Origin of the sequence: Psychrosphaera aquimarina, from assembly GCF_032461525.1 — a bacterium.
Lineage (GTDB): Bacteria > Pseudomonadota > Gammaproteobacteria > Enterobacterales > Alteromonadaceae > Psychrosphaera > Psychrosphaera aquimarina.
This window is the reverse complement of record NZ_JAWCUA010000007.1, coordinates 692,057-807,399: the sequence shown is the minus strand read 5'-3', so window position 1 is coordinate 807,399 and position 115,343 is coordinate 692,057. Positions and strand designations below refer to the sequence as shown.

Annotated in this window: 107 protein-coding genes, 2 tRNA genes, 1 other RNA gene and 2 pseudogenes (2 of these 112 running past the window's edge); 66 read left to right on the top strand and 46 right to left on the bottom strand. The window is 37.8% G+C overall.

Features of this window, described 5'->3' with window-relative positions:
* From phoR to RT723_RS10115, 7 genes are all read right to left on the bottom strand, one after another.
* Positions 1–199: the 5' portion of a phosphate regulon sensor histidine kinase PhoR gene (gene phoR, locus RT723_RS10145; protein WP_315946952.1), read on the bottom strand. The gene continues 1,121 nt to the left of window position 1, outside the view; the window shows 199 of its 1,320 coding nt (coding positions 1–199); its start codon is at positions 197–199; its stop codon lies beyond the left edge, outside the window.
* An 11-nt stretch (positions 200–210) separates the two neighbouring features.
* A complete protein-coding gene (gene phoB, locus RT723_RS10140; RefSeq protein ID WP_315946951.1) occupies positions 211–894 on the bottom strand; it encodes a phosphate regulon transcriptional regulator PhoB in 684 nt (227 codons plus the stop codon).
* Positions 895–1,095: 201 nt separating this feature from the next.
* Positions 1,096–2,001 carry a porin gene (locus RT723_RS10135; RefSeq protein WP_216053741.1) on the bottom strand — a complete coding sequence of 302 codons (906 nt, stop codon included), beginning with the start codon at positions 1,999–2,001 and terminating at the stop codon, positions 1,096–1,098.
* 150 nt (positions 2,002–2,151) lie between these two features.
* Positions 2,152–2,985, bottom strand: coding sequence for a metallophosphoesterase family protein (locus tag RT723_RS10130; RefSeq protein ID WP_315946950.1), 834 nt, complete (start codon positions 2,983–2,985; stop codon positions 2,152–2,154).
* Entirely contained in the window at positions 2,985–3,386 is a 402-nt protein-coding gene (locus RT723_RS10125) for a hypothetical protein (protein ID WP_315946949.1), read from the bottom strand. The genes RT723_RS10130 and RT723_RS10125 overlap by 1 nt, the downstream gene beginning before the upstream one ends.
* Positions 3,387–3,794: 408 nt before the next feature.
* Entirely contained in the window at positions 3,795–4,613 is an 819-nt protein-coding gene (locus RT723_RS10120; RefSeq protein ID WP_315946948.1) for a metallophosphoesterase family protein, read from the bottom strand.
* Positions 4,613–5,176 carry a hypothetical protein gene (locus RT723_RS10115; protein ID WP_315946947.1) on the bottom strand — a complete coding sequence of 188 codons (564 nt, stop codon included), beginning with the start codon at positions 5,174–5,176 and terminating at the stop codon, positions 4,613–4,615. The genes RT723_RS10120 and RT723_RS10115 overlap by 1 nt, the downstream gene beginning before the upstream one ends.
* A 107-nt stretch (positions 5,177–5,283) precedes the next feature.
* On the opposite strand from RT723_RS10115, the gene RT723_RS10110 reads away from it, so the two are divergent.
* The 3 genes and pseudogenes from RT723_RS10110 to RT723_RS10100 all read left to right on the top strand — a co-directional run bounded on the left by RT723_RS10110 (position 5,284) and on the right by RT723_RS10100 (position 7,908).
* On the top strand, positions 5,284–6,204 hold the full coding sequence (locus RT723_RS10110; protein ID WP_315946946.1) for a Dyp-type peroxidase: 921 nt from the start codon (positions 5,284–5,286) through the stop codon (positions 6,202–6,204).
* Between the two features lie 146 nt (positions 6,205–6,350).
* Complete coding sequence (locus tag RT723_RS10105) at positions 6,351–6,689, top strand: P-II family nitrogen regulator (RefSeq protein ID WP_216053747.1); 339 nt, start codon at positions 6,351–6,353, stop codon at positions 6,687–6,689.
* Between the two features lie 11 nt (positions 6,690–6,700).
* Positions 6,701–7,908: pseudogene (locus RT723_RS10100) on the top strand (ammonium transporter).
* A gap of 54 nt (positions 7,909–7,962) precedes the next feature.
* Here RT723_RS10100 and argR read toward each other — a convergent pair.
* On the bottom strand, positions 7,963–8,427 hold the full coding sequence (gene argR, locus RT723_RS10095; protein WP_216053749.1) for a transcriptional regulator ArgR: 465 nt from the start codon (positions 8,425–8,427) through the stop codon (positions 7,963–7,965).
* A 145-nt stretch (positions 8,428–8,572) separates the two neighbouring features.
* On the opposite strand from argR, the gene mdh reads away from it, so the two are divergent.
* Positions 8,573–9,517, top strand: a complete 945-nt coding sequence (gene mdh / locus RT723_RS10090) for a malate dehydrogenase (RefSeq protein ID WP_315946945.1) — start codon at positions 8,573–8,575, stop codon at positions 9,515–9,517.
* 221 nt (positions 9,518–9,738) lie between these two features.
* Here the strand turns inward: mdh and RT723_RS10085 are convergent, their stop codons facing one another.
* Together RT723_RS10085 and ispB are read right to left on the bottom strand one after the other, a co-directional pair.
* Positions 9,739–10,785 (bottom strand): hypothetical protein, encoded by a 1,047-nt coding sequence (locus RT723_RS10085; RefSeq protein WP_315946944.1) that lies wholly within the window; start codon positions 10,783–10,785, stop codon positions 9,739–9,741.
* A gap of 124 nt (positions 10,786–10,909) precedes the next feature.
* Positions 10,910–11,881 (bottom strand): octaprenyl diphosphate synthase, encoded by a 972-nt coding sequence (gene ispB, locus RT723_RS10080; protein WP_315946943.1) that lies wholly within the window; start codon positions 11,879–11,881, stop codon positions 10,910–10,912.
* A 302-nt stretch (positions 11,882–12,183) separates the two neighbouring features.
* On the opposite strand from ispB, the gene rplU reads away from it, so the two are divergent.
* The 5 genes from rplU to RT723_RS10055 all read left to right on the top strand — a co-directional run bounded on the left by rplU (position 12,184) and on the right by RT723_RS10055 (position 15,090).
* Entirely contained in the window at positions 12,184–12,495 is a 312-nt protein-coding gene (gene rplU, locus RT723_RS10075; RefSeq protein ID WP_216053752.1) for a 50S ribosomal protein L21, read from the top strand.
* Between the two features lie 19 nt (positions 12,496–12,514).
* Entirely contained in the window at positions 12,515–12,772 is a 258-nt protein-coding gene (gene rpmA / locus RT723_RS10070; protein ID WP_216053753.1) for a 50S ribosomal protein L27, read from the top strand.
* Between the two features lie 210 nt (positions 12,773–12,982).
* Positions 12,983–14,125, top strand: a complete 1,143-nt coding sequence (gene cgtA, locus RT723_RS10065) for an Obg family GTPase CgtA (protein ID WP_216053754.1) — start codon at positions 12,983–12,985, stop codon at positions 14,123–14,125.
* Positions 14,126–14,143: 18 nt separating this feature from the next.
* Positions 14,144–14,635, top strand: a complete 492-nt coding sequence (folA, locus tag RT723_RS10060; RefSeq protein ID WP_315946942.1) for a type 3 dihydrofolate reductase — start codon at positions 14,144–14,146, stop codon at positions 14,633–14,635.
* An 83-nt stretch (positions 14,636–14,718) separates the two neighbouring features.
* Positions 14,719–15,090 (top strand): DUF3718 domain-containing protein, encoded by a 372-nt coding sequence (locus tag RT723_RS10055; protein ID WP_252731588.1) that lies wholly within the window; start codon positions 14,719–14,721, stop codon positions 15,088–15,090.
* 80 nt (positions 15,091–15,170) lie between these two features.
* Here RT723_RS10055 and RT723_RS10050 read toward each other — a convergent pair whose 3' ends face one another.
* Entirely contained in the window at positions 15,171–17,657 is a 2,487-nt protein-coding gene (locus RT723_RS10050) for an EAL domain-containing protein (RefSeq protein WP_315946941.1), read from the bottom strand.
* Between the two features lie 175 nt (positions 17,658–17,832).
* On the opposite strand from RT723_RS10050, the gene queA reads away from it, so the two are divergent.
* The 6 genes from queA to RT723_RS10020 all read left to right on the top strand — a co-directional run bounded on the left by queA (position 17,833) and on the right by RT723_RS10020 (position 24,085).
* On the top strand, positions 17,833–18,891 hold the full coding sequence (gene queA / locus RT723_RS10045) for a tRNA preQ1(34) S-adenosylmethionine ribosyltransferase-isomerase QueA (protein ID WP_315946940.1): 1,059 nt from the start codon (positions 17,833–17,835) through the stop codon (positions 18,889–18,891).
* A gap of 160 nt (positions 18,892–19,051) precedes the next feature.
* Complete coding sequence (tgt, locus tag RT723_RS10040) at positions 19,052–20,185, top strand: tRNA guanosine(34) transglycosylase Tgt (protein WP_216053758.1); 1,134 nt, start codon at positions 19,052–19,054, stop codon at positions 20,183–20,185.
* Between the two features lie 103 nt (positions 20,186–20,288).
* A complete protein-coding gene (gene yajC, locus RT723_RS10035) occupies positions 20,289–20,621 on the top strand; it encodes a preprotein translocase subunit YajC (RefSeq protein ID WP_315946939.1) in 333 nt (110 codons plus the stop codon).
* 66 nt (positions 20,622–20,687) lie between these two features.
* On the top strand, positions 20,688–22,547 hold the full coding sequence (secD, locus tag RT723_RS10030; protein WP_216053760.1) for a protein translocase subunit SecD: 1,860 nt from the start codon (positions 20,688–20,690) through the stop codon (positions 22,545–22,547).
* 18 nt (positions 22,548–22,565) lie between these two features.
* On the top strand, positions 22,566–23,525 hold the full coding sequence (gene secF, locus RT723_RS10025) for a protein translocase subunit SecF (RefSeq protein WP_315946938.1): 960 nt from the start codon (positions 22,566–22,568) through the stop codon (positions 23,523–23,525).
* Positions 23,526–23,599: 74 nt separating this feature from the next.
* Positions 23,600–24,085: a YajQ family cyclic di-GMP-binding protein gene (locus tag RT723_RS10020; protein WP_216053762.1), complete on the top strand. Its 486-nt coding sequence runs from the start codon at positions 23,600–23,602 to the stop codon at positions 24,083–24,085.
* Positions 24,086–24,178: 93 nt separating this feature from the next.
* Here the strand turns inward: RT723_RS10020 and RT723_RS10015 are convergent, their stop codons facing one another.
* Positions 24,179–24,754: an LPP20 family lipoprotein gene (locus tag RT723_RS10015; protein WP_216053763.1), complete on the bottom strand. Its 576-nt coding sequence runs from the start codon at positions 24,752–24,754 to the stop codon at positions 24,179–24,181.
* The gene (locus RT723_RS10010; protein ID WP_315946937.1) at positions 24,751–25,857 is read right to left on the bottom strand and encodes a hypothetical protein; all 1,107 of its coding nucleotides are present in this window, start codon (positions 25,855–25,857) and stop codon (positions 24,751–24,753) included. Before RT723_RS10010 ends, RT723_RS10015 begins: the two co-directional genes overlap by 4 nt.
* A 237-nt stretch (positions 25,858–26,094) precedes the next feature.
* Between RT723_RS10010 and RT723_RS10005 the strand changes: the two genes are divergently transcribed.
* Together RT723_RS10005 and RT723_RS10000 are read left to right on the top strand one after the other, a co-directional pair.
* Positions 26,095–26,904 carry a mechanosensitive ion channel family protein gene (locus RT723_RS10005; RefSeq protein ID WP_315946936.1) on the top strand — a complete coding sequence of 270 codons (810 nt, stop codon included), beginning with the start codon at positions 26,095–26,097 and terminating at the stop codon, positions 26,902–26,904.
* Between the two features lie 156 nt (positions 26,905–27,060).
* Entirely contained in the window at positions 27,061–27,534 is a 474-nt protein-coding gene (locus RT723_RS10000) for a YybH family protein (protein WP_315946935.1), read from the top strand.
* Between the two features lie 18 nt (positions 27,535–27,552).
* Here RT723_RS10000 and RT723_RS09995 read toward each other — a convergent pair whose 3' ends face one another.
* Entirely contained in the window at positions 27,553–28,239 is a 687-nt protein-coding gene (locus RT723_RS09995) for a glutathione S-transferase (RefSeq protein ID WP_315946934.1), read from the bottom strand.
* Positions 28,240–28,382: 143 nt separating this feature from the next.
* Between RT723_RS09995 and RT723_RS09990 the strand changes: the two genes are divergently transcribed.
* Positions 28,383–30,728, top strand: a complete 2,346-nt coding sequence (locus tag RT723_RS09990) for a peptidase U32 family protein (protein ID WP_315946933.1) — start codon at positions 28,383–28,385, stop codon at positions 30,726–30,728.
* Between the two features lie 102 nt (positions 30,729–30,830).
* Here RT723_RS09990 and RT723_RS09985 read toward each other — a convergent pair whose 3' ends face one another.
* Positions 30,831–31,181 (bottom strand): RidA family protein, encoded by a 351-nt coding sequence (locus RT723_RS09985; RefSeq protein WP_315946932.1) that lies wholly within the window; start codon positions 31,179–31,181, stop codon positions 30,831–30,833.
* Positions 31,182–31,637: 456 nt separating this feature from the next.
* Positions 31,638–31,722, bottom strand: a tRNA-Leu gene (locus RT723_RS09980).
* A gap of 182 nt (positions 31,723–31,904) precedes the next feature.
* Between RT723_RS09980 and RT723_RS09975 the strand changes: the two genes are divergently transcribed.
* Positions 31,905–32,465 (top strand): RDD family protein, encoded by a 561-nt coding sequence (locus RT723_RS09975; RefSeq protein ID WP_315946931.1) that lies wholly within the window; start codon positions 31,905–31,907, stop codon positions 32,463–32,465.
* A 32-nt stretch (positions 32,466–32,497) separates the two neighbouring features.
* Here the strand turns inward: RT723_RS09975 and lptG are convergent, their stop codons facing one another.
* Both lptG and lptF read right to left on the bottom strand, forming a co-directional pair.
* Positions 32,498–33,568, bottom strand: a complete 1,071-nt coding sequence (lptG, locus tag RT723_RS09970) for an LPS export ABC transporter permease LptG (RefSeq protein ID WP_315946930.1) — start codon at positions 33,566–33,568, stop codon at positions 32,498–32,500.
* A gap of 2 nt (positions 33,569–33,570) precedes the next feature.
* Positions 33,571–34,674 (bottom strand): LPS export ABC transporter permease LptF, encoded by a 1,104-nt coding sequence (lptF, locus tag RT723_RS09965; protein ID WP_315946929.1) that lies wholly within the window; start codon positions 34,672–34,674, stop codon positions 33,571–33,573.
* Between the two features lie 234 nt (positions 34,675–34,908).
* Here lptF and pepA point away from each other — a divergent pair, with 234 nt between their 5' ends.
* From pepA to RT723_RS09935, 6 genes are all read left to right on the top strand, one after another.
* Entirely contained in the window at positions 34,909–36,414 is a 1,506-nt protein-coding gene (gene pepA, locus RT723_RS09960; protein WP_216053774.1) for a leucyl aminopeptidase, read from the top strand.
* Positions 36,415–36,448: 34 nt separating this feature from the next.
* Positions 36,449–36,922, top strand: a complete 474-nt coding sequence (locus RT723_RS09955) for a DNA polymerase III subunit chi (protein ID WP_216053775.1) — start codon at positions 36,449–36,451, stop codon at positions 36,920–36,922.
* 53 nt (positions 36,923–36,975) lie between these two features.
* Positions 36,976–39,837: a valine--tRNA ligase gene (locus tag RT723_RS09950; protein WP_315946928.1), complete on the top strand. Its 2,862-nt coding sequence runs from the start codon at positions 36,976–36,978 to the stop codon at positions 39,835–39,837.
* 172 nt (positions 39,838–40,009) lie between these two features.
* Positions 40,010–40,861, top strand: a complete 852-nt coding sequence (locus tag RT723_RS09945; RefSeq protein WP_428983656.1) for an SPFH domain-containing protein — start codon at positions 40,010–40,012, stop codon at positions 40,859–40,861.
* 63 nt (positions 40,862–40,924) lie between these two features.
* Positions 40,925–41,134: a type II toxin-antitoxin system antitoxin gene (locus tag RT723_RS09940; protein WP_216053777.1), complete on the top strand. Its 210-nt coding sequence runs from the start codon at positions 40,925–40,927 to the stop codon at positions 41,132–41,134.
* Positions 41,127–41,588: a PH domain-containing protein gene (locus RT723_RS09935; RefSeq protein WP_315946926.1), complete on the top strand. Its 462-nt coding sequence runs from the start codon at positions 41,127–41,129 to the stop codon at positions 41,586–41,588. Before RT723_RS09940 ends, RT723_RS09935 begins: the two co-directional genes overlap by 8 nt.
* A 73-nt stretch (positions 41,589–41,661) precedes the next feature.
* Here RT723_RS09935 and RT723_RS09930 read toward each other — a convergent pair whose 3' ends face one another.
* The 5 genes from RT723_RS09930 to rlmD form a co-directional block, all read right to left on the bottom strand.
* Positions 41,662–42,069, bottom strand: coding sequence for a type 2 periplasmic-binding domain-containing protein (locus tag RT723_RS09930; RefSeq protein ID WP_315946924.1), 408 nt, complete (start codon positions 42,067–42,069; stop codon positions 41,662–41,664).
* Positions 42,070–42,079: 10 nt separating this feature from the next.
* Positions 42,080–43,246, bottom strand: coding sequence for a porin (locus tag RT723_RS09925; RefSeq protein ID WP_315946923.1), 1,167 nt, complete (start codon positions 43,244–43,246; stop codon positions 42,080–42,082).
* 148 nt (positions 43,247–43,394) lie between these two features.
* A complete protein-coding gene (gene mazG, locus RT723_RS09920) occupies positions 43,395–44,237 on the bottom strand; it encodes a nucleoside triphosphate pyrophosphohydrolase (RefSeq protein ID WP_315946922.1) in 843 nt (280 codons plus the stop codon).
* A 24-nt stretch (positions 44,238–44,261) separates the two neighbouring features.
* The gene (gene relA, locus RT723_RS09915; protein WP_216053781.1) at positions 44,262–46,487 is read right to left on the bottom strand and encodes a GTP diphosphokinase; all 2,226 of its coding nucleotides are present in this window, start codon (positions 46,485–46,487) and stop codon (positions 44,262–44,264) included.
* A gap of 11 nt (positions 46,488–46,498) precedes the next feature.
* The gene (gene rlmD / locus RT723_RS09910; protein WP_315946919.1) at positions 46,499–47,863 is read right to left on the bottom strand and encodes a 23S rRNA (uracil(1939)-C(5))-methyltransferase RlmD; all 1,365 of its coding nucleotides are present in this window, start codon (positions 47,861–47,863) and stop codon (positions 46,499–46,501) included.
* A gap of 134 nt (positions 47,864–47,997) precedes the next feature.
* On the opposite strand from rlmD, the gene barA reads away from it, so the two are divergent.
* The gene (barA, locus tag RT723_RS09905; RefSeq protein ID WP_315946918.1) at positions 47,998–50,793 is read left to right on the top strand and encodes a two-component sensor histidine kinase BarA; all 2,796 of its coding nucleotides are present in this window, start codon (positions 47,998–48,000) and stop codon (positions 50,791–50,793) included.
* Here barA and RT723_RS09900 read toward each other — a convergent pair.
* Positions 50,790–51,278, bottom strand: coding sequence for a DciA family protein (locus RT723_RS09900; RefSeq protein WP_315946917.1), 489 nt, complete (start codon positions 51,276–51,278; stop codon positions 50,790–50,792). The genes barA and RT723_RS09900 overlap by 4 nt on opposite strands.
* 75 nt (positions 51,279–51,353) lie before the next feature.
* Here RT723_RS09900 and RT723_RS09895 point away from each other — a divergent pair, with 75 nt between their 5' ends.
* The 5 genes from RT723_RS09895 (at position 51,354) to lysS (ending at position 58,378) form a co-directional block, all read left to right on the top strand.
* Positions 51,354–52,232: a peptidoglycan DD-metalloendopeptidase family protein gene (locus RT723_RS09895; protein ID WP_315946915.1), complete on the top strand. Its 879-nt coding sequence runs from the start codon at positions 51,354–51,356 to the stop codon at positions 52,230–52,232.
* Positions 52,233–52,325: 93 nt separating this feature from the next.
* A complete protein-coding gene (gene secA, locus RT723_RS09890; protein WP_216053786.1) occupies positions 52,326–55,028 on the top strand; it encodes a preprotein translocase subunit SecA in 2,703 nt (900 codons plus the stop codon).
* Between the two features lie 146 nt (positions 55,029–55,174).
* Positions 55,175–55,510, top strand: coding sequence for an 8-oxo-dGTP diphosphatase MutT (gene mutT / locus RT723_RS09885; RefSeq protein ID WP_315947188.1), 336 nt, complete (start codon positions 55,175–55,177; stop codon positions 55,508–55,510).
* A gap of 103 nt (positions 55,511–55,613) precedes the next feature.
* Positions 55,614–56,711 (top strand): peptide chain release factor 2, encoded by a 1,098-nt coding sequence (gene prfB, locus RT723_RS09880; protein ID WP_315946914.1) that lies wholly within the window; start codon positions 55,614–55,616, stop codon positions 56,709–56,711.
* A 92-nt stretch (positions 56,712–56,803) separates the two neighbouring features.
* Positions 56,804–58,378, top strand: a complete 1,575-nt coding sequence (gene lysS / locus RT723_RS09875; RefSeq protein WP_315946913.1) for a lysine--tRNA ligase — start codon at positions 56,804–56,806, stop codon at positions 58,376–58,378.
* 88 nt (positions 58,379–58,466) lie between these two features.
* Here the strand turns inward: lysS and RT723_RS09870 are convergent, their stop codons facing one another.
* Positions 58,467–58,952, bottom strand: coding sequence for a thioredoxin family protein (locus RT723_RS09870; RefSeq protein WP_315946912.1), 486 nt, complete (start codon positions 58,950–58,952; stop codon positions 58,467–58,469).
* A gap of 210 nt (positions 58,953–59,162) precedes the next feature.
* Here RT723_RS09870 and RT723_RS09865 point away from each other — a divergent pair, with 210 nt between their 5' ends.
* Positions 59,163–60,389 carry a L,D-transpeptidase gene (locus tag RT723_RS09865; protein ID WP_315946911.1) on the top strand — a complete coding sequence of 409 codons (1,227 nt, stop codon included), beginning with the start codon at positions 59,163–59,165 and terminating at the stop codon, positions 60,387–60,389.
* Here the strand turns inward: RT723_RS09865 and RT723_RS09860 are convergent.
* On the bottom strand, positions 60,384–60,740 hold the full coding sequence (locus RT723_RS09860) for an Hpt domain-containing protein (RefSeq protein WP_315946910.1): 357 nt from the start codon (positions 60,738–60,740) through the stop codon (positions 60,384–60,386). The two genes, RT723_RS09865 and RT723_RS09860, sit on opposite strands and share 6 nt — an antisense overlap.
* Positions 60,741–60,845: 105 nt before the next feature.
* Positions 60,846–62,042, bottom strand: coding sequence for a flagellar assembly protein T N-terminal domain-containing protein (locus RT723_RS09855; RefSeq protein WP_315946909.1), 1,197 nt, complete (start codon positions 62,040–62,042; stop codon positions 60,846–60,848).
* Between the two features lie 255 nt (positions 62,043–62,297).
* On the opposite strand from RT723_RS09855, the gene RT723_RS09850 reads away from it, so the two are divergent.
* Positions 62,298–62,771, top strand: a complete 474-nt coding sequence (locus RT723_RS09850) for an LPP20 family lipoprotein (protein WP_252731592.1) — start codon at positions 62,298–62,300, stop codon at positions 62,769–62,771.
* 68 nt (positions 62,772–62,839) lie between these two features.
* Here RT723_RS09850 and RT723_RS09845 read toward each other — a convergent pair whose 3' ends face one another.
* Together RT723_RS09845 and RT723_RS09840 are read right to left on the bottom strand one after the other, a co-directional pair.
* On the bottom strand, positions 62,840–63,193 hold the full coding sequence (locus RT723_RS09845; RefSeq protein WP_216053796.1) for a DUF2750 domain-containing protein: 354 nt from the start codon (positions 63,191–63,193) through the stop codon (positions 62,840–62,842).
* A gap of 7 nt (positions 63,194–63,200) precedes the next feature.
* On the bottom strand, positions 63,201–65,552 hold the full coding sequence (locus RT723_RS09840; protein ID WP_315946908.1) for a YgiQ family radical SAM protein: 2,352 nt from the start codon (positions 65,550–65,552) through the stop codon (positions 63,201–63,203).
* Between the two features lie 201 nt (positions 65,553–65,753).
* Between RT723_RS09840 and RT723_RS09835 the strand changes: the two genes are divergently transcribed.
* From RT723_RS09835 to RT723_RS09745, 19 genes are all read left to right on the top strand, one after another.
* A complete protein-coding gene (locus tag RT723_RS09835) occupies positions 65,754–66,524 on the top strand; it encodes a phosphatase PAP2 family protein (RefSeq protein WP_315946907.1) in 771 nt (256 codons plus the stop codon).
* A 121-nt stretch (positions 66,525–66,645) separates the two neighbouring features.
* The gene (locus RT723_RS09830; protein ID WP_216053799.1) at positions 66,646–67,128 is read left to right on the top strand and encodes a MarR family winged helix-turn-helix transcriptional regulator; all 483 of its coding nucleotides are present in this window, start codon (positions 66,646–66,648) and stop codon (positions 67,126–67,128) included.
* A 245-nt stretch (positions 67,129–67,373) separates the two neighbouring features.
* Positions 67,374–68,465, top strand: coding sequence for a glutamate 5-kinase (proB, locus tag RT723_RS09825; RefSeq protein ID WP_216053800.1), 1,092 nt, complete (start codon positions 67,374–67,376; stop codon positions 68,463–68,465).
* A 74-nt stretch (positions 68,466–68,539) separates the two neighbouring features.
* Positions 68,540–68,615, top strand: a tRNA-Arg gene (locus RT723_RS09820).
* A 153-nt stretch (positions 68,616–68,768) separates the two neighbouring features.
* Positions 68,769–70,016, top strand: coding sequence for an integrase domain-containing protein (locus RT723_RS09815; RefSeq protein WP_315946906.1), 1,248 nt, complete (start codon positions 68,769–68,771; stop codon positions 70,014–70,016).
* 12 nt (positions 70,017–70,028) lie between these two features.
* The gene (locus tag RT723_RS09810; protein WP_315946905.1) at positions 70,029–70,445 is read left to right on the top strand and encodes a hypothetical protein; all 417 of its coding nucleotides are present in this window, start codon (positions 70,029–70,031) and stop codon (positions 70,443–70,445) included.
* Between the two features lie 96 nt (positions 70,446–70,541).
* Positions 70,542–71,159 (top strand): hypothetical protein, encoded by a 618-nt coding sequence (locus RT723_RS09805; RefSeq protein ID WP_315946904.1) that lies wholly within the window; start codon positions 70,542–70,544, stop codon positions 71,157–71,159.
* A gap of 155 nt (positions 71,160–71,314) precedes the next feature.
* Positions 71,315–71,569 (top strand): helix-turn-helix transcriptional regulator, encoded by a 255-nt coding sequence (locus tag RT723_RS09800; protein WP_315946903.1) that lies wholly within the window; start codon positions 71,315–71,317, stop codon positions 71,567–71,569.
* A 10-nt stretch (positions 71,570–71,579) separates the two neighbouring features.
* Positions 71,580–71,948, top strand: a complete 369-nt coding sequence (locus RT723_RS09795; RefSeq protein WP_315946902.1) for a hypothetical protein — start codon at positions 71,580–71,582, stop codon at positions 71,946–71,948.
* Complete coding sequence (locus tag RT723_RS09790) at positions 71,945–72,175, top strand: hypothetical protein (RefSeq protein WP_315946900.1); 231 nt, start codon at positions 71,945–71,947, stop codon at positions 72,173–72,175. The genes RT723_RS09795 and RT723_RS09790 overlap by 4 nt, the downstream gene beginning before the upstream one ends.
* A gap of 111 nt (positions 72,176–72,286) precedes the next feature.
* Positions 72,287–72,688, top strand: coding sequence for a hypothetical protein (locus tag RT723_RS09785; protein ID WP_315946898.1), 402 nt, complete (start codon positions 72,287–72,289; stop codon positions 72,686–72,688).
* 318 nt (positions 72,689–73,006) lie between these two features.
* Positions 73,007–73,261 (top strand): helix-turn-helix domain-containing protein, encoded by a 255-nt coding sequence (locus tag RT723_RS09780; RefSeq protein ID WP_315946896.1) that lies wholly within the window; start codon positions 73,007–73,009, stop codon positions 73,259–73,261.
* 471 nt (positions 73,262–73,732) lie between these two features.
* Positions 73,733–74,050: a DUF4156 domain-containing protein gene (locus RT723_RS09775; protein ID WP_315946894.1), complete on the top strand. Its 318-nt coding sequence runs from the start codon at positions 73,733–73,735 to the stop codon at positions 74,048–74,050.
* A 194-nt stretch (positions 74,051–74,244) separates the two neighbouring features.
* Positions 74,245–74,436 carry a hypothetical protein gene (locus RT723_RS09770; RefSeq protein WP_315946892.1) on the top strand — a complete coding sequence of 64 codons (192 nt, stop codon included), beginning with the start codon at positions 74,245–74,247 and terminating at the stop codon, positions 74,434–74,436.
* A 161-nt stretch (positions 74,437–74,597) separates the two neighbouring features.
* Positions 74,598–75,383: a hypothetical protein gene (locus RT723_RS09765; RefSeq protein ID WP_315946890.1), complete on the top strand. Its 786-nt coding sequence runs from the start codon at positions 74,598–74,600 to the stop codon at positions 75,381–75,383.
* A 354-nt stretch (positions 75,384–75,737) separates the two neighbouring features.
* A complete protein-coding gene (locus RT723_RS09760; RefSeq protein ID WP_315946889.1) occupies positions 75,738–75,929 on the top strand; it encodes a hypothetical protein in 192 nt (63 codons plus the stop codon).
* A gap of 254 nt (positions 75,930–76,183) precedes the next feature.
* The gene (locus RT723_RS09755; RefSeq protein ID WP_315946887.1) at positions 76,184–76,489 is read left to right on the top strand and encodes a type II toxin-antitoxin system RelE/ParE family toxin; all 306 of its coding nucleotides are present in this window, start codon (positions 76,184–76,186) and stop codon (positions 76,487–76,489) included.
* A gap of 27 nt (positions 76,490–76,516) precedes the next feature.
* Positions 76,517–76,816, top strand: a complete 300-nt coding sequence (locus RT723_RS09750; RefSeq protein WP_315946885.1) for a HigA family addiction module antitoxin — start codon at positions 76,517–76,519, stop codon at positions 76,814–76,816.
* 301 nt (positions 76,817–77,117) lie between these two features.
* Entirely contained in the window at positions 77,118–78,089 is a 972-nt protein-coding gene (locus RT723_RS09745; protein ID WP_315946883.1) for a DUF2971 domain-containing protein, read from the top strand.
* Between the two features lie 170 nt (positions 78,090–78,259).
* Here RT723_RS09745 and RT723_RS09740 read toward each other — a convergent pair whose 3' ends face one another.
* The 4 genes from RT723_RS09740 to RT723_RS09725 all read right to left on the bottom strand — a co-directional run bounded on the left by RT723_RS09740 (position 78,260) and on the right by RT723_RS09725 (position 84,600).
* Positions 78,260–79,234, bottom strand: coding sequence for a sterol desaturase family protein (locus RT723_RS09740; protein WP_315946882.1), 975 nt, complete (start codon positions 79,232–79,234; stop codon positions 78,260–78,262).
* An 81-nt stretch (positions 79,235–79,315) separates the two neighbouring features.
* Positions 79,316–81,559, bottom strand: a complete 2,244-nt coding sequence (locus tag RT723_RS09735; RefSeq protein ID WP_315946881.1) for a TonB-dependent receptor family protein — start codon at positions 81,557–81,559, stop codon at positions 79,316–79,318.
* The gene (locus tag RT723_RS09730) at positions 81,559–82,797 is read right to left on the bottom strand and encodes an imelysin family protein (RefSeq protein ID WP_315946879.1); all 1,239 of its coding nucleotides are present in this window, start codon (positions 82,795–82,797) and stop codon (positions 81,559–81,561) included. The genes RT723_RS09735 and RT723_RS09730 overlap by 1 nt, the downstream gene beginning before the upstream one ends.
* 87 nt (positions 82,798–82,884) lie before the next feature.
* Entirely contained in the window at positions 82,885–84,600 is a 1,716-nt protein-coding gene (locus RT723_RS09725; RefSeq protein ID WP_315946877.1) for a DUF4856 domain-containing protein, read from the bottom strand.
* A gap of 281 nt (positions 84,601–84,881) precedes the next feature.
* Between RT723_RS09725 and RT723_RS09720 the strand changes: the two genes are divergently transcribed.
* The 7 genes from RT723_RS09720 (at position 84,882) to RT723_RS09690 (ending at position 90,942) form a co-directional block, all read left to right on the top strand.
* The gene (locus tag RT723_RS09720) at positions 84,882–85,232 is read left to right on the top strand and encodes a transporter substrate-binding domain-containing protein (protein ID WP_315946875.1); all 351 of its coding nucleotides are present in this window, start codon (positions 84,882–84,884) and stop codon (positions 85,230–85,232) included.
* A complete protein-coding gene (locus tag RT723_RS09715) occupies positions 85,207–85,635 on the top strand; it encodes a substrate-binding periplasmic protein (RefSeq protein WP_315946874.1) in 429 nt (142 codons plus the stop codon). Before RT723_RS09720 ends, RT723_RS09715 begins: the two co-directional genes overlap by 26 nt.
* Before the next feature lie 211 nt (positions 85,636–85,846).
* Positions 85,847–86,518 carry an ABC transporter ATP-binding protein gene (locus RT723_RS09710; RefSeq protein ID WP_315946873.1) on the top strand — a complete coding sequence of 224 codons (672 nt, stop codon included), beginning with the start codon at positions 85,847–85,849 and terminating at the stop codon, positions 86,516–86,518.
* Positions 86,519–86,586: 68 nt separating this feature from the next.
* Positions 86,587–87,525: an HlyD family secretion protein gene (locus RT723_RS09705; protein WP_315946872.1), complete on the top strand. Its 939-nt coding sequence runs from the start codon at positions 86,587–86,589 to the stop codon at positions 87,523–87,525.
* Positions 87,515–88,513, top strand: a complete 999-nt coding sequence (locus RT723_RS09700) for an HlyD family secretion protein (RefSeq protein ID WP_315946871.1) — start codon at positions 87,515–87,517, stop codon at positions 88,511–88,513. The genes RT723_RS09705 and RT723_RS09700 overlap by 11 nt, the downstream gene beginning before the upstream one ends.
* Position 88,514: 1 nt before the next feature.
* Positions 88,515–89,711 (top strand): efflux RND transporter periplasmic adaptor subunit, encoded by a 1,197-nt coding sequence (locus RT723_RS09695; RefSeq protein ID WP_315946870.1) that lies wholly within the window; start codon positions 88,515–88,517, stop codon positions 89,709–89,711.
* On the top strand, positions 89,704–90,942 hold the full coding sequence (locus RT723_RS09690) for an ABC transporter permease (protein ID WP_252731593.1): 1,239 nt from the start codon (positions 89,704–89,706) through the stop codon (positions 90,940–90,942). Before RT723_RS09695 ends, RT723_RS09690 begins: the two co-directional genes overlap by 8 nt.
* Before the next feature lie 79 nt (positions 90,943–91,021).
* On the opposite strand, the gene RT723_RS09685 is transcribed toward RT723_RS09690, so the two are convergent.
* From RT723_RS09685 to RT723_RS09670, 4 genes are read right to left on the bottom strand one after another with little or no spacing between them, the layout of a single operon-like run.
* Positions 91,022–91,951: a hypothetical protein gene (locus RT723_RS09685; protein ID WP_315946868.1), complete on the bottom strand. Its 930-nt coding sequence runs from the start codon at positions 91,949–91,951 to the stop codon at positions 91,022–91,024.
* Between the two features lie 15 nt (positions 91,952–91,966).
* Positions 91,967–93,109, bottom strand: coding sequence for a hypothetical protein (locus RT723_RS09680; protein WP_315946866.1), 1,143 nt, complete (start codon positions 93,107–93,109; stop codon positions 91,967–91,969).
* A 14-nt stretch (positions 93,110–93,123) separates the two neighbouring features.
* Positions 93,124–93,828: a hypothetical protein gene (locus RT723_RS09675; RefSeq protein WP_315946865.1), complete on the bottom strand. Its 705-nt coding sequence runs from the start codon at positions 93,826–93,828 to the stop codon at positions 93,124–93,126.
* On the bottom strand, positions 93,825–94,760 hold the full coding sequence (locus RT723_RS09670) for an LPP20 family lipoprotein (protein WP_315946863.1): 936 nt from the start codon (positions 94,758–94,760) through the stop codon (positions 93,825–93,827). Before RT723_RS09670 ends, RT723_RS09675 begins: the two co-directional genes overlap by 4 nt.
* A gap of 278 nt (positions 94,761–95,038) precedes the next feature.
* Between RT723_RS09670 and RT723_RS09665 the strand changes: the two genes are divergently transcribed.
* Complete coding sequence (locus RT723_RS09665) at positions 95,039–95,671, top strand: RpiB/LacA/LacB family sugar-phosphate isomerase (RefSeq protein ID WP_216053813.1); 633 nt, start codon at positions 95,039–95,041, stop codon at positions 95,669–95,671.
* 70 nt (positions 95,672–95,741) lie between these two features.
* Here the strand turns inward: RT723_RS09665 and gss are convergent, their stop codons facing one another.
* Complete coding sequence (gss, locus tag RT723_RS09660) at positions 95,742–97,616, bottom strand: bifunctional glutathionylspermidine amidase/synthase (RefSeq protein WP_315946861.1); 1,875 nt, start codon at positions 97,614–97,616, stop codon at positions 95,742–95,744.
* 317 nt (positions 97,617–97,933) lie between these two features.
* Complete coding sequence (locus RT723_RS09655; protein ID WP_315946860.1) at positions 97,934–98,827, bottom strand: GGDEF domain-containing protein; 894 nt, start codon at positions 98,825–98,827, stop codon at positions 97,934–97,936.
* Positions 98,828–98,995: 168 nt separating this feature from the next.
* On the opposite strand from RT723_RS09655, the gene RT723_RS09650 reads away from it, so the two are divergent.
* On the top strand, positions 98,996–100,975 hold the full coding sequence (locus RT723_RS09650) for a monovalent cation:proton antiporter family protein (RefSeq protein ID WP_315946859.1): 1,980 nt from the start codon (positions 98,996–98,998) through the stop codon (positions 100,973–100,975).
* Between the two features lie 106 nt (positions 100,976–101,081).
* On the opposite strand, the gene RT723_RS09645 is transcribed toward RT723_RS09650, so the two are convergent.
* Entirely contained in the window at positions 101,082–101,582 is a 501-nt protein-coding gene (locus RT723_RS09645) for a lactoylglutathione lyase family protein (RefSeq protein ID WP_216053817.1), read from the bottom strand.
* A gap of 94 nt (positions 101,583–101,676) precedes the next feature.
* On the opposite strand from RT723_RS09645, the gene RT723_RS09640 reads away from it, so the two are divergent.
* Positions 101,677–102,549, top strand: a complete 873-nt coding sequence (locus RT723_RS09640; protein ID WP_315946857.1) for a LysR family transcriptional regulator — start codon at positions 101,677–101,679, stop codon at positions 102,547–102,549.
* A 14-nt stretch (positions 102,550–102,563) separates the two neighbouring features.
* Here the strand turns inward: RT723_RS09640 and RT723_RS09635 are convergent, their stop codons facing one another.
* Positions 102,564–103,715 (bottom strand): patatin-like phospholipase family protein, encoded by a 1,152-nt coding sequence (locus RT723_RS09635; RefSeq protein ID WP_315946854.1) that lies wholly within the window; start codon positions 103,713–103,715, stop codon positions 102,564–102,566.
* 182 nt (positions 103,716–103,897) lie between these two features.
* On the opposite strand from RT723_RS09635, the gene ffs reads away from it, so the two are divergent.
* The 4 genes from ffs to RT723_RS09615 all read left to right on the top strand — a co-directional run bounded on the left by ffs (position 103,898) and on the right by RT723_RS09615 (position 108,419).
* Positions 103,898–103,994: signal recognition particle sRNA small type (gene ffs, locus RT723_RS09630), an RNA gene on the top strand.
* 522 nt (positions 103,995–104,516) lie between these two features.
* Positions 104,517–105,365: a MurR/RpiR family transcriptional regulator gene (locus tag RT723_RS09625; RefSeq protein WP_216053820.1), complete on the top strand. Its 849-nt coding sequence runs from the start codon at positions 104,517–104,519 to the stop codon at positions 105,363–105,365.
* A gap of 160 nt (positions 105,366–105,525) precedes the next feature.
* Complete coding sequence (locus RT723_RS09620; RefSeq protein ID WP_315946851.1) at positions 105,526–107,376, top strand: FAD-linked oxidase C-terminal domain-containing protein; 1,851 nt, start codon at positions 105,526–105,528, stop codon at positions 107,374–107,376.
* Positions 107,286–108,419 (top strand): (Fe-S)-binding protein, encoded by a 1,134-nt coding sequence (locus tag RT723_RS09615; protein ID WP_315946850.1) that lies wholly within the window; start codon positions 107,286–107,288, stop codon positions 108,417–108,419. Before RT723_RS09620 ends, RT723_RS09615 begins: the two co-directional genes overlap by 91 nt.
* 110 nt (positions 108,420–108,529) lie before the next feature.
* On the opposite strand, the pseudogene RT723_RS09610 reads toward RT723_RS09615, so the two are convergent.
* The 5 genes and pseudogenes from RT723_RS09610 to RT723_RS09590 form a co-directional block, all read right to left on the bottom strand.
* Positions 108,530–109,914: pseudogene (locus RT723_RS09610) on the bottom strand (M20/M25/M40 family metallo-hydrolase).
* Between the two features lie 438 nt (positions 109,915–110,352).
* On the bottom strand, positions 110,353–111,597 hold the full coding sequence (locus tag RT723_RS09605) for a Zn-dependent hydrolase (RefSeq protein WP_315946848.1): 1,245 nt from the start codon (positions 111,595–111,597) through the stop codon (positions 110,353–110,355).
* Positions 111,598–112,554 carry a dimethylarginine dimethylaminohydrolase family protein gene (locus RT723_RS09600; protein ID WP_315946846.1) on the bottom strand — a complete coding sequence of 319 codons (957 nt, stop codon included), beginning with the start codon at positions 112,552–112,554 and terminating at the stop codon, positions 111,598–111,600. It abuts the gene before it with no gap.
* A gap of 80 nt (positions 112,555–112,634) precedes the next feature.
* Positions 112,635–114,032: an NAD(P)/FAD-dependent oxidoreductase gene (locus RT723_RS09595; RefSeq protein ID WP_315946845.1), complete on the bottom strand. Its 1,398-nt coding sequence runs from the start codon at positions 114,030–114,032 to the stop codon at positions 112,635–112,637.
* Between the two features lie 76 nt (positions 114,033–114,108).
* Positions 114,109–115,343: the 3' portion of a gluzincin family metallopeptidase gene (locus tag RT723_RS09590; RefSeq protein WP_315946843.1), read on the bottom strand. It continues 499 nt past the right edge of the window; 1,235 of the gene's 1,734 nt are visible here — the last part of the coding sequence; its start codon lies off the right edge, out of view — the gene reads right to left on this strand; its stop codon occupies positions 114,109–114,111.

Here is a 115,343-nt window from a genome sequence, read left to right as displayed (position 1 = left end):
CAGGAGGGTAAGCACCACGTTTGGTCCACAACCAATTTATAAGTAAAGAGAGCTGATGATAATGCCAAACTGATAAACAGATAAATCCTAGGCATAGGCTTTCAGCTGGGACGCCAAAAAAAGTGCCTATTAAGAAAAAAGGCAGTAAAAATATTACTACCTTCGTAAATAACTTTTGACTGTTAGGTAATTGACGCATTTGTTAATTCTTTATGTCGTTTTAGAGAAACGATACCCTGAGCCTCGGACGGTTTGGATCATGGTATTAACTTCACCAATCGCTTTTCTTAATCGTCTTATTTGAACATCGACCGTGCGATCTTCTACATAAACATTGGTTCCCCAAACATGATCAAGTAGTTGTTCTCTACTGTAAACTCTGTCTGGGTGAGTCATGAAAAAGTGAAGCAATCTAAATTCAGTGGGACCTAGCTCTACTAATTTATTGTGCACAGTAACACGATGAGATACTGGATCAAGAATAATACCATCTGCTTCAACCGCTTCTTCAATTGCGGTTGGTGCAACTCGGCGAAGTACCGCTTTTATACGAGCCATTAACTCTTTAGGTGAAAAAGGTTTCGTCATGTAATCGTCAGCACCTACTTCTAACCCTTTAATTTTGTCTTCTTCTTCGCCTTTAGCGGTTAACATAATAATAGGGATATGTTTGGTTAAATCGCCTTGTTTTAACGATTTGGCAATCTGTATACCACTGATATCTGGTAACATCCAATCAAGTAAAATTAACACAGGTACAGGTTCAACTAAGTGACGCTGAGCTTCTTCAAAACTGCCAGCTTCAAGGGCTTGGTAGCCATTTTGTTCTAATATAAAGACCAACATCTCTCTAATAGGAGCTTCGTCTTCAATAATCAAAATTTTATTCATCATTGTTAATCTTTATCAATAGGTTATACAAAATTCAAATAGAATGATGCGGTAATTATCTAGTGAACTTAGTATGTCTTCTTATTGTGACAGTTTTATTACACTGAGGTTAGTTTATAACTAATATTTAATAAAACATGAATTTAAAAAGAAAAAACCGCACTAGGCGGTTTTTACATCATAAAGATTTTTGTAATTTAAGCGTTAGAATTTATGTTCTAACCCAAGTGCTACGTATGATTCGTCAGCACTCATGTCATGATTAAAGGTAGTGTAAAATACATAAGCTTTTGTGTTTTTGCCAAGCTTACGATCCGCACCAATTGAAATGCCAGCGTCATCTTCAAGGGTTTGATATTGGCCTTTTAGATTATAAGAGCCTACTTTGTATTGTGCACTTAACATCATGCCAGACTTCTCAACACCTGATAAAACCGCTTCTTGTGTTTGCAATATTAAGCCTAATACCACGCCTGATACTTTTGTACCCACAGTTAATCGTGTTGCGTCATAGCCTTTAACATCGCTGTCCATGGCAATGGCCGCATAATACTTATCTTTCTTTAATGCTTTATCACCATAAGTTGCAGAAATAGACGTCGCAGCATCATCATTATCTTCATCTAAGATGTAGCTTAAGCCAAACTGCACACCATTAAATTTAGGGCTTTTATAAGTGATAGAGTCATCGGCACGAGTTTCACCTTTCCAGCCTAAGTTTTTAATATCGCCTTCGTAATCAGAGAAAATATCGAATTTACCTTGTGACTGTTTTAATACCGTATCGTTACGTCCTAATAATACTTCACCGAAGTCACCTTTCAATCCAATGTATTGGTTTCTTGATTTTATGTTCTCTGAACCAGAGTTGTCTGCCACATCAACTTGAAACTCATATTGATAAACCAGTGATATACCACCGTCTAGTTTTGTTGAACCTTTTAAGCCAAATCGAGAAGAATTACTTTTTAACTCAGTGATTGCAGCATCGCCGTCATCTGAATTTTGAAAGGACACATTGATTTTACCGTATAAATCGGTTGCCGCTATAGCTGGACTAATCGACGCTGAGATTATGGCAGTTGCAATTAACGTTTTAAGCATTTTCATTATTATGACCCTAGGTAAGGAACTGATTAATTTAATAGATAAATAAAAGTAGTCGTTTTATTTAAGTTTAGACTATTAAAAAACACAAATGTTACAGGAATATTACATGGGTAATAAAAATGTAATAAATAAGACTAAATTTTGTAATATTTAAGGAATGTCGCTCCAATTTACTGCAGTGGCTGGAATACATTCAGGTTCGCACTGTTCTACTGATATATCATTAGGCGTGAAATTCACTTTTGTATATTTAACGTCACGTGTGTTGGCAGTTATTAAATGAGGGAGTTTAACCGAAGGTTTGTACCAATATGAAAATTTATGGCTGTGAGCATGTAACATAAGGTCAAAACCAAACGCTTTTAGTTCATCTGTAAAGGTAAAATCAATATCCCACCAAGGTTCTATGTGTGACATACCTATTGTGTGGTAACGAGTTTCAGTATCACCTATAAGCGCTTCTTGTTGAAGCCAACTCTTATTTGGGACATCTGGGAATTCGTATTTGTTGTCATTATAAGCAATGAATTTAGTGTGCTTATATGTGAATGTATATTCGTATGGACCAATGGTATTTAACCATATTTCACGTCCGTATGATAAAGCATCGTGGTTTCCTATCACAGATAAGATAGGCTTTTTGGCATGGCTAGCAGCTTTACAGGCCCAATCATATTCTTGCTTTACTCCTATTTCAGTTAAATCACCTAATAGTAATATAAAATCCACCTCTTCAATTTTATTTATTTTTGCAATTGTTAATTCAAAATCACCTACGTAATTTTGTGGATCGCCAACAATCGCAATACTAAAGTCTGGTGTGTTTACCGTTTGTTTTTCAATTTGTTTCAACCACATTAAATTTGAATCTAAATTTAATGTGTCGCACTGGAAGTCATAATCCCAAGGGGAGACCTCGAATCGACATGATGTAATGAGAATGATGAAAGCTGGGAAAAGTATAAATTTGTAAATCCTATTCATTATAAATTCACTCGAAAGCCAACGCCAACGTTAACTATGCCCGTTAACCCGAGGAAGCTATAATTGTCTTGATAAAATTGATAATTTCTTAGATAGGAGATTAGCCCGATATCTAACACGCTCCAGTCCCAATAAAGTTCGATGTTATTGGGTATTATAAAGTTGGTTTGCATACTAAATAAAAGCCTTTGATCTGTTGCAGCATAATAATCTTTGGGAGTGTTATCTGGAAATGTTTTGTAAACATCGTGATCTTTACCCTGTAAAAAGGTAAATGAAAAACTATAAGGACGCCATGTGATTGGAATGTCTTTCACATTAAAAAAATATTTGGTATCCATTGAATATCGGTACTTTACGCTAAATAAATTCATATCATCATGTGTAGAACTTTTAGGCACATAACCAGCTCCGACTGATAGAGTATGTTTTTTAAAGAAGGTTTGACTGTAAAAAACATGTCCAATACCAACAAAGCCAAACGATTGAAACTCGATCTGCGAGCTCTCAGCGTTATTGCTTAAAGGAAATAATAATATGATAAATATAGGCAGATTTCGCATGATTTAGTGAGTCAGGCTCAGACAATATTTTATTGTAAAAAATATAAAGCTAAACAACAAATGTTTGTTAGATTATTAAACAATATGAAAGTGCCTTATATTGATATCACAACATTTATTAGATAGAACAGTTTCACTGAGCCTACCGCGCTAGATCAAGTAATTACATGGGAACAGTCTTTACATTTTGTTTAAAATCAATCGCGACAGTAAAATAAACTCGATAAAAAATTGTAAAGAAATCCATTATCTATTTTGTACTGTTACAGGAACGCATTCTGGATCACATTGCTCTATTGAAATACTATCAGGTGTAATGTTCATAATGCCAAACTTAACATCTCGTGTGTCCGCGGTAATAAAGTGTGGCAGTTCTACTGAGGATTTTTGCCAATAAGCGAACTTATGGTTATGAGCATGGAGCATTTGATCGAACCCCATTAGCTTAAGTTCATCTGTTAACGTTGGCTCAACATCCCAAGGCTCAATGTGAGACATTCCAATTGTATGAAAACGTGTTTCATCACTCGAGATGAGCGCTTCATTCGCTATCCATTCTTTGTCAGGCACGTTTTCAAATTCGTATTTGTTATCGTTGTAAGCGATGAACTTTATGTTTTTATAGGTAAATGAATAATCAAATGGGCCAATAGTATCTAACCAAATAACGCGTCCATAAGCTAGAGCATCATGATTTCCAATAACGGATAAAATAGGCTTACTAGTGTGGCTCACAGCTTTGCATGTCCATTCGTATTCTTTTTCAACGCCAGTCTCTGTTAAATCACCTAACAGCAAAACAAAATCAACTTTATTTATTTTGTTAATTTTTTTTATTGTTAACTCAAGATCACCAGGGTATTGCTGCGGATCACCAATAACAGCGACACTAAAATCCGTTTTATCCTTATAACGCTTTTCGATTAGGTTGAGCCATTCTAAGTTAGCTTCAAGGTTTAACGTGTCACAATTGACATCGTTTTCCCAAGGGGATATATCAAACCGACATGAAGATATTAATAATGAAGTTATGGTTGCAAACATGATTTTTTTTATTAATGTCATTATAAATCCACCCTAAATCCAATTCCGTAACTTAAAATGCCTTCTAAGCCTAAAAACCGGTAGTTGTCTCGATAAAACTCAAAATTTCTAACGTAATTAATCAAACCAATATCTAATACACTCCAGTCCCAGTAAAACTCAACTCCATCTTGTAAAACAAAGTTTGTTTGCATACTAAAAATTACACGTCGGGCACTAGGTAAGTAGTAGTCTTTTGGGATGTCGTCAGGTAAAGTTTTATAAATATCATTGTCTTCCCCTCGTAATACAGTCACTGAAAAGCTATAAGGTTTCCACATGATTTCTTGGCCAATTGATATAAACGGGTATGACTTTGTTGGGGTATATCGGTATTTTAAACTAAGTAATGTCATATCATCATGATCAGCTAACTCAGGTACGTACCCTGCACCTATCGATAATGTGTGTTTATTTATGAATGTATAGCTATAAAAAGCATGGCCTAACCCCACAAGCCCAGAAGTTTGAAACTCTAGCTGTTGTTCACCTGACTTACTGGGCGCTGAAAATAAAAGTGATATAAATAAAAGAAGTATTCGCATCGATAATGTAAAGTATTCGTAATAAGTATTGGTAGTATAGACCAACCGGTCGGTACAATTAAGTATATTATTTTTATCAACATCATAAATGTAACTAGGAGTGATTCATGGCAAGAGAGCAATGGGGGATATGTGGTGAAGCAAATTTACACGGACTTCATTTGTTTTTTAATGCACACGATGGTTATGAACCCGTAATACGTGAAGCATTAAGTCAGTTACCAATAATATTAGAAGAGATAAACGAACAATTTTCTGAGGCGATGTTTAGTGGCGTTATCGCAATTGGATCTAGTTTTTGGGATGAGTTGTACCCGGATAAAAAACCTGAAGAATTGAGGCCTTTTCCAGCCATCCATCACGAAGACAGACACATGCCTGCTGTACCAGTCGACTTATATGTACAATTAAGGTCGGACAGACAAGATGTAAATTATATTGCTTGCAGACGGTTAATGAGCTTATTTGGTGAGATGATAGAATTAATTGAACAAGTGCCTTGTTTCCGTTATCTAGATGGGCGTGATTTAACGGGCTTTGTTGATGGCACCGAAAACCCTAAAGGCCGAAAACGAAGAGATGTAGCATTGGTAAAAGACGGTTCGTTTGCAGGGGGAAGTTACGTTCATGTGCAAAGATATCGTCATAATTTAGCCCGCTGGGAACAAGTACCTACTGAAGATCAAGAGTTAATCATTGGACGAACTAAAATTGATGACATTGAAATGTCAAAAGAAGAAATGCCGGAAACTGCTCATGTAAAAAGAGCAAATGTGAAAGACGAAGATGGCAATGGCTTAGAACTCATGCGTCAAAGTATGCCTTACGGTAATGTTTCCACCCAAGGTTTATTGTTTGTATCTTACTGTGCCAATGCCACTAATTTTGAGCGTATTTTACATAATATGGTGTTTGGTACTGATGAAGGTAATTACGATCATTTACTCGACTATACCACGGCAGAGACCGGTGCTGCCTTTTTTGCTCCTTCTATAGATTTCCTTACTTCTCAGGGAAATATAGATTAACAAGCCTTAATTACCTTCATAAACTCACTTATATATAATAAAAATTATTATGTATAAGTGAGGCAAACTCATATATTTTCTTATATGCTCCCTTTGCATAGTTAAGCTAATTGTTAGCATAACTAGTTAAATGGGTTCATATAATAATGAAAAAAATAGAAGCGATAGTTAAACCTTTTAGACTGGATGATGTGAGAGAAGCATTATCTGAAATTGGTACGGTGGGGATGACCATTACCGAAGTTAAAGGCTTTGGACGCCAAAAGGGGCATACCGAGACTTACCGTGGCGCTGAATATCAAGTTGATTTCCTTCCTAAAGTAAAAATTGATCTCATTGTCTCTGACGATGATGTTGAACGTTGCATAGAAGCCATCATAAAAGCGGCTCATACTGGTAAAGTTGGAGATGGTAAAGTATTTGTCTCTGATGTTGAACGCGTTATTCGTATACGTACGGGTGAACAAGATAACGAAGCTATTTAGGAGTATTGATTTTGGATCAAGTAAATAGTGCAGTAGAGACCTTAGTTCAGAGTTCAAATACGTTATTTATATTATTAGGTGCCATCATGGTGTTTGCTATGCATGCCGGTTTTGCTTTTTTAGAAGTAGGGACGGTTAGGCATAAAAACCAAGTAAATGCGTTAGTAAAGATCATGGCCGATTTTGGCGTTTCATGTATAGCGTACTTTTTCATTGGCTATTGGGTTGCATACGACACCACTTTTTTTGCCAGTGCAGAAGTGTTGTCACAAAATAATGGTTATGACCTAGTTAAATTTTTCTTTTTAATGACCTTTGCCGCCGCAATACCGGCTATAGTTTCTGGTGGTATCGCCGAACGTGGCCGTTTTTATCCTTTCTTATTTGCGTCTATGTTAATCGTAGGTTTGGTGTATCCATTTTTTGAAGGCCTTATCTGGAACGGCAATTTGGGTTTTCAAGCTTGGTTAGAAATGACCACTGGGGCGCAATTTCATGACTTCGCGGGTTCCGTTGTTGTACATGCTGTTGGCGGATGGTTAGCCTTTGTCGCTGTATTATTTCTAGGCATGCGCCAAGGTCGCCGCCGGGGTGGTAAATTAGTTGCGTTTGCTCCTTCCAATATACCGTTTTTAGCTTTAGGTGCATGGATCTTAAGTATTGGGTGGTTTGGTTTTAATGTGATGTCAGCCCAAACGTTGGATGGCATATCGGGCTTAGTTGCTGTCAACTCACTAATGGCTATGGTGGGGGGTATTATTGCTTCGTTATACTTTGGTAAAAACGACCCAGGTTTCATTCATAATGGGCCTCTGGCTGGGCTTGTGGCGGTATGCGCAGGTTCAGATATTATGCATCCAATCGGCTCACTAGTGGTAGGCTTAGTTGCTGGTGGGCTATTTGTTTGGTTATTTACCTATGTACAAAACAAATTTAAGTTTGATGATGTATTAGGTGTGTGGCCTTTACACGGTGTATGTGGTGCGTGGGGGGGATAGCTGCGGGTATCTTCGGCAGTGAGGCGTTTGGCGGTTTAGGTGGCGTTTCGTTCTCGGCGCAAATAATAGGGACATTAAGTGGAATTGCATTAGCTGTAGCTGGTGGGGCAATAGTCTATGGACTCATAAACTTATTATTTGGATTAAGGCTTTCTGAAGAACAAGAGTTTGATGGTGCTGATTTATCTATTCATAAAATTGCGTCAACCAATGATGAATAAACATTAGTCGTTAAAACAACGAGCGCAACACTTTTAAGTGCTGCGCTTTTTTATTTATACAGATTCAAATAATTGTCTGATGTTTTTAATTGTATGTTCGATGTCACTGACTTTCAGTGGGGCGATAAATATAGTGTCATCACCTGCAATAGTACCTAATACACCTTCTGCTTTACCGACTGAATCTAACAATCGGGCAATAAGCTGTGCTGCACCTGGGCTAGTACGTATGATCACCATAGATTCATTGTGTTCAATGTCTAATACTAACTGTCTTAATGGGCTTTTAGCCGTTGGCATGCCTAACTCAGCAGGTAAACAATACACCATTTCTAGTTTGGCATTACGTGTTCTTACTGCGCCAAATTTAGTCAATAATCTGGATACTTTTGATTGACTCACATTATCAAATCCAAGCCCTTTTAAGGCCTCGACGATATCGCCTTGAGAACCGAATCTTTCTTCTTTTAACAGCGCTTTAAATGACTTAATTAATTCTTCTTGTTTTACTTGGCTCATGGATTCCCCTTCTAACTTGGGCGCAGTTTAAAGTATTTAACTAAAATATACTAATTTAGACTAAATGCTAATTGAGTTTTTACTCATATTTAAGTATGGTTTGCCCGCAAAATGTACTCTACACAAAATGACTTCGGAGAAGAATATGAAAGTTGCAGTATTAGGTGCCGCAGGCGGTATAGGTCAAGCTCTATCTTTATTACTAAAAACTCAATTACCAGCGGGCACAGAATTAGCGCTATATGATGTTGCGCCAGTTGTTCCAGGTGTTGCTGTTGATTTGAGCCACATACCTACAGCTGTAAAAGTGGAAGGTTTTGGTGCTGATGACTTAGATAAAGCATTAACGGGTGCTGACGTTGTATTAATTCCAGCTGGCGTACCTCGTAAGCCTGGCATGGACCGTTCAGATTTATTTAACATCAATGCTGGTATCGTTAGAAACTTAATTGATGCAATTGCAGATCACGCTCCAGAAGCATGTATCGGTATCATTACTAATCCAGTTAACACGACTGTTGCAATCGCAGCAGAAGCATTAAAAGCGAAAGGTAAATATAACCCAGCTAAATTGTTTGGTGTAACAACACTAGACGTTATCCGTGCTGAAACGTTTGTTGCTGAATTAAAAGGCTTAGACGTAGAAGAAATCGTTGTTCCAGTTATCGGTGGACACAGTGGTACTACAATTCTTCCATTACTTTCACAAGTTGAAGGTGCTGATTTCACACAAGAAGAGATTGAGCAATTAACTCACCGTATCCAGAATGCGGGTACTGAAGTTGTTGAAGCTAAAGCGGGTGGCGGTTCTGCTACATTATCAATGGGACTTGCAGCTGCACGTTTCTGCTTAAGCTTAGTAGATGCATTAAACGGCGAAGACGACGTTTATGAATATACTTATGTTGAAGGCGACGGCGAAGATGCTCGTTTCTTTGCACAACCAGTATTAATTGGTAAAGACGGCGTGAAAGAAATTTTACATTACGGCGATATCAGTGAATATGAAGCTAAATGTAAAGCTGACATGTTAGACGGTCTTAAAGCTGACATTAAATTAGGCGAAGATTTTGTTAATAATCCAGCATAATAAGCTATAAGCTATAAGCTATAAGCTATAAGCTATAAGCTATAAGCTATAAGCTATAAGCTATAAGCTATAAGCTATAAGCTATAAGCTATAAGCTATAAGCTATAAGCTATAAGCTATAAGAGAAAGGTGCATATTGAATGCACCTTTTTTTATGTCCGAAATATGAGTGATAATGTTGCGAAACTGATATGACTCCATAAAAGTAGACTTTATTTTAGTTATAGTGCTTTTAATCTTGCAATTATATTTTGGTGATCTGATGTTGAAGCACTTTCAAAAAGTTCATGTTTTATTTCAAGGGTATAAGTAAAGTCACTTTGCTGTAAACTTAATTTAGGGTTAATAATTGTCCAATATATTGATAATGGCTTATCTGCAGAAAGCCCAGAGTAATTTGTGTTTGCGTAATGTTTTAGAAGTAATAGTAAGTCGATAAATAAAACATCAAAGATACAATTATGGGCTATTTCCATTGAGTAGTTTTCTTTGGGTTTTAATATTTTTCTAGCGAATTTTTTTCTAGAATTAGAAGCTGGACTTTCATATAAGCAAGCAATAGCAAGTAGTAAAATATGCGAGTGTTCTTTTAATTTATATTTTTTAGCAAGATTGAAGATTTTATCTAAGATACTATTTTTATTTTTATATGAAACTGATTGATATATAAATGGACTAACTTCCATCAAAAAACCAATGAAATCATTATAATTTTTTGTTAAAAAATCATATATTATTTTTAATTGAAAGTTAGTTAGTTCTGAAACTATTACATTTTTAAACTGTTTAGTAACAATTTGACTACACTCTTCAATATTTTTCAGAAATATGTCAAATTCAGGCAGCTTTCTTTTATCTCCCTCTAAGGCTGAAAATATAACATTGATCTCTAAGCTATCTTTATTTGACTTATGAAATGGATTGAACCACCAAGAGTTTTCAGAGTAGTGCGCTTTTCCTTTTTGGCTACCTTCAAAAGTGGATAGTATATTTCGATCAATCAAAAATGTTGGAGGTATAGTGAAGGGAGCTGGTAACCAACCATTGTCTACTAAACTGAAGACCGTTAAGTTTTCGTGAAAGTCTAAAGGGACATGTACAGTTTGATTTGCTTTTGAAGGATTGTAGTCATTTTTAGTTATTTTAGCTTTGATATTAAAAGATTTTGTATTGTTCTTTAATAAATCTGAAGTTTTTAATGGATAAAATAATTCTACGTTTAAATCTTCATAATTCCCTGTAGCTGAGTCTGTAATTTTTATCCACAAATCAATGACATTCCTATTTTTACGCGTAACTAATTTTAAAATAAATAAAAGAAAACCGTTATAGTATCCTAATAAATGCGGACAATTGTTTTACTTACAGCTTACAGCTTACAGCTTACCGCTCTTAAGCCGTTCTATTAACTGAAATATTAGCCAGTGCGATTAGTGCTTGTTTATAATCAGAATCAGGAATAATGTCTAACATCTGAATTGCTTTATCAGCTTCTTCGTTTGCTTTTTGTTTTGTGTACTCCAAAGCACCGGTTTGCTCCATAGTGGCTAAAATAGCAGTTAAATGCTCCATGCCATTACCATGTTCAATCGCATCACTGATCTGCTGCTGTTGGATACCTGAGCTATTCCACATGGCGTATAACAGCGGTAATGTCGGTTTCCCTTCAGCTAAATCGTCCCCTACGTTTTTGCCCATATCTTGTGCTTCTGACGCATAATCCATAACATCATCAATTAATTGGAACGCGGTGCCTAAGTGCATGCCATATAAACGCATAGCGTCTTCGACTTCAGGTGTACTGTTAGCAATGATGGCCGCTAGTTGTGTTGTTGCTTCAAACAAACGAGCGGTTTTTCCGTAGATGACATCAAAATAACTTTGTTCCGTTGTGCTTGGATCATTGCAATTCATTAACTGTAATACTTCGCCTTCAGATATAACATTGGTGGCATCGGCTAAAATGCTCATGACGCGCATTGAATCTAATGTCACCATCATTTGGAAGGAGCGAGTATATAAAAAGTCACCGACTAAAACGCTGGCTTGATTACCAAATACCGCGTTTGCGGTTTGTTTGCCGCGTCTTAGGGTTGATTCATCAACAACGTCGTCGTGTAATAAGGTAGCCGTATGAATAAATTCAATGATTGCGGCTAATGTATGTTGCTTTTCACCTTGGTAACCTAAGGCACTGGCAGCCAGAACTGTCAACATAGGGCGAATACGTTTCCCACCGCTATTTACGATATACATACCGAGTTGGTTTATTAACGCGACATCAGAGTTTAACTGTTTGCTAATACACTGATTAACCAACTGCATATCTTGCTCTGCTAATTCAGAAATTTGTTTGATGTTCATTTACAGTTCGACTAATTGATACTTGGACTCTAAAATTGTGCGTTATCTTACCTGAGTATCCAAACATTCTAAATAACTTAACCCAAATTCTTGATATTTAGTGGAAATAGTAATCAATGAAATTGTATTTATACTCAAATATTTAGCAACTTGGCGTGAAAATGAGAAGATTATGTAAAATAATCAAGATTAATTTAAAATTAAGTCAATTTATGCTTGCGTCTATATTTCAACTCCATTAGAATTCGCGCCCTGTTTTACAGAATTAATTTGTGCGAAGAACGCACAGGAGACGGAGTAATATGTACGCGGTATTCCAAAGTGGTGGTAAACAACACCGTGTTGCTGAAGGCCAAACTATTCGTCTTGAGAAACTTAATGTAGAAACTGGTTCTATCATTGAGTTTGATCAGGTGTTATTAGTAGCTAATGGCGACGACGTTAAAGTTGGCGCTCCATTAGTAGCTGGCGGAAAAGTTTCAGCTGAAGTTGTATCTCACGGTCGTGGTGAGAAAATTAAAATTGTTAAATTTAAGCGTCGTAAACATTCACGTAAACAAGCTGGCCATCGTCAGTGGTTTACAGAAGTGAAAGTTACTGGCATTAGCGCTTAATTAATAGAGGAACTATAAAATGGCACATAAAAAGGCTGGTGGTAGTACTCGTAACGGTCGTGATTCAGAAAGCAAACGTTTAGGTGTTAAACGTTTTGGTGGCGAATCAGTTTTATCTGGCAGCATCATCGTTCGTCAACGTGGAACAAAATTCCACGCTGGTTCTAACGTAAGCATGGGCCGCGATCACACATTGTTTGCTACTGCAGAAGGTAAAGTTAAGTTTGACGTTAAAGGTCCTCTTAACCGTAAATACGTAAGTATTGTAGCTGAATAATTTCAGTTAACCTTTTCAAAATTTGAAACCCCGCTGTTGCGGGGTTTTTTGTTTTTACACTTAATATTGAATGCGAATGGCCCATTTACTTGGCAGATGTTTGGGTTCAGTCATATAGTTGTAATTATTCAAGTTGTTATTCTCGTTTTTGTTAACAGAGTCACAAGTTGAATAGTTACAATTCTTCTTAAGATAAGAGTTATTCGTGATATGAAATTTGTAGATGAAGTAGAAATTAAAGTAGAAGCTGGCGATGGTGGCAACGGTGCCATTTCATTTCGTCGCGAGAAATATGTTCCAATGGGCGGTCCTGACGGTGGTGATGGTGGCGACGGCGGCGACGTATTCCTTGAGGCTGATGAAGGTTTAAATACTTTAGTTGATTACCGTTTTGAACGTTTTCATAAAGCGCAACGTGGCCAAAATGGAATGGGGCGTAAATGTACAGGTCAACGTGGTGTAGATTGTGTTTTACCTGTACCTATCGGTACTCGTGCCCGTGACTTAGATACAAATGAAGTTATTGGCGACTTGACTAAACATGGTCAACGTTTGTTAGTGGCTAAAGGTGGTTTCCACGGTTTAGGTAATACTCGTTTTAAAAGTAGTGTAAACCGCGCTCCACGCCAAAAAACTAATGGTTCTGAAGGTGAAGTTCGTGATCTTCAATTAGAGTTATTATTATTAGCCGATATAGGCATGTTAGGTTTACCAAATGCTGGTAAATCAACATTTATTCGTAATGTATCAGCAGCTAAACCAAAAGTGGCGGATTATCCGTTTACCACTTTAGTACCTAACTTAGGTGTAGTGAGAGCGGGGAACTCGTTTGTTATTGCTGATATTCCAGGGTTAATAGAAGGTGCGTCAGAAGGTGCGGGTCTTGGAATTCGATTCCTACGTCACTTAGAACGTTGTCGTGTACTATTACACTTGGTTGATATTCTGCCAGTTGACGGTTCAAACCCGGTTGATAATGCGAGAATCATTGTTAATGAGTTAAGACAGTACAGTGAAAAGTTAGTTGAGAAACCGCGTTGGTTAGTCTTTAATAAAATTGACTTGTTACCTGAAGATGAAGCAAATGAACTTTGTCAGAACATAGCGAAAGAGTTGGAATGGGAAGGACCTATTTACCAAATATCTGCGGTAAATGGCATCAACACCAAAGAATTGTGTAACGACATCTCTGATGCGCTTGAGTTAATGCCGAGAGAGTTAGTTACAGATGAAGAAGATAAGTTAATGTTTCAATGGGATACTCCTCAGCCTGAAGGCTTTGATGATGACCTTGACGACGAAGATTGGGATGATGAAGACGATCACCCTAATGTCATTTACACCAAAGAATAGCTTTAAAAGAATAAGAATATGACAAAGATATCTTTAATTGCCGCGATGGCAAAAGATAGAGTTATTGGCAAAGACAACGACATGCCATGGCACTTACCAGCCGATTTAAAACACTTTAAAAAGGTGACATTTGGTAAGCCTGTGATCATGGGACGAAGAACGTTCGAATCAATTGGACGTCCTTTACCCGGTCGTAAAAACATTGTTATTACACGTAATCAACAATGGACACACGAGGGAGTGGAGGTTGTATCTTCAACAGAGTTAGCGATGTCTTTAGTCGCAGGCGTTGATGAAGTTATGATCATTGGTGGTGGTAAAATATATGAACAATTTTTACCCCAGGCTGATATTTTGTATTTAACATTTATTGACTTGGACGTTGATGGCGATACTCGTTTTCCGGATTGGACAACAATCGGTGCTTGGCAACAAGTTGAATCAGAAAGCCATAAGCCGGATGAAAATAATTCTCTTGCTTATGAATTTGTTCGGTTTGACAAAAAATAGTTAAACGAAGTTTAGCTTTAAAGTTTAATAACAAAATGTTTTATGGTATTTTCAGTTCGAAAGAAACTAATGGGGTGTATTTAATGAAGTTTTTTGCAAGTATCTTAACAACTATATTGGTGATGATGGTTTTAACCTTTTCACCAGTGGTTAAATCTGCGGATGTTGGAGCTTTGTTAGCCGGTATTTGTGACAATGTTGCAACGGATAATAAAGGTCGTTTCCGTAAAAAATTAAAAGAAGCCGGTGTTAAACTGCGTAATATATATGATGGTATTTCTTGTGGTGGTGAGCCTCTTGTTCGTTATGCGATAAAGAGCGGCGCGACAAGTACTGGTGAGTTTATTGTTAAACGTCTACCAGCATCACACTTTGCAAGTTCTGGTGATGCAGAATGGGCAGCCAGTAACGGTTTTGGTGATTCACCAATCGTTAAAGCAATAGCTGAGCGTTAATACCAGTTCGACATAAAATAAAAAAACCGCTTAAAGGCGGTTTTTTTATGTTTGATGCAAAGTGAAATTGAACTAAAAATTTATGGGTTAAATGAAAAGTCTTTTATTTGATCTATTGGTAACGGTTTACTTATATAAAAACCTTGTGCAAAGTCAGCTCCTGATTTACGTAGCTCATCAAAAGTGAGTTTATCTTCAACAAACTCAGCTACACAAACTTTTCCAAGGGTATTAGCAACACTTATTATTGCTAAAACAAGTGACCTATCCACTGAATTTGTCGCCATATCTTTCACAAAACTACCGTCAATTTTAACTGAGTTCGCGGGTAACTCTTTTAAGTAAGCAAAGGTACTAAATCCAGTGCCAAAGTCATCAATGGAAAACTGGCAGCCGAGCAGTTTTAGTTTTTCTATCATTCGCCGTGTTCCACTTACATTAGTTAAACTGGCGGATTCCGTCAATTCGAAAATGATCTTGGCACCGTCAACATTATGGAGGTTTAATTTTTCTTGAATTAACGGTAAAAGCCTTTCATCTGAAAAGGCTTGTGCAGATAAATTTATTGCCACTTTATGCAATTCTGGGTGTTGGCTGACTAATTTTATAGCTTGGTGAACCACTTGGTGATCCAACATGTTTATATCTTCTGCTCTTTCTAATGCAGGTATAAACTCGTTGGGATAGATTATTTGCCCATTTAGATTTAAACGAACTAGGGCTTCATAATAAGCCACCTCATCATTTTTAAGATCCCAAATAGGTTGGAAGTGGAGAATAATGCCATCGTTCACTACGGCTTCTTGTAAACGATGTGCCCATTGCATATTGTCATGTTGTTGTTTGGTATCGGTATCGGTTTCAGAATAACAGTGAGTTCTATTCCGGCCTTTATTTTTGGCAACATATAAAGCAATGTCAGCTCTTCGTAAATACTCTGGGGCCGTCGCATTACCATCGATTTCAGACGCGCCAATACTTGCACTTATTTTGTAACTGTTATTGCCAAATTGGAAATGGGCATTGGCAATTTGATTACAAATGCTTTGCCCAATGTTCATCGCTTGGTCTAAATGTGTCTCTGCTAATAAGATGACAAACTCATCGCCACCTACACGACATAAAATATCAGATTGGCGAACCCGTTTTGATAATAATTGCGCCACTTCCTTTAATACAAGATCGCCCATTTGATGACCTTCGGTATCGTTGATGATCTTAAAGTGATCTAAATCGATATAAAGAAGGCAATGTGCGGTTCTGCCACGTGAGGCAAGTAAGGTTAGCCTATTTAATTCGGTGTCAAAAAAGTACCTGTTGTGCAGTCCTGTTAAGGTATCGTGTAACGCAAGGTGTTGTAATTTATCCTCAGCAATTTTTCTGTCATCGATATTATCTATGGTGGCAGCAAGGCCTCTTACTTTCTTATTTTTAATCAATTGATGAAACTTAATCTCAACCCAAACACTTTTCCCTTGTGCGTTAAGCACTCGAACTTCTTCTGTTGACGAAGACGTGGTTTGCATTAATAAGTTATTTAATTGAGCAGAAAACTTTGCGGTACCAAATTCATCATTGTCGATGAATTCCATAATGTTACGACCAAGAGACTGTGCAATAGTAAAACCGGTTAAGGTTTTCCATGCGTTATTTAAAAATCGTATGTGCCCTGTTTCATCTAATTCCATGACAACGGAACTCAATTGCCCTAGTAATTGAGTATGTTCATTGGATAAGGCTTTAAATTTACGTTCACTTTTCTCTAATTGATCGACTTTGCCAGTAAATTGTTTATTACTGATCATAAAATCGTTTCGGCGGGCAGCGCGTTCACAAATGTTAAGCACTCGTGATGCATTAAAAGGATTGTATATAAAGTCACTCGCACCATTTAATACAAAGTGTTCAGCGCAGTCAAAGTCATTTCTTGGGACAAGCACAACAATAGGTAAACTAGGTACTTCATAACGAATGGTTTGCATCAATGGCATTGCCGCTTCGTTCTCAAGCTCACTGTCGATGATGACAAAATCAAAGTCTTTTTGACGGATCAGTGACAATCCACTTTTTGCTGAATCTGTGGTGTCCACATAAAATCGTTCTTTTAATATTGCTTGGAAGTCTTGAGTGGTGTCTTCCTGTGAAATAATGGTTAACCCATTTAACCTATCTTTAAGGGGTAAAGAAGTAGAAAAGGCGTCAGCTAAAATTTCATTTACACGAGCGGAGTCAGACTTAGCTAATACAGAGTTGATTCCAAATGATTTTGCAGTTGCCTCTGCGATACGTTCACTATGGGTATCGGCTAATAAAACGATGGGCGTCTTTTTATCACATTTGTAAATGTCTGAGCGGATTAAACTGGATAAACACCAAGCATCTACATCGCCGATATTTATATCAGAAATGATAAATTGATAAGGATTTTGCCTAAGTTTGTCGATTGCGTCATTACTATCAAAAGCTACGTCAACATCAAAAAGTTGAAGTTTGTTAATGTAATTTTTCAACTTTGTCCTAGTTTCTGCATCGGCAGAAATTAACAACAAGGGTAGTTGACTATTCATATAGAGTAATATCGCTCATTTTATGTAATCGGACTAAAACGTGTCCTACTTTATAAATAATATGAGTAATAAACAAGACTCTAAATCTTAAACGCTGATACAATATCTATTTGTTTGATTTTATCTAACGATCATACTTGATGAGTATGGCAATATTTCTTAATAGAGGTTTGTAGTGCAAGTAGCTGATTTTCATTTTGACTTACCAGAAACATTAATTGCCAAAGCGCCAAAGAAGCAGCGCAGTAGTAGTAAATTGATGGCGTTAGATGGGCAAACTGGCGATATTAAACATTGTCAATTTGAACAAATTTTAGATTTGGTGAATGAAGGGGATTTATTAATATTTAATAATACTCGAGTTATACCAGCAAGATTGTTTGGCCAAAAAGAAAGTGGTGGAAAGGTAGAGATTTTAGTTGAGCGCTTAGTGGATGAACATACGGTACTTGCGCATGTTCGAGCAAGCAAGTCACCAAAGCCAGGTAATATTTTAACATTAGAAAATGCCGTTAAAGTGGAAATGATAAAGCGTCACAATGATTTGTTTGAATTGAAGTTTTTATCAAATGAATCAGCATTGTCGGCGTTAGAAAACTACGGTCATATGCCGTTGCCGCCTTATATTGACCGACCTGATACGGAAGATGATAGAGAGCGTTATCAAACGGTTTACAATGAAAAACCGGGGGCAGTAGCAGCACCAACTGCTGGATTACACTTTACTGAAGAATTAATAAAAAAGTTAAAAGACAAAGGCGTAAGTACAGAGTTTGTGACTTTACATGTTGGCGCTGGAACGTTTCAGTCAATTCGAGTCGATGATGTACAAGAGCATGTGATGCATTCTGAATATGCAGAAGTGCCGGAAAACGTTGTTGAAGCTATACAGTCAACCAAAGCCAATGGTAAGCGTGTCATTGCCGTTGGTACAACCTCAGTGCGCTCAATAGAATCTGCTGCTTGGAAGTGCGCAATGCCGAGCAAACAATTTGATCAATTAGTTCCTTTTACAGGCGAAACCGACATTTTCATTTATCCAGGATATGAATTTAAGGTGGTGGATGCCATGGTGACTAATTTTCACTTGCCAGAATCGACCTTGATTATGTTAGTGTCTGCCTTTGCAGGTAAAGAGAATATATTAAAAGGTTACAATTTAGCGATTGCTAACGAGTATCGTTTTTTTAGTTACGGCGATGCCATGTTTTTAACGAATCAAGCTACGGATTAAGCTTGTTTATAGATCATAGCTAATTTCAACTAGAGGGTTACTCTTTAAACCCTCTGGTATATAATACCCGCCATTTTATTACCCATTGCTGAATGCTTAGTTATTTAAATAAAATTTGAACCTAAAGCATATTAATCAGCCCTTAGTTTTGAGACTTAGAATGAAGTTTGAATTATTAAATACAGACGGTAAAGCTCGCCGAGGCAGAATTACCTTTGACCGAGGTGTTATTGAAACACCTGCATTTATGCCTGTTGGTACCTACGGCACTGTAAAAGGGATGACACCAGAAGAAGTTAAAGAAACGGGTGCTCATATTTGTTTGGGTAATACCTTTCATTTAATGTTGCGTCCAGGCACAGAAATCATTCGTAAACATGGTGATTTACATGACTTCATGGGTTGGGATAAGCCAATCCTTACTGACTCTGGTGGTTTCCAAGTATTTAGTTTAGGTGATTTAAGAAAGATCACAGAAGCCGGTGTTGAATTCCGTTCACCAATTAATGGTGAAAAGATCATGTTAACACCTGAACGTTCAATTGCGGTTCAACGTGATTTAGGTTCAGATATTGTCATGATATTTGATGAATGTACCCCTTACCCAGCGACATTCGAAGAAGCGAAAACGTCGATGGAATTATCCCTAAGATGGGCTGAACGTTCTAAAAATGAACACGGTGATAGCAAATCAGCGTTATTCGGTATTGTGCAAGGTGGTATGTATCCAGAGTTACGCGAATCTTCGTTGGAAGGTCTAGAAGGTATCGGGTTTGACGGTTATGCAATAGGCGGATTATCTGTTGGTGAACCAAAAGAGGATATGATTAATATTCTTGATACCACAGCATATAAATTACCAGAAAATAAACCTCGTTATTTGATGGGGGTTGGTAAACCAGAAGATATCGTTGAATCAGTGCGTCGTGGTATTGATATGTTCGATTGTGTAATGCCAACTCGAAATGCGCGTAATGGACATTTATTTGTAACCAATGGGGTTATAAAAATTCGTAACGCTCGCCATAAGGATGATCCTTCAACATTGGATGATGAATGTGATTGTTACACATGTAAAAACTATTCACGTGCGTACTTACATCACTTAGACAAATGTAATGAAATCTTAGGTGCGAGATTAAACACGATTCATAATTTACGTTTTTACCAACGTGTGATGGAAGGGTTAAGAGCAGCAATAGATGAAAATAAATTAGATGAATTTGTTGCTGATTTCTACGCAAGAAGAGAATTGCCAGTTCCTAGCTTGTCTGATGAAGGTTTAGCAAGTTAAGTACATAAAATAATAAAACTAAGGGCATGCAGTTGTATCTATACGGTTTGCCCTTATATAGAATTTCAATATAAAAATTAAAATAAAATATTAAGGAAAACTAATGAGCTTATTTATTTCAAATGCATATGCAGAAGGCGGAGCAGCACCAGCAGCAGGTCCAGACATGTTAATTATGTTGTTGATCTTCGGTCTAATCTTTTATTTCATGATTTATCGTCCGCAAGCTAAACGCGTTAAAGAGCATAAAAACTTGGTTAGCTCATTAAGCAAAGGTGACGAAGTGCTTACTGCCGGTGGCATGCTTTGTAAAATCACTAAAGTATCAGATGATAAAGACTTTGTTAAAGTTGAATTAGCTGAAAATACTGAAATTATGATCCAAAAATCATCAATCAGTTCAGTACTTCCTAAAGGCACAATTAAATCAATCTAATTGTTCCAAAATGCCAGCCTTTGGGCTGGCTTTTTTTTAGTTAAATAAATTCAAAAGGGTTAACACGTGTTAAACAAGTATCCACTTTGGAAATACATAATGGTGTTGATGATATTGGCCATAGGCGCCTTATACTCAGCACCTAACTTATATGGTGAAGATCCAGCGATTCAAGTCTCAGGACTTCGTGGTGCGGAAGTTAACGCATTAGTATTAGATAGCGTTGTAGAAAAATTAGATAACGCAAATATCAGTTACAAAAAATCAGAGTTAACAACAGACCGTATATTAATTCGCCTAAAAAATTCAGATGACCAATTAAAAGCTAAAGAAGCGATTGGCGACAGTTTAGGCGACAGTTATGTTGTGGCATTAAACTTAGCGCCTGCGACACCAGCTTGGTTAGAAGCGATAGGCGCCGGACCTCTTAAGTTAGGTTTAGATTTACGTGGTGGTGTACATTTCTTGATGGAAGTGGACATGGGTGAAGCGATGAATAAGTCGTATACCCAAATGGTTGAAGATTTCAAAGCTGACTTACGTGAAGAAAAAATTCGCTATCGTACTATTAAACGTGACGTAGCAAACGAAGCAGTTCGTATCGAGCTTCGTAAAGAAGAGGATTTAGATCCGGCTCGTCGATTACTAGAAAAACGCTATCAAGGTTACAGTATTGTTGAAGACAGTAATTCTAATGGTTACGAATTACTGGTAAGAATGACACCAGAAAAGATAAAAGAAACGCGTAACTATGCTGTAGATCAAAATATTACCATCATTCGTAACCGTGTTAATGAATTGGGGGTTGCAGAGCCTTTAGTACAACGTCAAGGTCAAGACCGAATTGTTGTACAGCTTCCTGGTGTACAAGATACTGCAAGAGCAAAAGAAATTTTGGGTGCTACCGCGACACTAGAATTTAAACTGGTTGATACTAACGGAGACTTAGGTGCTGCATTAAATGGACGCGTTCCACCTCGTGCAAAATTATATGAAAAGTCAAAAGTTGGGCCGGTTTTATTAGAGAAGAAAGTGGCGTTAACTGGGGATCATATTGTTGATGCAAGTAGTTCATTTGATGAGTACGGCATGCCACAAGTAAACATTTCTTTAGATTCAAAAGGCGGCACAAAAATGTCAGCGTTTACTAAGGACAATGTTGGTAACCAAATGGCCGTTGTCTTTATTGAATACAAAAAAACAGACAAACAAGACGCGAATGGCAAATTCAAACTTAAGAAGATTGAAGAAGTAATCAGTGTTGCCACAATCCAATCTCGATTAGGCCGTAACTTCCGCATAACAGGCTCTGGTTCACAAGCTGAAGCTCATAACTTAGCGTTATTGTTACGTGCTGGTGCTTTGATTGCGCCAATTCAAATTGTTGAAGAACGTACAGTTGGTCCAAGCCTAGGTCAAGAAAACATTGATGCGGGTATGAATGCCGTATTATTAGGTTTTGGATTAGTGCTTATCTTTATGCTTATCTATTATAAAAAGTTTGGTTTAGTAGCCAATGTTGCACTGGCTGCAAACTTAATAATGATCATTGGTGTTATGTCTATGATCCCAGGCGCGACATTAACCTTGCCAGGGATAGCTGGTATCGTATTAACGGTAGGTATGGCCGTTGATGCCAATGTACTTATATTTGAACGTATTAGAGAAGAGTTGAGAGATAACCGTAGTCCACAACAAGCAATACATCATGGTTATGATAGTGCATTCTCAACGATTGCCGATGCAAACATAACTACCTTTATTGCGGCTGTGATCTTATTTGCAATTGGTACAGGTCCAATTAAAGGATTTGCCATCACGCTTGCGATTGGTATTGCGACGTCAATGTTTACTGCAATTGTAGGTACACGAGCAATTGTAAATGCCACATGGGGTGGTAAACGTATTGATAACCTTTCAATTTAAAACGACGGAATAATTACAATGCAATTATTAAATCTAAAAGACACAATTAAATTTATGTCGATACGCCGTTTTAGTATGGCCTTATCAATAATTCTAATTCTTGGAGCTTTTGCGTCATTTATGACAAAAGGGCTAAATTGGGGATTAGATTTTACTGGCGGTAGCTTGATTGAAGTTTCTTTTGATCAAAGCGCTGACTTACAAAAAATTCGTTCAGTAATGGACGAAGAAGGTTTTAGAGACGCAACCGTGCAAAATTTTGGTTCTAGTAAAGACGTATTAATTCGTTTAGCGCCAATAGAAAATGCAGATAAAACAACAGCAGACTCTAAAATGGTTGGCAACCGTATAATGCAATCATTAACGGCCATGGATGATACCGCTACAATGCGTAGAATTGAATTTGTAGGCCCAAGTGTTGGTGGTGAGCTAAGAGAGCAAGGCGGCTTAGCAATGTTAACAGCACTTATCTGCATATTAATTTATGTTGCTATGCGATTTGAATGGCGTTTTGCTTTAGGCTCTGTATCAGCGCTTGCTCACGACGTTATCATCACTGTTGGTTTGTTTAGTGTCTTAGGTATTGAGTTTGATTTAACTGTTTTAGCAGCTGTATTAGCGGTTATTGGTTATTCACTGAACGATACTATTGTTGTATCTGACCGTATCCGTGAAAACTTTATAAAATTACGACAGGGTGATGCAGAGGAAATTATTAATATTTCTTTAACACAAACCCTTAGCCGTACCATGATCACATCTATTACAACTGCTTTAGTTTTATTTGCTTTGTTGTTGATGGGTGGAGAGTTAATTAAAGGTTTTGCTATAGCATTACTGTTCGGTGTTGTTATTGGTACTTATTCATCTGTGTATGTTGCCAGTTCAATAGCACTTGGTTTAGGTATTAGTAAAGAAGATCTAATGCCGACTGTCGTTGAAAAAGAAGGCGCCGATCAAGACGCCATGATGCCTTAACGGTAAATAGTAAATTTGTTAGAAATAAAGCCTTTCTGATTCGTTTGAAAGGCTTTTTGTTAGGAGAAATACCCATGCCATCTTTTGATATAGTTTCTGAAATAGACATGAATGAAGTTCGTCATGCAGCAGAAAACAGCAAACGTGAACTGGCCACTCGATTTGACTTTCGTGGTGTTGATGCCTCGGTTGAATTTAAAGACGAAAAAGTGAAATTGACGGCTGAAGGGGAATATCAAATAAAGCAATTGTCAGATATTTTACGTTCACAATGTACTAAACGTAACTTAGATGCGAAGGCGATGAATGCGTCAGGTAAGATAGATATTACTGGCAAAACGCACACGTTATGGGTGGACTTTAAACAAGGCCTTGAACAAGATTTATCTAAGAAAATTGTAAAGATGATCAAAGAAGATAAGTTTAAAGTTCAGGCGTCTATACAAGGTGATAAAGTTCGTATTACAGGTAAAAAGCGTGATGACTTGCAGCAAGTCATGCAAATGTTACGACAAGCTGATTTAGCCCAACCATTGCAGTTTAATAACTTTAGAGATTAGTTCTATAAAGAGCACTATTGATGCAATAAAAAACCCAAACATTAGTTTGGGTTTTTTTGTACGATTTACTATTTATTAATTAATAGCTATTCGTTACTTATTTTTCATAAGTTCAGCGTCTAATTCTTCTTGAGCTTTGTACGCTTTAAATTCTTGATATAACACTTTTTCTTGATCGATCGTCACTGGACGTTCGCTTTGTTTTAAGATGTTATCAAACAATTCTTTAGTTGAAGAAGAACCTAATGCCGTTAATACGCATAGTTGGTTTTTACCATCAAAGTTTGCATAAGACGTTTTAATTACTCGAGAACCTGTTAATGATTGCTCAGTTAACTGTTTTGAAACTGAAGTGAATGTTGAGCCAACTTGCGCTTGTCCTGCTACATCAACACGCTCTTGATACGTTTTATCAAGTGCCTTAACTTTTGTTCCAATTTGCTGTGCTAAATCAACACGAGATAACGCGGTTGCTTGAGCCTTGTCAGTTGTCATGCTTCCTGAAGAAGATACACATGCCGCTGCAGCGATACCGTCTTCAACAACCGGGTTTAACACCCACTCAGGAATATTGGCATTTAGCTCATCCGGTGTCTCTGGTGTGCTTCCACAAGCAGTAATTGCCACTGAAATCGCAATAGCAGTTGATAATTTTGTAAGCTTATTCATGATTTGTCCTTATTTTCCAATAACCAAATAAATATCTCAGGTTGTAATTTGTCGTTAATTTTCATCTTCATATCAGCAATATAGGCAGACACTATAGATTCTGTGTATTGATGAGACTTGCTCATCAATGAATAATAACCATCTGTGTTAGACGTTAATTTTAGATCATTTTCCACGTTTATATTTTTTGTTTTTGCCATTTCAAACAAGCCACGTCTGACCGCTACGTTTAGCAGGTCACTGAGGCGCCCAGTTGACGTTTGACCTTTGGCATAACCAACAACTCCCAATATATTACCTAGCAAGGGTTGATCCATCCAGTTGTGAAATGCACTTATATTTGGGGTATTAAGGGTAACTTGTGAATATAAAGTTCCCTTGTCATTACACATTTCGCCAATGGTTATGGTATTTGTTTGTTGGCTTAAATCTGTAATTGAGTATCTTTGTTGAATATTTGAAATGGTAAGGTGACTGGTATCTGAATGTAACAAATCAATAACACCTACCACCTTTGCTCGATTAATGGTGTTCGCTATGCTTTGTGAATTGTCGATAATCTTTTTTATTTGATTATTTGCAAATATAGTTGGTGCGGCGACACTGATAAAAGAAACCTGTTCTGAGTGATCTTCACAAATCCAAGATGGCGAACATTGTTGAATGTTGCAGCTTGTTATAGCGCAGGCTTGAGAGGTGTTGCTAGCATTAGGGTTAGTAGAAACTAAACTATAAACTTTATTCTTTTGTTGATAGTCCGCCAAGAAATATAAGTTTTCTCCACCAAGATCGTATTTTTCAATTGTTGTTAGGTTAATATCAAATTTAATTTCTGTTTGGCCTTCAGATAATAACCAGTTATTAATCGCATTCGCTTTTGCAAAGTGAAGCGGGGGTAGGTTTGAAGCACTTATTGTACTTGCAACACCATAAATTTGTTTGTGCTCGATATTAAGATTAGATAACCAACATGGTGGATTAGCATGTGCAGAAAATGGTGGGATAATGATGAAACTAAAGACTAAAAATACAGGCGGATTTATATTACAGCCTTTTAAAAGTGCCAATTTTGCAAAAATATGACGAATTAAATGTAAGTCCATTAATTTAATTTATCCAAACCGATAAAGCATAATTGCTCTTGGTTGATACTATAAGTAAATCTTTATTTACTGCAAGCTCTGACAGAAAATAAAAACAAACATTCAGTATATAGTTATGAACAAATCACAGTATATTGTTATGAACAAATCACAGTATATTGTTATGAACAAATCACAGTATATTGTTATGCTTTGAGGCAAGTCGTTATTTTAAATTTCTAAACATTAGGAAATATTATGGAACCAGAAGTGTTATTAAATAAGTTAACTGAGTTAGTTTTAGCTAACGGACCGGACGTGCTTGCAGCCTTAGCCGTTCTTTTTGTAGGTAGCTGGATTATCAAAGGTATTATGAAAAGTGTGCAAATGGCACTGGATAAAGGCAGTATCGATCCATCGCTTAAACCGTTTTTGCTTAGCATGTTAGGTATGTTGCTTAAAGTCATGTTGGTGATTAGTGCGCTGGGCATGCTGGGTATTGAAATGACATCTTTCATTGCCATATTAGGTGCCGCTGGTCTTGCTGTCGGTATGGCATTGTCTGGAACATTACAAAACTTTGCCGGCGGAGTGATGATATTACTTTTCAAACCATTTAAGGTTGGTAATGTTATTGAAGCACAAGGATATGTTGGAACGGTTTCACAAATTCAAATATTTAATACCATTTTAAAAACGCCAGATAATAAAACGATTATTATTCCAAATGGTGGATTATCGACTTCATCAATGATCAACTATTCAACGGAAGAAAAAAGACGTGTTGATTGGACAATCGGTGTTGCGTACGGTGACGATTTAGATAAGGCTCGTCAAGTTATTAAGCAATTAGCGGATGCTGACGATAGAATACTAAAAGATCCTGAAGTTTTTATAGCGGTATCTCAATTAGCTGACAGTTCAGTGAACTTTGCAGTGAGAGCTTGGGTTAAAGCACCAGATTATTGGGGAGTATACTTCGATATGAACGAAAACGTATACAAAACATTTGGTAAAGAAGGGCTTAATATCCCATTCCCTCAAATGGATGTGCATTTACACAAGTAAACAGCGAAGCACACAATAAGTTGATAAGAACCGACATTTTTGTATTTAAAAATGTTGGTTTTTTTGTGCCCGATATCATTAACCGCAGGGTTACCCATTTACAGCTTATACAAATCAATCTAAGGTCAAAATACATAAAATTAAAGAGATAAAATTATGAAATCTAAACATTCATTAACTCGGATTATTCAGATTCTTGTTGGAATATTGCTTATCAATAACCTGACTTATGCAGACAACACTGAAACGGATAAAGCGGCAATAGAGGCTCAAGCAAAAGCCTTTTCAACAGCATTTGTTGCCGGGGATATCGATAAAATCATGGCGATTTATAGCCCTAATGCCAAGATTATTTACGGTAATAACCCCATTGAAGACAATATTAGCCGTATTCGAGCGTACTGGACCCCAAATAAAAAGAGTGAATGGAAATTACAGTGGCATAAAACGAACTCAGAAGAGTTATTAATAAGCGGAGACTTGGCCAGTGATGTTGGATATTACTCAGGTTTGAGTAAACACCCGAGCGGCAAAGAAAGTCAATTTAGAGGTACTTATGTGATCGTTTGGAAAAAAGTAAACGGCATATGGCGAATGCATCTTGATATGTGGAGCAGTATTAAAAGCTGATTACCTTTAGTTAAGTTATTAAAAATAAATAACCTCATTAGTCGATAAATACAAAGGGTGCAGCGCCATGACTTTATTAAACATTGGACTTTGCAAATAGTTGTTTAGCCACTTTTGTAGATTAGGATAAGGTGATTGTAAATACCACTGGCGTTCTACCTTAGCAAATTGGCGGATAAAAGGCAGTATTGCTAAGTCGGCCATACTCTCATTATCTGACACCAAAAATGTATGTTGTGTTAGCCTTAATTCCAAGTTGGCAATATAGCGTTCACAGTTCTGTCGGAGCTCAACTAAGTTATCTTCATGATAACGTTTGGCCGCTTTGTACCGTTCTAATGCAGCTTTAAATTCATTATCAAACTTTGCCACTAAGGCAAACATATCGCTTGAAGCGACTGAATCTTGGCTATGTAATAAATCATCAGGATCATTTTGTGTTAATGCCCAAAGCATGACATCAAAGCTTTCATCAATAACTTGCTGAGTCTTACCTTCTGGAGTTAGTAACACCAAAACGGGGACTGTGCCTTTAGGTGATGCGGTTAACATTTTGGCAGGTTTATCATTTAATACGATGGATCGTAGAATAACCGGATTCTTTGAGCGAAAAATGGCAAGTCTAGCACGCATGGCAAAAGGACAGTTTCTCAATGAGTAAAGTATTGGTAACTGGTTAGTTTTATTCATCTTATTTTCTGTCACGCCGCCCTCTTTGCAAATATGTATGTCATTGCGATTGATTGTACTAGGAATAAAACACTTTAACGATATTCATCTGCTCATTATACAGGTAAAATCCCCGCCCAAAGTTTTGCAGATAACAAGTTGTACTTATGAGCCTACAAATGAGCCCTAAAATTGAATTACTCGCCCCTGGTGGAGACGCCGAAGCCATTAAAGCCGCAATTATCGCTGGAGCCGATGCCGTTTATTGTGGGTTAAACACTTTTAATGCACGTAATCGTGCGGGTAATATCACATTTGAACAACTTGTTGGTTTAATTCGTTTGGCGCATCAGTATGAATGTCAGATCTTTTTAACCCTTAACATTGTTATTTTAGAACATGAATTTAAGGCGCTAACTAAGTTATTAAACAAGTTAGTAAACACCACGTTAGACGGCGTGATAGTGCAAGATTTTGGTTTGCTTTATATTTTAAAGAAACATTATCCAACCTTAGATATTCATGCCTCTACGCAAATGACCACGCATAATGCTGGACAAATCCCATTCTTGAAAAAGTTTGGTGCATCCCGTGTTAACTTATCCAGAGAAATGAACTTACGCGAAATCACTGCACTCACTAAAGTGGGTGTTGAACACGATGTACTAATGGAAGTATTTGTTCATGGTTCGCTTTGTGTGGCGTTTTCTGGTTTGTGTTACTCAACATCTGCCAGTGTGGGTAATTCAGGTAACCGAGGCCGTTGTAGTCAAGCGTGTCGTGAAGAATATGAAACTACTGAATCTGGCAATAACTTCCCGCTGAATATAAAAGATAATTCCGCCTTTTTTGACTTACCTGCATTAATCGAAGCTGGCGTTCATTCTTTTAAAATAGAAGGGCGCATTAAAGGCGCAAGCTATGTACACACAGTCGTAGATAGTTTCCGTAAACAGATTGACGGATTCTTGAAAACCGGTGAGTTATTAGAAGATGGCGAGCGTTTGTACAAAGTATTTAACCGCGATTTTTCCAATGCCTTTTTACGTGGTGACTTAAATCAGTCAATGTTTATCGACAACCCGAGAGATAACTCTAAAGTTTATGCATTAGAGAAAAACGGTGTAGAAAAACAAGTTGCAGAAAGTTTAGTATTAAGAAAGCCAGGTATTGAGAGCAAAGATTTAATTTCGGTCGTTCAAATTCAAAAAATTGAGAAAGACCTGAACAAAGAGAAAAGCGAACTTCAAGGCATCATGTTAGATAAAATTAAACATCTAAACATTGATAAAATACCATTAACTTTAAGCTTCTCCGGTAAACTTGGTGACGTATTTACCGTCACAGTCACCACTCAAGAGTATGTATCTAGTTTATTAACAACAGAAACTAAATCGTTTGTACTTCAATCTAGCAGTCCGTTAGCTAAAAGTGAGAAACTGAGCTTAGATGACAACGCGCTTGATAAAAGATTTAGAGGGTTAAACAACGAAGAATATGACTTACAAGCTCTAAACTCAGATGAGCTAGATGCAGGATTAACTATCCCTTATAAAGAATTGACCGCGATTAGAAATGAAATTTCAATCGTTCTTAATAAAAACGCACCAATTCATCCAGAAGTAACTTTACCACCGTTAACCAAACATCAGAAACCGCAAACAGATGGCCTTAAAAAAGCGGACTTAAGTATTCTAATTTGTGACGAAGCGGATGTGGCTTTGGCAGGTGAAACTGATGCTGATATCTATTTCAAATTACCAGATGCTTATAAACGTGATTGCACCAAGTACATAGATTTTTTGAATCAAAACCCGCGTTTAATCCCATGGTTTCCACCAGTATTAATTGGTAAAGATTACGACGTTGCGGTAAATATTTTAAAGCAGGTTAAACCTAAGCTGATTGTGACTAACAACACAGGTATCGCTTATGAAGCCAACGCGTTAGGGATTAAATGGATAGCCGGTCCGTTTTTAAATACCACTAACTCTTATGCGTTATTAGGTTTACAGCAAGAGTTTGATTGTGCCGGTGCGTTTATCTCTAACGAGATAAACTTTAAACAAATTAGGCATATTGCGCGTCCGGATAACTTTAAGATGATGTATAGCATTTATCATCCAATATTATTGATGACTAGCAGACAGTGTTTCTTCCAACAAAGTGTGGGTTGTGAAAAACCACGTATAGATAACGGTTGTATGTTGTCTTGTGATAAATCTACTAGCATCACAAATCTCAAAGGTGATTCGTTTGCCATCGACAAACAAAAAGCAGGTTATCCAAGTATTTATAATCAAGATCAGTTCTTAAACACTGAGATCATCAACGATTTATCTGACTTGTTTGATACTTTTATGATTGATTTAACTAATATTGGTGCAGGCGATAAAACCTCACCAGATAAAGTGACCTTGATCCAGCAGTTTGAACAATTACTTAGTGGTGAGACAGCGCCAATAGAAACGATTAATTCATTAGTGCCAGACTCAACCGTAGTGCAATACCATAACGGTTTGTAGTTCTATTAACGTAAGGTTAATACTAAATGTTAATAAACAAAAACAGCGCTTAAATAGCGCTGTTTTTTATTGCTTAAAATATTATACCTTGTTTCTTCTTATTTAAATTTCAGCCGCAATAATAGAAATTTCAACTAATAAAGCTTCACGAGCCATATTAGCGGTAACACAAGCTCTTGCTGGGGCAAAACCCTCAGATACCCATTTGTCCCAAACCTCGTTCATTTGAGCAAAATCTTGCATATCTTTTAAATAAATTGTGGCCGATAAGATATGTTTACGGTCACTTCCAGCTTGAATTAATAATGCATCTACTTTTTCTAACATAGTCTGTGTTTGTTCAGTGATGCCTTGAGAAGCATCAGCGCACACTTGGCCACATAAATAAATCACACCATTGTGTTTTACAATACGGCTCATTCGTTGTTTGGTTTCTAATCGTTCAATGGTCACTGCTATTCCATAAATTTATAATTAGGTTTAAACCCAGATGGTAACTGACATTTGACTTAAGTGGAAAGAAAGTGGTCGATAGTGATAGGAGTTTGCTAGGGATTATTAGATTGAATTAATCTATAAAATTTCATACATAAAAAAATGGCACTTTTTCGAAAGGGCGGCTCTTAAGGAAAGCGAATCCCCCGTGTTTACTAATTTCATAAACATCTGTGAAATTCAGACATAAAAAAACTGATACTCCCTTAAGGATATATCAGTTTAGTTTTCTCATTTAAGAGAAATGGTACCAGCGGTCGTTATTTTTGAAACTCGGGAACCGACACTTCTATCGAAAGGGCGGCTCTTATGGAAAGCGAATCCCCCGTGTATAGCAATTCTCAGGCATAAAAAAACCGACAGCTCTAATTGAGTTAGTCGGTTATGTATTTACTCGAATACTATCAAAGTAAATGGTACCAGCGGTCGGACTCGAACCGACACTTCTTTCGAAAGGGGATTTTGAATCCCCCGTGTATACCAATTTCACCACGCTGGCACTGAATTTAGCGAAGTGAATTATAACCACGGTTTGTATGCATGCAAGTGATTTATCAATATATACGCCTTGAGTGTTTATATATTGTGCAAATTACTAAATCAACACGCTCTATGTTGTTTGGATTTAATGCTTTTGTTGGTAGACTAACGCCCAGTTATTATTACTTACATTGAATATTTATGTCTGAAGTTTTCCCTCGCGCAGGTTTTTTTAAACGTTTGTCTGTCATAGTTTATGACTTATTGGCTGTAATTGCCTTATGTATGCTGTTGAGTATTATTAATTTAGGCGCGTTGTATGCGCTGCAAGCATTTGGCTTATTTGAACTTACAGGTTATCAAGATCATTCTGCCTATTTGAATCAACAATGGTGGTTTAAAGTAGAAACGGTTGCCGTTATTTGGGGATTTTATGCATGGTTTTGGCATGACGGCGGTCAGACTTTAGGCATGAGAGCATGGCGGGTTAAAATTCAAAGCACCAACGATGAGCCTGTTACCTTTATAAGAGCAGCCAAAAGAGCCTTGTTCGCGTTATTTGGTTTAGGTAATATCTTAGTGTTGCTAATGCCTAAAACTAAGTTGTCGTTACAAGACAGACTTACTAATACAGAAATGGTGGTGTTAACTAAAGAAGCTAATAAACAGGTGTATTTACGTGGAATAGAAGAGCCTTTACCAAAAAAGGCTCATATAGATGAAGCTGTACCAACAGAAAATGCAGTAAAAAAAGAACTATAAATAAAAGTTTATACTTTTTTGCTTACAGCTTACTATTTCTGTTTCTTAGTCAGCAAATGCATAGCCAACAAACTAAATACCAAGGTTGGGGTAAATGCTCCAATTACGGTTGGCACTTCATAAATTAACGACACCGAACCAAATATCTTGTCGAATAAAAAGAATGAGAAGCCGGTAATAATTCCTAAAATTACCCTAGCGCCCATCGTGACACTTCGTAACGGACCAAAGATAAAAGACAAAGCGAGTAACAACATTACAGCCACATTGATTGGCTGAAATATTTTGCGCCATAAGGCGAGTTCATACCGACTGGCACTTTGTTCATTTTTGTTTAAGTATTGTAAATACTCCACTAGGTCAGATACGGCCATACGTTCTGGTTTTATTGACACAACGCCCAGCTTTTCAGGCGATAACTCCGTTGGCCATGGTAGCCTATCTAGTAATACAGTATCGATTTTATTTTGTTGCCAACGTTTTATAATTACGTCATCTAATAACCAATTACCGTTACTAAAACTTCCTGATTTAGCCGTTATTTGTTGGACTAATTTTAAGTCATCATCAAAGTCGAAAACCGTTACGTTAATTAAATCACCATTTTCAGTCACTTCTTTGATGTTAATAAACGCGTCGGTATCTTTTGCCCACAGTCCTTGTTCTGCTGAATATAATTTACCACCAGAAACTGCTTGGGTTTTTAATTCTTTGGCTGATTGAATTGCGTAGGGCACACCCCATTCCGAAAAAATCATCATAATGAAGATGAGGATAGTACTGGATTTTAATACTGCAGAAACTACATTGGCTTTGGACATGCCGATTGCTTGCATAACCACTAATTCAGAATTACTCGCCATAGCACCCAAACCAACGAGCCCACCGATCATGGCTGCCATCGGAAAAAACGCCTCTAAGTCTTGAGGAATAAGATAGATAGTAAATAGCCCAGCAGTCAAAAAGGTAAAGTCGCCACGGCCAATATATCCAAGTTGATCTATGAATCTAAATAAAGAGCTGATGCCTACCAGTACGGCTAATGTCACGCCGATTGAGCTTAAAACAGTGCGACCAATATAACGGTCGATCAAAGTCATCATAATTAGTCACCTTTCCTTGTTAATTTTAACCATTTTTGCCTGATCAAACCGCCGGAACTTCGGTCTTTAATTAATAATAAGCAGGCGGTGACTAACCCTAATAAATGGATCCACCATAAACCGATATAAGTAGGTAAGTGACCATCTTCTATCGCAGATTTAGCTAACACTAATAGAATGTAATAGGTAAAGAATATGCCAAGACCCGGTAGAATTTTACCAAACCGTCCTTGTCTTGGGTTTACTGAACTTAATGGAACGGCAATCATAGCGAGTATTGGGATGGAAAGAGGGATGGCGATACGCCATTGGAACTCAGCAATTGCGTCTAACTCTTTGGACTTAGCTAACTCTAAAGTTGGCAGTGCGGCATAATTACGGCGACGCTTTTCAACCGCTTGGTCTTGTAATTGGATTTGATACTCAGAGAAAGTCAGACGTTGTGAAGCATCATCTTTACCAATGTAATATCTGTGACCTTGAGATAACACTAAGTCTTGTTTGCCACTGTCGTACTCAACAATTCGACCTGTTTCCGAATAAACAACATTATCAACGCCATCTTCGTTGGCATTGGCAACAAATACTTTTTTCATTATGTAGGTTTTACGTTCAATATCATGAACAAACACAACTGAATCGCCACTGCCTGCCTTTTGAAAGCGGCCAGCGGTTAAGGTAGATAATACACCATCTGCGGCGGCGGCTTCTCTGGCTTGGTATTCATATTCAGCGGCCAATGGGGCTAAGTATAAGGTCACACTGCCGCCAACAATGGCTAAGATAAATGCATAAATTAACGTAATACGAGTGACAAACCATTCGGATACACCACAGGCTTTTAAAACACTCATTTCGTGATCGCTATAAAGTCGACCATAAGCCAACATGACGCCTAAAAATATACTTAAAGGCAGTATAACGGCAGCCAGTTGAGGAAAACGAAGTCCAATAATGGACGCAACAAGATAACCTGGTATTTTGCCCTCTGAAGCATCGGCCAATACTTTGACAAATGTTTGGCTGAGGAAAATGCTCATGAAGACTAGAAAAACCGCAAACTGCGACTTAAATACTTCAGCGGTTAAATAACGCAGAATTATCACAAATAAACCTTAGAAAACTTATACTTTTACTGGAATAATGCCAATTTATAAGTAAACTTCTTATTTTCATAAGAAAACTATTTTGTAATACTTGAAGTTGATAAGTTACTTACAATTTTGGCGGCCTAATAATAACAGGCATGGAAATTATTATAATGATAAATCCATCAATCGCCGATTAATATTTCAATAAATAACAAAAAATAATCAAAATGTAGTGCAATTGGAGAAATCATGGAATTCAGTGTTAAAAGTGGCAGCCCGGAAAAACAGCGCAGCGCCTGTATAGTTGTAGGTGTTTATGAACCACGAAGACTCTCTCCCATTGCAGAACAATTAGATCAAATTAGTGATGGTTACATAAGTAACTTATTACGACGTGGTGACCTTGAAGGTAAACCAGGCCAAGTTTTATTATTACATCATGTACCTAATGTATTGAGCGAACGTGTTTTATTGGTTGGTTGTGGTAAAGAACGTGAATTAAACGAACGTCAATACCGCCAGATTATCAAAAAAACTATCGATACTTTAAACGATACAGGTTCAATGGAATCCGTCTGTTTCTTAACGGAAATGCACGTTAAGGGTCGTGATACATATTGGAAAGTTAGACAAGCGGTTGAAGCAACGTTAGACAGTCTGTATAGCTTTGATGCACTTAAAAGTAAAAAAGACGAAGCTCGTCGTCCTCTACGAAAATTAGTATTTAATGTACCTACACGACGCGAATTACCTATAGGTGAACATGCGATTGAACATAGTTTAGCTATTTCAAATGGTGCAAAACTGTGTCGTGACGTAGCAAATATGCCACCAAATATTTGTAATCCAGCGTATTTGGCCGAACAAGGTAAGTCGTTAGAGTCTTATGACAAAGTATCGGTTGAAACCGTTGGTGAAGAACAAATGGCTGCACTAGGAATGAATTCCTATTTAGCAGTTGGCCGTGGCAGTGACAACGAATCAATTATGACCATCATTAAATACAATGGTGGGGCGTCAGACGAAGCACCAATCGTATTAGTCGGCAAAGGTTTAACCTTTGACTCAGGTGGTATTTCCATTAAACCGGCCGCAGGCATGGATGAAATGAAATACGATATGGGTGGTGCCGCTGGTGTATTAGGTACCATGCGTTCTTTAGCTGAATTAGATTTACCTATCAATGTTATTGGCGTTTTAGCTGGTTGTGAAAACATGACGGGCAGTAAAGCGTATCGCCCAGGTGATGTATTAACCACTATGTCGGGTAAAACCGTTGAAGTGTTAAATACCGATGCGGAAGGACGTTTAGTTTTATGTGATGCGTTAACTTACGTTGAACGCTTTGACCCTGAACTTGTAATTGATATTGCTACGTTAACCGGCGCTTGTGTGGTTGCGTTAGGTAAACATGCATCTGGCTTATTAAGTACACATAATCCTTTGGCGCATGAGCTGTTAAATGCCTCTGAGCAAAGTGGTGACAGAGCATGGCGTTTACCTTTATGGGATGAATATCAAGACCAATTAGAAAGTCCATTTGCTGATTTTAGTAATTTAGGTGGGCGAGATGCAGGGACTATTACCGCTGCATGTTTCTTATCTAGATTTACAAAAAAATATAATTGGGCGCATTTAGACATTGCTGGAACCTCATGGGTAAGCGGTGGTGCTAAAAAAGGCGCGACAGGGCGTCCGGTTCCAATGTTGACTCAGTTCTTAATGAACCGTGCCGGTATTTCGGTTGAAAGTTAGAACGTTAGAATTAATAACAAAACGAATATAACCAATGAATGCAATTTTCTGGATATTATCAGAACAACAACAAGCGCCATTACACGCCAAAGACAGTGATGTAACGGCGCACATTCATTATGCCTGCGTGTTAGCAGCGGATTTGTATCGTCAAAATAAAAAAATACATATAGGTGTTGAAAACCAAGATCAAGCACATATTGTTGATGATTGGTTATGGCAGTTTGAGGCTGATAGATTTATCCCTCATAATTTGCCGGGAGAAGGCCCTCATTATGGATCACCAGTAGAAATTAACTGGGAGCCAAGTCAACAACGCCGGGGCTGTTTTGTTAATACCTGCCAAACATTACCTGATTACGTTTCTAAGCTAAAAGGTGTAAATGAATGGCATGATTTTGTGCCCAATGACGAAGCTGGCAAAGCGGCTGCGCGAGAGCGATACAAGTTATTGAAACAAGCTGGTTTTAATTTAACCACCAATCAAATTCCAGATTCGATCGTGTAAAACGAAGTAGACATCAAATTTAATCTTTACAGAAATTCAAGGCTAAAACCATCATGGAAACAACTTATAACCCAACCGATATCGAACAATCTTTGTATGAAGAGTGGGAATCTAAAGGTCATTTTAAACCTTCAGGTAAAGGGGACAGTTATAGCATCGTCATTCCACCACCAAACGTCACTGGTAGTTTGCACATGGGGCATGCGTTCCAACATACTATTATGGATACGTTAACGCGTTATAAACGTATGGATGGTTTTAATACCTTATGGCAAGTGGGAACGGACCATGCCGGTATTGCTACGCAAATGGTGGTAGAACGTCAACTTGCTGCACAAGGTGAGGTTACTCGTAAAGATTTAGGTCGTGAAAAATTCATCGACAAAATTTGGGATTGGAAAGCAGAGTCAGGTGGCACGATTACCAAACAAATGCGCCGCCTAGGTAACTCGGTAGATTGGGAACGTGAACGTTTCACTATGGACCCTGGGTTATCAAAAGCCGTTGAAAAAGTATTTGTCGATTTATACAACGACGATTTAATTTATCGTGGTAAACGTTTGGTTAACTGGGATCCAAAGTTACAAACGGCTATTTCTGACTTAGAAGTTGAGAACAAAGACAAAAAAGGCCACATGTGGCACTTCCGTTATCCTCTAGCGGACGGTCAAAAAACGGCAGACGGTAAAGATTATTTAGTGGTAGCGACAACACGTCCAGAAACCTTATTAGGTGATACTGCGGTTGCGGTAAATCCAGAAGATCCTCGTTATAAAGACTTAATTGGTAAATCAATTGTTTTACCTTTAGTGGGTCGTCTTATTCCTATCATTGGCGATGAACATGCTGATATGGACAAAGGTACTGGTTGTGTAAAAATCACACCTGCACACGACTTTAACGACTATGAAGTAGGTAAACGCAACAACTTACCTATGATCAATGTATTAAACTTTACTGGTCATATTCGTAATGAGTCAGAAGTTTTTAATACCAATGGTGAAGTAAGCGATGTGTATTCCACTGATCTGCCAGAGCAATTTCAAGGTTTAGAACGTTTTGCTGCACGTAAAGCGGTTGTGGCAGCCATGGAAGAGTGCGGTTATTTAGACGTAATAAAAGAACATGACTTAACTGTGCCATATGGTGATCGTGGTGGTGTTGTTATCGAGCCTATGTTGACAGACCAATGGTATGTACGTGTTGAATCTATGGCGAAAGTAGCCACAGAAGCGGTTCAAAATGGTGATATCCAGTTTGTACCAAAACAATATGAAAATATGTACTTTGCGTGGATGCGCGACATTCAAGACTGGTGTATATCACGTCAACTTTGGTGGGGACACAGAATTCCAGCTTGGTATGATGAAAACGGCAAAGTATACGTTGGTAACAGCGAAGCGGAAGTTCGTACGGCTAATGGTTTAGCGGACGACGTTAAACTACGTCAAGACGAAGATGTATTAGATACTTGGTTCTCCTCTGCGCTTTGGACTTTTTCAACGTTAGGTTGGCCTGACAATGTAGAAGATTTAAAAACCTTCCATCCTACCGATGTACTGGTAACGGGCTTTGACATCATTTTCTTCTGGGTTGCGCGTATGATCATGATGACCATGCACTTCATTAAAGATGAAGATGGCAAACCACAAGTCCCATTTAAAACGGTTTATGTTACGGGTCTTATCCGTGACGAAAATGGCGATAAAATGTCTAAATCTAAAGGTAATGTTATTGATCCTTTAGATATTATCGACGGTATCGAATTAGAAAAATTAGTACAAAAACGTACGGGCAACATGATGCAGCCAAAACTGGCGGCAAAAATTGAAAAAAGTACTCGTAAAGAATTCCCAGAAGGCATGGAAACCAGCGGAACCGACGCACTACGTTTTACCTTGTCAGCACTGGCTTCAACAGGCCGTGACATTAGCTGGGACATGAAACGTTTGGAAGGGTACCGTAATTTCTGTAATAAATTATGGAATGCTAGCCGTTACGTATTAATGAATACAGAAGAGTTTGATTGCGGTAAAAACGCAACAGATTCAGAACTTGAATATTCATTAGCGGATCGTTGGATTCAAGGGCAAATGCAAAACACTATTAAAACAGTACGCGGTCATTTGGACGCTTACCGTTTTGATTTAGCTGCTAATGCATTGTATGACTTTACTTGGAATGAATTCTGCGGTTGGTACTTAGAGCTAACTAAGCCGGTAATGAACAGTGGTTCTGAGACTCAACAACGCGCAACACGTAAAACATTGGTTGTGGTATTAGAATCGTTATTACGTTTGATGCACCCAATTATGCCGTTTATCACAGAAACCATTTGGCAACGTGTACAGCCGTTAACTGGTTTACCAACAGACGCTGAAAGCATCATGTTAAATGCGTATCCAACTTATAATGTTGATTTGGTTGATGAACAAGCGGTCGCGGATGTTGAATGGTTAAAACAGTTTATTCTGGTTATCCGTAACATACGTGGGGAAATGGACTTGTCGCCAAACAAACCAATTGATGTATTGTTACGAAACTTATCAGCACAAGACCTTGAACGTTTAACGGCTAATAAATCATTCTTGATGGCGTTAGCTAAATTAGAATCTATTAACGTGTTGAGCGACGGCGAAAAAGCGCCAGCGTCAGCATCAGGCATTGTAGGCACTATGGATGTACTTATCCCTATGGCGGGCTTGATAGATAAAGACGCTGAGTTATCTCGCTTAACTAAGGCGATGGAAAAAGCCAATCAAGAGTTACAACGTGTATCGGGTAAGTTATCCAATGAGAAGTTTGTAAGTAATGCGCCTGCGGCTGTTATTGAAAAAGAACAAGCTAAAATGGCTGAGTTCCAACAAACGGTTAATAAGCTAAAAGAGCAATACGCAGAGATTGAAGCGATTTAATTACTATGTAATAGAATGACAACAAGCTGTATTGCCTGAATAAAACGCTAAACAAAGAATTGTTTGGCGTTTTTTTTATGCGGAAATTATTGATCTTTATAAAACTTAAGGTATAGTGATATCAAAATGATATCACTATTTAAGGATTTATATCATGAAAACAGTAAAAGAGATGAAAGAGAAGGTCGGATTTTCAATTAGCGGATATTTAGTTGCATCAATATTTGCGGCTTTAATTGTCATTTTTGTAAGTAACTTGGTGCAAATGGGAGAACCTAATTTTTGGATGGTATTGTGCATTGCCCTTACAGTCATTTTATTTGCTCCAGGCTTTTTTATGGTGCAACCCAAACAAGCAAGAGTATTAACCTTGTTTGGTTCTTATGTTGGCACAATTAAATCAACAGGCCTGCGCTGGACCATTCCGCTATTTATTCGCCGTAATATCTCGTTAAGAATTCGTAATTTTGAAAGTGGACAATTAAAAGTAAACGACAATCATGGTAATCCAATTGAAATAGCAACTGTTGTGGTATGGACAGTAGATGATACGGCACAAGCCGTGTTTGAAGTGGATGATTATGAAAGTTACGTTAGCATTCAATCAGAAGCCGCACTTCGTAATATGGCAACAACGTATCCATATGATATTTATGAGGACGGGGATATTGCACTACGTAGTCACACTCAAGTTATCTCTGATGCCTTGACAAAAGAAGTTCAAAATCGATTGGAGAATGCTGGCATGAAAGTCATTGAAGCACGTATTAGCCACTTGGCTTATGCGCCAGAAATCGCCAATGCTATGTTACAACGTCAGCAAGCAACCGCTATCATCGCCGCGCGTGAAAAGATAGTACAAGGTGCCGTTGGTATGGTTGATTTAGCATTAGAGCAGTTAGCCGAAAAAGGCATAGTAGAGCTAGATGAAGAGCGCAAAGCTGCCATGGTCAGTAATCTATTAGTAGTTCTGTGCAGTGACCAAAATACTCAACCCATTGTTAATGCTGGCTCGTTATATTAAGTAGTGATATATCAGAATTACACACAAGAGCATAAACCTAAGCTCACTTAATAAGGAGCCCATGTGACTAAAAAGAAAAGTTATCCATTACGTATAAGTCCCGATGTCTTAGCCGCAATGCAGCGCTGGGCAGACGACGAAATACGAAGTGTTAATGCTCAAATTGAATATGTGTTAAGACAGGCACTAGTGTCTAATGGACGAGTGAAACTTGTACAAAAGGTGTTAACAGAAGTTGTTGAAGAGAAGGACGATGATGAAAAAAATGTTTAAATCTAAAGTCGACAAATCAATTGTTGTTATTTTGATTGCTAGTTTTTCCTTTGCATTTTTTGCTTTGTTTTCTGAAATTAATCGACCTGATCTCTATTCAAGTTTGTTATTTCTACTTAATGAATCAAGTGAATCAAGTGAATCAAGATCGGCTTTGTTAGTATTAATGTTAACGACGTTTTTTGTTGTCTTTATCTTTGTAAAAGTTAAATACCAAGTTACCGATACTCAGATCATAATTCACAATGGATTGTTCAATAAAACCATTGCTATTAAAGACGTGCGCAAGGTAACACATACAATTAACCTAATATCCGCAGCGGCGTTATCTAGAAAACGGTTAGTATTACATTACTTTGATAAAGACCAAGGTGAAAGACAAATTCAGATATCACCAAAAGACAGGAAAGGATTTTTAGCGGCTATTGACAAACCGCTATCAGATTCACTTTAACTCTATTTATAAAGTAATAAAAAATCAGTTACACATGAATGTAACTGATTTCATATCTTATGAGTTAAGTGCATTAAAATGTCGTAACCACTTTTACATCTGAAGTGACTGATGAGTCATTAATGTAGCCAATCATACTAGGATTGGCTTTAATAAGCTCGATAACATCAGCATCGTTTCCCACATCTTTTGGTGGTGTTCCTTTACCAGTGAAGACCAGCTTTGACCAATAAGCTTTTATTTGAGTTCCTGATTTTTTTAATATAGTAGTTTCAAAATCAGCTCTTTGTGAATTCCCCTCATTTTGATTTACTGGAATTACTTGCCCTGCTCCAGGAAATGATTTCATCTTTCCTAAGAATATTCGAGCAACTTCAGATTGGTCTAATTCAACAGGGTTTGATGGATGAACAATCACTGATATTCCAGAGAACGCTGATGCACTAAACAGTAAACTTGTTGCTAATATAAGTGTCTTCATTTGCTTCTCCTTAAAATACTAAGTCTATGCTAATTGTTATATTAGAGCTTGATTCTTTATCAGTTGGTGTGCCCCATCCAGCGGTAACATCGACAATTTCACTAAAGGCATTATATTCAAATTTTAATGCTGCACTTGGGTGAAAGTCGTAACGAACACCTAAGGTTGTAGCTGTATATTCAAATAATTGACCATCAAATGCGCCTTGAACTGTAGTTGCTAAAGGAGGAACTGCTGATAACTTTGAAGCCACTTCCGTATTTTGTTCATTTTCGGTATGTTGGTAGGTTAAATATGGTGTGTATGAATCCAAGCGATAGGCTAGGCTGACATACCATTGACTATTATCGAGTAATAATGAATCATCAACAGTTACTTCAGAATATTCAGCATTAATTAAAAATTGATCTAGATCGGCTGTTATACCCAAACCAATAAAACTACCTACATCATTATCAATCTTGACCTCTGTGCCTAAATTTAATGAAGGTACATTGGTATCCAGGGCGTCCGCTAACGCAACCATGCCCGCTTGAGGGATAAATACGTCACCATACATATATGCTGCGTAACCACTTAACCAGTCTTTACTAAATTGAACATTTATACCTTTGAAACCTTCTAACTTTCCTTCTGTTGGGGTGGTTGTTTTGAAAAAAGTTTCTTCAACATTACCATAAATAATATTGGTGGTTATATCGATTCCCCCTGCATAAAAATTACTTAATAAACTGACGCCGTCATAGGTGTTAAATAACAAACTATACATAGCTTTAGGTGGGCGGATCCAAGGATAAGCAAACCCTACATCTAAATAGTCTGAGTATTTATAAAATGGAAGTCTTAATCGTCCAGATCTTAATGTGAGGTTATCGTTCAGCTCATAACTTAAGTAAGCCCATTCAAAATTGGCTTTAAAATCTGTACTGCCTCGAGCCATTATTTGAGCTGTTGCACTTAAACCTTCACCAAGAGATGATGATACTTGTAAGGCAAACTTAGATTCGGGTTTAAAACTAAAGTCTTCATCATATGGAGAATTTCTAAAAGTTGCTTCGTCTAAATCGACACCACCAACTATGGATGCAAAACCATTGATTTTCACATCGGCTATTGCATTTGTTGATGATATAGCAGTTATTACGGTACCTAATAATAGGGGTTTTAACTTAGGCATTGACGTGCTCCTACGTATTTACATCAGGCTGATTGATACCCACTAATATAAGTACAGGATTGGAATGTTTGCAAAATTTTATAGTTAAATAAATGAATTAATTTAATTTTTTAGAATTCAGTAATTGTCACAAATTATGAGGGACGTTTCATTTCTCTGCAGTCTTTGCAATTTGAGATTTTGCTTGCTCCCACCATGTGTCTAACTGGTAGAGGCTGGTTTTGCTAATGTCTGCGTTGTTCTCTGATGCAATCTGTTCAACCTGACGAAAGCGTTTTTCAAACTTTTTATTGGCGGCTTTGATCACTTGTTCTGGGTTCAAACCTAAGTGTCGGGTCACATTGGTAAGGGCAAAATAGAGATCGCCTAGTTCATCGGCAATGGCGTCAATATTGTCACTGTCCTTTAAAGATGTGTTATCAATATTAAGGGCGAGTTCAGCTTTTACTTCTTCAATCTCTTCACTGACTTTATCAAATGCACCATGTACATCAGGCCAATCAAAACCAACACTTGAGGCTCGTTTTTGGATTTTATAGGCACGAGAAATAGCAGGTATTGCCAATGGGATATCATCTAATACGCTGATGCTTCGTGAGTTTTTAGCATTACGTTCTGCGGCTTTTTGTTTTTCCCAGTTTTGTTTTATTTGTTGTTCAGAATCAAATTGAGCATCAGAAAAAACATGCGGGTGACGGCTGATTAACTTGTCGCAAACGGTGTCGATCACATCGTTAAAATCAAACAAGGATTGCTCTTTACCAAGTTGAGCGTAAAACACAACCTGAAATAATAAATCGCCCAATTCACTTTTTAAGTCGACATAGTCCTTGTCTTCGATTGCTTGAGCAACTTCATACGCTTCTTCAATAGTGTAAGGTATTAACGAATCAAAGGTTTGCTTTAAGTCCCAAGGACAACCTGTTTCAGGGTGACGTAATTGGGACATGATCCAGTTGAGCTTTTCCATGGATGATTTGTTATTTAACATTCTTAAAAGGTCACTTTTCCGGTATTAGATTCGTTTAACTTCTATCATTTCATCTAACTGACTTAGTTTGCTCACCACGCGGTTAAATGCCCCTACGTTATAGACTTCTAATTTAAGTCCCATAGTCGCAATTTGTTTTTGCACGTCAGACTCTGTGGTCATGCCTAATACATTGATCTTCTCATTAGCTAGAATACTGGTGACATCTCTAATTAAGCCACTGCGGTCATTTGCAATAATACGTAGCTGAGAAATATAACCACCGGAATACTCTTCTTCCCAACTGGCTTCTATGAAGCGTTCTGGGTGTTCATTCATGACAATTTTAAATTGTTCACAATCTTCTCTGTGGATAACGACGCCACGCCCTTGAGTAATATAACCAGCGATTTCATCACCAGGAATTGGATTACAACAGCCAGCTAGTTGGTTCATTAGATTACCAACACCTTGAAGTACAATGCCGTTTTGAAACTTCTTCTGTTTTCTCGGTTTTTGAATTAAACGAGGGTCAATTTCAGGTGGTTGTTCATTTCTTAACTTGGACTGGATGTAATTTACAACTTGATTTAAACGAACATCACCGCCACCAATTGAAGCTAATAAGTCGTCTAACGTCACCATGTTAAAGCGGTCTTTAGCTTGTTCGGCTTCTGACCAAGGTATATTTAAACGAGACAATTCTTGTTCTAAAAGTTGTTTACCTTCGGTTTGGTTTTTATCTTTATCTTGCTGTTTAAACCAAGTGTGAACTTTAGCTCGCGCTCTGGAAGAGTGGATGTAATCAAGGTTAGGATTCAGCCAGTCGCGTTTTGGATTGGATTCTTTACCTGTAATGATCTCAATCTGATCACCCGTTTTAAGTTGGTAAGTAAAAGGCACAATGCGGTTAAACACTTTTGCACCAATACATCTATGTCCCACATTAGTATGGATATGATAAGCAAAATCTAACGGGGTAGACCCATTTGGTAAATCAATAACATCACCTTGTGGCGTAAACACATAAACGCGGTCTTCGACAACTTGGTTTCTTAGCTCTTCAGCGAAATCACCGGAGTCGGCCATTTCTTCTTGCCATTGAAGTAGTTTTCTTAACCAAGCAATCTTGTCTTCATAGCTAGAGCCTTTACCAGATTTAGTTGGTAAAGCGCCTTCTTTATATTGCCAGTGAGCAGCAACGCCTAATTCGGCATCGTCATGCATTTCTTCCGTTCTGATTTGAATCTCAATTGGTTTACCTTCAGGACCTATTACGACAGTGTGAATAGATTGGTAACCGTTTGGTTTTGGTGTGGCAACATAATCGTCAAACTCAGACGGTATATGGCGCCAGCTAGTATGAATGATGCCTAAACATGAGTAACAATCCTGAATTTTATCAGCAACAACGCGTACTGCTCTAATGTCGAATAACTGGCTGAACTCATACCCTTTTTTCTGCATTTTTTTCCAAATGCTGTAGATATGTTTTGGTCTACCATAAACTTGAGACTTAATGTTAGCGCCAGCTAAGCGTTCACCTAGTAACTCGACAAAGTCTTCTAGGTACTGTTGTCGTTCAGTACGTTTTTCTTCAAGGTTAGATGCGATATTTTTATAAATATCAGGCTGTAAATAGCGAAAAGCATAGTCTTCTAGCTCCCACTTTAATTGACCTATACCTAATCGATTAGCTAACGGAGCATAAATAGTTTGGGTTTCTTTGGCGGCAAGGACTCGAGTCTCTTCGTCGCTTTTTTTGATTTCACGTAAAAAGACCACTTGCTGCGCAAGTTTAATAACAACCGCGCGCACATCTTCAATCATTGCGGTTAACATACGGCGTATATTTTCACCTTGCTCAGGCGAATATTTTACTCGAGCTGACAACAAGCCCATGCTGGCCATTTTGGTGACACCGTTTAACAAATTAATGATATTACGGCCAAATTTCTTTTTGAGTTTTTCTCTAACTTTAGTGTCGGATGCCTGATGTTCAAAATAGGGATATAACAATGCAGTTATTAAACTGTCATCGTCCATATGAAGCTCAAGTAATATCTCAACAATTAGTAGACCTTGGCGGGTGTAATCGGCATCAACCGGTGAAAGTAACTCAGCTTGTTTGGGTTGCTTTTGTAACCACTGAACGGCGTCGTCAATTACTTGAACAGTATGTTCTGCTAGACCAGCAGACATTAGCCACTGTTTAGTATCTTTACTTTCTAGAACGTCTTCTAAGTGATGCGTGCGAGTTACCGAAACCACAGGTTATCCTTTTATTTTTCTAACAAAGCCATCGCTTCAATATGAGCAGTATGAGGAAACATATTCAATAATCCAAGTTTCGACAATTTATACCCGCTTTGTTGTAATTCTTTAATATCTCTGACCATAGTGGATGGATTACAAGATACATATAATATTGTATTTGGTGCCAACAGTGGGATTTTTTTGACAACATCATAGGCGCCATCACGAGCCGGATCTAATAATAACTTGTCTATAGGTTTTAACCACTGTGGTTTATATTTTAATTGTAATTTAGATAAATCGGCTTGATGAGCAGAGATGTTATCTATTTGATTTAATTCTGCATTTTGTTTTATGCGTAACACCATATTGTTTACGCCTTCAACGGCAAATACTTGTTTAGATTTAAGCGCTAAAGGCAATGTAAAATTGCCTATGCCACTAAATAAATCTAACACAACATCCTCTTTTGTTGGTGCTAACCAATCAATTGCCTGCGAGACCATTTGCTGATTTACATCGGCATTTACTTGAATGAAATTTTCTGGTGAAAATTGGAATCGACAATGTTCAATTACATATTCAAGCTCTGTACCAGTTGTATTATTTAATAATGATATTTGCTCAAACTTATGGTCTTCATGTTCTAAAATCAAGTTTATATTCTGAGCTTGTGCATATAGGTTTAGTATTTCTTTGTCTTTACTATTCAGTGGGTTAACAACTCGGAAAATAACAGTGTTACAATTGTCTAATGCATAAAGTTGTATGTGCGTTATTGATTTACGGCTGGTTAAACTTTGTATTGTCGTTTTTAACGATGGCAATAAATTGGTTAAACTTTGAACCAAAATAGGGCACTGCTCAACATCAACAATTTGTTTAGACTTTGCTTGTCTAAAGCCTAAACGTAATGATGTGTCCGAATCAAACCAGATAGATAAACGAGCTGTACGACGATAGTGCCAGTCGGGACCCGTTATTGCTGGTTGCCATGGAATATCGGTTAACCCTAATTGTTTTTGGAATAGGGAGTTTAACGCGGATTGTTTTGCTGCGGTTTGATGAGCAGGTTCCATATATTGAATTTGGCAACCACCACAAACATCGAAATGTACACATTTAGGTTCTACACGTTTATCACTGGCTTCAAGTACTTCTAACGTCTCACCTTTAATGATTTTTTCGTTATAGGTAATAGGACGAACTTTTACAACTTCATCAACTAATGCGCCGGTAACAAAAGCGATACGTCCAGTTTCAGTTCGAATGATCCCTTTCCCTTCGGGGTCGTAACTCTGCACTTTTGCAACGAAGTCGGGCAATTGTTTGGCAAGAGATTTATGTTTTCTGTTTTTGCCTGATTTACTTGGGTTGAATATTTTTGCCATGCGAGCGGTTGCCTGTCCTTTAAATCGTGATGAAATCGTTAAATATGAAATTCAGAAAGCTGGAATCTTGTTAGTTTAACAAGTTTAGGATAAGTTAATCTCCCTAATTTATATAAATTATTCTCGTATTATTAATGAAAGAACTGCTTTCTTTACGTCAACGCGCGTTGATGATCACCATTTTACCTACAATATTGATCGGTCTTTTATTAGGGGGGTACTTAACTTATAAAAGATACACTGAACTAGATGATAACTTAATCCAACGTGGTATCTACCTTTCAGAGCCATTAAGTATTTTGAGTGCGGATGCAATATTAAACAGTAATCAAAAAAGGTTAGAACAAACACTGAACATGGCACATAGAAAAGCCAGTCCAATAGTACAGTCTATTTCGGTATTTTTACCTAACCATCAATTGTTTGTCTCTTCGAATATGCATGAAGATTTTTCCAAAGTCCGTTTAAAACCGGGGCGTTTACTATCTGAAAATACCCAAGTTGAAATGACCGACGATAAAATTTACATTCGCAGCCCAATATACAGTTCAGAATTAGAAGTAAACGACTCGTTTATTTTCATCACCAAAAATGGCAAGACATTATTCGGTTATTTAGTTGTTGAACTAAGCCGGGATCAAGCACGCCTGGAGCAACAATCTTCAGTCTTCACTTTAATCCTTATTTTATTGCTCGTGATTATTTCTACCACAGTGTTTTCGTTCTTTTTTATTAAAGATATCACCTCATCTATTAACGACCTTAACAAAGCGGTTAAATCCATTGCCGATGGTGATTATAAATATCGTGTGAATAATAATATGGTTGGAGAATTAGAAACCTTGCGATTGAGCGTTAACTCCGTTGCCAAAGCAATGTATGTAGTGACCGAACAAGCAGAACATAATATCAGTGAACACACACAAGAACTGCAGCAAACCGTTGAGCAGTTGGAAGTACAGAATATTGAGCTTAATATAGCCAAACGGGACGCCTTAAATGCTAACGATGTGAAGTCTCAATTCTTAGCAAACATGAGTCACGAGTTAAGAACCCCGTTAAATGGAGTATTAGGTTTTACTCGTCAACTAAAGAAAACACAGCTAAATAATAATCAGCGAGATTTCCTCGACACAATCGACTCGTCGGCGAATAACTTATTACAGATCATTAACGACATTTTAGACTTCTCAAAACTAGACGCTGGAAAAATGGAACTCGAGTCAATTCCATTCGCCCTCCGTGATACGGTTAATGAAGTTATGACCTTATTAGCGCCAAGTATATTTGATAAGAGTCTGGATATTCATATTAATATCGACACCCGTGTTCCGGATGAATTACAGGGTGATCCTGTTCGGTTAAAACAAATAATCATTAACTTAGTCGGTAACTCTATCAAGTTTACCCGTGACGGTTATATCCGATTGGATGTTAAATATTTAGGAAGTCACGAATACGGGCATCACATTAAGTTTATTGTGTCAGATACGGGCATTGGTATTGAAGAAAAGGTCAAAGATAAATTATTTGCGGCTTTCGGACAGGCGGACAATTCCACCACTCGAAAATATGGCGGTACAGGATTAGGCCTGATCATTTGTAAAAAAATTGTCGAAAGCATGAAAGGCAGTATTCACTTTAATAGTGAGTTAAATAAAGGTTCTGAGTTCTTTTTTGATATGTATATCAAAGAAAATAACACGGCGATTGGACAACAATTACCTTTAAAAGAAATTGAAAATAAAAAAATACTGTATTTCGACTCGTGCCCTCAAGCGTTCAACGATATCAAGCAACTACTTAATGATGACACTGAACTAGTTGTCACAAGTTGTGATCAAGACTCAGCTTATTTAGAAACCTTACAAAAAGACAAATTTGATATTGTGTTGATAGGCAGAAAAATATCGCCCAGCACGGTAAGTGAACTAAAAAAATACATCACAGTGGCAACACAATATTGTTCACATGTGTACACCATCATCAATAGTATTTCACCAAACCTAAAAGAAGCGATTATTGGATCTGGAGCGAGAGCTTGTTTTAGTATGCCGGTGAATCATAGGAAGTTGATAACTACGTTTGCTGAACCTTATATAAAAGATATTAATCAGCAACAAGCGTTAACTACAATGTTTGGGGGAATGAAGGTCCTAGCGGTTGATGACACACCCGCTAATCTTAAACTACTAACAACCTTGTTGGATGAAATGGGCATGGTTGTTGATGTAGCGCATGATGGCGTTGCTGCGTTACAACAGGCACAAAAGCATATTTACGATGTTATTTTTATGGATATACAAATGCCGATTATGGACGGTATTACGGCATGTCAAAAAATTAAAGAGTCGTCGTTAAATGAGAGTACGGCTATAATTTCCGTAACAGCTCACGCAGGACAAGATGAGCAAAAAAGAATGTTAGAAGTCGGCTTTACTGGCTATTTAGCCAAACCGATAGATGAAGAAATGTTAACTCAAGTTATATTAGATGCATGTCCAGGTTGTCAGCTACAAATAAGGCAGCCAACTCCTGTGCCCGTTATTGCAACTCAACCGGACGAATCACTACCTGCTTTTGCTTATTACCATCATGTTGATTGGTCATTAGCCTTAACCCGTGCAGCGGGCAAAAAAGAACTCGCAATAGAAATGTTTGTTATGTTAGTTAGAGGATTACCGGAATTAGCCCAATCGTTAAAACAAAGTTATGGTGATGAGGATCTGAAAACATTGTTAGAGGTTATACACAAGTTTCATGGCGCGTGTTGTTACACTGGGGTACCTAAACTAAAGCAATTAGCTGAACTTATTGAAACTGGATTAAAGAATGAAAAAAATATAGCCGCGGTTGACCCTGAGTTGTTAGAACTGATTGATGAGATTGATCATATTATTAATGAAGCAAATAATTGGGATTTGAATTAATCACTCTTTTTGTTCGATTTATTGAGTCGGCTCAATTTCATAAACTGTTCTTTTAATGGTCCTTTGCTAGACTGAGCTATAGATTCAAACATTTTTGCAACATCATCTGGAATTGTTCGGGTACTTTTTTTGATAATAGTAGGGGCTTCTGCTTTTGCTCGTTTTGATTGTAAGGCGGCTGAATGGGGACTTACTTTCATTTCAACAGTGACTAACGCAGGATCGAGCTGTTTCCGAAAGGAAGACAAAACTTGTGATTGGTACATTTTAAAGCCAGTGGCAATGCCTGCAGAAGTGGTTTCTAAATAGACAATTGAGTTTTTATAGTTGCTTACTACGATGTTTTGAGCGATATTAGCACCTAATATTTCTGATAATAGTTGGTGAATTAATCTAAATTTACTGGTTTTTTGACGATATAAAGATAGATTGTTTGTTTCTTTATCAGAACTGATTAGTTCATTTAACGATTTTGGTGTCTTCACTTATATGTCCGTGAAATTAGGTAGTAGTGAATGAGTTTAACACTTATTTATAGAGGAAAGAATGTAAGCTTTAAAATGAGAATGTTAAAGGCTCAATGGCTTTCTATTGCTGCTATTTTAATATTACTCACTGTCTGGCTTATACGTGGTGCAATCGGTCAAACCGACGATACCAATCACGTGCGCGAACAACTCAGTGTTGCCCAAAAAGAATACAGTGATGAAAAAGAACTGCTCATTCGACTAAAAAATCAAACACAACATCAATTAAGTGCTTTAACATTAAAACTTGGCGAAATTAAAGGCCAAGTTAATAGGTTAGATGCATTTGCTTCTCGTTTAGCTCAACAATCTGAAATACCTGATGATGAATTCAATTTTGATACATTAGCTGCCACTGGAGGTCCTACGACGTCAAGTGCTGAAGATGTAACTGCAAATGCCGAAAACTTATTCAGTGAGATGGATGAAATGCTAGTTAAGTTAGATGGCCAAGAAAGAAAAATGGCAGTACTTGAATCTATCCTTATGAATACCCATATAGAAGAAGAGATATTTATATCTGGTCGACCAATTCAAAGTGGTTGGTTATCGTCTTATTTTGGCGTAAGAAAAGACCCGTTCACTGGGATGCCTGCCACTCATAAAGGTTTGGATTTTGCTGGTGAAGATGGTGCGGGTGTAATTGCGACAGGATCTGGTGTTGTTACTTGGGCAGACAGTCGATTTGGGTATGGAAATTTAGTGGAAGTTGATCATGGTGATGGCATTATCACTCGATACGGACACAATAAAGAGTTATTGGTAAACGTTGGTGATATAGTTACCAAAGGACAAAAAATTGGATTAATGGGCAGCACAGGTAGGTCTACAGGACCGCATGTCCATTATGAAGTATTAAAAGGTGGCAAGCAGATAGACCCATTACCGTATGTCTATCGGAAAGCTAACTGACGATTAATTAGACCATATTTTAATCAACATGTAGCAATCGGCCCTTGGCCGATTGTTTATTTTTAGAATAATTAAAAGTAAAAAGCTAAACACATGATCTCATCATTACTTACAAAGATGTTTGGTAGCAGAAACCAACGCACTCTTAAAAAATTAAACAAAATTGTATCTACAATTAACGCCCTAGAACCTCAGTTTGAAAGTCTTACCGATGAAGAATTGAAAGCAAAAACTGCCGAATTTAAAGCGCGGTTAGAGCAAAATGAAACACTGGATGATTTATTACCAGAAGCATTTGCAACTGTGCGTGAAGCCAGTAAACGTGTTTTTGGAATGCGTCATTTTGATATGCAGCTAGTTGGCGGCATGGTGTTAAACAATGGTTCTATTGCAGAAATGAGAACCGGTGAAGGTAAAACCTTAACCGCGACTTTGCCAGCATATTTAAATGCATTAACCGGAAACGGCGTTCATGTTATTACCGTGAATGATTACCTAGCAAGTCGAGATTCTGAAGCTAACCGTCCATTATTTGAATTTTTGGACATGAGTGTGGGTTGTAACATTCCTGGTATGGCTCATGATGCCAAACAAGCCGCTTATAATGCCGATATTACTTACGGAACGAATAACGAATTTGGTTTCGATTATTTACGTGACAATATGGCGTTTGAAAGTGCAGAACGTGTTCAACGTAGCTTGCCTTTTGCTATTGTCGATGAAGTTGACTCCATCTTAATCGATGAAGCGCGTACACCATTGATCATTTCAGGCCCAGCTGAAGATAGCTCTGAGATGTACCTTAAGATCAACGAAATCGTTCCTTTACTTGAAAAACAAGAAAAAGAAGATGAAGAAGGAGTTGAAGGCGACGGTGATTTTACTGCCGATGAAAAATCTAAGCAGATTTATTTAACGGAACGTGGCCAAGTTCGAGTAGAAGAGATCTTGCTTGAACGTGGTGTGGTTGCAGAAGGTGAATCATTATACTCTGCGACAAATATTCCTTTATTACATAATGTTTATGCTGCATTACGTGCGCATATCATGTACCAAAAAGATGTTGATTATATAGTTCAAGACAATCAAATCGTGATCATTGATGAACATACTGGTCGTACAATGGAAGGACGTCGTTGGTCTGAAGGTTTACACCAAGCTGTTGAAGCTAAAGAAGGTGTGAAGATTCAGAATGAAAACCAAACATTGGCATCTATTACTTTCCAGAACTTTTTCCGTATGTACGACAAGTTATCGGGAATGACAGGTACTGCCGATACAGAAGCGTTCGAATTCCAACAAATTTACGGACTAGATACGGTAGTTATTCCAACTAACCGTCCTATGGTACGTAATGATATGACTGATTTGGTTTATTTAACTCAGTTAGAAAAATACAAAGCTATCATAGAGGACATCAAAGACTGTCAAAAACGTGGTCAGCCAGTGTTAGTAGGTACCGCTTCGATTGAATCTTCTGAATTGTTATCTACTTTATTGAAAAAAGAAAAGATAAAGCACAACGTACTTAATGCCAAACAGCATGAAAAAGAAGCACAGATAATTGAAGATGCCGGTACTTCTGGAACCGTTACTATCGCAACTAATATGGCAGGTCGTGGTACCGATATTGTATTAGGTGGTAATTGGCAAGCAGAAGCGGCACGTTTGAAAAACCCAACAGAACAACAAATCGAACACATTAAATCTGAATGGCAAAAACGTCACGATGCCGTATTAGCCGCTGGTGGTTTGCATATTATTGGTACCGAACGTCATGAGTCTCGTCGTATAGATAACCAGTTACGTGGGCGTTCTGGGCGTCAAGGTGATGCAGGTAGTTCACGTTTTTATCTTTCTATGGAAGATACATTAATGCGTTTATTCGCATCAGAGCGTGTTACTAACATGATGCGTCGTTTAGGGATGGAAGAGGGCGAAGCTATTGAACATCCTTGGGTAAACAAAGCTATTGAAAACGCACAACGAAAAGTTGAAGCGCGTAACTTTGATATCCGTAAACAATTATTAGAATACGATGATGTTGCTAACGATCAACGTAAAGTTATTTACTCTCAACGCGATATGTTATTAGACGAAGGTGATATTGGTGAAGTTATCGCTGGTATTCGACAAGATGTTGTAGCGTCAGTGTTAGACCAATATATTCCACGTCAATCTTTAGATGAAATGTGGGATCTTGAAGGCCTTGAAGAACGTCTGAAGAGTGATTTGTCAGTAGATTTACCAATCCGTGTTTGGTTGGAAGAAGATCAAAAACTGCATGAAGAAACGTTAAAACAACGTATCAGTGAAAGCATTGATGACATGTATAACGCAAAAGAAGCGTTAGTGGGCAAAGAGGTGTTACGTCACTTCGAAAAAGCCATCATGTTACAAAGCTTAGATCAGTATTGGAAAGAACATCTTGCTGCAATGGATCACTTACGTCAGGGTATTCATTTACGTGGTTATGCTCAGAAAAATCCTAAACAAGAGTATAAACGTGAATCGTTTGAATTATTCTCAAGCATGTTGGAACAATTAAAAGCAGAAGTGACCAATGTCTTATGTCGCGTACAAGTACGTGCTGAAGAAGATGTGACTGCTGTTGAAGAGCAACGTCGTAAAGCCGACGCAGCTCCTAAAGAGTATCAACATGAAAGTGCAAATCAATTAGATGAGCCAGAAGACTCGAAATCAGTGATCAGAACGGAAGCGAAAGTAGGCCGTAATGATCCTTGTCCTTGTGGTTCTGGTAAAAAATATAAACAATGTCACGGTAAATTATCCTAACCTTGTTTAGTAATTATAAAAAAGGCGGATTTCCGCCTTTTTTTATGAAAAAAATTAATGTTCAGTTAGATACAATTTAAAGAATATATTATGAAAAATACAATTAATGTTGCTGCTGCTGTGATTTATGTCGATGGTTTGTTTTTATTAAGCAAACGATTAGACCACCAACACCAAGGGGGAAGTGGGAGTTCCCCGGCGGTAAGATTGAATCTGAAGAAACAACTGAACAGGCTTTGGTACGTGAATTAAAAGAAGAGTTGAATATTGACGTTTTAAAACAATCACCTTTTATGTCATTAAGTTTTGAATACCCAGAAAAACATGTGAATTTACACTTTCAATTGGTCACTGAATATAGCGGTGAAGCGCAAGGTATTGAAGGGCAAAAAGTACAGTGGTTCAACAAGGAAGCCCTGATGCAGTTAACCTTTCCAGATGCAAATGTACCGGTTGTTAAAAGAATAAATGAATTGCTTTAATATTTGAGGTGGAAAAGCACTTTATAGCTGACTTTCCTGTATAAGGTTTGTTACAATCCCGCCTCATTTTTGTTCGAAACCCAAAAGTAAGAATTTCCTATTTATGTTAGAAGTGAATCCTGTACTAAATCAGCTTGCCGATATACGCACTCGTACTGACGTGCTTCGGGGTATCTTTGACTACGATAATAAAAAAGAGTTATTAGAAGAAGTCACAGGAGAACTTGAAGACCCGAATGTCTGGAATGATCCTGCAAGGGCGCAAAAGCTAGGTAAAGATAAATCGACACTTGAAGTTATCGTTGAAACTATCGATTTATTAGACCAAGGCTGTGAAGATATAGAAGGCTTAGTTGAGTTAGCTCAAGAAGCAGACGATGAAGAAACCTTTGAAGAGGCTGAATCTGAATTAGCCGAATTGGTTTCAAAATTGGAATTATTAGAGTTTCGCCGCATGTTTTCAGGCGAACAAGACGCCAGTGATGCCTACATTGATTTACAGTCTGGTTCTGGCGGCACAGAAGCGCAAGACTGGTGTAATATGTTATTACGCATGTATTTACGCTGGGGCGAAGCAAAAGGCTTTAAAACTGAGCTAATTGAAGTTACTGCCGGAGATGTTGCCGGAATTAAAGGGGCAACAATACGAGTATCTGGTGAATATGCATTTGGTTGGTGCCGCACTGAAACAGGTGTGCATCGCTTAGTAAGAAAATCACCTTTTGATTCAAGTGGCAAACGGCATACGTCATTTGCCTCTGCGTTTGTTTATCCAGAAGTAGATGACAACATTGATATTGAAATTAATACTTCAGACTTAAAAATTGATACTTACCGTGCATCTGGTGCCGGTGGTCAGCACGTTAATACTACTGACTCTGCGGTACGTATAACGCATGTGCCAACCAATACCGTTGTGCAATGTCAGAACGAACGTTCACAACATAAGAATAAAGACCAAGCAATGAAGCAATTAAAAGCTAAATTGTATGAGTTAGAAATGTTAAAACAAAATGCGGAAAAACAAGTGGCAGAAGATAATAAATCTGACATAGGTTGGGGCAGTCAAATACGTTCTTATGTATTGGATGACTCGCGCATAAAAGACTTAAGAACGGGAATTGAAAACCGTAATACACAAGCGGTATTAGACGGTGATTTAGATAAGTTTATAGAAGCCAGTTTAAAATCTGGTCTATAGATTGACGTTGTAAATGGTTAAAAGACAAAATTGTAAGTTGAGCTAAATTAACAAAGCTTAATAAAATAGATTAACAGTAATTAGAGAAAAATATGACTGACCAAATTCAAGACGAAAATAAATTGATAGCTGAGCGTCGTGCTAAATTAGACGCAATTCGTGCTAATTGTAGTGCCAATGGTCACCCGAATACATTTCGTCGTGAACATTATGCTGAAGACTTACAACAAGAGTTTGGCGAAAAGTCGAAAGAAGAGCTAGTTGAAATGAATCAAGTCGTTTCTGTTGCCGGTCGTATTATGGCTAAACGTGGTCCATTCTTGTTATTACAAGATATGTCTGGTCGTATTCAAGCTTATGCATCAAAAGACGCACAAAAAGTTCTTAAAGAGAAATACGGTGTATTGGATATTGGTGACATTATTGGTGTAACTGGCCCACTTAATAAGTCGGGCAAAGGTGATTTGTATGTTGATATGGTTGAATACGAACTATTAACTAAATCATTACGTCCATTACCAGAAAAATTCCATGGTTTAACTGACCAAGAAGCTAAGTATCGCCAACGTTATGTAGATTTGATCACTAACCAAGATACGCGTAATACGTTTTTTATCCGTTCTAAAATTGTCGATGGTATTCGTCGTTTCTTAACTGACCGTAATTATATGGAAGTTGAAACGCCAATGTTACAAGTTATCCCTGGTGGTGCATCTGCAAAACCATTTGTAACACATCACAATGCCATGAGCCGTGATATGTATTTACGTATAGCGCCTGAGCTTTATTTAAAACGTTTAGTGGTTGGTGGTTTTGAGCGAGTATTCGAAATCAACCGTAACTTCCGTAACGAAGGTTTATCAACTCGTCATAATCCAGAATTTACTATGATTGAGTTTTACCAAGCCTACGCTGATTACAAAGATTTAATGGACATCACTGAAGAGATGTTACGTACCTTAGCCAATGATATTCTAGGTTCTGCAATTGTTAAGAATACCGTTAAAGATACAGATGGCAATGTTGTAGAAACCAAAGAATATGACTTTGGTCAGCCATTTGCTCGTTTAACTATGTCTGATGCGGTATTAAAATATTACCCAGAAGCTACGGCTAATGCAGAATGGAAAACAGCGATTCAAGATCCTGAAAATAACTTAGCTATGTTAAAAGTAATTGCTAAAGCATTACATATTAAAGAACCAGAAGTTGACGGGATTTGGGGCGCAGGTAAGTACCTATGTGAAATCTTTGAAGCAACAGCAGAAGAGTTATTAGACCAACCTACCTTCATTACAGCTTATCCGTGGGAAGTTTCTCCATTGGCACGTCGTAACGATGAGAATTCGTTTGTGACAGACCGATTTGAGTTCTTTGTTGGTGGACGTGAGCTTGCTAATGGTTTCTCTGAGTTAAATGATGCTGCCGATCAAGCTGAGCGTTTTTCTAAACAAGTTGAAGAGAAAGATGCCGGTGACGACGAAGCAATGCACTTTGATGAAGATTACATTCAAGCCTTAGAATTTGGTTTACCGCCAACGGCTGGTGAAGGGATCGGTATCGACCGTTTAGTAATGTTATTTACTGACTCGCCAACCATTAAAGATGTTATTTTATTCCCACATATGAAGCCGGTGGCAAACTCTGAGCAACCGGAAGAAGAATAACGTATAACAATACCTTTGTTATAAACAAAAACGCCTTCAATTAAGAAGGCGTTTTTTTATGGGAGTATCATAATACCGCTTAATATATTTAACTCTCAAATAAACGGGAAATATCAGTGGCCCAATCTAATTGAGGAAACTCTAATATACGTCCTAGCTCCACCCCGTTTTGGTAAACGATAATTGTAGGTGTTTTTTTGATGTCGTGTTTTTGCGCTAACATCAGTGGATCGGATTTAGACGTGTCTAATCCATAAAACCAAGCACTAATATTGGCGTTATTAACTTGATTTAACATAGTGATGATACGAGGTACTTCTCGGGCACTGTCATGACACCATTGACCAAAAAACACCTTGATCTGTATATCTCCAGTTAAGTTAGCTAATTTATTGAGTTGCGCGTCGTTGTAACTCACATCGTCAATGTGTGACGCAAATGTTGGAAACGACGACAATATGTCCGGTGCTGAAATCTCTCCTACATAATATTTTGAATCTTCAGCGAGGCTGATATTTGAAATTAAAAAGAAACAAAAGATAAGCGCGATTTTAAAAAAGTGAGTTATTTTCATATTATTATTCTCGAGTTAGGATGACTTATCCTGACCTAGAATGAATCGGTTAGCAATTTGTAATTTGTTGATATGTGTTTATTTTTTGACAAAAGTTTGTTTTAAAAATAGTCCTAGGATAAATTTATAATATAATGCAGTTAGTCTCCGATTAGATTAAACACCTTAAATTAAATAAATAACGTTTTGCATATGATAAAGGAATAAGAAGTGAAGGTTGTCGTTTCGTTAATGTATTTAGCTATGCTCCTGACGAGCTCAATGAGTTGGGCTGCAAAAACATATTTAACTTTAGGTCAGGTTGACGTCTTAGATGCACCAAACGGGTCTTTAATAGATACTTGGCCTGATAAAACCTTATTTACTTCATCGTCAGAATCAGAGTTATGGGTTACTATCTCTGGCCATTTTCCTGAAGGCGTATGGCAGCCTTTAGAAACGGAACTGTATGTTCAAAAATCTGAGCAATTAAAGTTAAGAACGCCATATCAACATAAATCAGCAAAAACCGTTGTCTATAAAGCGCTAAAAAAAGTAGGCAGTAATGCCAAAGCTTATAAATTATTAGAAGATGCCCTCGTTTATATTAATAAACCAAAGGTAATAACCGCTGAGCCGTTAAATACGTCATTAGAGGTAAACGCAAACTATATAGAGTTGTCACAACCAGTCAACGTACCTGTGTCTTTAGACAACAAAGCGGCTGATACCATGTTATGGTCAAAAGACACTGTGTTTACTACCTCATATGAAGATGCGTACCTCATCAAAGTAACAGGTCATTTCCCTGTAGAAGGATGGGAGGCTTTAGAGCATCCATTGTGGATCAAAAAACCGGTAAAACTGCAAGACAGGACGCAGCCTCGTCGATATGAACGCAATAAAAGCAGCAAACGTTTCGCAATTATAGACAAAAGGCGTTTTGAGTTATCAGTTTATGAAGTTGTTGATGGTAAAAAAGAAAAGTTAATGCGCACTCCCGTTGCACTTGGTTACGATCGTTGTTTACCAAAGTCGAAGGGAGGTAAGTGTTATTACACACCTGAGGGCGAATTTGAAATAGAGTTTAAACTGTTTGATCCTGACGGTATTAACTGGTGCATTCCGCCGAAAATGGCGGGTGAGTTCAAAAGTAAATTAGCCAAAGGTGAGCGCTGTTGGCGCGGAGTAATGGGTAACTATGCGATGCATTTTGGAGATTCATTATTTTTACATGGAACCTCAAACCCCAACTCCATTGGGAGTCGAACGACACACGGGTGCGTTAGATTACGTAATCCGGATATCGAAATGGTGTATCAGATGTTGAAAAATGGCGATAAGGTTTTGATTAGCGAAACACCTGAGCAGTTTGACTTAGTTGCCTTAGCTGAGGAGCAAACAGAACCATTAATTGATGAGTCTGAGGCATTGTTAGAAACAAAACCCGTATTATAAGTTTTGTTTCAATGCAGTCGATGTAGTACTAATTAATGTAATAAACGATGCAAAATTATCCGTGATAACATCGATGTCGTATTGTTTACTAGCGTGTTCAATGGTCGCTGAGCTTTGTTGGATCTCGAAAGCGCCAACACTGGCAGCCGCACCTTTAATAGAATGCGCTATCTTTCCTATGTTATCCCAATCTTGAGCTTCATAAGCTAGGTTTAGCTGAGTAACACTATCAATCAATTGATCTACAAACATTCCGACGACCGATGTATAAAGATCTTCATCGTCCATACAATTTGTCAGTCCTTGTGTGGTGTCAATTCCACTTATTCCTGCTAGTGCTGCAATAGACATATCAGCCTCATAAATTTAATGGTTCAATTTAATGGCTAACAATATACAGATCACCTCAGTGATCATACAAGTAGGAAATCCCTATAATTGAAAGATATGTTGTAATTACCAAGCATTGTTCCAATCTTTTAACTCAATAACATCATTAACTTGCACATTATTCATAAAGTCAGAGTCTAATGATTCTGCAATTGCTGTATTTTCATACACTTGGGTGATTCTTACTCGGTAAGGGCTGATAACAAAGTTAGTTAACAGATTGCCTCTATCATCAATGACATCCGCTCGATAAGAAACTCGATATTCTTGACCAATATTAACGCCTTGACCACGACCAATATTAAGTTGAATTTGCTCCCCATCTTTAACGGCCATAATTTTACTTTGTAATTGTTGGCAACTCAGTGTTGAAAATAAGTCATTGCGTACATCGGCTAATAAACTTTCAATTGCGATACCGTAATCATCATCCCAAAACTTTCTACTTGTTATATTTACTTGTTGGTTTTGTGGTGTGGACCAGTCAGCGAAAGTGTGGAATTTATTTTGGTATAACACTTCATGGGTTAGGGCATTAGCCACTAATATTTCTAACGCGAAAAAACGCTCAAACTGGTCATCTTGCCAAAATTTAAAGTCGTTTGTTTTAGACCCAAATGATAAATCTGTGATGCGGCCGAACATAACAAACTGGGTATTGGCATTGTTAGCTACGGCATCAATTAATTCGTGACGAACACGGCCTTGTTGTTCAAAGTCGATATTTACATTTAACTTTTTATCTAACCAAGCGACAGGATAGACGCCGTTTGCACCGGTTTTGAGTAACTGTAGTATTTTTCTAGGGATCTCTTTCTCTAACTTATACAAGCCGCCAATTTTAGCGTCTTCCCAATGTTGAATTGGAAATTGTGTGACAGCTATCTTTTTACTAAATTCTGATGAATAACATTGTGCATCTTCGGCAAAAATATCAGCACGCACAGTAATAGAAAAGGAATTACCGCTTTGCCTTTCTTCAACAATTTCAATTTGATTAACAATACCTAGTGCTTGAATTTGCGTGTGATCATCAACTAATAGACCTTGTGATATTTTCTGTACACTTGAAACACTGGCACCAGAAAATAACATGGCTTGTTTTATTGCATCCTGTAAGGCTCTATTTTTAGCACTTTTATAATCACCGTGGCGTATTTTGGATTGTCCTGTTGCCTCGTACCACTCAGCATGAACTGCGGTGACACTCAACATTAATAACAATGTGACACATACTTTGGTAATTTTGGCGTTAATAAACATATTCTCATTCACTAATTATCGGTAATTAAAGTTGCTTGCCATTAACGAACACGACAAAAAATTGTCACAGGCAAACGATAAACGCTTTGGGTACTACAACAGCAAAATCTAAGCCAAAGATTGAGTAGGAAAAAACCTATATAATATATAAGGTTAGCTTGTAGCTAGCGTGACTTAAATGATTGGCTCAATTATTGAATAGAGTATTGATAATGACTCATCAGCGATAACTAGAGAATTGTGTTAATGGATTATATGAAAAATATATCATCAAGATTAGTACCAAGTATTGCCATATTATTTACATTGGTTATTTCAGGCTGCGGTACCTTATTGGATAAACACGTTGTATGGGAATATGAAGAACCTAAAAACTACCCTATTATCCGTGCAATAGGTTATGCCCCAATCAATGCTCAGCCGGGAGACAGTGCTGAAATAAAGAGTATTATGGCGATGCGTGCATCAAAGCTTGATGCTTATCGAGAATTAACTGAGCAAGTTTACGGCCAGCAGATCCAAGGTCAAACAGAAATGAAAAACTTAGTATCGTCAGATGATAAGCTGCGTTCAAAAGTATCAGGTGTAATTCGTGGAGCCAGAATTGTTAAGGTATACCCGGTCGGTGATACTTACGCTACTGAACTAGAATTGGATATGAAATTGGTTTATGAACTGTATCGTATAAATACCCGTTCAAGAACCATCAAAAAAGTGGACTATTATTAATAGGCCACCAATATAAACAAAGCGCTGAGATTAACATCTAGCGCTTTTTTTTTGTTCGACACATTGAGTTATTTTAATTTCTCAATATCAGCAATTTGTTTTGTGAAATCACCAAGTTCTAACTCAGCACATTCTTGTTCGTCTTGCCAATCTAAACCAATGATCACATTGTCTTCAGATAAGTCTTCAAACCAAAACTCTAACCAATCGGCTACAGAAATTTGAGTTGGTTTATAATCTGCCCAGTCGTCTGTGCAGCTTTTTAAAGCTAAGCTTTCTGTAGACCATAACGGCATAGTTTCAGCATCTTCAAAGTTGGCTGAGTCAACGACAACCCAACCTTCGTTTTCTTTATCTTGTAATGCCCAAAGCATTTGTGTTGCTTGAACTTCTGCAAAGAATTCTGTTTTTACGTCTGACATTTATTTATTACCTTATGCGGCTTCTGTTACCTGGTTTGTTGCCCGTTTTTTTAACGCCGGCACCCGTTGAATTTTTGTTTGATGAGTTATTACTCGTTGTATTGCTCTTAGGTTTTTTGTCGGATTTAACACCCGGTTTAAATTGACCTAAACCCGTATGACGAGATAATGCTCTTTGTCCTTTACCTTGAGGGCCATTACGTCGGTTACCCAAACGTTCTTCGTTCTCAGATGCAGGTGGAACTAAATGACTAACACCATGACCAATTAATTTGGCTAGTCCCATCTCTTTTAACGCATGGCGGATCATTTTCCAGTTTTTAGAGTCGTGATAACGCAAGATAGCCTTATGTAAACGGCGCTCTTTTTCACCACGAGGGATCGCAACGGTTGAGTTGGTCTTCTTCACTTTATGTAATGTATCAATTTCTGTGTGATACATAGTGGTTGCTGTTGCCATTGGTGACGGATAAAAGTTTTGCACTTGATCAAGACGGAATTTATTCTCTTTTAACCACAAGGCTAAGTTGATCATGTCTTTGGTTGTTGTCCCAGGATGAGCCGCGATAAAGTAAGGAATAAGATACTGTTCTTTACCGGCTTCTTTAGAGTACTTCTCAAACAACTCTTTAAATTTGTGATAGCTACCCATACCTGGTTTCATCATCTTAGATAATGGACCTTCTTCGGTATGTTCTGGCGCTATTTTTAAATAACCGCCAACATGGTGTGTTACTAACTCTTTAACGTAACGTGGATCTTGAATTGCCAAGTCATAGCGCACACCAGAGGCGATTAATATTTTCTTTATGCCCTTAAGTTCACGAGCACGCTGATACAATTTAATCGTTGGTTCATGGTCAGTATCCATATGCTTACATATATCAGGGTAAACACATGATGCTCTACGACAAGTGGCCTCTGCTTTAGCCGACTGACAACGTAACATATACATGTTTGCCGTTGGGCCACCTAAGTCTGAAATAACCCCTGTAAACCCAGGCACTACATCACGAATTTGTTCAATTTCATTTATGATTGAATCTTCAGAACGACTCTGAATGATTCGACCTTCATGTTCAGTAATAGAACAGAAAGTACAACCACCGTAACAACCACGCATGATATTAACTGATGTTTTTATCATGTCGTATGCTGGGATCTTTTTACCATCGTATTTAGGATGAGGAACGCGAGCGTAAGGCATGCCAAACACAAAATCCATTTCTTCAGTTTCTAACGGAAACGCAGGAGGGTTTATCCAAATACTTCTATCACCGTGGCGTTGCATTAATGCTTTAGCACAGCCAGGATTGGTCTCTTGGTGCAATATACGGTTGGTATGTGCGTATAACGTTTGATTTTTTGATACCACTTCATAAGCGGGTAATTTTACATATACGCGGTCCCAAGGACGACGTAATTGAGTTTTGTCTTTAACACGGTTATATGGCTGAACTACGATGGCTTGGCCACCCGTTTGATTCGCGCTAGCATCAACAGCACTGTCTTCAATAGCTTGGTCTTTATTACTACAGGTATTGGCATCATATTCTTGATAAGGGTTCATTATTGGATCAATAATTCCCGGCTTATCAATGTGAGTAGAGTCTATTCCTTGCCAGTCCTCTAGTGCATTTTTAACCATGATAGCCGTACCACGAACATCTTTAATGTTCTTGATGTCTTCGCCTCTAGCAATACGGTGAGTAACTTCGACTAACGGTCGTTCGGCGTTACCAAACACTAACATGTCAGCTTTTGAGTCAACTAAGACAGAACGACGAACTTTGTCAGACCAATAATCATAATGGCTGATACGGCGTAAACTGGCTTCGATACCACCAATAATAATTGGCACGCCTTTATAGGCTTCACGACAACGTTGTGAATATACAGTTACGGCACGATCTGGACGTTTTCCGCCTATATTATCAGGAGTATAAGCGTCATCGTGTCTTAACTTTCTATCGGCCGTATAACGATTGATCATTGAATCCATGTTGCCTGCAGCAACACCGAAATATAAATTAGGCTTACCTAGTTTTTGAAAATCATTCTTTGAATGCCAATCTGGTTGGTCAATAATTCCAACTCTAAATCCTTGAGCTTCCAACATACGACCAATAACGGCCATACCAAAACTTGGATGATCGACATAAGCGTCGCCAGTGACAATAATGACATCACAACTGTCCCAACCTAGTTGATCCATTTCTTCTCTGGTGGTTGGTAAAAATGGCGCAGGGCCAAAACACTCAGCCCAATACTTAGGGTAATCCCATAATTTCTTATCAGAGACGACCGTAGCTTGTGGTGGCTTATTTGATTTTGACAAAGCTGACAATTGCGATTGCATATATAGATGTACCCGTGGCTCAAATTCAGTAATAACGATTGATTAAAATTTAATCAGCATTAATGGACGGGCGATTATACAGAATATTTACATCAAGTGGTAAAGGGTTTTCCCTTATATTTTAATAACTTTAAAATCTTTAGTTGCAGCTTACGTAAAGAAACATACAATATGGCAACATTTAGAAAGGATTGCTTACTTATGAATTCCAGTATGACGACTGAAAATAACACAAATTCAAATAATGAATCTCAAAGTAATACAAAGACTTGGGTTGCATTTTTTATATTCGTAGCCGTTTCATTGTTTTTTTATTTAGTGCCAGAAATTGATTTGTGGATGGCTAGACAATTTTACGATGAAACCGAAGGGTTTTACCTAAAAGAAACTGCGTTAGTACAAATTACCTACGACATATTTAAACATATGCCTAAATTGTTACTTCCAGTGATGTTAATTTTCTTACTACTAGGTTTTAAATCAAACTATTGCAAAATTCGTAGACACTTATGTTTATTTGCTTTGGTTTCATTATTAATTGGCCCTGGCATTATTGTTCACAATGTATTTAAAGATAGTTGGGATAGAGCACGCCCTCGTCATTTAACTGAGTTTGGTGGTGATAAAACCTTTACTCCTGCTTGGGTAATTTCGGACCAATGTGAACGCAACTGTTCTTTTGTTAGTGGTCATGCCGCAATGGGGTTCTATTTTATGATCTTGGGCTGGTTGTTAGGTTCAAGAAAATGGTTCTATATTGGCATCGGCATCGGCGCTGCTGTTGGTATGATCAGAGTCATCCAAGGTGGGCACTTCCTCAGTGACTCTATTCTCGCAGGTTTCATGGTTTACTGGAGTATTTGGTTAATCGCTAAATGGATGCATGTGCCTAATCCAGGTGATGAATGGCAATGTCCTGAAGTTGAAAAACAAAGACAACTTTGTGAAGAACAAGCTAAAAACGCCAATTAATTTACCGGTCTAGTTTTAAACATAGTTATTCATAAGCTATGGTTAGTTTTCATCCCCTGTTTGATTTGCAGAGTTAACAGGGGTAGAGTTCACGTTTTTACACTTATCTGGTGGTTTAATATTGGAAAAATATGAAGAATTGTTTGTATCTATTCGACAAATAATCCGAGCAATCGACTTACGCTCTAAAAAATTAAGTAAAGCGGTAGGGATCACGGGACCTCAATTATTAGTTTTACAAGAAGTGTTAGCCGCACCGGGTTTAACTTCAAAACAAGTCGCTGACGGAATAAACTTATCTCAAGCTACAGTGACCAGCATCTTAGATCGATTAGAAGCCAAGCAATTGTTAGTCAGAAAACGTGACAGTGTTGACCGTCGAAAAGTCTCTTTGTATTTAACTGATCAAGGCCATTTAACGTTAAACGATGCGCCTAAGGCAATGGAAGACTCCTTTATTGAGAAGTTTGAAAATATAGAAAACTGGGAACAAACCCTTTTATTATCAAGTGTTCAACGTATCGCTAGTATGATGAATGCTGAAGAATTAGATGCCGCGCCAATGTTAAAAATTGGTGAGATTGACTCCATCACTAAACCTTAACCACCATATCCTCTCCTATACATTCTTTTGAATAAAAGTAGCCTTAAATTAGGCTACTTTATAAAATAAAACTAATTAGTGTAATAATTATATTTCTCCAATCTATTTCGCCTGAAGCCCTTAATTAGTCTGATTAATAATCAGAAAATATGATTGTTAGGATTATCATATGCCTTTTGAACTGTTGAATATATTTTAATACTTAGTATACTAAGCATTATCTTTAATTATTATTTTCTGGATCTATGGTTTTATTTTCAAATTTCGAACGAATCGTTTTAAAAGTTGGCAGCGCTCTAATTGCACCAGACGGAAAAGGTTGCAGCCCTCATAAATTATTTCCAATAGCTCAGTTTATTATCGAATGCCGAAGTCGCGGTATTGAAGTTGTATTAGTTTCGTCAGGTTCAGTTGCAGCAGGAAGACAATATTTTCCAAAAAGTAACTGCAATTCAATTCCGATGAAAAAGGCAATGGCCGCAGCAGGTCAATCCGATATGATAAGTACTTGGGATAGATTATTTGATTTCCCAACATGCCAAATATTATTAACCCACGGTGATTTACAAGACCCTGAGCGTTACCAAAGTGTTTCCTCTACAATTGATAAAGCCCTGAGTCATGGGATATTACCAATCGTAAACGAAAACGACACCATCACAACGGATGAGTTAAAAGTGGGTGACAATGATAACTTAGCTGCCATTGTTTCTGCTGCCGTAAACGCAGACGGTTTAGTGTTATGCACGGACGTTGATGGTTTATACACAGGCAACCCAAGAATAGATAAAAACGCTAAGTTAATACCTATCGTAGAGTCTATTACTGCAAGTCTTAAAGGTATTGATATGTCCGCTACTAACGATGTTGGTACCGGTGGAATGGCGACTAAGGTTGAGTCTGCGGAAAAAGCCACAGCTCACGGGATCACGACTTATATCATCAATGGTGAAAAACCAGATGTATTTCACTCGTTATTAAGAGATGAAAACCCAGGTACAATATTTGCGCCATCACAAACTCCAATGAGTGATAGAACACACTGGTTAAGACATACAACTCGTTCGCAAGGTGAGTTTGTTGTAGATAAATCAGGTGAGCAAACGGTGTTAGATGGTATAGAAGACATCACCAGCGATCAGTTACTTAGTGTCAATGGTGACTTTAATACCGGTGATACGGTATTGATTAAATCCGAAGACGGTAAATCGTTGGCCAAAGCAATTACAAAGCGAAGTAGTTGTTTAATGACTTATCTAACCGAGCAGGATGATCCAAATCAACACGCTCCAATTGAGTCTGTTTTTGAACAAGAACAAGTCTCTTTACTAAAATAGACTTATAAAAACAGTAAGTTAAAAGGGACACATTAAACTTCACTCGAAGTATTAATTAGGTATAATTACCGTGTGTCCCTATAGTTTAACAGGATAAAACTGCGACCTCCTAAGTCGCTGCTCCAGGTTCGAGTCCTGGTGGGGACGCCAATTATCCATTCAAACCCTCTCAAACAAATTCAAAGCCCTTAGTTTTATTGACGTACACTAGATTATGGTGTTCAATCAGGTTCTAATTCATTCAAAATTATTGCGGTACTTTTAGTGGTACTGTAATTTTTGTGCAAATCTGGTACCGCTAAAATGGCTAGAGTAACTAAACCGCTAACAAACACAGAAGTTAAACAAGCTAAACCTCAAGATAAGCAATTTAAGCTTTTTGATGGTGGTGGTTTACAACTCCGTATTAAGCCTAATGGCAGCAAATCTTGGTTACTGGAATATACACACCCATTTAATAAAAAACGCCAATCATTGAGTTTTGGAACGTATCCAGAAGTAAGTTTGGCTCAGGCTAGATCTTCACGTGATCAAGCGAGGGTATTACTCAGTAAAAGTATTGATCCTAAAACCCACAGAGATCAAGCCATGGCAACCGAACAAGCCAAACATTTAAACACATTAGAAAGTGTAGCTGGTAAGTGGTTAGATACTATCAAAAGTGAAGTTAGCCCTAGGTATGCTGATAAAGTAATAAGAACGTTAGAGATTCATGTATTCCACCAGCTAGGTAAATATCCAGTCCATTCGATCACAGCTACCAAAGCAATTGATATATTTAAGCCGCTGGTGGTTGCTGAAAAATACGAAGTGATAAAAAGGTGTTGTCAGTTACTAAACAGAATAATGAATTTTGCGGTTAATACCGGAATGGTTGATCATAATAAGCTTTCTCATATTAGTGATGCGTTTAAAACTCCCAAGGGAACTAACATGGCCACCATTAGGCCAGAAGAACTCCCAGAACTAATGAGAGCGGTTAACAATGCTAATTTAAACTTAGTTACCCGTTATTGTTTAGAGTGGCAGCTACATACAATCGTTCGACCAAGTGAGGCAGCAAGGGCAACATGGGATGAAATCGATTTTGAGTCTGGCTTATGGACAATACCAGGTGAAAAAATGAAAATGAAAAATCCTCATACCGTCCCATTATCTTCATACTGTTTAGAACTTTTGGATAAACTAAAGTTAGTAAGTGGCCACAGAGAGCATTTATTCCCATCGAGAAATAATCACAAAGTTCACGTAAACACCGAAACCGTAAACAAGGCAATTAGGCGAATAGGTTTCCAAGGTCGGCTGGTGGCACATGGTCTACGTTCTTTAGCGAGTACCACTCTAAATGAACAAGGCTTTGATCCTGACATTATCGAATCAGCATTAGCACACACTGATAAAAACTCTGTTAGGCGCGCTTATAATCGTTCGGAGTACTTGGAACGCAGACGCCCAGTAATGGAATGGTGGAGTAATCAAATCTTAGGAGCTTCAAACGGTAACATGAGTTTGGCTGGTGGTGTAAAAGGTTTAAAAATTGTTAATAAATAATAGGTGAGCAATATGAATAACAGTATTTCGTTTCAATCAAAAGCGTGGAATAGTCTTAACGCAGTACAACTAATAGTTAACCTAGTTCTTCATAAATATAAAAGTAGTGATGATAGAAATATTCAAACTGCTATAACCGGCTTTAAAGCGGCCGTTGTGTACTTAGATGAACTTTTTCAGATGAGAGATGATGATAAGAGTTTTTTATCTACTGAGTTATCACCTGTTATTTTAATTCTGAAGGACGTAACTAGTATGTTTTTCAATATAAGTGAAAATAGGCAACGTCATGAGATTAATCACGAGTTAGACAATGCCTGCCAAACAATAGGCGGGTTATTGGCTTCAGTTTGTAAATCATTCGAAAGTGAATTGTTAGAAGTCGAGCAATTGGGTAATGTTACTAGTACAAGTGCAATATTAAACTAAGCTTTAAGCTTTCTCAAAACCTAGGGTAGCTCCCGAAAAAGGCGGTTAACCCAACCGCCTTGGTTTTGATCTTAATTTGGGTGTCGCGGGGGCGGTATGAAAAAAAGAAAGTATTATAGTGAAACAGAATTAGAAGCAGCAAAAGAGATGGTTGGTTCAGTTGCTTATCTTTTCAAAGATTTTAGCCTTTTAAATAATCAGAATGATAGTGACGTTAATTTTATTGATACATTAGGTAAGTTAGCTAAAACACCGTTATTAAATAGAGATGAAGTAAACGAAGCATCCGATATAGACTTAGTAAGTAAAATGACAGATATAACTTTGAATAATTGTTTTATGGAAAACTTAACAAACGAACAAAAACTTATAGTTGAGTTTGCTTTAGAAAATGCATATTTGATTGGCTCAAAGTTAGTAATCCATCGAGAGTTTATGAATCTATCTGAACCACTACTAGAACCACAAAAGGATGGACTTAAATTTAAAGAACTTTTCTCTGAATATGGAGGATTAAAAGGTAAACCTACTAGAGCAAAAGCGTATGATTTTATTAATAAGTCTTTAAGCGATAACCCAAACTTATCAATAAATCGATTAGCTGAATCATTAGAAGCTGATAGTAATAATCAACCAGATAAATATGGTAAAGCAATACCTTTATCTACATGTAAGAATTACGCAAGAGCAGTAAAAAACAGCTTAAAACGATAATGTCACTTTAAGAATGCCCCTTTAAACTACTGCAAAGCCCCTTTAAACTACTGCAAAGCCCCATTAAACTGCTTTAATGGGGGTCTGAACCTCTTATCATTAGTCAAATTAAATTATAAAGCACCTGTAGCCCAACGAATTCAAAGGAAACAGGTATGAATCAAAGCAATCAAACTTACATAATTAGAAAACCCGAAGTAATTAAATTATTAGGGCTCTCTAGAACCACAATATATTACAGAGTAAAAGATGGTCTCTTACCACCACCATTCCCACTAGGCGCTAACTCTGTTGGCTGGCTTAATACTGAAATAAGCCGAATACAGGCCGCAATCGTTGCTGGGAGTTCCACCAGCGAAATGCAAAGTTTAGTTTGTGAGATTGTCGCACAACGTAAAGCTGTAGCGTAAGGGGACGATTATGGAAAACAAAAACGCCACACTAGAAAACCAGCGCAGCGTTAACGATATTGAACCATCGAATGCTAACAAAAAACGTCCACCATTCAAACTAGAGCTTTGCCTTGAGGAATTAATAAAACGTGGAGATGCTGGTATGTTTGAGCTTGAGGCTTTATCTGCTTATGGTGAAACTTGCTTACATACAACGATATCAGCGTTATTTAATAAACATGGCCTTAATTTCAGTCGTACTCCAGAAAGTCACCACCATAAGCGAGGGGGCGAAACTAGGTTCACCCGTTATTCTTTATCTGGTGGCGAATCATTTACTAAAGCCAAAGCATTATTAAAGCACTACCAGGTTAAACGTGGGGTAATTACCTTATGAGTGATAGTAAATATCTCAATAACTTATTAGATGCCATTCAATGTGACTCTGAGGCTGCTATTAAACTTTGTTTGGCGTTGGCAAATCTAATAAACGAACAAGGCAAAATCCTACCAGAGCAAATTGATCAATTGGGGGAGTTATTACTTTCCATCAAATTCTGGACAGAACGGCCGGAGAAGATGAACGAGCAACAAGCTAGAACTTACCTTAAGTTAATTAAATAGCGAATTGATGTAATGACTAGCATATACAAAAGACATTTTTTGTCTGGTGGGCAATCTAACGCTGACGCTAGAACTTTGTTAAAACATACTAAAGTAAGTGAGGTTTAGACCATGGCTAAAAAATATGGGGCTAGATCTGGTGGGCGTTATTTATCAATTCCTCATGTGGTCACTAGTTGCAATGACTTTATAAGTTTAGGTGGTAATGCGGTTAAATTACTTGTTGAAGCAGCAAGGCAATATAACGGCTCAAATAACGGTAAAATTTGTTTTGTTTGGTCACAAATGTGTAAACGAGGTTGGGCGTCACAAGGTACATTAGACAGAGCCAAAAAAGAGCTGATTTCTAAAAACTTATTAGTAATAACCAAGGCTGGTGGTTTTGATCCTAAAGGACACCCCAATCCAACTTTTTATGCTCTGACATGGCATAAAATAGATGAAGTAATTGGCTTTGATATGGACGTACAACCTACAACAAAAGCTATTAGGATATTTAGTTTAGAAACTTAAATTTTCCAACTCTCAAAATGGTAGCGGTACCGCTCTCAAAACAGTAGCCGAACGGCTCTCAAAATAGTAGCAGTAGGGTGTTATCCGCTACTATTACAGTAGTAAGTTGATTTTTTAAGTTGTTGTTATATAAAAGTTAATTATCATCGTAAAATTGTCACCCACTACCAAAACGGGAGTTCTTATATATTACCATTGGTAGTTAGTGTTAATTGTTAGGTTAGACTTGATAGTTACAAATCTATTGCTATAAATAAGTTCAGTATTCAAAACGTACCTACCTAGTATATTTACTTGGAATGGATAAAAGGAATTATTATGAAAGCAAGAAATGTATTAGATAAGCGTATTAGCGGTTTACTTCAAGATAAACGTAGAATGTTAGGTGTGACGATGCTTGAAGTTGCTAGGTGTTTGGGTAAGCCTCATAGTTTTGTTGGACTTGTTGAATCTGGTAAGCGTTGTTTAACAGTTGGTGAGTTAGAAATGTTTTGCAATGTGCTTTGTGTAAACATGGAAGATGTAATCAAACAGGCTAAACGTAAAGTTATGTGGAAATATGAATCACAATGATCATCAAGAAAACCTGAATTTATTGGTGAGCTGGTAATATTAAATTAATGGACTTCAAATGAAACCAACAGAGCGGAAACAAACTCCAAGCCAACTACTAGCCAAAGTAGCGAAGAATCTAGCTGAGAAAGATAACGATCCAGCTCTAGCGAAAATAGCAGATCAACTTCTGCAGGGCCCGAAATCTAAACCTAAAAAATAGTATTTGTGACGATAAAATTAGTAATTGTTAGATTTGGTTACAGGGTCGTAGTCGTTTCAACTCATGATGACAATTGATATTATAACAAGGCTAATTAGCAATATCACATCGTCCCACGAATAAGTGTCTAACCCTCGATTAGTTTAGGCTTTACCGTCCCATTTTTCGTCCCAGTCGTACTCAATTATAAAAACATAGTGTTATTAAACGGTTGAAATTTAAATCAATTGTTCTACATTAGTTAAACTAACTATTAAAAGGATTTTATAGTGAAATTATTTTTAATTATTACTCTCGCACTTACACTCCTATCCGGTTGTGCTCAACCTCTCAATTCTAATGCTACAAGCGTACGTGTAACCAATAATCCTGATGTTGTTAAACAATGTGTATTCAAAGGCCAAGTAAAAGCTACCAGCAATTGGGGCGGCTTTGCAGCACAAGGAGTGGCGCAAGAATCAATATATAACAGTTTACGTAATGAAGCCGTTAAAATAGGTGGGAATACTGTCTTTGCTAATCCACAAGTTGGAATGGGTGGAGCTTATGCGTTAGGTGAAGCTTATGATTGTAAATTAGTTAATTGATTTGTCTAATATTAGATAAAATTTGAAAAAGCTTAATCTCGATAATCAAAGTAAGTCTGCGCAAATTTACTGCGCAAATATGAAAACTGCGCAATGCGCAAAACCTGCTCAATTTAACCGTGAGCCTTTTTTTAAAGGCTCTCACAAAACAATAAATTAAAAGTGCGCAAAAAAGTGCGCAAAAGGGAGTGATGATGCCTGATAATGAAAATACATTTGGTTTATTTTCTGAAGATTTTTCAATTCAAAACATGAAAGAGTTTATTCGTACGTATGAGCTTCCAGATGAAGAGTCAGACGTTATTAGGCGAAAAATAAATACTCAAAGGACGGAAGGGTTAGACGTAAAAAAAGTATACAGCAATATGTTACGACGTTTATTATAAAATCATTTGTAGAAGCACCGGATGTTTGGCATAAATATTGTCAATATTCTGAATTAAATTATGGTGTTGGACTGATTCAAAATATAGCTAATCGGTCTACTCCTTATGATATGAGAGTTTTTACAAGTTTATTCACTTTTTTGTATGAATGTTACCTTTCAATGGACCCTAAAGAAGACCTGCAAAATGGATTTATTGATATTTTGTATTTTATCAAAAATAACGTGGACTTTTTTGAAAGTGATGGTGATATCAATTTGCGCCATCAAGTTAACAATTTTCCGATTTTTTTAAGTAAAAGTTTAATTAACGCACCAATTTTAAAGCGTCTAGAACTTGTAGAAAGTGTCGCAAATAGAGCTGAAGAAATATGCAATAAAATTGAAAAAGAAAATGAGAGTTGGAAGGGGGATTTCGACGAGCGGGAAATACGAATAAAAGGCATGGAAGATCGGCTAAAAAAAGCAGAGGCGGGTTTTAATTTCGTTGGTTTGGTAAAGGCGTTCGTCGGGATGGCCTATGACAAGAAGCAAGATTTAATTAAAGTTAAAGACGTAACTAATGCTTGGAAACAAATATCAATAGCAGTTCCTATTATTTCATCGATCGTAATCGGTATTTGGCAACCTTCGGAATGGTGGTATTTGCTGCCTATTTTTACTTCATTAATGTTATCTCTATATTTTTTTAGAGTATCTTTGTTAGAAGAAAAATCTATCAAATCACAATTGGCACAAATTGAACTTAGAAGATCGTTATGTCAATTCATACAAGAATATGCAGAATACTCAAGCGAAATAAAAGACAAAGATCATAACCCACTGCAGAAGTTTGAAGATTTGATATTTTCAGGAATAGTAATGAAAGACGAGCAAATTCCCTCAACGTTTGACGGGATGGACCAAATTAATAAAATGCTCAAAAATATAGGAAAGGGTAATGGCTGAAATAAAATTTGAAGATATTGGACTTGAAGAAAAAGTAACTGATGAAGTAAATCAAAGATTGAAGTTTCATTATTATTTTACATAAAAGAATAAAATAAAATTATATAGTTTTAACTTGTGCTAAATTTATTAAGTGTGATCGCACTGAGCTTTAGCTCTCTCGGATTTGAATACGAGTTAAGAGCTAAAGCTTATTCTTACTAAGTAAATTTGTTAACTATCGTTAGGTTCCTTAATAACCTCGAGAAAAGTAACCGAAATCAGTCACCTGACCAAAAACGGTCAGCATTGACACTTTTTTTTGATAAAACCATTATTGTATTGGGCCTATAAGCATAAAAGTAAGTAGATATAATGGAAAAAGGACAACTTGAGCATAACAATCAAAAAAGCAATACGGAAGGTGAGTATTTGCCAATACCTAAACGTATCTGCAGACAGCCACATATGTATGACAATCCGAAATCTATTGAAAGTACTGATAATTCAATTGTGGCTAAGTTTAAGAGTGTGTTGGAATCTGTCTTGATTAATATTAATAAATAGTTAATCAAAATCCAATCATTCGCTCAATTAAAATGACCCCGCTAACAAACCAAAACCAGCACCAATTGCAGTAGCCCAACCTGGCATTATTTGGGTGCCAATTATTGCCCAATTGCTGCCCTACTTAATTTGTTAGACTAATTACATATAACACTTGTATTGTGTAATGTTACGCATTACACTTAATCTAGTTAAACAAAGAAGGAACGGAAAATGTCGTGCGCTAACAACAAAATAATAAAGGTACTTGGGCTATGGCTATTAAATCATTTACACATAAGGGGCTTGAAGAGCTCTATGTAAACGGCGACTCTCCACGGATTAACAATCAGCACCACAAAGTGCTGTTAAAATATATGGATGCAATTAATGCGTCACATCATCCTAAAGATCTGAAAGCAATATACAGGCACAAATTTAGCATTAAAAAAGGCAGTGGTGATGGAGTATACAGCCTAGAAGTAAACGGTAATTTTAGACTAACGTTCCAAATTGAAGATTATGGAGCGGTGTTTCTTGATTATCAGGATTATCATGGAAAGCAAATTAGGGCCAAGTAAGGCGACAAACCTGTAAAGGTAATAAAAATGTTTAAAACGAATCGCAAACCGACTCACCCGGGCATTTTTTTTAAAGAAGATGTTATGGATGAAAGAAAGTTGCAGGTTACTGAAGTGGCAAAGGCAATTCATATGTCTAGACCTGCATTATCTAAGTTTATTAACGGTCACTCAAAGTGTTCTCAAGAGATGGCAAGAAAACTAGCTGCGTTCACTGAGACTGGTGTTTCATTGTGGTTAAATCTACAATTAGCTGTAGATATTTGGGAGGCAGAGCAAGAACCTCTACCTGAAGTGATTAAAGCACAAGAGCTAGAAGTCGCATAAAAAAACCACCTCCGGGTGGTTTTTTATTGACCATTTAAAATAGTACTCTAACGCCTTTGTAGTAAAGCTTTAACTGAACCGATAACTGGACGTATATTAGTTGAATTATAAGCTAAGAATTAATTATGGCTGTGCTAAGTTTAGAACCACACAAGGGAGGGGGAGGCAAAATCTCTAGAGCCTTTAGGCCTAGTACCGCCACCTTAGAGAAATTCTTACACCCGCGAAATAAAAAAATACATGGACAGGAATAGGGACAGATATTATTTTACATATATCTTAAGCTTAGGAATATAGAACTTTGGATCAAACTAAAAACACTTCTGCTAGATTCGATAAAGGTCTTAAATTAGATATCGAAAAAATTGGATTGGAAATTAGTGACCAATTGTCAAAGCTCACCGAAATGTCAGATAATTTTTATCATTACACTTCAGCTCAAGGTATACAGGGGATTATTGAAAATCGTGTTATGTGGGCAACAGATATACGCTTTTTAAATGATTTAAGTGAATTTGATAATGGCATGGTTATCATAATTGATAGAATGCTTAAGCATAAAAATCCCATAATAGCAGAACTGTCAAAGTTACTAAAAACTTACTATTCTCAGACGATGGATTCAGCCACACCTTACGTAACATCTTTCTGTATTGAAAAAGATCTCTTAAGTCAGTGGAGAGCTTATGCGAATAACGCTAGCGGTTATTGTATGGAGTTCGATTTTTCTAAAACTAAGTTTAAAGTGGCTGGTCAAGATGTTGATAGTTGGGTTAAAGGTAAGCCTATAATTTATGATGATGAAGAGAAGAAAACTATTGTTGATAATTCATTAGATGAACTAGAGCAGTTATTAATAAAATATAAGGTTGATGAAACTTATTTAATTGAGCAAGGCAGTATAGGAACACTTGCCGGGTACGTATCGGCAAGTATGTTTATGCTAGCGTGTCACTTTAAGGACAAGTCTTTTAAGGAAGAAAAAGAATGGAGGGTTTGTTTTATTTTAAATCAAAGTCAGGCAGAACAGATAAGAGAGTTTCGTATATCTGATGGTGGATTTATTCCTTATATTCCCGTTTCATTCAATCAAAAAGAAAATGAGAATGAAGAGCAAATTCCAATTCCTTTGGTTTCAGTCTGCTTACCGCCAAGTTCGGGTATTAATGCTGAAAAAGGTCTGAGGTTGTTATTAAATGATTATACCCTTAATAACGTATTGGTTAATAAATCAAATATACCTTTAAAAAATAAAGCGTCACTACATTGGTAGTGATTTTTAATTATAGTGGTACTGTGAGTGGTACCATTTAAATTTATTAAAATTAACTTGTTTTAAAACAGTTATTTATGTCTGTTTGTCGGACTCTGGTGGGGACGCCAAAGTCCATTTAACTCGTTCTCTCAAGCAAACATACTTTTGTTCAAATACCAATTAAACACTCATTCGTGTTCTTTTTGCTGTCTTTTATTCGCTATTCTGGCCCCAATATTTCTAAATGGCTGGTAATACATTTTTAATACTGATGAGTGGTCTATTGTTTTATCTGGTAATCCAAAGGTGATGTTTTCCACTTCTGACGCTTTCGTGTGGGTGTTAAACCATCTATCCCAAATAGCCAATGCTGAGCCAAAGTTACTATGGTGATGCCTAGGTAGGTTGCTGTGATGAACTTGATGTTGGGCCGGACTGATGAACCATTTCTCAACGCGATCTCCCCAACTTAGCCATATGTGACTATGGCGTAGATTTGAGCCGAGTAAGTTAAAAACAAAAACAAGCAAATTAGCGCCTAAAATATCTATCATTTTTAACGTAGGCCCAAATAAATAATAAGCTATGCCAACCGCAGCTCCTTGAGTAATGGCCATCCTGCAAGCATAAAGGTAATTTTCAACAGGATGTGAACGATAGATAGTAAATGGCGTTAATACGGTAGCCGAATGATGTACCTTATGGAACTCCCATAAAAAAGACACTCTATGCAGTAAGTAATGTAATAAAAATCGGGTGAAATCGTCAAACAGAAACAGTACAACCGTAAAGAACAGCATTATAGTGAAAGGTGATACGTCAATGAATTCACGTTGACCAAAAATGGTCTCTAATAATGAGGATAACGAAATGGCTATAGGAGCCATGGTAAAGATCACTAAAGGAAATAAAGCCGCTTTGATTAGTTTATTTAAGATTAATAACAGGTAGTCATGCTGAGCGGATTTAGCGAAATAAATGTTTTTAGGAAAAACAAATTTAAAAAAATTACTTGGTTTCTGTGTAGGTTTTTTTTGATAGTAAACGACCGAAGCTAATATAAACGCAGATACTAAATATATCCAAAAGACTCTTTTGTTGGCATCATCAAAGAAGCTAAAAAGCTCCTGAATGTTGGCAGATAAAAAATCCAATATAAACACGTTTTACACCACCTAAAATAAAGCAATGCAAACCGAAATTTGCATTGCATTTCTAACTAAAACTGCATATCTAATACGGAATTAAAAGCGATACTGATAACCCAATTGGAACTGTTGAGGTTTACTTGGTCTAGCGCCATATGGTCGACGACTGACTATAACTTGATTGTCTAATAAGTTATCAACTTTGAAATAAACTAACCCGTGTGTATCCAAGTCATAAGTTGCAGAGAAATCGAACACAGTATAAGACTCAATAACCACATCAGACAATAAAACATTATCCCCCGATGCTTCTTGCATTTCATCAAAATAACGTGCAATTACACCCATTTCCCAGTTGTTACTTAATAACCCGACATTAACCGTCACTTGATTCTGTGGTAAATAGGGTAAGTGATCGCCTTGTTCTATTGTTCCCCACATTGGAAAATCAGAATGAAAGTCGTTTTTAAATTCTGATGTTGTGTAGGTGTACACAAATGAAATCGGGGCATTCCAGCCGTTGGCGAGTCTGTAGTTTCGACTTGCTGAAAACTCTACGCCGTAAACATCGACTTCACCGCCATTAAACTCTTCATCTAAACTATCTCCGCAACTCGCTGCTGCTGAAAACGAACAGCCTTCTTTTAGATTTTTAATATCATTATAGAAAACGATAAGTTCAGCTTTAGTATTGCCATTGTTGAAACGACCACCAAATTCGTAATTTATACTGTTTTCAATTTCAATCAGTGGGCTTTCTTGTGGGCTGGTGGGCACAAAACCTTCATGGATGCCAAATAATAAACCGGCATTATCATTGAAAGTATAAAAGCCACTAATGCTTGGCAGCCACAAACTGGTCTCTTTTTTAAGCCAGTCATTTTCTTTATCCACGGCTTGATTTTGATATAAAGAATCAAAAAATTCGCCACGTACACCTAAGGTGATCTCTAAGTCATTTAAGCTAATCGTATCTTTTAAGAATAACGCTGTAGCATCGGTTTTTTCAAGGTTAGTGGTGGTTGAAACTGTGCTTGAACCGTCGGAAACTAATTGAGCGTCACGCATTAAAAAGGTGTCTTCAGTGTGTTTTCGATTAATCTGATCTTTATGGATTCTTACGCCGACATTAAATTTGTGATCCAAACCTAATACAGAATAAGACGCTTGTAATTCACTCTGGATCCCTTGTGAGTAATATTCACGGTAGTTATCACCCAATACGATTTTTTCGTATTCTTGAATGGTATCGCGTTCACCGGTAAGCACCTCATAGAATAGGGCGTTCACTTCATCTTCTGGATTTTTTAATATTTCCTGTAAATCTCGGTTAAATAAGCCACCTTTAAAACCATTAATTTTATTCCAAGAGCGGGTGAATTCATTGCGGTAAACACGAGTGGTGATATCAAAACGCTCTGCAGCGATAAAATGAGTGAGTTGAACCTGTTTATGATCCCAATCCATTAAGTCATTTTGACTGGCTAGGTAACGCCTATTTGGGTTTTCTGAGAAGTCCAAATCACTTAATCCTAAATAGGTTTCATCGGACTTTTCTGTCGCCAATGACAGTTTTAATTCGACCAGTTGTGTCAGGCCATTACGACTGAGATTATATTGAAACTTAGTCATCAGGTCGTTTTTGTTGAAACCTGTATTTGCCCCGTTATCAAGTTCTTTAAAACCATCGGCTTGTAAATGAATGCCTTCCACCAAATAGCCAAAGTTGTTGATAGTATCGCCAAAATACATTTTACTTTTAAATAAACCATCACTGCCAGAAGCTAAGTCAATCATACCTTCAGCACTATCAGGGACTTGTCGAGTCGTCATATTAAGTGCACCGGCAACTGTATTAGGTCCATACTTAATGGCCGCAGGTCCTTTAAATACTTCTAATGCTGTCATCTTAGACATCATAGGGAAGTAATACGCCGCGGGTGCTGAATAAGGTGCTGGTCCAATTAAAATACCATCTTCCATTACGGTGATTTTTTTACTTCGTTCAGGTGTTGCCCCCCTAAAACCAATGTTAGGTCTTAAGCCATAACCATCTTCTTCACGAATATTAACACCAGGTACGTTATATAAAATTCGATTTATATCATCAAATTTAAACTTTTCTAGTTCAACTTCACTGATTAAGGTAGCAGAGCCAGCCTCTTTTCTAAGTTTGTCGCTGTGCCCAATTATTTGCAGTCTTTCAACTAATTCTGTTGTGGTCTTTTTAACGTTTTCTTTGGGCTCACTTTCTTTATTGTCTTGAGCAAAAGTGCTAACGACAAACAGTGCAGTAACGAGTGCAAGCGTTATTTGTAATTTATTGTTGTTTGTATTCATTAATCATTATCTCCAGCAGAGGTGGCTGGTAACTCGAGAGCTAAGCTAGTTATAAAGTCGGTCTTCAATTGGTCCGTAATGTTTTTAACATTGTTATGGATCTGCTCTATTTGCTCCGGGTTATTGGTTAACTCATTTGCCAGACTGGAATCAACTTGATTGATGGCGTTAATAGTATTAGTCACGTTATTAGCCATTTCTGTGGCAGTGGAGTCATCACCAACATCTAATAAATAGTCTGTAAATCCTAAACCACCGTTACCGGTTAGTAATTTTTCAAAGCCAATTAAGTTATTGAGTATGTTAGCTAACGAGTTCTGGCTGTATTTAGATTCAACTGTTTGCGGGCAGGCGGTTGAACCACATTCGTTGGCAAATATGCCTAAAGGCGTGGCTAATTTACCGTCTTTGGTTGAAGAGTCTAGGTAGAACAAGGCGTCGCTAATACGATTTACCGCATCGTGTTCTGTATTAAATTCATTGCCGGTTGTTCCTGCTTGTTTCAGTTTATTGGCATAACCATCTAATGCTAACCACTTTTGAACTAACATTTCTGCATTGTTTTGAATATCAGATGCGACTTCAGTTGCAAAATTACAACGTGCGACTCGTTTGTTTTGATCGGTCAGATTACTCCACCCTGTAGGAGCAAAAGAAGCGTCGCAGCTATGATTTAAATCTTGGTTAAATAACAAATAATCCAATGCACCTAAGCCTTTTCTAGAAGGTGTACGTTGGGTTATGTCATAAGGTTTACCGTTAACCTCGCCGGTTTGAAAATATAAAACGTCATAATCCACAGCGCATGAGTTTTGAATTGGCCATGAATAAATGTTGTTACGTAATAACCCGTCTTGTTCCAACAATGGGCCTAATAACATTAATTCAGCTTGTTGCCATGCCGCCATGGTATTGCGCCATTGAACTTGAGCGGCGTCGATAGCCGTTAAAACAGCTTGTTGTTCACCCGTTTGGTCTAATATATTTTTCTCGGCTTGGCAGTAATCCTGCACTAATTGTGTTTGACGTTCTGCTTGAGTAAGAAAGGTTTGGTAAGCGGGAGAGATAACGTTATCTGTTAAGTTCGTTATCAATGCAAGCTGATTAAACTGAGTATTCGTATCTTTATCCGGGTTATAACCTTCACCAGCAGAACTGCTCGTTTCTTGGTTACAAGCGCTTAATAAAAACAAAAACAGCAAAGCAAACACAAACAACTTATTTTTAATATACAACACGAAATTTAAGCCTTTATATACGAAGAAAGCTTGGGCTATTTCTAGTCCAAGCTTAAGTTTTATAAAATGTAATAATAAACGGGTGGTCTACCAGTTTTGAACGTTTTCATTATCCAGTGAAAGTGCCGTTTCAATAATGTCACGGGCAGCTAATAAGTTAACTTGGTAAGCCGTTACATTGTCTTCAGAATCAAGTACAGGTTTATCAGCGACTAACGTATGGAACTGCTGGAATTGTTCATCGGTAACTTTAGAGTAAGGGTTAAATTGTAAACCTAAAGCAAAACCTTTTAATTCAGAATAATGTTTTGCAGTATCTTCAAAGTTAAAGTCATCAGTACCAAACTTGCTTAAATCACTGTGAACTTCATTAATGTAATGAACAACTGTTGTAGCTAACGCGCGCTCCCAACCGTCGGCAATGATATCTCTTTGTGCTTTTAAGTCTTCTAATTGTTGAGTACTTAACGCAGAACCAACATTGTCATTGATGATTTTTCTACCTGAGATAAAGGCGTTCATGATCTGAGCTGTGTAATCAGTTGGTGAGGTATTTGATGCTGTACCTAAGTCACGTTTTGCTGCATTGGCGGCTATGCCAAAAATCACTTCAGAGGTTAAATCGATTCCACCATCGTTATTACTATCATGTTTGCCGTTCCAATCACTACGACCGTTATCATCAGATGTTACCTTGCCTGCAATTTCAGTATCTGAATAAGCTAAGTAATCCGGGGTCGCACCAAAATATCCAAAGCCTTCGTCAAATTGATGTTCCAATGTTGAATAGGGTTTGCTGCCGCCATCTTGGCCAATGTTGTTAGTAGTTAATCCCTTGCCTTCAGTTTCATGACCTAAATAATCATCGGTTGCTTGTGAATAAGTGATACCCACTAATAATAACTTTTGAATTAGTTGTTTAAGATCTGTGCCGTCACTATTTAAATAGACCTTAGTAATGTCATCACCTGTGACTGATTGACGCACTACACCATTTAAGTGTTGTTCTGCATTGTCGGCTAACTGGCCAAATAAGATATCAATTAGGCCTTCAGGCGTTGTTGAACCTTTTGTTCCCCAACCTGCAAATTCTCCATCATTCCAATCTTTATGTTGTCCGCCGGTATCGTTACCTGCCATTTTACCGCTAAGGTTTTTAGGCGAACTTGAAATGTCAGTAATATATGTTTGCTTAGCTGACATAAAGGTTATTGGGAAGTTATCGTATTGTAAGTCAGAAGTACGATAGTATTTATTTAACTTTGCAATGACCGCATCACGAGACATTAACGTGCCATCATCTAACTCACTTTTTAAGTCGTTGCCAATATAGTGTGCTAATTCTGCAATTAAAGCATGACGCGCAATTTGGCCGGTATAAGAAACACTAGAATCGTCAGTGATAAATTTACTGTCAAAAGCATAAGTATCTAACGCATCTGTAATTTCAATGGTTAGTGTTTTAGTAAATGACAAGGCACCACTGTCTGTAACTACGACTTCAATATCAATGGACTGTTCAGTTTCATAATCAAATACTGTATTTTCTGCTAACGTCAATTCATTACCAACAACCGTAAATCGTTCATCGCTTACAGTGAAAGTGAAGGTGTCTGTTGAATTTTCATCTGTGGCGCTTAATGTGCCTATAACGGTATTAGATGTGTTTTCTAGAACACTATTGTTACTTAAAGCAATGTCAGTAGGTGCAACGTTTTTGTCATCATCTGAGCTGTCACAAGCAGTTAACGTCATTGTTGCCAGAATAATTGCTGCACTTATTATATTTTTTTGAAATTTCATCAGCTTACCGAGTTAATTGTATTTGGTCATTATTAGGCCTAATATTCTAAGCACTCCTTTAATATAATGCAAATAGTAATCGTTCTCATTTATAGTTAAATTGTTTTTAAATATAATAAGATAATCTTAAGTCGTTTTTTTAGCGCATAAACATACATATGAATTGGATGTAAATTTCGCGATTGTTCTATTATTTATCCATCAGTTTGTTTTTCTTGTTTCCATGCATATACTCAAATTCTTGGTAAAAATTACTCTCTGACAAACTTTAGGCGGTTAATGTGGTGAAACGGTTCTTTCTCGTTGCTGTAATTCTGTTTCTCACGTCAAGTAAAGTAATAGCTCAAGATGAATGTCTAAATTTTCATGTGATCCACAGCGAACCCTTAGGTTATTTAAATAAAGAAGGAAAAGTGGTGGGCGAGCATGTTGATATCATTCACCAAATTGCTAAGTATTCTAACCTTTGCATTACCCCAATTTTGATGCCTTACCCAAGAATTTGGCAGGGTTTAGAAATGGGTAAACATGATGGTGGAATAGTTTTTAAGTCACAAGTTCGTTCTCAGTTAGTCGATTACTTAGCAAAACTTAGGACAGTGTCGGTTGCCGTCGTCGCTAAAAAACATTGAATTAAACACCTACGAAGACTTGGCTGATATATCCATTGCGATTAGACGAGGCGCTCATTTGAGTGAACGTTTTGACAACGACTCAAACCTCACCGTAATGCAAGTTAACCAATATGAACAAGTTATAAAAATGCTGATGCATGATCGAGTGGATGCCATGGCCGCCTCCACATTAGTTCTACATTACGTATTAAACAAGGTCAATGGTTTAGATAAGGTCGACTTTAAGAAGAAATTGAATTTAGGTTATAAAGAACAATGGTTACAAATGTCAAAAAAATCAAACCACAAAGACAAGATACCGGCACTAAACCAAGCAGTACAAATCATAATAAACAATGGCGTTTTAGATCAAATAACTGAACGTTATTATGGGCCTCAGTGGAAGATTATTAATCAATGAGCAGGTTAAGACCTTCAAGTTCTAACCTAGGTTATTGCCCGTTTAACTGACGCTACCTTAATCTCATCTTGCAACTATTTCGCCTTAATTATATCTGGCTATAATCCCAATCCGGTTTATTATTAACCCTATTTTGAATACATATTTTAATTCAATTAGTTAGCAAATTCGTTATAGTAATTTGTTGTTTGGGCTTTATAAAAGGGATCAAATGTTAGAGTTAAAAAACATTGAGAAGGCATTCTCAAACGGTGATGAGCAAGTAAAAGCAGTGAATGGCGTTTCACTTTCAGTGCAACGTAATGAGTTTGTTGCGTTTATGGGGACTTCTGGTTCAGGTAAGTCTACTTTAATGAACATACTTGGTTGCCTCGATGCGCCCAGCAGTGGTGAATACCTATTAGATGGGCAAGATGTGGCTAAAATGTCAGATGAGCACCTCTCTAAAATCCGCAATCAGCATATTGGTTTTATCTTCCAAACTTTCCACTTATTACCCAAACTAGATGCTATTGGCAACGTAAAGCTGCCATTGCGTTTTGCTGATGTTGACGAAGATGAAGCAAATCAAAGAGCCATTGAATTACTTAAGTTGGTTGGTTTAGAACATCGTATGTACCATAAGCCAAATGAAATGTCTGGCGGGCAAAGACAACGAGTAGCGATTGCTAGAGCTCTGGTTAACAAACCAACCGTTATATTAGCAGATGAACCAACAGGCAATTTAGACAGTAAAACCTCCTATGAGATCATGCAATTGTTAACTGATTTACATCAGCAAGGGCAAACCATAGTTATGGTGACGCATGAAGATGATATCGCTCAGTATGCACAGCGAGTCGTTAGGATGCGCGACGGTAAAGTAATAAGTGAGCAAGACTAATGCAGGGAGCTATGATGGTAAACCGCTTAATAAACAAAGTTGTGAATCGAACAAGTATTTTCCTCACAATGAGTCTTTTTCCTTTTTTAGCTTTTGCTAATTCACCCATATTGATCACAGGGCAAATTACGTCGGCTAAACAACAAGTGATCACCGCTCCCAAAACGAGCCGATGGCAAATCCAAGTTCAATGGATGTTAGAAGAAGGCAAAGTCGCACAAGAAGGTGATTTAGTGACAGTGTTTGATTCAGGTTCAATCCAAACTCAAATACAACAAGATGAAGAAAGACTTGAATCTGAATTACTGGTTTTAGAAAAACAAACCTTAGACTTAGAGCAAGCCGTTATTGAAGCAAAAGGTAACTTAGACGTTGCCCTATTAGAAGTAGAAAAGGCGAGAATAGAAGCTGAAATCACCAGTGCCGAAGTCAGTCAATACGATAAAGGTCAATACCAAGTCACCTTAGAACGAGCGTTATTTAATAAAATTAAAGCAGAACAAACTTACGAAGTTAAAAAACAAGAACAGATCACCGGTTTAGAAAAACAGAATATAGAAATATTAAAACTAAAAGAGAATATATCGTATCAGCAGGCCATGTTAGAAAAGGTGGCGGTAAAAGCCAAGTTCTCAGGACCTGTGACTCATATGATGCATCCATGGAACGGCCAAAAAATAGCACCTGGTTCAATGGTGCAAGCGTCAATGAACGTTATGCTAGTTCAGGGACAGGACTCTTTTGAAGTTGAAGCTTGGTTACATGAAATTGACGCCAATAAAGTCGCCTTAGGCGATAAAGCCACGTTAACCCTAGATGCATTTTCGGAAAGCAGTTATTCAGGCAAAGTGTCGTATGTTGCCAGCCAATCTGAGAAAAAAGAAGAGTGGAGTGATAGCGCTTATTATTTGATAAAAATTACATTTGATAAACAGCCTGAGCAAACATTGTTACCGGGAATGAGTGTCAGAGTCTTGGTTAACAAGGAGACCGCCAATGATAAATAAAATTGGTATTTTAATTAGTGTTTTAACGTTAGCGGCTTGTTCAGAAAAGGTTCAGCGACAAGATAATAACATTGCAGATGAAAAGCCGCTTAGTGCAACAGGCGAGTTAATTTCGTTAGACAGTGCAACGATCTCCCCGCCAAGTGTAAACGGGATGTGGCAATACAAATTACAATATCTGATCAAAGAAAATAGCCAAGTTAACAAAGGCGATTTAGTGGTTCGATTAGATGGACAAGACTTGCGCAATAAATTGCTTGATAAACAAAGTTCATTAGATGCCGCAATCAAAGAACAAGAGCAAGAAGAGTTAGCGCAAGACCAAAAAGGGGAAGACTTAAAACTATCCCTAGCCGAAGCCAATATGTTTTATGACAAAGAAAAACGTAAATCAGAAATAGTCGACGCCGCCACATCTGAGATTGACCGAAAAAAACAACAAAAACAATTTGAAATTGCCAGCAGTAAATTGGCACAAGCGCAGCAAAAGTTAGCGCAGTTTAAAACGAGTCGTAAAGTTAATAATGTTGTTTCGCAAAGTAAAATTCGCAGCTTAACGGCAAAAGTGGAAGAGATTCAGACAGACATTAAACGTTTATCTATTAAAGCACCAAAGTCTGGCGTTGTTATGTATGTCACAAATCACGACGGAGAAAAGCCAGCTGTGGGTGAAACCTTATGGCAAGGTCAAAGTATATTAACCATACCATCGTTAGATAAAATGGCAGTGAGAGCTGAGTTTGATGAACCTGACAGCGCTAAATTAGGTGTGGGCAGTAAGGTAAAAGTGATGTTGGATTCTTATCCTGAATTGCCTTTTATGGGTGAAATTAGCGCATTAGGGCAATCTTATCGTTCTAAGTCTAATCAAAACCCTAAGGTTGTTTTTGATGCATTTATTCAGTTAGACACCATTGACCCTAAATTGATGAGGCCAGGTATGCAAACTAAGGTAGAAGTCATTAATAACATGAGTGAGGCACAATAACATGACGTTGTTAAAACTAAGCTTTATCACCTTGATGTTGTTATTTTTAAACGCCTGTGCCGAACCTGAATTGCAAGAAACCGTTTATATCGTCGAGCAAAAAACGTTTTCCATTTTAGTACCAGCTCAAGGTGAACTGGAAGCGGCTCAAGCTGAACTCATAACATCCCCTGGCCGTATGCCAATGACCATAGCATGGTTAGCTCAAGAGTTTATTGAAGTTAAAAAAGGTGACCTTGTGGCTATGTTTGATGGCGAGCAACTGACTTTGGATAGCAGAAAAGAAGAACTAGCCATGATGTTGTTGGAGCGCGATTTAATACAAACCAAATCGCAGCAGATCCAGCAGCAATCCGAAGTGTTAAGTGAAAAAAACTTAGTGTCAGAAGAGTTTGAATTCGCTCAAAATTTTAACATTGACGACATACGTTTGTACTCTAAATTACAGATCATAGATCAAATGCAAAACACTGACTTTTTGGGGGCTAAAGACGAATTTTTAGACTGGAAAAAACTCAGTGTTGATAACCAAAGCAAAGGCGCTATTGAAGTTATCGATATCAAAAAGCAAGGGCACTTGGCTAAATACAAACAGCACCAAGATGCTTTAGTGAAGCTTGAGATCAGAGCGCCATACGATGGCTTATTGGTTTACGAAAAAAATTGGCGTGGAGAAAAGCCAAGCATAGGACAAACCGTATTCCCTGGTAATGCTATCGCTAAAATTCCAGATTTAAGCAAGATGCAAGCTAAGGTCTTTGTATTAGATAAAGAAGCCATTGGCCTAGCACAGGGCCAAGTGGTTACATTAAGGCTTGATGCCTTTCCTACCGAGGAATTTGATGGTGTTGTTAAAGAAGTTTCTGGCTTTTCCCGCACGATAGAACGAGGCAACCCAACTAAATATTTTGAAGTTATCGTTAATGTAGATGCTAGTAGCAACAGTAAATTCATACCTGGCAGGAAACTGAGTGCCAGTATATTAGTGGATAAATTAGAGTCCAAACTGACGGTACCGTTACAAGCCATTCATAGTGATGATGGTGTCAATTATGTCTATGTTAAAAAGGACGGGAGTTTTCAAAAACAAGTGGTTAAAACCGGTGTTAAAAATTTATACTTTGTTGAAGTAACTCAAGGGATTTCTGTTGGTGATGCAATAGCATTATCAACGGTAGAGGAGAATATAAATGGATAAGTTAATGCCATTGTTTTGGGACGCCATAAACGAATTAGCCGCGCAAAAACTAAGAACATTATTAACCTTGTTAGGGATGATTTTTGGTGTTGGCGCTGTCATAGCCATGTTAAATATTGGTGAAGGGGCTGAAAAAGAAGCTTTAAAATTAATAGATTCGATGGGATTGCATAATCTTATTATCGAAGGTAAAAAATACTCCAATCAAGAATTGAAAGAGTTACGCCAAGAATCATTAGGATTAACATTTTCTGATGTAGAAGCGGCAAGAGCTACATTACCTTTTGTGACGGGTTATAGCGCACAAAAGAATATTAAAGTGTATTCGTTATACAGCGACTCAGGTAAGTCCGGTGCGAAAGCGATGGGGGTCAGTCCTACGTATTTCGACTTGGCCAATTTATCTTTTAAACAAGGTCGCGCACTAAACCAAGACGACAACATCAATGTTAAACAAGTCGCGGTGCTTGGTGAAGACGCCGCGTTAGCCTTGTTTCCAACTCAAGATCCAATAGGTCAATTTGTTAAGCTTAATCATTTATGGTTGGAAGTTGTTGGCGTGTTACAAAATGCCCAGATTAATAAAGACGATTTCCAAGGTGTAAAACTTGGCGGGGATAGGAATACCGTATTTATCCCTTTAAGCACCAGCCTTAAAAAGCTAGATAAAGGCCGTTTAGCGAGTGAACTAGACGTAATCAAGCTTGCCGTAAATGAACAGTACGATCCGGTGTCAGCGGCGAAAGCAGTCGTGCAATTATTAAAGTTGCGTCATGGTGAAACTGAAGATTATCAATTGATCATTCCATCAGAGTTATTGGCGCAACAAAAACAAACCCAGCAGATATTCAATATTGTTATGGCATGTGTCGCCGGTATTTCTTTATTGGTTGGTGGAATTGGCATCATGAATATTATGTTAGCCAATGTATTGGAACGTACTAAAGAAATAGGGTTGTTACGTGCCGTTGGCGCAACCAGACAAGATATTAAAATGCAGTTTATCACCGAGAGTTTTGTTATCTCATTAATGGGGGGCGTTTTGGGTGTGGTATTTGGTTTGTTATTGTCAGAAGTGATAGGGTTTTACTCTGATTGGGCTGTGACTTGGTCGTTGTGGGCTATCTTTTTATCAGTGACTATTTGTATGGTAGTAGGGGTTGCATTTGGTGCATTTCCCGCAATCAAAGCTTCTCAGTTAAATCCTATTGAAGCATTACATTCAGATTAAAATGACATGTAATAAATTAGAGTGAAAAACGGGTTATAAGAACCCGTTTTTTTTTGTTTAGTGCTTTAGGCTGGTTTAATTATTTTTGTAATACGTTGACAAATTCCATCATTTCTAAATGCAATAAAATAAGGTTTTTTAACTCTTGTTGGTTATTAGTGACTATCTGCGGTAACGCATCTGGGTCATTATTCACTTGTTTATTTTGATCGTCTTTGGATTGGTAACTAACGGTAAATAGTAAATTTTGAGCAGACTTAACCGGGTTCACTGTGATTTGCCAGTTCGCTTGGTTTTTATCAACTAAAGTGCTGTATTGGTAACTGGTTAAATAATCGGTCATCGCCGCTTTATAAGGCGCAGGTGCTTCAACATAAAAGGTATTTAATTGCACTGATTGTGATGACGTATAACCTTGTGCATCAAATTTATATAACGCATAGTTGTCACTGACTTGGGATAATTCAATTAAATAGGATTGAGTTGCAGCTGATAAATCTTGTTCAGACAAACTAACCTTTGGATAAATTAACTTCATGGCTTGATTGATATCAGCTAGGTCATTGCGTTTAGCCATAAACGTCCATGAGGCAGGCTGAGCAAAGTTAAAATACATATTAGCATCTGCATTAAAGTCTAACTCTAATCTTGCTTGAAAGTTAACACAGGCACTATTACCTTCAAAATAATAGTCTAGCTCTAAGTGCTTATCGGTTAACTGATACATCACCGCTAATTCTGCCGTGTTCAAACGCCTGCCAAACATTCCGGTTTTGATGTCTCTTATTTGGTCAATAAAGTTTTTGTTTTGATCTTTAACATGGTTATGGATATGACTAATTACAGACTCGGGAAGTTTTTGTTTCGACTTGCGTCCATAAGTGCATAACGCTCCAGAGAGGGTTAATTCTTTATTCAACTTAGCATAACTAAATTTAACCTCTTCCGTATGGGCATGTCCTGGTAAGGCAAAAGAAAATAAAACCAATAAAAGTGTTTGTTTCATCATAGTCATGGTCTCAAATTACATTTTATTTTTTATATATGAGCTTGGTAAACCAACGGATACGGCAAATATTTGTTCGTTGTTACTCGGGCGGTAAATCCCATTTGCAGACTTTTGTTTTAAGTCAGTCGCGATGTCAGACTTTTTCCATTTTATTATTTTAGCTATGGCACTTTCTGAAGATGGTTTTGCTACGGCTACAGCGATAGGATCAACAAACCCTCCGTCGTATTTAAATAATATAAGGGTATCATCGGATAATACGCCTGCATTTCGGCCACGGTCTAACGTTATTTGGTCGCCTCTTAATCCTGTAACTTGAGCTGACACCGGCATTTCCGTTAACATTCTGGATAACATGACATCAAATGCTTTTGAAGCCATTTTACTAAATACGGCATTAATATTGTCAGGGTTTGTGTAATCAAATCCGGTGTAATATTTGCCATTAACTTCTGTGTAAACAAGCTCTTGTTTTTGTTTTACGTCGGTACCCTTGATACGTATTTTTCCAATGTTCGGGTAAGACAATTTTTCTTTTGTGAATGGGTCAATCACACTCACAGTTAACTCTACTTCATATTTTGCCAAGCCGTTATATTCCGCATAAAAACGATCTGCGGTTTTGACGGTATCAATTTTTAACAGATAATCAGGGCGTAAGGTTTTGTTATTTCGCATGACGTTAGCTAGGGTTTTTGCTGATTGATCTTTCATTTGACTGGCCATTTCTTGAGCGGTCACCTCGTCTTGCGTCACAATTCTAAACCGATTAATGCCAGCTAATTGGCTTTCAAACATTAGGCCAAGGGTCTTATTGTTTAACGCTTCTAAAACGCGTTTTTCTTCTGGTTTTTGGCTAGCGCTGTTATTGCCTGCAAAATAAACTCTAACGATAGGTTTTTTTAACGGGCAATCATCAGACTCGTTATCTATATCAAAGGTACAACTGTTAATCCCTTGCACATTAAAATTACTCGGGACTTCAATATCTTTGTCTTCGAATTGATAAGCAGATTTGGCGGTAATGAGTTTTGAATTACCTGTGTTAGTTTGAGAAACATTTGTTTGTTGTTCTGGATATTTTATTTTCGCAGTACTTGAACAACCCGCAACAGACATAATAAAAATTAATGCGGATGTTGTGAATAATAGTTTCATGTTTTTACTTCCTGTTAATCTGCGTTTTGAAACGTTTGTAATTGTTTTGCGATATCAATGATGGCTTTTTCGTCTTCGATAAACTCGCTAGCCACTTTAGCTAAATGCAGCCGAATTTCGGCAAGTTTATAAGCTTCACCTATTTTATTGGCGTTCATTAACATGCTCAAACCTTGCATGCCGATTAAGTCATCACCTTGTAACCTGATGATATAAGCGAGTCGTAACGTTTGTTCTGTGATCAAAAGCGATAGCTTTACATTCTCTTCCCAAATTTTATCCGAGGCTTTTTCATAAGCCTTAATTTTAGGACCAATTTTTTCTTTTTCAGTTTCAGCGGTTTTATCAAAGTCGTTAATGGCTTGTTGTAATTGAGCTTTATCTTTGTCTTTATTGGCCATTAAAAATGACAACACATCTCGGTGATTATCTAATAACACTTTATGTTCAGTGATGATGTTGTGTTGATGTTTAAATATACTGAGTACGCTATTACTGAAAGCATTAAACACTTGTGAAACACTGACTTTGTTAAAACCAACTTTTTTCATATCGCTGCTAATACGAGCCAAACGTTGTTCTCTAGGCATTAATTTGGCATTAAATTTACTGACAATATTATGTTTATTATATTTAATGTCGTCGCCATCTTGAACTTTGATAGCACAACCAAATAGCAGCAGTGCAGCCAATAAGGTTATGCACTTAATAACATTCATTCATTACTTCCTAATTGTAGTTGAACGGACTCTATCGCTTGTTGTTCAGCTAACTCCGGAGTTTGACTAAACGACGTGGCATGAATTGGGTTTTGATAAATAATCTGATCGTCTAACACATAGATAAGGTCAGCGGACATCTTAACGGCACTATGAAAATCGGTCGTGGTCGTTTCTACATTTAATCCGGCAAATACGACTTTAAGTGTGTGAGCTTGTTGAGCCGACGATAGCCCAATGGATTGCATTTGATTTATTAATCCAAGTTTAATCATGCTTGAATGCTTTTGATCGTTATTAGCGATTAACACTTGATAACCCACTTTTGCGGAAATGGACTGTGCCGCTTGAGTTAATTGAATCATTAACTGATCTAATTGAACGGTTTCAAAAGAATAAGAACGTAATAACACTAAGGTTTTATTTAAAGTGGGTTTAGCTTGGTTATATTGGATTAATTTAACCAGTGCAGGAGATAGCTGTTTAATCCCAAATGCTCGGTTGTTTATTAAATATGCGGTGAGTTGGTCTTTAAGTTGGTCATGTAACTGCTGGAAAAAGGCTTGTCTATCCACTTTAACTAATACAATCACATCGTCATTATGTTGCGCTGTATTAACGATATCTATGTTGGTAAAGGTTAAATTGGTGCCGGTAAATAATGAGTCTGTTTCTAAGTAGAGTTCGGTGGTTCCATTTTTTGCTTCGACAAATTGTTGTGTATTACTCTGAGCAGTAACTTGTAATCGAGCACTAAGTTCTTCGAGGGCTTGTTGTTGAGCTTGTTTTTTATTTTCACCCATACCAACAGAATAAAACCACTGGTTACTATCTCCTGGTGGAGTAGTTACCCAATCAGGTAGTGACGCTGCTATCGTTTTTGGTAACAAAAATAAAGAGAGAACTAGAATTAAAAACTTGTCTATTCGCACAAATAATCTCCGTATTTGTTAGTGTGAAAATGTATAAAAAAGGGTATTTCTTACCAATAAGAAAATTAATTGTAGGTAAGATTTCCCCTGACTATAACTGATTTTCTGTTAAAGGAAAATCCAATAGGAGGTATAGCTATTGCCTAATTTAACTTTTTCAGCAATTAACTTATATATGTAATAATTTAATATTAAATGCCACCGGTGGCGGTTTGATTTTCTTTACGTTAAAATAAACACAATTCCACCATAAAGTAATGGAGCTTCACTAAAGAATTATGAAAATCGCATTAATGAATGAATTTAGCCAAGCGGCTAAAAACCCTATTGTTTGGCAGCAACTGCAAGATGTCGCAAAAGACAAAAACCATCAAGCGTTTAATGTTGGTATGGATGGCGATAACGATCATCGATTAACCTATATACATTTAGGTATTATCGCTAGTTTATTATTAAACAGTAAAGCGGTTGATTTTGTGGTTACCGGTTGTGGTACAGGGCAAGGCGCATTGATGGCTGCCAACGCGTTTCCTGGAGTTGTTTGTGGTTATTGTATTGACCCATCTGATGCATATTTATTTGCCCAGATTAATAACGGAAATGCGTTAGCACTGCCTTTTGCCAAAGGGTTTGGATGGGGCGCTGAATTGAATGTTAAATACATTTTAGAAAAAGCCTTTGATGGTGAAAAAGGCCAAGGTTATCCAGCAGATCGTAAAGAGTCACAGGTAACTAACGCTGGGATATTAAACCAGTTAAAGTCTGCGGTAGCGAAAGATTATATTGACGCGTTAAAAGCGATAGACCCAGAGTTAATCAAACAAGCCATTGGAGGCGCACGTTTCCAAGAGTGTTTCTTTGCTCATAGCCAAGATGAAGATATTGCGGCATTTGTAAATTCAATGTTGTAAATGAAAAGTCCTGAAAGATAAGGGCGCTACTACAAACTAGTAGCGCCTTTTTAGCAAGATACCGCTAGGATTAAATCACCCGTAGGGTCATTAGATCACTGTCTTTGGTGATAACTAAGGTCGGGTCAACTCGCAAACAACTGCCGGCATAATGTCCCGCCACCGAAAACGTACAAACTTGCGAACGATAGCCTCCAATATCGGGTAACTTCCACAGCGCTTGAAATATTTGATCCTGTTCAGCGAAACGCCCAGAGGTTTCTTCCATTAATGCTTCTTTGCCATCGTACATACTAATGTTAAAACCACACCTACCAGCAATGGGTTTGCTGACATAGCCATTATTTTTTAATGTCTCAGTTAACTCAAATGACGACTCTAACAAATAAGGGTGGTCAGGGAATAACATCCATAACACCGGCAATATGGCTTTGTTGCTAGGGATTAATGTCCATAATGGTTCATAGACCATGACGTCTTTGCGCAATAATACATCCACCAAACGCGGCGCCTCACTACGAGTCGTATCAGTTTGGTAATTGCGTAAACGCTGTTCATCGTCATCGCACTCAGCGCGAATTTGATCCAATGCAGTTTCCCACGCCCAGGTTTTCCAAACCCAACGAATTTTTATACCCTCGGCATCAATGACATCACCATCGTCGTCCCAACGTAAACTAGTGACACCTTTAATTACCTTGCACTCTAAACCGGCCTTTTCCATTGTTCTTTTCATGAACAGGGCATGGTAATTCTCCTCAAGCTCCGTATCTTGCATAATATGGATCACACCTTTAACGGCACTGTCTTTCCATGCTTCTACTAATTCTTCCACCAGTTCTGTTGCAGAACTTTCGCCTTCTTTACAACCATAATGTTTGGCCCATTTATCTTGGACAATACCGGCTTCCATATAACAAGACGCAGAGTCACAGTTATATTCATAAACTTTAATGCCACTGGCTGAAAGACTAAAGTCAAATCTGCCTGTTATCATCTGGTTACGACGGTTATCCCAAGATTGTTGGATTTTAGGCCACAAGGCTGGTGGCAGATTAAACTTGGACAGTAACTCTGCGTTTTGCAGTACATAGTCAGTTACATGCATAAATAAAGCGTGCAATTCATTGGTGGCTCGTTTTAATTCACGCTCAGCGGTCTCTGTCATGACCATATAGGTATGATCATCTTCTACTTTACTGGCGAGTTTATGCCCGCCCATCATAGCGACAAACGCTTCTTCTGCTGGATTAGCGACATTTAACCAAGCACGAGACGACTTAAGGTTGTTTGCCACTTGACGTATTTGTAAGTCGAATAGTTTAGGATCGTCAGGTTGAATATCTTCAGCGTGTAGGTCGTCATCAGTTTGAATAACCCAACCCATGACAGAAGCATCACCATAAGAACAACGTAACCAATAACCTCCATCATCACTAATGCGAGCTTCTAATACACGGGAATAATCTTGGCCTTGTGGCCAAACATGATGACCCACATTTTGTTCCACCAAATACAAACGATCGGGCAGGACTTTGGTGACAATAGCGACATGGCCAGTAACTTCAAATTCACCGCCTTCATTCCAGATCAGAAAAGCGCCAACTTCTGGATGACGTAAAGAACCATTACAAAATGATTTTAGCGGTAATCGGCTTTCATCGGCGATAAGCCGTACTGAAGTCAAACGAAAAATATCGTAAGCCATAGCCACATCATCAAATACGTAACCTTTATTTAAATACAGCCAGCGTCGGACAAACTCCACACATTGCCATTTATAACCCATAAAAATGCCGTCCACATAACTGCGGTAGGCATGTCTATTGGGGAGTTCTATATCATCAGCGCTTTCGTAATCAGAAGAATAAACGGGCACATTACCCGGCGCTATACCTAACAAGGTGCCAAAAGGGGCAACTAACCTGCTGGATGTTGATGTCATTAATGTTGTTACTCTTACACAGAATGTGCTTTAAAGGTGGATAGGAGGCGCAAAAATCTGGCGCCAGATGATCGCAATATAGTCCTAGTTTGGCGTGGCTGCAAGCAGTTAAATAACAAACTAATTAGCCAGAAAAACGAGATGTATATTCTAGTGAGATCAAGGGTGAAAGTGGCGGTAATAAATGGGGATAAACTTTGGTTCTGGCGTAATATTATTTAATTGAGTTTTCACTATAAAGTTGAAAAAGTGTTTATGCATCTATGACAAGGTTTAGGTGGAGCGGCCCGAAGGCCAACTCCTGGGGGTAGTGGTAGTTACGCAATTTTCATGCAGTTTTTACCTGCATCTTTCGCTGCGTAAAGCGCTTTGTCTGCACGAGCAAACAAATCTTTAGGTGTGTCGTTTTTGGTAAAACAAGCACATCCAATACTGGTACTAACATTAAATTTATTGAATATAGGGCTTTGGCTAATAGCATGGTTTATTCTGGCTGCAACAATGTGCGCGCCGTTTAACCCTTCCTTTTCCAATAAAATTGCAAACTCATCGCCACCAAATCTAAATACTTGGTCTGTGCCACGTAAGCACTCTTCAACAAGTTGTACAAAGCTAGTTAAAATATCATCGCCTTGTAAATGGCCATGGGTATCATTTACATTTTTGAAGTTATCTAAATCTAATAACATCAAAACAAATTCTTCATTAAAACGTTCTGCATGTTGAAACTTTCGTTCAATTGCATCTTCGTACATTGAGCGATTGCCAATGCCGGTTAATGGATCTTTTAATGCCATTTGCTGTAATTGCCAAAATGCTAATGCATTTCTTAATGGATAAATTAATTTCTTTTGATAACCGGTAAGTGAAGACATTAATATGTCGGTGATCGGTTTTTCTGAAAAATAACTAATACGACCCATTAGGCGATCATTAATTCGAATTGGTAATGTCATCGTTTGCGAGGAGGATTGGCCATTACTGGATTTAAATTTGCCATGAAATGTATCAAGTTCGACAGAATTAATTTTATAGTGAGAAGTAATTGCACTAAGATAAATAGATAACAATTGCTCTACATCTAAGGTAGTTTGAAGTTGTTCAACTAAAGAATCGGTTTCTCGATTTAAATTTGAATAATTGGACCAAGACGCCAAAATGTTAGCATTGGCTTCTGAGTTTAATGCGTCTAAGTGACTGATATAATCCACATTGTCCCCCGTGTTTGGTCGATTAATTTCACTTGCAATAGACTAAGCGAGAAATGTGCCAGAAATGTAATGCTTTGAATCTTATAGAATTAATGTTTAAAATTGTATTAATCTGCTCGACTGACAATTAACAGTCGGCAAATAATTGCCCGAAAGGATTTTGTATATATGTCACATGGTTACTTTATTGAGCTGATTTTATTATTGGCGACTTCTGTTTTTATTGTTTGGTTTTTTAAACATATAAAGTTACCACCAATTTTAGCTTATCTAGTCACCGGTATCATCGCTGGGCCGCATGCGTTAGCCTTGATCACCAGCCCTGAAGAAGTCGCGTTAGTGGCTGAACTTGGCATTGTATTTCTTCTTTTTTCCCTTGGTTTAGAATTCTCCATACCTAAGTTAATTGCGATGCGGCATTTAGTGTTCGGTGTTGGCAGTGCACAGGTCATTATTACCTTATTGCTGGTAATGGGTGTGTGTTATTTCATGGGGAATAACGGCACAACGGCCTTTGTTATTGGCTGTACCTTTGCGTTATCTTCCACGGCAGTGGTGGTGAAATCATTGAACGAAAATGGCATTACCCAAACCAAGCGCGGGCAAATAGCCATCAGTATTTTATTATTCCAAGACATTGCCGTTGTCCCATTCTTAATTGCCATGCCGTTATTGGCATCTAACGGTGGCGAAAACGTTGTGGTCGCCTTGTTATTAGCCTTAGGAAAAGGCGCAATCGTTGTTGCCATTTTATTGTCGGTGGGTAAATGGATACTGCCAAAAGTATTTAACCAAGTTGCACAGGTGAGAACCGATGAATTATTCGTGCTTACGGCAATTTTGGTCACCGTCATGGCTGGAACCTTGACCAGCTTTTTTGGTTTATCTATGGCATTAGGCGCATTTTTAGCCGGAATGATGTTAAGTGAAAGCCAATATAAACATCAATTAGAAGCCGATATACGTCCTTTTAGAGATATATTGATGGGTCTGTTTTTTATCAGTGTTGGCATGCAGCTAGATATCAACGTCATGAGTAGAGAGTGGCATTGGATTCTAATTGGTTTAATAACCTTGCTTGTGGTGAAAACCATCGTAATCAAACAATTAGCTGTGATGTCCGGTGAAACTCGTAATGATGGCTTAAGTGCCGGTTTAATGATGTTTCAACTGGGTGAATTTGGTTTTGTATTAGTGGCTCTGGCTCAACAATTAAATATCTTCAGTGCTGAATTATCGTCAACCTTAATAGGCATTGGTGTATTAAGTATGGCAATCACTCCGTCTATCATCGCTAATAATACTCAAATTGTAGATAAGCTAGACAAAATAAGAGGTAAACAAGATGGCGGTTATGACGAAACACCAAATGCTAACTTTGAAACAAAATTAAAAGACCATGTTGTTATTTGCGGCTTTGGTCGTGTGGGTCAAACGGTGAGTCGTTTTCTTAAATCAGAAGCGGTGCCATACGTAGCGTTGGATGTTGATCCAGTAAGGGTAAGTGAAGCGCAAGCCGCTGGTGAAAATGTTCAGTATGGTCATGCAAGAGACAAAGCCATTTTGCAATCAGCCGGGGCGGTAGATGCCAGATTAATTGTGATCACCTTTGGCGACTTGGATAAAGCCCATGTGGTGATCAAGAATGTTAAAGAGTTAAACAGTTCAGCTCGAATCATGGTTCGTACTAAAACGGATGAGAACTTAAAAGAGATACTGGAAGACGGGGCAGATCAAGTAGTGCCTGAGGCATTGGAAGGGAGCTTGATGTTAGTGTCACAAGTTCTGTTTGAGTCAGGCGTGCCTATGTCGCGAGTATTAAAACGGATTAGGAAAGAAAGAGAAAACCGTTATGGTCAATTACATGGCTTTTACCCTGGAGATGTCACCGAAGTTACGGCAGATAGGCGTGACTTATTAGAATACATACACGCAATCGCAATTCCGTCAGACGCTTTTGCAGTAAAACGCACATTAGCTGAACTTAACTTGACTCAACGTAGAGTAGAAGTGGTCGGATTAAGGCGAGGTGGTGAAGAACTCGCGTTACCTGATGAGCATACGGTTATTCAAGCATTAGATACAATAATCATCAAAGGTAAACCTAGACGCGTAGAGCGAGTAGAACGTTACTTGATGACGGGTTAATTAAAAATTTCTGATATGCAATAAGCAGGACATTACTTGTTCTAATTTAAGCTTTTAAAAAAGAGTTAGTATTTACTAACTCTTTTTTTAGGGTCTCAATTAACTTTTAATAAGCTCCCGCTGCATAAGTTAATTCATAACTATGGCTATATATTTCAAGAATATTGCCAAATGGGTCTTCCATATAAATCATGCGATACGGTTTTTCATTTGGGTAATAATAACGCGGTTCTGCCATGCGTTTTTTACCGCCTGCTGCCACAATCTTTTCAACTAACTCTTCTAAATTAGGATCTTGAACGCAAAAATGGAAAATGCCGGTTTTCCAATATTCAAAGTTATTCTCGGGTTGTTGTTGATTAACAAATTCGAATAACTCAACCCCAATACGATCACCAGTAGATAGGTGAGCGATTTTAAATTTTTGCCAATTAGCACCAAATACGTCTGTACACATTTCGCCGATTGGGCTGTTATCTTCGGTGATCACGGTAGGTTTCATAATCAAGTACCAACCTAATACCTCTGTATAAAACTTAACTGCGCTGTCTAAATCTGGCACGGAAATGCCAATGTGTGAAAATGTTCTAGGATATGGATTACTCATTTTGACTTCCTCTATTGATGTAATAGGCAAAGTATATTCCTCATGATAAAGTATAAAAAATTATCAATTGTTATATTTATAAGTACATTTTGTAATGATAAATCAAGTGTGGTTAAAAACCTTTTGCACCTTAGTTGAGGTGGGGCATTTTACTCAAACGGCAGATAAACTGTTCATGACGCAGTCTGGTGTTAGTCAACATATTAAGAAGCTGGAACAGCAACTTGATGTGGCTTTATTAGTGCGGGACGGTAAATCATTTCTATTGACTGACTCAGGTGAACAGCTATTTCAAAAAGGCAAAGAACTGCTTAAATCCTCTGAAGAATTAGAAAGTTTAGTCAGACATGACGAAACACATGAAGGGCGCATCAAGCTTGCGTCGCCAGGGAGTGTTGGATTAAGGCTCTATCCGCACTTGTTAGAGATTCAGCAATCTTTCCCTAAGTTAATTATTGATTACACGTTTGCGCCAAATAAACAGATTGAGCAAGCGGTTGCAGCCCGTCAGTTAGATTTAGGTTTAATTACGCAACTAAGTAATTTAAGTAATGTTGTCAGTCATAAAGTTGGCGTTGAGCCGCTGGTATTGGTAACGGCAAAAAATGTGGATACCATCAATTGGGATACGTTGATAAAACTTGGCTTTATTTCCCACCCTGACGCTGAGCATCACGCTCGGTTATTGTTGAGTAAAAACTTCCAACAATTTGAACATGTCGATCAATTTATTCATAAAGGGTTTTCTAATCAAATTAGCTTGATATTACAGCCGGTGAGTAAAGGGTTTGGGTTTACCGTTTTGCCATTACATGCTGCAAAGGCATTCCCACATCAAACATTGATTAATATCCATGAACTTGAATGCTCTGTGAAGGAAAACCTATATTTATGTTTCAATCGGCAGTCAATTCAAGCTAATCGGGTTAAATTTATCAAAACAACCCTGACTGAATATTTGAATTAATTAGCTGTTACTCGTTAATTCACTTCTTGTTTGCCAGTTAAACCAAGAAAAGACATGATCTCATCTTTTTGTTTTAAGCCATCCTCATAACCTAGTTTGATCAACTCTTCGGTAAATGGTTTTTCAAACATTAGGTAGCTCATCATTGCAGATTCTGACTTTTTGGAAATACCGATAAAACGCAATAAAAAGCGGATCGCTGAAGGCATTTTATTGTAATGCTGTGCCGCTAATTTATTAAAGCAGCGACTTGGGTTTATTAACAGGCTCTCAACTTTGGTTAATCCCGCTTTATCTTCTGAGGTGTGATTAAGGGTTGAGTTTATTCTTTCCATGCGTTCTAAATCGGCATTTAAAGAATCCGTAAATATAGTCTCTAATAAGTGTCCAGTAATGGCGGCCGTATTTGGGTGAAATTCAGATTCACCATAATATTTATCTTGTTTTGGCTGTTCCACCCCTATGATCAATATTTTATTGGCGCCTAAATGCACAGCAGGACTTAATGGTGATAACTGGTGAATTGCACCATCCCCAAAATAAGAATTACCTATTTTGACGCTTGGAAATAATAAAGGAATTGCAGCTGAGGCCATTAAATGACGAGTAGTTAAAACGGTTTTGACGCCTTTTCGTTTCGCTCTTTGCCATTCTTTATTGCCGCTTGATTGAAAAAAAGCAATGGAGTCACCGTCACTATAACTAGAGGCTGCAATGGAAACGGCATCCAAATGACCGGTTAAAATATTTCTATCAATTCGTTTGTAATCTATTAATCCAGATAGCAAGTTTTCAAGCGGTTTATTGTTCAACAAACTAGTGGATCTGAATTTTCCCGTTTTGGTGTATTTCGAAAAATAGTTTTTAAAAATATAGCCAAATACCCCAGTCCAACTCCCAACATACACTTGTTCGGTTTTGAAATTTTTCCAAACCCATTCTGTCTTTTTCACACCTAAGTGAAAACACGATGCGTGACAAGCCATGGATACGGCATTAATTGCACCCGCTGACGTCCCACAAATGACTTTAAACGGCGATTTTTGATTACGAGGTAATTGTGATGCTATCGCTTTTAATACGCCAATTTGATACGCAGCACGCGCTCCACCACCGGTTAACAATAGTGCGTTAGTTGATTCTTTTACAGGAGAGGAGAATATCATTATAGGTTTTTTTATTTAATCCGATTACATAATGGGAGTTTACCGTTGGATTCTAGCTTAAAAAGTCAGATCTATAAATTGTTCTTTTGTTATAGGGTCTTGCAACCAATTTCAGTTTAAGTAATAATGCGCGCCGCTTAGAGAGCAGTCTTCTGTTTATTTATGCAGCACTATGGTAACTCCATTGGTTCTCTCGCAACGATAGCTCGTGAACTTGGTCAGGCCCGGAAGGGAGCAGCCACAGCAAGTGACTCGTGTGCCGGGATGTAGCTGGTGGGGTTGCCACCAATCTTTTTAAATTCAATAGCTTAAAGTATAAGTAAGTTTCATTAATTCCCTTGTTACTACTATAAAGTTATCGATATTTAATATTAACAAAGCTCCTCGTCGCTCGACCTTATAAATATCACCTTTAATATATATCTTAAAATTAACTCACCTAAGTGTATTTTCGATTGATATTGTGTCTCATAAACAAGTATCCTTTGTTAAGGGTTTGTTTATCTTTCATTTTATGCAACGTTAAGCTGAACATCATTCCCAGTTAAACCATAAATAGTGCAAATTGAGTAGGCTAAATAAGTTTATCTACTACGAAGAGTGCGGGAAGATTAAATAGATCCTAAGGACAAGGCGTTATTTGTCATCCCAACATCGTTAACAGACACTTAAATAGAGCCATTATTCAGATATATTCTGCCTTGTTGGTTATAACAAATAGCCGTTAACATGGTAGAAAATTAAAGTTGAGCAGACCTTAGTATTACTGTTATCAAGTAGTTAAAAACAATAGGAATTTAGATGAGTGCGATAGCGATAATTAAATCGATAAAAAATACGCTAACAAAAAATGAACTAGAGATTGCCGATTTTTTATTACAAGCGCCTCAAGTAATTAAAACATTATCATCAAAAGAACTGGCCGCCGCTATTGGTGTAAGCCAATCAAGCATAATTAAGTTTTCTCAGAAGCTAGGTTATAAAGGCTACCTTGAGTTTAAATTAGCCATGGTTGAAGCTGTTAACGCTAAAGTGGTAGATACTGATTGGCTTGGTAACATATCTTTAAAAGATAACTTTGAACAACTATCGCAGAAATTACTCGCTAGCAAAAACAACGTATTAAGTGAAACCTCTAGCCTAAATAATGTCAGAAATATTGACGAGGCTGTTAAAGCTATCATGGCGGCAAACCGCATATTGGTAAGCGGTATTGGCGCTTCAGGGTTAGTCGCAACCGATTTGAGCTATAAATTACAAAAAGTTGGAAAAGCGGCTAATGCAGAGCCAAATGGACATATTCAAATTCCTTACTGCTCAACCTTTGGCAAAAAAGACCTACTCTTTTGCATCAGTGAATCAGGTAATACATCAGAAGTTGTTGAAGCCGCTACCGTGGCTAAAAAAAATGGCGCTGTGGTTATCAGTTTGAGTAGCTTTGGCAGTAATAAACTAAACAATGTGGCTGACATTAAGTTATATACCGTGGCTGAAAAGTCATCGGTACGTTTATCTTCCATTTTATCCAGAACGTCACAAGAATTTGTTATTGATTTGTTGTTTATCGTATTAACTCAATCGTCAGCAAGTAGCCGAAAAATGGTTGAAAAATCAAACAAAGCAATTAAGAGTTTTATTGAAAAGCGTTAACCGCTTTTGACTCAATCATTGATGGCTCTATAGCCTGATGCCAATCTCGAAACTGTTGTCCATAACCCCCCCTAATAGGGTGGTGGAATTGAATAAATTTATAGGCAATACTGTCAGATTATATTGTGTAACCTTAATTTTCTGACTGTTAGAGTAACCTGTGTCTTTACCTATTTCTTTTTTAACTCGTGTAAATCAACTTCTGCCAAAACATCGTGTGATCACTCAGATCATTCAACGGCGGGCTTATGGTACCGACGCGAGTTTTTATCAAATGACCCCTGAGCTGGTAGTAAAAATAGCCGACCTTTGTGAAATGCAAACATTGGTTAAACTTGCCAAAGAATACAAAGTTGCCATTACTTTTAGAGCCGCTGGTACTAGTTTGTCAGGTCAAGCGGTTTCAGATTCCGTATTAGTTTTGTTAACCGGGGATTGGAACCAATCCTCTGTCTTAAATGACGGTCAACAAATAAAAGTTCAGCCTGGCTTAATTGGTGCCAAAGTTAATCAAATATTAGCCTCACATCAGCGTAAGATAGGACCCGATCCAGCCTCCATCAATACCTGTAAAATAGGTGGCATTGCAGCTAATAATGCATCGGGTATGTGTTGTGGTGTTAAAAATAACAGTTACCATAGCTTACGTGATATTACACTTGTGTTAGCCAATGGCGCGATATTAGATACCAGTTGTCCACAAAGTCGTGAGCAATTTACCAAACAGAACACCGGCTTAATTGAGCAGATAAAAACCTTATCTGAACATGCTAAAAATACACCTGAATTAGTTGAAAAAATCCAACGAAAATACCGGTTAAAAAACACCACGGGTTATGGCATTAATGCGCTAATTGATTTTACTGATCCCATCGACATTATCGCTCATTTAATGATTGGTTCAGAAGGCACATTAGGCTTTATTGCGGACATTACTTACGACACGGTTCCAGTTAGAACTCATGTTTCTACTGGCTTGTTTTTATTTTCTTCCGCCGATGAAGCAGCGGCTGCGGTTGTTGGTTTGCAACAACTCGATGTCAGTGCCGCAGAATTATTAGATTATCGGGCGTTATGTTCTGTTCGTGGTAAACCCGGATTACCAGATACTTTTACTGAATATGGCCAGAGCAGTGTTGCCTTGTTAGTTGAGATTGAAGGAATAAACGCCCAATCGTTAGAGCAAAAAGTCATTGCTGTGGAAGGCGCTTTTTCTCAATTTACTATGTTGCAGTCAATTGCGTTCAGTTCAAACAAAACCATCGCTGAGCAATTATGGGCAATAAGAAAAGGCACGTTTCCAGCGGTTGGCGCGGTAAGAGAAACCGGAACTACCGTTATTATTGAAGATGTGGCGTTTCCAATTGAACATTTAGCCCAAGGTATTCAAGCGTTACAGTCATTGTTTGCAAAGTTTGGATACGATGAAGCGATAATATTTGGTCACGCGCTGGACGGAAATTTACACTTTGTATTTACTCAAGCCTTTAATAATCATGAAGAAATTGAAAAGTACGATCAGTTTATGGCGGCGGTTGCCGTATTAGTGGCCGACGAGTTATCGGGGTCATTAAAAGCGGAACACGGCACGGGTCGCAATATGGCACCATTTGTTGAACAAGAGTGGGGCAGTGACGCTTATCAATTGATGAAAGATATAAAATCTATTTTTGATCCGGATAACATATTTAACCCAGGTGTGATCATTAATTCTGATCCCAAAGCGCACTTACAAAATTTAAAAGCTTTGCCAAAAGCCCATGACACTATTGATAAATGTATTGAATGTGGCTTTTGTGAGCCAGCCTGTCCGTCTGCCGACTTTACGTTAACACCAAGACAACGTATTGCTATTTGGCGTCGCATTCAGCAACTGACAGAGCAAGGTAAAAATAAAATATCAGTATCAGAAAAAAAGAATTGTCTGCACTTAAAAAAGATTATCAGCATTTTGGAATTGACACTTGTGCTGCTACAGGCATGTGCGCGCAAAAATGCCCAGTATCGATAGATACAGGCATGTTTATAAAACAGCTTAGAGCAGAGCGACTGAGTAAGTCTGAGCGTAAAGTAGCAAGTTGGTTAGCTTCCCATTTTTCCGCTACAACGTCATTTGTATCTTTTGGTCTTAAAATTCAAACCTTTTTGCAAAAAGCGTTAGGACAGCAACGTGTCAATCGTATTGGCCGCAAGCTCAGAAAGCTAAATAAACGTATTCCACTTTGGCATAACAAATGGCCAACCGCAGCACAAAACAATATAAATCCAAAGCTCAGTCAAACGATCAACATACGTAATATCGAGCCAGCTCAAACTAAGTCAGAAATGGTAACTGAACAAGTTATTGTTTTTAGTACTTGTGCTAATCGAGTATTTGGCACAGAAATACAATCAAAGGATCAACGTAGTTTGTTAGAAGTGATCGACTCGGTATTTAGCAAAGCAGGTTATGAACTGTTAGTGATTGATAAACAAGATGGGCTTTGTTGCGGTCAGCCATTTGAAAGTAAAGGTTTGTTTGATTTAGCCAAACAAAAAAACGATGAAGTGATTAATGCCGTCAGAAAACACAATCAAGGCGGAATCATTCCAGTCATTGTTGATGCAAGTCCCTGCGCTATGCAGTTAAAAAAAGGTGCTGAGCAATTTATACAAAAGCCTGAGGACGTTATTGTTTTTGATTTAGCTGAGTTCGTAGCCGTGAATGTGTTACCTAAGTTGAACATAAAAACACATGCCGATGCAGTTGCACTGCACGCCACTTGCAGCACCAAAAAAATGGCAACCGATGGATATTTACGACAGATAGCTAATGCACTTAGTCAAAATATAGTCGAGCCGGATGGCATTGAATGTTGTGGTTTTGCGGGTGATAAAGGTTTTACTCTGCCAGAGTTGAATCAACATTCACTTAAGGATTTACCAAAACAAGTTAGCGAATGTAGTTCAGGAATTTCTTGTAGCCGTACCTGTGAAATTGGTTTGTCATTAAATAGTGGTATCGAGTATAAGTCGTTTATGTATTTGTTAGATCAACAAAGCACATCTAAATAAAGTATTCAAAAAAAATAGTAAAGCAATATCAAACAGTGCTTTTGAATTACAACCATACCGTGAATATTAAGGAAGGCATAATCACCTTCCTTAAACAACATCGGACTATTCTAACGTTTTGCTTTTAAATCCACATTACTATCAGCAAATAAATAAATCGTTGCAGCATAAGCCGCTACGTTTTGTGCTAACTCATCTGGATTAATTTTATCTAGAGTGTCGTCCGGAGTGTGGTGTAAATCAAAATAATCGGTACCCTCTTGGCTTAACCGAATAGTTGGCACCCCTTCTCAGCCATAGGAATAATGTCTGGACCGCCACCTTGCGCGTCGGAACTTCCACGAATAATTCCCAAAGGAGCGATAATTTTAGCAATTTCGTCAACTAATAGTGTAGCTTCGGGATTAACGTTAGAAACGATACGCCAAATATTCCTTGCACCAAAGTCAGATTCAGTAGCAAGAACATGATTGTGGAGGTTGTTTTCGTGTTGTTTTGCATAAGCAAATGCCCCTAGCAATCCGACTTCTTCAGCACCAAACATAACAACACGAATGGTGCGTTTGGGACGTTTAGGCAAATTGGCTATTAACTTTGCAGCAGCCGTTGTGATCGCAATACCTGCACCATCGTCAACCGCACCAGTGCCTAAGTCCCAACTGTCTAAGTGACCGCCGATAAGTACAATTTCTTCAGGTTTTTCACTGCCAATTAAATCCAACACAACGTTACCACTGGTTACTTCGCCTTTCCAATCAGAGCCGGAGTGAAGAGAAATAGAAAGCGGTTTGTCTAAGTTATGTAATCGGCGTAAATGATCAGCATCTGGATTAGAGATAGCTATGACAGGTATTGTCGCCCATTTATCACCATTTTTACTCATCATGCCTGTATGTGGAAATCGATGAGAGTCTGAACCTACTGAACGTACTACTAATGCACTCGCACCGCCTCGCTCAGCGTGTTGCCAACCAATCCTTCGCTTTTGATTTGATGGTCCATATCCTTCACCTGTTTGACTTTTTACCATAGGCTCGCCATCAACAAAGGCCACTTTACCTTTTAGCGTGCCATCTTTAACGGCTTTTAGTGCATGAATGTCTCTAAAATATACAATAGGGGCATTTATTTCTTTTTTACTTGGAGCTGCGCCTCCAAGGGTTGAGCCGTATAGTTCTTGGTTGTAAGGGGACGTCAAAGCAATATGTAAATGACCTCTATCCCAAAATGGCATAGTAAATTCTTCGATTGTGGCTTTATCAAACCCTAACTTTTTACCTAACTTAACACCCCAATCACGTGCCCGTTTTTCTGCTTCTGAGCCACCTAATCTAGGGCCGATCTCTGTGGTTAATGACTCCACAATGCTAAAACCTAGATCACTTTTAAGTGCAGATTCCATTAACTGCTGAGCCGTTTCTTTTTGTTGTTTTGTGATTGGTGACTCGACGGCCAGTAGTGGAAAACTCAATACAAATAACAAGGTGTTAACCATTAGACTTTTTAATAATTTCATTTTTGCTCCGTATGGTGAAACTTTAATCGATGTATTACTTTTAAAAATAAAGTTCGAAATATTAAAACTATATTGGCGCTAACGCCAATTTTTTGGATAACGGCAATAACTCCAAACACGAAGTCGATTCGTCCAATGTTTAATACAGCGCGAAGATTTGGTTTTTTACCATAAGTATCAGGGGGATTTATGTTTGTCGCTTTTTGAAAGTTACATTATATGGAAAGTGGCACCTTATTAAATAGCTACTTTTAAAAGTATAAGAGCGAATGAGGATCCGCTCTTTACATTATTTAACAAAATTAAGTGCTCATATTTAAAATACGTCCAGTATTATTGCACTAAAACGGCTCGAGCTAAACGCTCTGATATGGCGCTGAATGACTTAATACACAATGATATTGGCATTGCAGTAGATTAGGCAACCCCTGCGCTTTTGGTCATAGCGCCTAACAGGACATTACAACCCGAAGTAATATCTTCTTGTTTGACATTTTCAGCTTCGTTGTGGCTTATCCCACCTTCACAAGGAATAAATATCATCGCCGTGGGGGCTACTTTTGACACATAAACTGAGTCGTGACCTGCACCACTGAACATCTTTTTATATGGATAACCCAGTTGTTGCACAGAGGCTTCAATACTGTCGACACAATCTTGATTAAATTGGACAGCAGGGGAGTGCCATTCATCTTTAATTTCAAATTCAAGGTTATGTTGTTCACAAACGGACTTAGCAATCGCTCTAAATTCAGCATCCATTAGGGTTAAGTTTTCATTTTCAGGGTGTCGTAAATCGACCCAAAGAGTGACTTGTTCAGGCACTGTATTTCTGGACGCTGGAGTGACAAGTACATTACCAAATGTGACCCTTGACCATTCAGTATATTTGTCGACCATCTTATAGAGTGCACTTGTGATATCAGCCAATCCTTTTATAGGATCTTGCCTACCTTTCATTGGGGTTGGACCGGCATGAACCGGACTGCCTTTTATTATTAAGTCGTACCAACGAATACCCTGCACACCTTCAACGACACCAATCGGTAATTGTTGTTGTTCTAAAATAGGGCCTTGTTCTATATGAAGCTCATACGCAGCTTTAATTGGGAAGTGTAGGCAGGGAGTTTCACCTAACATGTTGATAGCCGTTAAAGCTTGTTTGATAGTACAACCATCTTTATCTTTTCGGTTCCAACCGTAATCTAAATCGAACTCACCACTCCAAATACCAGAACCAATCATAGCAGGAGAAAACCTTGCACCTTCCTCATTAGTCCAGACTACAATTTCTAACGGATGCTGCGTTGTGATCTTGTTGTCATTTAATGTTCTTACCACTTCTAAACCCGCTAAAACACCATATACGCCGTCAAATTTACCGCCGGTTGGTTGTGTGTCTAGATGGCTACCAGTGATGACTGGTGTTGCTTGTGGTTGCGTGCCAGCTCGTCTTGCAAAAATATTTCCCATCTCATCAATTCGGATTGTCATTCCTGCATCTTCACACCAGGTAATAAATAAATCTCTTCCTTGTTTATCTAAGTCTGTCAGTGCTTGACGGTTACAGCCACCTTTTTTAGTGGCGCCAATTTGAGCCATGTCCATTAGCGATTGCCATAGCCTTTCGCCATTAATATTGAGTAAAGGTGTGTTGGTCATTTATTTAATTCCATTTGAGTTAGCTGGTAGCCGACGAAGTGGTTGGCACATACAGTGCACACCGCCGCCGCCAGAGGTAAACATAGACATATCAGGAGCAAACACTTCAAGGCCAGCCGCTTTACTCTTTTCTATAATTTCAGTGCTTTGTTTTGGGATTAACACTCTGTCTTTCCCCAATGCCACTACATTAATCCCCAGCTCTAACATGCTTTTGTACGAAATATCGATAACATCAATTTGTTTGGATTTAAACCAATCCAACAATTCATCTTCAACGGCTTCTTTACAAACGGCCGCTAATTTATCCGATAACATAGCGACTTTTACATCTATGTGTAAAAAATATGGATCAAATTGATAAGACTTAAATTCCCAGCCTTCAGCCTCTACCCAACCTTTCATTTGGTTTAACGCAGCCTCAGATGTTCTTTCACCAGTGTAACCACATAAAATGACACCAGGTTCTAATACCATAAAGTCACCGCCTTCGAATGACCCTGCAGTGATCACATCGTAAAGAGGAATATTATTTCTGTGATAAAAAGAAGTGACTTCTTTTGACTCACCTCGGCGCCAAGGACTATACAGCTGTGTAATTACAGGCCCCCAAGGTGTCATAACGGAAGAGTCTCGTGCGTATAACTGATAAGGAAGGTGCGGATCAGCTTCTAACAAATGGGTCTTAACGCCCGCAGTTCGATACATATCTAGCATGTCTTGGTATTGCTGTTTTGCTATGGCAAAGTCAAACTTTCGACCTAATCGAATAGAGCGACGTGACATTGCATTACCAGTTTGCCATGAATAATGATCCATTGGGCCAATTAATACGTCAGTTAACACGCCATACTCTGAGTCCATGCCCCAGTGCTCTAAAGGTTTTGTCCCACCTTGAACTTGACGACGTTGAAACGTAAAGCCACAGCTGTCTGTAATTATTGTGGAGTTTGTCATACGTTGAAGCTCTCTTTTAATTAAACGGTTATATTTAACCTCGTTATTTATTCTCATGTCATAACGAGGTCATAATTAGATTAAGGCGTTAAAGGGAACCCCATCCAATCTACAAATTTAAGCCAAGGAATTCGCCAACCCTTTTTTTCATCACATGTATCTAAAGCATACATAGTAATTTTTGAGCCAATCCATCGGAATGGCTCTGGGGGTAACCATAGTGGTTGAGTGCGAGTGAAAGAAAGGTTTTTGCCAGGTATGTCTTCGTTATCAACTATCGCTAATACCATTTTTGCAGCAAATCGACTAGCCGTTACCCCAAAGCCTGAGTAACCCCCTACGTACACCATCTTACCTTTGTGATAATGCTGAAAATGCATAGCCATTCGTGTGGTTAGAGCGATCGGGCCGCTCCAGGCGTGTGATATTTTAATGCCTTTTAACGTAGGTAATGTTTTATATAGACTATCGACTAAGCGCACATAAGGCACAGCGGTTTTATCTAGTTGAGGATCGGTATTATTATTAAAAAAATAACCTAATCTGCCGCCAAACAATACCCGATTATCTTTTGTCAAACGCATGTAGTTTAGCTGAGTGCGAGTGTCATATATGCCTTGACGATTTTTCCAACCTAAATCAGCTAATTGCTGTTCCGTTAGAGGTTCAGTCACCACAATTCGGTCACGAATGGCTGCCACTCGACAAGATATTTTAGTCTTATGTTTGGTAAATGCATTGGTCGCTAGGATAACTTTATTAGCGATGATATTGGCATTTGGCGTGATGACTACCACTTGTTTTTCAAGATCTTTGCTTGAGGACATAGGTGTATTTTCATAAATCTTGACCCCTAAATTTCGGGCCGCTTTTTTTAGTCCCCAAACTAACTTAGCAGGGTTGATCGTGCCAGAACGTTTTTTAGACCATAAACCGCTTTGGAATAAGGGAGAATTTATCTCTTGTTGAATTTGCTGTTGGCTCAATAAATGTGCGTCATGACCAAAACGTTTATACAATTTGTATTCAGTTTCTACTTCAGAAACACCATGTTTACCTACCGCGACAGTAAGTTCACCTGTCCATTCAACATCACATTCAATATTATATCTTGCTATCGTTTCTTTAAACTCATCCATGTTGATCTTGCCTAATGCTTCCAGCTCTTCCATCTCATCTTTGAACAGTCTTTCTGCGTTAGTCATGCCATGCATTAATGAAGTAGACAATATAGCACCAGGACGACCTGACGCGCCTATAGCAATTGAGTTAGCCTCAATAAGAACAACATCTCTTTCAGGATTTTGTTCCTTCGCTTGCAGTGCCGACCATAATCCTGTGAAGCCACCACCAACAATTAATAAATCGGTAGTGATGTCTTGCTGTAAACAAGGTTCCGCATCAGGTCGTATTGGATTGTCCAACCAATAAGGTTGGAATTTTGTACTCTGTAATGCTTTTTTAGATAAGGTAGTCACCTTGCCCCCAATAATAATAGTTTATATAAGCAAGATAGCGGTGAGGGTAATGACTAAATACCCCTATGTAAGGGGTTTACCCTCCAATGAGGGGCCAGTGATTGTTACTTGTATTTATATCAGCACTTTTATTATTAGGGTCTAAAACAATTCTCTTGATTGACGAGGGATGCGCTAATTCAATGTTAATTTGTAGATAAGGGGCTTGCCAATCTTGGAATGATATTTGGTGAGTGGTTATCTCACCTGATTTATAGACAACTTTCATAGTCGCAGGCATGGGAATTCCGCCTAAATTACTCACAGTGATCATCGCTGTTAGTTTATCTTGCTTTACCTCTGATATTGCTAAATCTACATGCAAACCTGAATTAAACCAAAAGTTAAAAAAAGGAGCTAAAGCTTGATCCGTATTGTTATCTAAAAACGTCATCAGATCAGTAAAATAGGCTCTTCTACCTTGCCACTTTAAAATGAATTTGTTCAGTAGTGTGAGTAGCTGATGGGGCGCTAAAATCTGCTCCCCTAAAATGTGCCATGCCGTTGCAGGTAAATGATAATGGGAGCTTAGTTTACTTTTTAAATTGTCGGCTAAAGTAAATGGGGGCTGATAGGAATGTAACATTACAGGCACAATATCCAATGGGGAACCGTAAAAGCTCTGAAAATCTTCTGACCAAGACTGCTCAATTAAATACGCCAAATAACTTGTAATGCCTTCGTCAAAATATCCTTCCCTACGTTCATTTGTATTAACGTACATTGGAAAATAGCTATGTGCTATCTCATGAAACGTGCCACCAAGTACATCGTGTTTTTGCGTTCTGGAATAGTTTGGCTTGCCACTGCCTTTATGATCAGGGCCTCTAAAACCAACGAAGGTAAACCCTGGGTGTTCCATACTGATCCCAGCAATATTAAATACGGTATAATTTTTAAAAGGAAATGAAGCGACATTGGCATCTAGATAAGAAATAGCATGAACCGCACCATCCATTCCATATTTTTGCCAAAGCCAACGGCCATTGTCAGGATAGAAAATATTGATATGGTGAATGCCAGTTGAAAGTTGTATGGACTTTCTTTCCCATACGAGTTGATCACCCAATGCAAAAGCAAAATCTCTACTTAACTCGGAAGTAAATTGCCAAGTGTTGGTGTCATTGGCGGATAAATGCTCGTTTGGTATTGTGATTGTTTCCGTATTTTGTGATGAGAATAATTCAAGTTGTTTAGGTGTAAGTACGCGGTTCGGGTTGGTTAGTTCACCAGTGGCGGCAACCATATAATTAGCGGGTACATTAATGTTGA

Excerpts from the sequence above, each read along its gene's own strand:
- RT723_RS09605 (WP_315946848.1), bottom strand. The coding sequence starts at position 111,597 with ATGACCAACACACCTTTACTCAATATTAATGGCGAAAGGCTATGGCAA.
- RT723_RS10115 (WP_315946947.1), bottom strand. The coding sequence starts at position 5,176 with ATGCGAATACTTCTTTTATTTATATCACTTTTATTTTCAGCGCCCAGT.
- RT723_RS09675 (WP_315946865.1), bottom strand. The coding sequence starts at position 93,828 with ATGAATGTTATTAAGTGCATAACCTTATTGGCTGCACTGCTGCTATTT.
- folA (WP_315946942.1), top strand. The coding sequence starts at position 14,144 with ATGACAAAGATATCTTTAATTGCCGCGATGGCAAAAGATAGAGTTATT.
- RT723_RS09855 (WP_315946909.1), bottom strand. The coding sequence starts at position 62,042 with ATGTTTATTAACGCCAAAATTACCAAAGTATGTGTCACATTGTTATTA.
- RT723_RS10050 (WP_315946941.1), bottom strand. The coding sequence starts at position 17,657 with ATGAATAGTCAACTACCCTTGTTGTTAATTTCTGCCGATGCAGAAACT.
- mazG (WP_315946922.1), bottom strand. The coding sequence starts at position 44,237 with ATGTTAAATAACAAATCATCCATGGAAAAGCTCAACTGGATCATGTCC.
- RT723_RS09975 (WP_315946931.1), top strand. The coding sequence starts at position 31,905 with ATGTCTGAAGTTTTCCCTCGCGCAGGTTTTTTTAAACGTTTGTCTGTC.
- RT723_RS09710 (WP_315946873.1), top strand. The coding sequence starts at position 85,847 with ATGTTAGAGTTAAAAAACATTGAGAAGGCATTCTCAAACGGTGATGAG.
- gss (WP_315946861.1), bottom strand. The coding sequence starts at position 97,616 with ATGACATCAACATCCAGCAGGTTAGTTGCCCCTTTTGGCACCTTGTTA.
- pepA (WP_216053774.1), top strand. The coding sequence starts at position 34,909 with ATGGAATTCAGTGTTAAAAGTGGCAGCCCGGAAAAACAGCGCAGCGCC.
- RT723_RS09680 (WP_315946866.1), bottom strand. The coding sequence starts at position 93,109 with ATGAAACTATTATTCACAACATCCGCATTAATTTTTATTATGTCTGTT.
- RT723_RS09635 (WP_315946854.1), bottom strand. The coding sequence starts at position 103,715 with ATGATATTCTCCTCTCCTGTAAAAGAATCAACTAACGCACTATTGTTA.
- RT723_RS09665 (WP_216053813.1), top strand. The coding sequence starts at position 95,039 with ATGAAAATCGCATTAATGAATGAATTTAGCCAAGCGGCTAAAAACCCT.
- RT723_RS10110 (WP_315946946.1), top strand. The coding sequence starts at position 5,284 with ATGGCAAGAGAGCAATGGGGGATATGTGGTGAAGCAAATTTACACGGA.
- RT723_RS10015 (WP_216053763.1), bottom strand. The coding sequence starts at position 24,754 with ATGAATAAGCTTACAAAATTATCAACTGCTATTGCGATTTCAGTGGCA.
- RT723_RS09935 (WP_315946926.1), top strand. The coding sequence starts at position 41,127 with ATGTTTAAATCTAAAGTCGACAAATCAATTGTTGTTATTTTGATTGCT.
- RT723_RS09685 (WP_315946868.1), bottom strand. The coding sequence starts at position 91,951 with ATGATGAAACAAACACTTTTATTGGTTTTATTTTCTTTTGCCTTACCA.
- RT723_RS09755 (WP_315946887.1), top strand. The coding sequence starts at position 76,184 with ATGGCTATTAAATCATTTACACATAAGGGGCTTGAAGAGCTCTATGTA.
- RT723_RS09765 (WP_315946890.1), top strand. The coding sequence starts at position 74,598 with ATGGACCCTAAAGAAGACCTGCAAAATGGATTTATTGATATTTTGTAT.
- RT723_RS09845 (WP_216053796.1), bottom strand. The coding sequence starts at position 63,193 with ATGTCAGACGTAAAAACAGAATTCTTTGCAGAAGTTCAAGCAACACAA.
- rpmA (WP_216053753.1), top strand. The coding sequence starts at position 12,515 with ATGGCACATAAAAAGGCTGGTGGTAGTACTCGTAACGGTCGTGATTCA.
- RT723_RS09950 (WP_315946928.1), top strand. The coding sequence starts at position 36,976 with ATGGAAACAACTTATAACCCAACCGATATCGAACAATCTTTGTATGAA.
- RT723_RS09945 (WP_428983656.1), top strand. The coding sequence starts at position 40,010 with ATGAAAGAGAAGGTCGGATTTTCAATTAGCGGATATTTAGTTGCATCA.
- RT723_RS10000 (WP_315946935.1), top strand. The coding sequence starts at position 27,061 with ATGAAATCTAAACATTCATTAACTCGGATTATTCAGATTCTTGTTGGA.
- RT723_RS09800 (WP_315946903.1), top strand. The coding sequence starts at position 71,315 with ATGAATCAAAGCAATCAAACTTACATAATTAGAAAACCCGAAGTAATT.
- RT723_RS09815 (WP_315946906.1), top strand. The coding sequence starts at position 68,769 with ATGGCTAGAGTAACTAAACCGCTAACAAACACAGAAGTTAAACAAGCT.
- lptG (WP_315946930.1), bottom strand. The coding sequence starts at position 33,568 with ATGATGACTTTGATCGACCGTTATATTGGTCGCACTGTTTTAAGCTCA.
- barA (WP_315946918.1), top strand. The coding sequence starts at position 47,998 with ATGAAAGAACTGCTTTCTTTACGTCAACGCGCGTTGATGATCACCATT.
- ispB (WP_315946943.1), bottom strand. The coding sequence starts at position 11,881 with ATGAACATCAAACAAATTTCTGAATTAGCAGAGCAAGATATGCAGTTG.
- tgt (WP_216053758.1), top strand. The coding sequence starts at position 19,052 with ATGAAGTTTGAATTATTAAATACAGACGGTAAAGCTCGCCGAGGCAGA.
- rplU (WP_216053752.1), top strand. The coding sequence starts at position 12,184 with ATGTACGCGGTATTCCAAAGTGGTGGTAAACAACACCGTGTTGCTGAA.
- RT723_RS09780 (WP_315946896.1), top strand. The coding sequence starts at position 73,007 with ATGAAAGCAAGAAATGTATTAGATAAGCGTATTAGCGGTTTACTTCAA.
- RT723_RS09895 (WP_315946915.1), top strand. The coding sequence starts at position 51,354 with ATGAGAATGTTAAAGGCTCAATGGCTTTCTATTGCTGCTATTTTAATA.
- RT723_RS09600 (WP_315946846.1), bottom strand. The coding sequence starts at position 112,554 with ATGACAAACTCCACAATAATTACAGACAGCTGTGGCTTTACGTTTCAA.
- RT723_RS09705 (WP_315946872.1), top strand. The coding sequence starts at position 86,587 with ATGAGTCTTTTTCCTTTTTTAGCTTTTGCTAATTCACCCATATTGATC.
- RT723_RS09750 (WP_315946885.1), top strand. The coding sequence starts at position 76,517 with ATGTTTAAAACGAATCGCAAACCGACTCACCCGGGCATTTTTTTTAAA.
- RT723_RS09625 (WP_216053820.1), top strand. The coding sequence starts at position 104,517 with ATGAGTGCGATAGCGATAATTAAATCGATAAAAAATACGCTAACAAAA.
- argR (WP_216053749.1), bottom strand. The coding sequence starts at position 8,427 with ATGAGCCAAGTAAAACAAGAAGAATTAATTAAGTCATTTAAAGCGCTG.
- rlmD (WP_315946919.1), bottom strand. The coding sequence starts at position 47,863 with ATGGCAAAAATATTCAACCCAAGTAAATCAGGCAAAAACAGAAAACAT.
- RT723_RS10130 (WP_315946950.1), bottom strand. The coding sequence starts at position 2,985 with ATGAATAGGATTTACAAATTTATACTTTTCCCAGCTTTCATCATTCTC.
- RT723_RS09810 (WP_315946905.1), top strand. The coding sequence starts at position 70,029 with ATGAATAACAGTATTTCGTTTCAATCAAAAGCGTGGAATAGTCTTAAC.
- RT723_RS10055 (WP_252731588.1), top strand. The coding sequence starts at position 14,719 with ATGAAGTTTTTTGCAAGTATCTTAACAACTATATTGGTGATGATGGTT.
- RT723_RS09795 (WP_315946902.1), top strand. The coding sequence starts at position 71,580 with ATGGAAAACAAAAACGCCACACTAGAAAACCAGCGCAGCGTTAACGAT.
- RT723_RS09785 (WP_315946898.1), top strand. The coding sequence starts at position 72,287 with ATGGCTAAAAAATATGGGGCTAGATCTGGTGGGCGTTATTTATCAATT.
- RT723_RS09840 (WP_315946908.1), bottom strand. The coding sequence starts at position 65,552 with ATGCAATCGCAATTGTCAGCTTTGTCAAAATCAAATAAGCCACCACAA.
- secA (WP_216053786.1), top strand. The coding sequence starts at position 52,326 with ATGATCTCATCATTACTTACAAAGATGTTTGGTAGCAGAAACCAACGC.
- RT723_RS09650 (WP_315946859.1), top strand. The coding sequence starts at position 98,996 with ATGTCACATGGTTACTTTATTGAGCTGATTTTATTATTGGCGACTTCT.
- lysS (WP_315946913.1), top strand. The coding sequence starts at position 56,804 with ATGACTGACCAAATTCAAGACGAAAATAAATTGATAGCTGAGCGTCGT.
- RT723_RS09645 (WP_216053817.1), bottom strand. The coding sequence starts at position 101,582 with ATGAGTAATCCATATCCTAGAACATTTTCACACATTGGCATTTCCGTG.
- RT723_RS09860 (WP_315946910.1), bottom strand. The coding sequence starts at position 60,740 with ATGTCTATTGCAGCACTAGCAGGAATAAGTGGAATTGACACCACACAA.
- prfB (WP_315946914.1), top strand. The coding sequence starts at position 55,614 with ATGTTAGAAGTGAATCCTGTACTAAATCAGCTTGCCGATATACGCACT.
- RT723_RS09925 (WP_315946923.1), bottom strand. The coding sequence starts at position 43,246 with ATGCCTAAGTTAAAACCCCTATTATTAGGTACCGTAATAACTGCTATA.
- proB (WP_216053800.1), top strand. The coding sequence starts at position 67,374 with ATGGTTTTATTTTCAAATTTCGAACGAATCGTTTTAAAAGTTGGCAGC.
- RT723_RS09640 (WP_315946857.1), top strand. The coding sequence starts at position 101,677 with ATGATAAATCAAGTGTGGTTAAAAACCTTTTGCACCTTAGTTGAGGTG.
- RT723_RS10120 (WP_315946948.1), bottom strand. The coding sequence starts at position 4,613 with ATGACATTAATAAAAAAAATCATGTTTGCAACCATAACTTCATTATTA.
- RT723_RS09955 (WP_216053775.1), top strand. The coding sequence starts at position 36,449 with ATGAATGCAATTTTCTGGATATTATCAGAACAACAACAAGCGCCATTA.
- RT723_RS10020 (WP_216053762.1), top strand. The coding sequence starts at position 23,600 with ATGCCATCTTTTGATATAGTTTCTGAAATAGACATGAATGAAGTTCGT.
- RT723_RS09850 (WP_252731592.1), top strand. The coding sequence starts at position 62,298 with ATGAAAAATATATCATCAAGATTAGTACCAAGTATTGCCATATTATTT.
- RT723_RS09700 (WP_315946871.1), top strand. The coding sequence starts at position 87,515 with ATGATAAATAAAATTGGTATTTTAATTAGTGTTTTAACGTTAGCGGCT.
- RT723_RS10135 (WP_216053741.1), bottom strand. The coding sequence starts at position 2,001 with ATGAAAATGCTTAAAACGTTAATTGCAACTGCCATAATCTCAGCGTCG.
- RT723_RS09805 (WP_315946904.1), top strand. The coding sequence starts at position 70,542 with ATGAAAAAAAGAAAGTATTATAGTGAAACAGAATTAGAAGCAGCAAAA.
- cgtA (WP_216053754.1), top strand. The coding sequence starts at position 12,983 with ATGAAATTTGTAGATGAAGTAGAAATTAAAGTAGAAGCTGGCGATGGT.
- RT723_RS09990 (WP_315946933.1), top strand. The coding sequence starts at position 28,383 with ATGAGCCCTAAAATTGAATTACTCGCCCCTGGTGGAGACGCCGAAGCC.
- RT723_RS09760 (WP_315946889.1), top strand. The coding sequence starts at position 75,738 with ATGGAAAAAGGACAACTTGAGCATAACAATCAAAAAAGCAATACGGAA.
- RT723_RS09690 (WP_252731593.1), top strand. The coding sequence starts at position 89,704 with ATGGATAAGTTAATGCCATTGTTTTGGGACGCCATAAACGAATTAGCC.
- phoB (WP_315946951.1), bottom strand. The coding sequence starts at position 894 with ATGATGAATAAAATTTTGATTATTGAAGACGAAGCTCCTATTAGAGAG.
- RT723_RS09790 (WP_315946900.1), top strand. The coding sequence starts at position 71,945 with ATGAGTGATAGTAAATATCTCAATAACTTATTAGATGCCATTCAATGT.
- RT723_RS09770 (WP_315946892.1), top strand. The coding sequence starts at position 74,245 with ATGCCTGATAATGAAAATACATTTGGTTTATTTTCTGAAGATTTTTCA.
- secF (WP_315946938.1), top strand. The coding sequence starts at position 22,566 with ATGCAATTATTAAATCTAAAAGACACAATTAAATTTATGTCGATACGC.
- mdh (WP_315946945.1), top strand. The coding sequence starts at position 8,573 with ATGAAAGTTGCAGTATTAGGTGCCGCAGGCGGTATAGGTCAAGCTCTA.
- RT723_RS10105 (WP_216053747.1), top strand. The coding sequence starts at position 6,351 with ATGAAAAAAATAGAAGCGATAGTTAAACCTTTTAGACTGGATGATGTG.
- RT723_RS09835 (WP_315946907.1), top strand. The coding sequence starts at position 65,754 with ATGAATTCCAGTATGACGACTGAAAATAACACAAATTCAAATAATGAA.
- yajC (WP_315946939.1), top strand. The coding sequence starts at position 20,289 with ATGAGCTTATTTATTTCAAATGCATATGCAGAAGGCGGAGCAGCACCA.
- RT723_RS09725 (WP_315946877.1), bottom strand. The coding sequence starts at position 84,600 with ATGAAATTTCAAAAAAATATAATAAGTGCAGCAATTATTCTGGCAACA.
- RT723_RS10005 (WP_315946936.1), top strand. The coding sequence starts at position 26,095 with ATGGAACCAGAAGTGTTATTAAATAAGTTAACTGAGTTAGTTTTAGCT.
- RT723_RS09930 (WP_315946924.1), bottom strand. The coding sequence starts at position 42,069 with ATGAAGACACTTATATTAGCAACAAGTTTACTGTTTAGTGCATCAGCG.
- RT723_RS10010 (WP_315946937.1), bottom strand. The coding sequence starts at position 25,857 with ATGGACTTACATTTAATTCGTCATATTTTTGCAAAATTGGCACTTTTA.
- RT723_RS09695 (WP_315946870.1), top strand. The coding sequence starts at position 88,515 with ATGACGTTGTTAAAACTAAGCTTTATCACCTTGATGTTGTTATTTTTA.
- RT723_RS09735 (WP_315946881.1), bottom strand. The coding sequence starts at position 81,559 with ATGAATACAAACAACAATAAATTACAAATAACGCTTGCACTCGTTACT.
- RT723_RS09870 (WP_315946912.1), bottom strand. The coding sequence starts at position 58,952 with ATGAAAATAACTCACTTTTTTAAAATCGCGCTTATCTTTTGTTTCTTT.